The sequence below is a fragment of the Actinocrispum wychmicini genome (assembly GCF_004345645.1).
In the GTDB taxonomy this organism is placed as follows: Bacteria; Actinomycetota; Actinomycetes; order Mycobacteriales; family Pseudonocardiaceae; genus Kibdelosporangium; species Kibdelosporangium wychmicini.
Window position 1 is genome coordinate 57,672 of record NZ_SLWS01000007.1, and the last position, 115,343, is coordinate 173,014.

General features: G+C 65.8%; 87 protein-coding genes and 10 pseudogenes (2 of these 97 cut by a window edge). 52 read left to right on the forward strand and 45 right to left on the reverse strand.

Annotated elements, in window-relative coordinates; all coding sequences use genetic code 11:
- The 4 genes and pseudogenes from EV192_RS30610 to EV192_RS30620 all read left to right on the forward strand — a co-directional run.
- Positions 1–914, forward strand: partial view of an IS701 family transposase gene (locus EV192_RS30610; RefSeq protein ID WP_424923401.1) — the 3' portion only. It extends 460 nt beyond the left edge of the window; the window shows 914 of its 1,374 coding nt (coding positions 461–1,374); the start codon falls outside the window, past its left edge; it ends in the stop codon at positions 912–914.
- Positions 915–988: 74 nt separating this feature from the next.
- Positions 989–1,414 (forward strand): annotated as a pseudogene (locus tag EV192_RS30615) (helix-turn-helix transcriptional regulator); the annotation flags it as partial.
- A gap of 180 nt (positions 1,415–1,594) precedes the next feature.
- Positions 1,595–1,819: a hypothetical protein gene (locus EV192_RS56105; RefSeq protein WP_243727180.1), complete on the forward strand. Its 225-nt coding sequence runs from the start codon at positions 1,595–1,597 to the stop codon at positions 1,817–1,819.
- Positions 1,785–2,144, forward strand: coding sequence for a helix-turn-helix domain-containing protein (locus EV192_RS30620; protein ID WP_243727181.1), 360 nt, complete (start codon positions 1,785–1,787; stop codon positions 2,142–2,144). Before EV192_RS56105 ends, EV192_RS30620 begins: the two co-directional genes overlap by 35 nt.
- A gap of 186 nt (positions 2,145–2,330) precedes the next feature.
- Here EV192_RS30620 and EV192_RS54140 read toward each other — a convergent pair whose 3' ends face one another.
- The 6 genes from EV192_RS54140 to EV192_RS30655 form a co-directional block, all read right to left on the reverse strand.
- Entirely contained in the window at positions 2,331–2,615 is a 285-nt protein-coding gene (locus EV192_RS54140; protein WP_165960681.1) for a hypothetical protein, read from the reverse strand.
- Positions 2,616–3,172: 557 nt separating this feature from the next.
- Entirely contained in the window at positions 3,173–4,486 is a 1,314-nt protein-coding gene (locus EV192_RS56110; protein ID WP_243727182.1) for a winged helix-turn-helix transcriptional regulator, read from the reverse strand.
- Between the two features lie 352 nt (positions 4,487–4,838).
- A complete protein-coding gene (locus EV192_RS30635) occupies positions 4,839–5,075 on the reverse strand; it encodes a hypothetical protein (RefSeq protein ID WP_132121635.1) in 237 nt (78 codons plus the stop codon).
- A 230-nt stretch (positions 5,076–5,305) separates the two neighbouring features.
- On the reverse strand, positions 5,306–5,500 hold the full coding sequence (locus EV192_RS30640) for a hypothetical protein (RefSeq protein ID WP_132121637.1): 195 nt from the start codon (positions 5,498–5,500) through the stop codon (positions 5,306–5,308).
- Positions 5,497–5,826: a hypothetical protein gene (locus EV192_RS30645; protein WP_165960682.1), complete on the reverse strand. Its 330-nt coding sequence runs from the start codon at positions 5,824–5,826 to the stop codon at positions 5,497–5,499. The genes EV192_RS30640 and EV192_RS30645 overlap by 4 nt, the downstream gene beginning before the upstream one ends.
- Before the next feature lie 332 nt (positions 5,827–6,158).
- Positions 6,159–7,016 (reverse strand): hypothetical protein, encoded by an 858-nt coding sequence (locus tag EV192_RS30655; RefSeq protein WP_132121641.1) that lies wholly within the window; start codon positions 7,014–7,016, stop codon positions 6,159–6,161.
- Positions 7,017–7,624: 608 nt separating this feature from the next.
- Here EV192_RS30655 and EV192_RS30660 point away from each other — a divergent pair.
- From EV192_RS30660 to EV192_RS30675, 4 genes are read left to right on the forward strand one after another with little or no spacing between them, the layout of a single operon-like run.
- Complete coding sequence (locus tag EV192_RS30660; RefSeq protein ID WP_165960683.1) at positions 7,625–8,041, forward strand: Tn3 family transposase; 417 nt, start codon at positions 7,625–7,627, stop codon at positions 8,039–8,041.
- Positions 8,042–8,060: 19 nt separating this feature from the next.
- Positions 8,061–8,396, forward strand: a complete 336-nt coding sequence (locus EV192_RS30665) for an effector-associated constant component EACC1 (protein WP_132121645.1) — start codon at positions 8,061–8,063, stop codon at positions 8,394–8,396.
- A complete protein-coding gene (locus EV192_RS30670) occupies positions 8,393–9,874 on the forward strand; it encodes a caspase family protein (protein WP_132121647.1) in 1,482 nt (493 codons plus the stop codon). The genes EV192_RS30665 and EV192_RS30670 overlap by 4 nt, the downstream gene beginning before the upstream one ends.
- A gap of 58 nt (positions 9,875–9,932) precedes the next feature.
- Entirely contained in the window at positions 9,933–10,277 is a 345-nt protein-coding gene (locus tag EV192_RS30675; protein ID WP_132121649.1) for a hypothetical protein, read from the forward strand.
- A 662-nt stretch (positions 10,278–10,939) separates the two neighbouring features.
- On the opposite strand, the gene EV192_RS30685 is transcribed toward EV192_RS30675, so the two are convergent.
- Positions 10,940–11,287 (reverse strand): GntR family transcriptional regulator, encoded by a 348-nt coding sequence (locus tag EV192_RS30685; protein ID WP_165960684.1) that lies wholly within the window; start codon positions 11,285–11,287, stop codon positions 10,940–10,942.
- A 257-nt stretch (positions 11,288–11,544) separates the two neighbouring features.
- On the opposite strand from EV192_RS30685, the gene EV192_RS30690 reads away from it, so the two are divergent.
- From EV192_RS30690 to EV192_RS56910, 3 genes and pseudogenes are all read left to right on the forward strand, one after another.
- Positions 11,545–11,805 (forward strand): hypothetical protein, encoded by a 261-nt coding sequence (locus EV192_RS30690; RefSeq protein WP_132121653.1) that lies wholly within the window; start codon positions 11,545–11,547, stop codon positions 11,803–11,805.
- Positions 11,806–11,934: 129 nt separating this feature from the next.
- Positions 11,935–12,342: pseudogene (locus EV192_RS57465) on the forward strand (tyrosine-type recombinase/integrase); the annotation flags it as partial.
- Between the two features lie 58 nt (positions 12,343–12,400).
- Entirely contained in the window at positions 12,401–12,772 is a 372-nt protein-coding gene (locus EV192_RS56910) for a tyrosine-type recombinase/integrase (RefSeq protein WP_207926296.1), read from the forward strand.
- 4 nt (positions 12,773–12,776) lie between these two features.
- Here the strand turns inward: EV192_RS56910 and EV192_RS30700 are convergent, their stop codons facing one another.
- Positions 12,777–12,998, reverse strand: coding sequence for a hypothetical protein (locus EV192_RS30700; RefSeq protein WP_132121655.1), 222 nt, complete (start codon positions 12,996–12,998; stop codon positions 12,777–12,779).
- 276 nt (positions 12,999–13,274) lie between these two features.
- Here EV192_RS30700 and EV192_RS30705 point away from each other — a divergent pair, with 276 nt between their 5' ends.
- Positions 13,275–15,542 (forward strand): ATP-binding protein, encoded by a 2,268-nt coding sequence (locus tag EV192_RS30705; protein ID WP_132121657.1) that lies wholly within the window; start codon positions 13,275–13,277, stop codon positions 15,540–15,542.
- 265 nt (positions 15,543–15,807) lie between these two features.
- On the opposite strand, the gene EV192_RS30710 is transcribed toward EV192_RS30705, so the two are convergent.
- Entirely contained in the window at positions 15,808–16,329 is a 522-nt protein-coding gene (locus tag EV192_RS30710; protein WP_132121659.1) for a hypothetical protein, read from the reverse strand.
- 788 nt (positions 16,330–17,117) lie between these two features.
- On the opposite strand from EV192_RS30710, the gene EV192_RS56915 reads away from it, so the two are divergent.
- Positions 17,118–17,246, forward strand: coding sequence for a hypothetical protein (locus EV192_RS56915; RefSeq protein WP_279494517.1), 129 nt, complete (start codon positions 17,118–17,120; stop codon positions 17,244–17,246).
- 378 nt (positions 17,247–17,624) lie between these two features.
- On the opposite strand, the gene EV192_RS56120 is transcribed toward EV192_RS56915, so the two are convergent.
- Complete coding sequence (locus EV192_RS56120) at positions 17,625–20,315, reverse strand: tetratricopeptide repeat protein (protein ID WP_243727226.1); 2,691 nt, start codon at positions 20,313–20,315, stop codon at positions 17,625–17,627.
- Between the two features lie 315 nt (positions 20,316–20,630).
- Positions 20,631–21,542: pseudogene (locus EV192_RS30730) on the reverse strand (acetyl-CoA hydrolase/transferase C-terminal domain-containing protein); the annotation flags it as partial.
- Between the two features lie 147 nt (positions 21,543–21,689).
- Between EV192_RS30730 and EV192_RS30735 the strand changes: the two are divergent.
- Positions 21,690–23,162: a HEPN domain-containing protein gene (locus EV192_RS30735; protein WP_132121661.1), complete on the forward strand. Its 1,473-nt coding sequence runs from the start codon at positions 21,690–21,692 to the stop codon at positions 23,160–23,162.
- Positions 23,163–23,622: 460 nt separating this feature from the next.
- Here the strand turns inward: EV192_RS30735 and EV192_RS30740 are convergent, their stop codons facing one another.
- Together EV192_RS30740 and EV192_RS54935 are read right to left on the reverse strand one after the other, a co-directional pair.
- Positions 23,623–23,859, reverse strand: a complete 237-nt coding sequence (locus tag EV192_RS30740) for a hypothetical protein (RefSeq protein WP_132121663.1) — start codon at positions 23,857–23,859, stop codon at positions 23,623–23,625.
- Positions 23,860–23,995: 136 nt separating this feature from the next.
- On the reverse strand, positions 23,996–24,379 hold the full coding sequence (locus EV192_RS54935; RefSeq protein WP_207926297.1) for an integrase core domain-containing protein: 384 nt from the start codon (positions 24,377–24,379) through the stop codon (positions 23,996–23,998).
- Between the two features lie 662 nt (positions 24,380–25,041).
- Between EV192_RS54935 and EV192_RS30750 the strand changes: the two are divergent.
- A pseudogene (locus EV192_RS30750) lies at positions 25,042–25,671 on the forward strand (transposase); the annotation flags it as partial.
- 131 nt (positions 25,672–25,802) lie between these two features.
- Complete coding sequence (locus EV192_RS30755; protein WP_132121667.1) at positions 25,803–27,449, forward strand: ISAzo13 family transposase; 1,647 nt, start codon at positions 25,803–25,805, stop codon at positions 27,447–27,449.
- Between the two features lie 670 nt (positions 27,450–28,119).
- Here EV192_RS30755 and EV192_RS56920 read toward each other — a convergent pair.
- The 8 genes from EV192_RS56920 to EV192_RS30795 all read right to left on the reverse strand — a co-directional run bounded on the left by EV192_RS56920 (position 28,120) and on the right by EV192_RS30795 (position 38,191).
- Positions 28,120–28,251, reverse strand: coding sequence for a hypothetical protein (locus EV192_RS56920; protein ID WP_279494518.1), 132 nt, complete (start codon positions 28,249–28,251; stop codon positions 28,120–28,122).
- Positions 28,252–28,956: 705 nt separating this feature from the next.
- Positions 28,957–31,896: a M56 family metallopeptidase gene (locus tag EV192_RS30765; RefSeq protein ID WP_132121669.1), complete on the reverse strand. Its 2,940-nt coding sequence runs from the start codon at positions 31,894–31,896 to the stop codon at positions 28,957–28,959.
- A gap of 8 nt (positions 31,897–31,904) precedes the next feature.
- Entirely contained in the window at positions 31,905–32,453 is a 549-nt protein-coding gene (locus tag EV192_RS30770; protein ID WP_132121671.1) for a hypothetical protein, read from the reverse strand.
- Positions 32,454–33,089: 636 nt separating this feature from the next.
- Positions 33,090–33,401 carry a transposase gene (locus EV192_RS57470; protein WP_207926329.1) on the reverse strand — a complete coding sequence of 104 codons (312 nt, stop codon included), beginning with the start codon at positions 33,399–33,401 and terminating at the stop codon, positions 33,090–33,092.
- Complete coding sequence (locus EV192_RS30780; RefSeq protein ID WP_207926299.1) at positions 33,402–34,457, reverse strand: site-specific integrase; 1,056 nt, start codon at positions 34,455–34,457, stop codon at positions 33,402–33,404.
- Positions 34,458–34,676: 219 nt separating this feature from the next.
- Positions 34,677–35,960, reverse strand: a complete 1,284-nt coding sequence (locus tag EV192_RS30785) for an ATP-grasp domain-containing protein (protein ID WP_132121673.1) — start codon at positions 35,958–35,960, stop codon at positions 34,677–34,679.
- Between the two features lie 108 nt (positions 35,961–36,068).
- Positions 36,069–37,034 (reverse strand): D-alanine--D-alanine ligase family protein, encoded by a 966-nt coding sequence (locus tag EV192_RS30790; protein ID WP_132121675.1) that lies wholly within the window; start codon positions 37,032–37,034, stop codon positions 36,069–36,071.
- A 17-nt stretch (positions 37,035–37,051) separates the two neighbouring features.
- Complete coding sequence (locus EV192_RS30795) at positions 37,052–38,191, reverse strand: MDR family MFS transporter (RefSeq protein WP_279494627.1); 1,140 nt, start codon at positions 38,189–38,191, stop codon at positions 37,052–37,054.
- Between the two features lie 496 nt (positions 38,192–38,687).
- On the opposite strand from EV192_RS30795, the pseudogene EV192_RS56125 reads away from it, so the two are divergent.
- Positions 38,688–39,026: pseudogene (locus tag EV192_RS56125) on the forward strand (LuxR C-terminal-related transcriptional regulator); the annotation flags it as partial.
- A gap of 129 nt (positions 39,027–39,155) precedes the next feature.
- On the opposite strand, the gene EV192_RS54145 reads toward EV192_RS56125, so the two are convergent.
- The gene (locus tag EV192_RS54145) at positions 39,156–39,620 is read right to left on the reverse strand and encodes a DUF2690 domain-containing protein (RefSeq protein WP_165960687.1); all 465 of its coding nucleotides are present in this window, start codon (positions 39,618–39,620) and stop codon (positions 39,156–39,158) included.
- A 179-nt stretch (positions 39,621–39,799) separates the two neighbouring features.
- On the opposite strand from EV192_RS54145, the gene EV192_RS30810 reads away from it, so the two are divergent.
- The 3 genes from EV192_RS30810 (at position 39,800) to EV192_RS30820 (ending at position 43,611) form a co-directional block, all read left to right on the forward strand.
- Complete coding sequence (locus EV192_RS30810) at positions 39,800–42,643, forward strand: AfsR/SARP family transcriptional regulator (RefSeq protein ID WP_132121681.1); 2,844 nt, start codon at positions 39,800–39,802, stop codon at positions 42,641–42,643.
- Positions 42,644–42,812: 169 nt separating this feature from the next.
- On the forward strand, positions 42,813–43,307 hold the full coding sequence (locus EV192_RS56130; RefSeq protein WP_165960688.1) for a TRM11 family methyltransferase: 495 nt from the start codon (positions 42,813–42,815) through the stop codon (positions 43,305–43,307).
- Positions 43,258–43,611, forward strand: coding sequence for a transposase (locus EV192_RS30820; RefSeq protein ID WP_424923402.1), 354 nt, complete (start codon positions 43,258–43,260; stop codon positions 43,609–43,611). Before EV192_RS56130 ends, EV192_RS30820 begins: the two co-directional genes overlap by 50 nt.
- A gap of 30 nt (positions 43,612–43,641) precedes the next feature.
- On the opposite strand, the gene EV192_RS30825 is transcribed toward EV192_RS30820, so the two are convergent.
- Positions 43,642–44,543 (reverse strand): IS5 family transposase gene (locus EV192_RS30825; RefSeq protein ID WP_243727184.1). Its coding sequence is split into 2 segments (ribosomal slippage): positions 43,642–44,363 and positions 44,363–44,543, totalling 903 coding nucleotides; the frame shifts between segments, so codons are not numbered across the junction.
- A 213-nt stretch (positions 44,544–44,756) separates the two neighbouring features.
- Here EV192_RS30825 and EV192_RS30830 point away from each other — a divergent pair.
- The 3 genes from EV192_RS30830 (at position 44,757) to EV192_RS30840 (ending at position 49,712) form a co-directional block, all read left to right on the forward strand.
- Complete coding sequence (locus EV192_RS30830) at positions 44,757–45,410, forward strand: hypothetical protein (RefSeq protein ID WP_132121685.1); 654 nt, start codon at positions 44,757–44,759, stop codon at positions 45,408–45,410.
- 208 nt (positions 45,411–45,618) lie between these two features.
- Positions 45,619–46,422, forward strand: a complete 804-nt coding sequence (locus tag EV192_RS30835; protein WP_132121687.1) for a hypothetical protein — start codon at positions 45,619–45,621, stop codon at positions 46,420–46,422.
- Between the two features lie 656 nt (positions 46,423–47,078).
- Complete coding sequence (locus EV192_RS30840; protein WP_243727227.1) at positions 47,079–49,712, forward strand: ATP-binding protein; 2,634 nt, start codon at positions 47,079–47,081, stop codon at positions 49,710–49,712.
- 224 nt (positions 49,713–49,936) lie between these two features.
- Here EV192_RS30840 and EV192_RS57475 read toward each other — a convergent pair.
- Positions 49,937–50,187, reverse strand: a pseudogene (locus tag EV192_RS57475) (IS5/IS1182 family transposase); the annotation flags it as partial.
- Positions 50,157–51,137, reverse strand: coding sequence for a zinc-dependent alcohol dehydrogenase family protein (locus EV192_RS30850; RefSeq protein ID WP_132121692.1), 981 nt, complete (start codon positions 51,135–51,137; stop codon positions 50,157–50,159). The gene EV192_RS30850 and the pseudogene EV192_RS57475, both read right to left, overlap by 31 nt.
- A gap of 113 nt (positions 51,138–51,250) precedes the next feature.
- Here EV192_RS30850 and EV192_RS30855 point away from each other — a divergent pair, with 113 nt between their 5' ends.
- The 5 genes and pseudogenes from EV192_RS30855 to EV192_RS54155 all read left to right on the forward strand — a co-directional run bounded on the left by EV192_RS30855 (position 51,251) and on the right by EV192_RS54155 (position 54,109).
- Positions 51,251–51,616, forward strand: a complete 366-nt coding sequence (locus EV192_RS30855) for a winged helix-turn-helix transcriptional regulator (RefSeq protein ID WP_132121694.1) — start codon at positions 51,251–51,253, stop codon at positions 51,614–51,616.
- Positions 51,617–51,778: 162 nt separating this feature from the next.
- A pseudogene (locus EV192_RS30860) lies at positions 51,779–52,604 on the forward strand (HARBI1 family protein).
- An 89-nt stretch (positions 52,605–52,693) separates the two neighbouring features.
- On the forward strand, positions 52,694–52,951 hold the full coding sequence (locus EV192_RS54945; RefSeq protein ID WP_132121696.1) for a hypothetical protein: 258 nt from the start codon (positions 52,694–52,696) through the stop codon (positions 52,949–52,951).
- Entirely contained in the window at positions 52,948–53,130 is a 183-nt protein-coding gene (locus EV192_RS30870; protein WP_132121698.1) for a hypothetical protein, read from the forward strand. The genes EV192_RS54945 and EV192_RS30870 overlap by 4 nt, the downstream gene beginning before the upstream one ends.
- A gap of 121 nt (positions 53,131–53,251) precedes the next feature.
- Positions 53,252–54,109 carry a hypothetical protein gene (locus EV192_RS54155; protein ID WP_165960690.1) on the forward strand — a complete coding sequence of 286 codons (858 nt, stop codon included), beginning with the start codon at positions 53,252–53,254 and terminating at the stop codon, positions 54,107–54,109.
- A gap of 452 nt (positions 54,110–54,561) precedes the next feature.
- Here the strand turns inward: EV192_RS54155 and EV192_RS54160 are convergent, their stop codons facing one another.
- Genes EV192_RS54160 through EV192_RS30890 form a run of 4 tightly spaced genes read right to left on the reverse strand, consistent with a single transcriptional unit; the run spans position 54,562 to position 67,984 of the window.
- Complete coding sequence (locus EV192_RS54160; protein ID WP_165960691.1) at positions 54,562–54,735, reverse strand: hypothetical protein; 174 nt, start codon at positions 54,733–54,735, stop codon at positions 54,562–54,564.
- Positions 54,719–55,477, reverse strand: a complete 759-nt coding sequence (locus EV192_RS54165; RefSeq protein WP_165960692.1) for a hypothetical protein — start codon at positions 55,475–55,477, stop codon at positions 54,719–54,721. The genes EV192_RS54160 and EV192_RS54165 overlap by 17 nt, the downstream gene beginning before the upstream one ends.
- A 15-nt stretch (positions 55,478–55,492) precedes the next feature.
- A complete protein-coding gene (locus tag EV192_RS30885) occupies positions 55,493–61,270 on the reverse strand; it encodes an RHS repeat-associated core domain-containing protein (RefSeq protein WP_132121704.1) in 5,778 nt (1,925 codons plus the stop codon).
- A 33-nt stretch (positions 61,271–61,303) separates the two neighbouring features.
- Positions 61,304–67,984, reverse strand: coding sequence for a LamG-like jellyroll fold domain-containing protein (locus tag EV192_RS30890; protein WP_243727185.1), 6,681 nt, complete (start codon positions 67,982–67,984; stop codon positions 61,304–61,306).
- Between the two features lie 365 nt (positions 67,985–68,349).
- Between EV192_RS30890 and EV192_RS30895 the strand changes: the two genes are divergently transcribed.
- The 5 genes from EV192_RS30895 (at position 68,350) to EV192_RS30915 (ending at position 74,501) form a co-directional block, all read left to right on the forward strand.
- Complete coding sequence (locus EV192_RS30895) at positions 68,350–69,786, forward strand: class I SAM-dependent methyltransferase (protein ID WP_132121708.1); 1,437 nt, start codon at positions 68,350–68,352, stop codon at positions 69,784–69,786.
- Between the two features lie 282 nt (positions 69,787–70,068).
- Positions 70,069–73,302 (forward strand): family 78 glycoside hydrolase catalytic domain, encoded by a 3,234-nt coding sequence (locus EV192_RS30900; protein ID WP_243727186.1) that lies wholly within the window; start codon positions 70,069–70,071, stop codon positions 73,300–73,302.
- A gap of 255 nt (positions 73,303–73,557) precedes the next feature.
- A complete protein-coding gene (locus EV192_RS30905; protein ID WP_132121710.1) occupies positions 73,558–73,782 on the forward strand; it encodes a hypothetical protein in 225 nt (74 codons plus the stop codon).
- An 18-nt stretch (positions 73,783–73,800) separates the two neighbouring features.
- Complete coding sequence (locus EV192_RS30910; protein WP_132121712.1) at positions 73,801–73,977, forward strand: Imm1 family immunity protein; 177 nt, start codon at positions 73,801–73,803, stop codon at positions 73,975–73,977.
- 119 nt (positions 73,978–74,096) lie between these two features.
- Positions 74,097–74,501: a hypothetical protein gene (locus EV192_RS30915; RefSeq protein ID WP_132121714.1), complete on the forward strand. Its 405-nt coding sequence runs from the start codon at positions 74,097–74,099 to the stop codon at positions 74,499–74,501.
- 133 nt (positions 74,502–74,634) lie between these two features.
- On the opposite strand, the gene EV192_RS54170 is transcribed toward EV192_RS30915, so the two are convergent.
- Positions 74,635–74,772, reverse strand: coding sequence for a hypothetical protein (locus EV192_RS54170; protein ID WP_165960693.1), 138 nt, complete (start codon positions 74,770–74,772; stop codon positions 74,635–74,637).
- 699 nt (positions 74,773–75,471) lie between these two features.
- On the opposite strand from EV192_RS54170, the pseudogene EV192_RS30920 reads away from it, so the two are divergent.
- The 3 genes and pseudogenes from EV192_RS30920 to EV192_RS30925 all read left to right on the forward strand — a co-directional run.
- Positions 75,472–76,899: pseudogene (locus tag EV192_RS30920) on the forward strand (ISL3 family transposase); the annotation flags it as partial.
- A 173-nt stretch (positions 76,900–77,072) separates the two neighbouring features.
- A complete protein-coding gene (locus tag EV192_RS57695; RefSeq protein ID WP_481729880.1) occupies positions 77,073–77,720 on the forward strand; it encodes a WXG100-like domain-containing protein in 648 nt (215 codons plus the stop codon).
- A gap of 120 nt (positions 77,721–77,840) precedes the next feature.
- The gene (locus EV192_RS30925) at positions 77,841–78,068 is read left to right on the forward strand and encodes a hypothetical protein (RefSeq protein ID WP_132121718.1); all 228 of its coding nucleotides are present in this window, start codon (positions 77,841–77,843) and stop codon (positions 78,066–78,068) included.
- An 83-nt stretch (positions 78,069–78,151) separates the two neighbouring features.
- Here EV192_RS30925 and EV192_RS30930 read toward each other — a convergent pair whose 3' ends face one another.
- The gene (locus EV192_RS30930; protein ID WP_132121720.1) at positions 78,152–78,736 is read right to left on the reverse strand and encodes a hypothetical protein; all 585 of its coding nucleotides are present in this window, start codon (positions 78,734–78,736) and stop codon (positions 78,152–78,154) included.
- Between the two features lie 296 nt (positions 78,737–79,032).
- Between EV192_RS30930 and EV192_RS30935 the strand changes: the two genes are divergently transcribed.
- Positions 79,033–80,226, forward strand: coding sequence for a helix-turn-helix domain-containing protein (locus EV192_RS30935; RefSeq protein WP_165960694.1), 1,194 nt, complete (start codon positions 79,033–79,035; stop codon positions 80,224–80,226).
- Between the two features lie 560 nt (positions 80,227–80,786).
- On the opposite strand, the gene EV192_RS30940 is transcribed toward EV192_RS30935, so the two are convergent.
- The 3 genes from EV192_RS30940 to EV192_RS56135 all read right to left on the reverse strand — a co-directional run bounded on the left by EV192_RS30940 (position 80,787) and on the right by EV192_RS56135 (position 83,243).
- On the reverse strand, positions 80,787–81,710 hold the full coding sequence (locus tag EV192_RS30940; RefSeq protein ID WP_165960695.1) for a DUF2637 domain-containing protein: 924 nt from the start codon (positions 81,708–81,710) through the stop codon (positions 80,787–80,789).
- Between the two features lie 277 nt (positions 81,711–81,987).
- Complete coding sequence (locus EV192_RS30945) at positions 81,988–82,878, reverse strand: site-specific integrase (protein ID WP_243727187.1); 891 nt, start codon at positions 82,876–82,878, stop codon at positions 81,988–81,990.
- Positions 82,875–83,243: an N-terminal phage integrase SAM-like domain-containing protein gene (locus EV192_RS56135; RefSeq protein WP_243727188.1), complete on the reverse strand. Its 369-nt coding sequence runs from the start codon at positions 83,241–83,243 to the stop codon at positions 82,875–82,877. The genes EV192_RS30945 and EV192_RS56135 overlap by 4 nt, the downstream gene beginning before the upstream one ends.
- A gap of 1,345 nt (positions 83,244–84,588) precedes the next feature.
- Here EV192_RS56135 and EV192_RS57700 point away from each other — a divergent pair.
- A pseudogene (locus tag EV192_RS57700) lies at positions 84,589–85,951 on the forward strand (transposase).
- A 255-nt stretch (positions 85,952–86,206) separates the two neighbouring features.
- Here EV192_RS57700 and EV192_RS30960 read toward each other — a convergent pair.
- The 3 genes from EV192_RS30960 to EV192_RS30970 form a co-directional block, all read right to left on the reverse strand.
- A complete protein-coding gene (locus EV192_RS30960; RefSeq protein WP_132121730.1) occupies positions 86,207–86,983 on the reverse strand; it encodes a DUF8189 domain-containing protein in 777 nt (258 codons plus the stop codon).
- A gap of 126 nt (positions 86,984–87,109) precedes the next feature.
- Entirely contained in the window at positions 87,110–87,634 is a 525-nt protein-coding gene (locus tag EV192_RS30965) for a hypothetical protein (protein WP_132121732.1), read from the reverse strand.
- A complete protein-coding gene (locus EV192_RS30970) occupies positions 87,631–91,380 on the reverse strand; it encodes an SGNH/GDSL hydrolase family protein (RefSeq protein WP_165960697.1) in 3,750 nt (1,249 codons plus the stop codon). The genes EV192_RS30965 and EV192_RS30970 overlap by 4 nt, the downstream gene beginning before the upstream one ends.
- Positions 91,381–91,828: 448 nt before the next feature.
- Between EV192_RS30970 and EV192_RS30975 the strand changes: the two genes are divergently transcribed.
- Positions 91,829–92,836, forward strand: a complete 1,008-nt coding sequence (locus EV192_RS30975; RefSeq protein WP_132121736.1) for an ArsR/SmtB family transcription factor — start codon at positions 91,829–91,831, stop codon at positions 92,834–92,836.
- Between the two features lie 274 nt (positions 92,837–93,110).
- On the opposite strand, the gene EV192_RS30980 is transcribed toward EV192_RS30975, so the two are convergent.
- On the reverse strand, positions 93,111–93,554 hold the full coding sequence (locus EV192_RS30980) for a hypothetical protein (RefSeq protein WP_132121738.1): 444 nt from the start codon (positions 93,552–93,554) through the stop codon (positions 93,111–93,113).
- A gap of 70 nt (positions 93,555–93,624) precedes the next feature.
- Here EV192_RS30980 and EV192_RS30985 point away from each other — a divergent pair, with 70 nt between their 5' ends.
- Positions 93,625–94,149, forward strand: a complete 525-nt coding sequence (locus EV192_RS30985; protein WP_243727189.1) for a tyrosine-type recombinase/integrase — start codon at positions 93,625–93,627, stop codon at positions 94,147–94,149.
- A 35-nt stretch (positions 94,150–94,184) separates the two neighbouring features.
- Here the strand turns inward: EV192_RS30985 and EV192_RS30990 are convergent, their stop codons facing one another.
- Entirely contained in the window at positions 94,185–94,991 is an 807-nt protein-coding gene (locus EV192_RS30990) for an RNAseH domain-containing protein (protein ID WP_243727229.1), read from the reverse strand.
- Positions 94,885–95,562: a hypothetical protein gene (locus EV192_RS54175; protein ID WP_165960698.1), complete on the reverse strand. Its 678-nt coding sequence runs from the start codon at positions 95,560–95,562 to the stop codon at positions 94,885–94,887. Before EV192_RS54175 ends, EV192_RS30990 begins: the two co-directional genes overlap by 107 nt.
- Before the next feature lie 488 nt (positions 95,563–96,050).
- On the opposite strand from EV192_RS54175, the gene EV192_RS31000 reads away from it, so the two are divergent.
- The gene (locus EV192_RS31000; RefSeq protein WP_132121743.1) at positions 96,051–97,718 is read left to right on the forward strand and encodes an alkaline phosphatase PhoX; all 1,668 of its coding nucleotides are present in this window, start codon (positions 96,051–96,053) and stop codon (positions 97,716–97,718) included.
- 301 nt (positions 97,719–98,019) lie between these two features.
- Here the strand turns inward: EV192_RS31000 and EV192_RS31005 are convergent, their stop codons facing one another.
- Positions 98,020–98,685: a TetR/AcrR family transcriptional regulator gene (locus EV192_RS31005; RefSeq protein ID WP_132121745.1), complete on the reverse strand. Its 666-nt coding sequence runs from the start codon at positions 98,683–98,685 to the stop codon at positions 98,020–98,022.
- A gap of 71 nt (positions 98,686–98,756) precedes the next feature.
- Here EV192_RS31005 and EV192_RS57185 point away from each other — a divergent pair.
- Positions 98,757–99,809: pseudogene (locus EV192_RS57185) on the forward strand (FAD-dependent monooxygenase); the annotation flags it as partial.
- Positions 99,810–100,039: 230 nt separating this feature from the next.
- Positions 100,040–100,345 carry an aromatic-ring hydroxylase C-terminal domain-containing protein gene (locus EV192_RS57190; protein ID WP_341770929.1) on the forward strand — a complete coding sequence of 102 codons (306 nt, stop codon included), beginning with the start codon at positions 100,040–100,042 and terminating at the stop codon, positions 100,343–100,345.
- A 906-nt stretch (positions 100,346–101,251) separates the two neighbouring features.
- Here EV192_RS57190 and EV192_RS54950 read toward each other — a convergent pair.
- Together EV192_RS54950 and EV192_RS31020 are read right to left on the reverse strand one after the other, a co-directional pair.
- Positions 101,252–101,698, reverse strand: a complete 447-nt coding sequence (locus EV192_RS54950) for a hypothetical protein (RefSeq protein WP_207926300.1) — start codon at positions 101,696–101,698, stop codon at positions 101,252–101,254.
- Positions 101,699–101,848: 150 nt separating this feature from the next.
- On the reverse strand, positions 101,849–102,067 hold the full coding sequence (locus EV192_RS31020; RefSeq protein WP_132121749.1) for a hypothetical protein: 219 nt from the start codon (positions 102,065–102,067) through the stop codon (positions 101,849–101,851).
- 984 nt (positions 102,068–103,051) lie between these two features.
- Between EV192_RS31020 and EV192_RS31025 the strand changes: the two genes are divergently transcribed.
- Positions 103,052–104,758, forward strand: a complete 1,707-nt coding sequence (locus EV192_RS31025) for a S9 family peptidase (protein WP_243727191.1) — start codon at positions 103,052–103,054, stop codon at positions 104,756–104,758.
- Here the strand turns inward: EV192_RS31025 and EV192_RS31030 are convergent.
- Positions 104,755–105,729, reverse strand: coding sequence for a DUF5937 family protein (locus EV192_RS31030; RefSeq protein WP_243727192.1), 975 nt, complete (start codon positions 105,727–105,729; stop codon positions 104,755–104,757). The genes EV192_RS31025 and EV192_RS31030 overlap by 4 nt on opposite strands.
- Before the next feature lie 64 nt (positions 105,730–105,793).
- Here EV192_RS31030 and EV192_RS31035 point away from each other — a divergent pair, with 64 nt between their 5' ends.
- Entirely contained in the window at positions 105,794–107,035 is a 1,242-nt protein-coding gene (locus EV192_RS31035) for an MFS transporter (protein WP_132121751.1), read from the forward strand.
- On the opposite strand, the gene EV192_RS31040 is transcribed toward EV192_RS31035, so the two are convergent.
- Complete coding sequence (locus tag EV192_RS31040; RefSeq protein ID WP_165960699.1) at positions 106,977–107,903, reverse strand: GNAT family N-acetyltransferase; 927 nt, start codon at positions 107,901–107,903, stop codon at positions 106,977–106,979. The genes EV192_RS31035 and EV192_RS31040 overlap by 59 nt on opposite strands.
- A 392-nt stretch (positions 107,904–108,295) precedes the next feature.
- On the opposite strand from EV192_RS31040, the gene EV192_RS31045 reads away from it, so the two are divergent.
- From EV192_RS31045 to EV192_RS31075, 7 genes are all read left to right on the forward strand, one after another.
- Positions 108,296–109,567: an IS256 family transposase gene (locus tag EV192_RS31045; RefSeq protein WP_132121755.1), complete on the forward strand. Its 1,272-nt coding sequence runs from the start codon at positions 108,296–108,298 to the stop codon at positions 109,565–109,567.
- The gene (locus tag EV192_RS31050; RefSeq protein ID WP_132121757.1) at positions 109,564–110,094 is read left to right on the forward strand and encodes a GNAT family N-acetyltransferase; all 531 of its coding nucleotides are present in this window, start codon (positions 109,564–109,566) and stop codon (positions 110,092–110,094) included. The genes EV192_RS31045 and EV192_RS31050 overlap by 4 nt, the downstream gene beginning before the upstream one ends.
- 93 nt (positions 110,095–110,187) lie before the next feature.
- Positions 110,188–110,538 carry an ATP dependent DNA ligase gene (locus tag EV192_RS31055; protein ID WP_243727193.1) on the forward strand — a complete coding sequence of 117 codons (351 nt, stop codon included), beginning with the start codon at positions 110,188–110,190 and terminating at the stop codon, positions 110,536–110,538.
- Between the two features lie 164 nt (positions 110,539–110,702).
- Positions 110,703–110,948 (forward strand): hypothetical protein, encoded by a 246-nt coding sequence (locus EV192_RS31060; RefSeq protein ID WP_132121761.1) that lies wholly within the window; start codon positions 110,703–110,705, stop codon positions 110,946–110,948.
- Entirely contained in the window at positions 110,941–111,189 is a 249-nt protein-coding gene (locus tag EV192_RS31065; RefSeq protein ID WP_132121763.1) for a hypothetical protein, read from the forward strand. Before EV192_RS31060 ends, EV192_RS31065 begins: the two co-directional genes overlap by 8 nt.
- Before the next feature lie 222 nt (positions 111,190–111,411).
- Entirely contained in the window at positions 111,412–114,039 is a 2,628-nt protein-coding gene (locus tag EV192_RS54955) for a hypothetical protein (protein ID WP_207926301.1), read from the forward strand.
- Between the two features lie 1,041 nt (positions 114,040–115,080).
- Positions 115,081–115,343 carry the beginning of a group II intron reverse transcriptase/maturase gene (locus EV192_RS31075; RefSeq protein WP_207926302.1) on the forward strand. Its footprint extends 1,060 nt past the window's final position, so the window shows 263 of its 1,323 coding nt (coding positions 1–263); its start codon is at positions 115,081–115,083; its stop codon lies beyond the right edge, outside the window.

Consider the following 115,343-nt stretch of genomic DNA (forward strand, 5'->3'; position numbering starts at 1 on the left):
TGCACACTGAACCCTACACGCCGGCGTCGCATTTCCCCAAGGGCCGCAACGATTCCGACTTCCGTACCAAGTTGAGGATCGCGGCGGATCTGGTGGCCAAGGCGCAGGAGGCTGGGGTGGTGTGCCGGGCGGTGGTGGCCGACTGCTTCTACGGTGATCACGACGACCTGCGCGCCGAACTGCGACAGGGTGGCTGGGGCTTTGTCATGGCACTCAAGCCCTCGCGCGGCACCTGGCAGTACCAGGCCGAGGCGTACACGCCCAAGGACGCGGCAGCCGCGGTGGGCTGGAACGGGCTCGATGATCCTGGCGGCTGGAGCCAGGTGCAGCGGGTGTTCCGGGATGGGCACACCGAAACCTGGTGGGCCGCCGATGCCTCACTGGGCTGGTGGGGACCTGACGGGCACACTCGCCTCGTTATCGCCACCACCGACCCGGAAACGTTGCCGGACAAGGCCACCTGGTACCTGGCCACCAACCTGCCGCGGCCCGGTGGTCCACACGATGCGCCCGGCAACCCACATGAGGCCGCCGATCTGGCTGAAGTGGTGCGACTGTACGGCATCCGGCACTGGATCGAACAAAGTTACAAGCAGGTCAAGGACGAGTTGGGGTGGGCTGACTTTCAGGTTCGTTCCGCCACAGCGATCCACCGCCATCAAACGTTGGTCAACTGCGCGTTCTCGTTCTGCTGGAACACATGGTTCGATCAACCGTCTACAGGCGACAGTTTGAATGCGCCGTCTCCGGGGCCGTCTGCCGACGACCCCGGAGAGAGGGGGCACCCAACCTCACCAGCCGACACAACTTTCCTGTTGGCCCAAGGCCCTACGCGCCGTCCGGTCCTGGCTGACCCCATGGCTACAGCTGCAGCGCTGGTGGAGAGCATGGTCCGACAGGCCCCCGCCCGATGACCTGCAACAACTACTCGACACCCTCGCACAAGGGCAAGGCATCAACCTCTATCTACCACCATGAAGTTAACAAACTACCGGTAGTGCTCGTGTTGGCGTTGCGGGCATGGTGTGCCAGACCGGGGGCGGCGCTCCCCGCCTGGCACCGGGCGCTGACCGATCCCGCCATCGGCGACGCGCTGCGCCTGCTGCACGAGGATCCCGCCCACCGGTGGACGGTCGCCGCGCTGGCCACCAAGGTCGGCATGTCCCGCGCCGCTTTCGCCGCACGCTTCACCAGCCTAGTCGGCCAGCCCCCGCTCACCTACCTCACCGGCTGGCGGATGACCCTGGGGGCGGACCTGCTCCGGGACACCGAGGCCACCGTCGCCACCGTGGCCCGCACGGTCGGATACGAGGACGCCTTCGCCTTCAGCGTCGCGTTCAAACGCGCCCGCGGCGTCAGCCCCTCGGTCTGGCGCCGCCAGTGCGCTGACCCCGGCGCTATGACTGGCGGATGATAGGGCGAAATCGCGTCCGAGCTCGGCCACCCTCTCAGCTCAGGGCAACGCCGCGCCGTTATCGACGAAACCTGGCTCCGCGCGCAGTACCTAGTGGCTCATCATGCAACGTCGACCGCGTAATTGATCTTCGTGGGTGGCTGGTCCATGGTGGTCTCACTCGTGGAGTGGGAGGTGGGCATGGCTCGTCGTCCGGATGTGTTCGTCCGGTCGTTATCGATGGACGAGGGCCGCAAGCTGCAGCGGATCACCCGCACGGCGAAAGACCCGGTCAAGCCGCGCCGGGCGATCATGGTGCTGATGTCCGGCCAGGCCCAGACCGTGCGGGACACCACAGGTTTGTCGCAGGTCAGCCCGGACTATGTGCGGGATGCGATCCACGCGTTCAACGAGCGGGGGGTTTGATGCGCTGGACCCAAAATGGAGCGGGGGACGGCCACGGAAGATCGGTGAGTATCTGCGTGAGCAGATCTGCCTGATCGCCCGCACGTCCCCCGCCGATTGGGGTATCACCGCGTTCAGCACCTGGTCGCTGGCCAAGCTGCGCGATCACCTGGTCAACCAGTTGTCGGTGATGTCGATCTCGATCGAGACCGTCCAGCGGATCCTGCGCGAAGGCGGGATTTCGTGGCAGACCACCACGACCTGGAAGACGTCTACCGATCCGGACTTCATCGTCGCCCTGGTGGATTACCTGAACGCCGACCGCCCTGCCTGGTGGAATACATGAGCGCGATCAAGATCAAATGATGGTTTTCGTGAACGCCGACACCCTCGGCCGCATCGCCGACATCCTCAGCGAGGTCCTCGATCTACCCCAACGACCAGACCATCCGGGACTACCTCGGCGAGCACACCGAGGAGATGACCACGTTGCAGCGGTGGGCCCGCATCGACGAGTTCGACCGCACCGCCCTCAACCACACACTGGCCGCGCCAGTCGAGACAGGAGGAACGCGTTCATGAAGGTCACCGTGCAGGTCGTGATCGGCCCCGAAGACGGCACCACCCCGACCACGCCGAGGTCAGCGTCATCGAGCGCGACCAGCTCACCTCGGCGACCGCGGGCCTGCACCTGGCGGAGGCCCACCGGATCCTGGCCACGCTCCAGCAGCACCTGCTCACCGCCCAGGCCGGCGCGGCGATCACGGCCGCCGCCGACTGTCCGCGCTGCGGGCGAGCACGAGCCCGCAAGGACCACCGCACGATCGTGCTGCGCACCCTGTTCGGCACCTTGCGGCTGCCCAGCCCGCGCTACAAGACCTGTCCGGCGGCCCGCAGGCGACGGTCAGCCCGCTGGCCCTGCTGCTGCCCGAGCGCACCGCTCCGGAACTGCTGTTCTGGGAGGGCAAATACGCCGCGCTCACCTCCTACGACGCCGCGGCCACGCTGCTGTCGGAGACGTTCCCGCTCGGCCGGGCGCTGGTCACCACCGCGATCCGCCGACACACCCAGCGGCTTGCCCAACGCCTGGAAGACGAACTCGACGAAGAGCGTTCCAGCTTCATCGACACCTGCCCACGCGACTGGGAAGACCGTAACTGGACCACCCGCTTCACCTATGGGCGGGTCACCCGGCTTGGGATCTACCGCTTGACCGGAACCGTGCGCAGGGCGACAGCGCATGCCAGTCGGTGAACGATGTCGGAAAGCCGTGTGCGGGAGAACTGCATGCACGGTTTGAGGCGGCGGGGACTGGAAACGGAGCGTTACGCAACCGCGCGAGTCCCGACCCTACTGACCAGCTCGCCACGGAAATCAGCGGTTTCCGTGCGGCTTCGGCATCCGGTACCCAAAGACTCGATCGCGAGGACATTCGTCCTCAGTGGACCGATCCTGGCTGGCAGCCCGAACGACTTGGATCAGCTCTGGCCGGCCGAGCTTCGTACGGAGGGTTGCGATATGGATGTCGAGTGAACGACTTTCCCACCCGCCGCAGCGCCCCCAAATCTCGGTCAGCAGGTTCTCCCGTGAACACACCGCACCTCCGCTGCTGGCAAGCATTGTGAGTAGCCGGAACTCCTTACGGGACAACGGGACTTGCCGCCCAGCGACCCGTACCTCGTGCTGTGTCAGGTCCACAACGATCTCCCCGAGCCGCACCACGCGGTCTTGTGCGTTGAGGATCTCCAGTACCCGTGCGCTATGTCCGTAGGTGGCTCGCCCCTGCTGTGTGCGTACACGTTCTCGGTGCGGATGCGGGGGCTGATACAGGTATCCGACACCGCGAGCCGAGACGAGCGAGTCGCTCCCCAAGTCGGTCATGTCCAGCTTGCGTCGAAGCTTCGAAACAGCGAACTTCACCCGGTCCGGATCTGCGCCCAATGGTTCGCCCCAGACTCGTGCGAGCAGCTTTTCCACCGACTGGACCGCGCCTGCCTGGTGGGCAAGCACCTCAAGCAAACGAAATTCTGTCGCGGTCAGGATCAGTTCGACGCCAGCGACGTGTGCCTTCCGCCGGAAGGAATCCAAGCGCAGTACGCCGTCGTCGTAGACGTGGTCGACCTTCAACCCGGCGGTGTAGCGGCGGACGACTCTCTTCATTCGGGCGAGGAGTTCCGCAACGTCATACGGCTTCACCAGGTAGTCGTCGGCTCCGTCGGTCAGCGCTAGGACGCGATCGTCGACCTCTCCACGGGCCGAAACGACGATCACCGGAACGTCGCTCACCGCGCGCAACTGGCGCAGCACATGGATCCCGTCGATGTCAGGGAGACCAAGGTCGAGAAGGACTACGTCCAGCTCATTGACGTACGCAGCTTCTAGTCCCTGCCTGCCGTTCGCCACACTTAGCACGCGACAGCCACGGCGGTTCAGCACCGGGACCAACGCGTGTCGGACCCGGTCATCGTCCTCGATAAACAACACGCGCAGTTCGGACCCCGAGTCAGGCTCGTGGTCAACCGAGAATGGGCCAGTGACACCCGAGGAACCGGGCCCGGCCGCGGCGACCGCGTAGACCTCGACGGCCGACGCGACGACGCCGCGTTCAATCAGGTACTGCAGCGTCAGGTCGTAGCACCGGGCACAAATGCGGGTGTCCTGCCCATGAACGACCAGTCGGTACTCCACCTCCCGGCCGCATGCCTGCCCCGCGAGATCGGTCGAGCATCGACGCTGCACTGCCGCCGCGGTCTGCTTCTGCTCCCGCCCACGTTGTCGCCGCGCGGCCGACCGGCACGTAGCCGAGCAATACCGGCGCGGACGCCCAGTCTGTAACGCGGGAGCAAGGGGCGCCGAGCACACCGTGCACCGAGTGCTCGACTTCCGCATAACCGTTCCTTCCCGCAAGAGAGCATACGGCACGAAACCAGTTTCGTGCTGCCGGCAGAGGCACGACTCTTGAACACCTCTTGGTGTTCAGCCGTGTCCGATGTTTTATTGGTGAGGGAACCCGGCTGCCCGAAGGCAGCCGGGCCGGGTGTCATGATCGCTTGTGCTCGCCAGCGTTGACGATCACGTCACCCACCGCGATGAGGGCCCTCGCCACCACGGCGACGGCCCCGTCGTGTTTCAGGGCGGCGACCGTGCCCAGAGCACCGAGCACGACGCGGAGACCCCGCCACCACGGGTACCCCTCTTGCGGGCACCACCTCGCGTCCACCCGGATCTTGTCCTCCTGGACATGCCCTGGCGACACGTTCGGCACAGAGTTCTGCACAGCAGCGACCTCCTCTCGACAGCGACCGCGACCATCGCGAGCTGTCGCGACACGCGCGCGGTGGTCTGCGCAATCGAGGTGAGCATTCGCTGCCTTCCTGAGCCCGAATGAGGCGATAGCGCCACATTGCCCAGTAACTGCTCCTTCGGCAATGGACGGCAACCAAGGTAGCCGTCTAGACCCTGTAGAAGATCAGCTCGCCAGGGACAGAGCCGAAACTGGTCCGTGCGTCACACGACCACATCGACCCGGACGCCCCGAACGCGGACACGGTCACGATGCTTGTGCCCCGTCCGGTTCGGGTTCGTGCAGTTCTGACGCCGCTGCGCGAGCACGTTCACCGTGCCCGCGTCCGCCGCGCTGGTGTTGTGCACCGCGTGCGGCGAACGCTGTCCCGGGCCCGGCGTGTGACCGGACTTCCTCATCGGGCGAAGACGTTGGCGAAATCGCCGGTGTTGATCGCGATCGCGAGGTCGAGGACCGCGTCGATCCCGGACTCGTCGCAGCGGGCGACGACGTCCACGACTGGGGAGCTGGGCTGGTCGATGACCAGTGCCCAGCCGCGGTCGATGTCGATGGTGATCGCCAGTCGGCGCGGTTCGAACGCGCCCCAGGCCGGGGTGGTGGCGGTGCGGGGCAGCGGCACGTACAGCACGTCCCGACGCGTGGTGGTGCCGCGTTCGGCGAGCCGTGCGACCACGGTGTCCAGCAGCGTGTTCACCAGCGCCAGGCCGCTGGTGGTGGACGTCAAGCCGCGGCACCGTGCGGACAAGCCGGAGAACGCGTTCACCTTCGCCTGGACCCGGTCAGCCAGCTGTGACTCACCTTCTCCAGAACAGCAAGCGCGACGCTGTTATGCAGCGGGCTCTCTCGCCGACCATGGCACGAATCTCGCTGCCTGGCTACCAGGGCGAGCGCCGGAAGTTTGCCGCTCCCTTGGTTGAAGCAGATATTCGAACCTCGCGAGCGCCATCAGCATGTCTCGCTTCGTCGACAATGCCGCAAAACAGCGGAACCGTATCGATGGGCGCACATGGGTGGACGTCGCCGTTCGACGGCCTCACCTGGATGCAGATGCCCTGATCACTGTTGCTGTGGTGGAGGTGGTGCGGTCAGGCCGCTGAACCGGACGATGTCGCGCATGTTTTGCTTGCAGGCGTCGTCCGGGCAGTGGCGGACGACGATGTCCGTCGCGCCGTTGCCCAACGTGATCGGCACGCTGATCGTCTGGTCGATCTCGCCTGAGTTGTCCGACGGGAGATTGACGCGCAGCAGTTCCTTGTCTCCGCCGTTGATCGCGAGGACCTGGAGGTCGAGCTGGTTGATGTTCGGGGGGAGGGTGGTTTTGACGTGGAGCTTGAGGACGGGTCTCGCCTCGTTGCCCAGTTCGGCGCTCACTGAGGCGCCGTTGTCGACGATGCGGGACACGACCGCCACCTTCACGGCGCCGTACACGCCCAGCCCGATCACAGCCACTGCGACGATCACCAATGCGGCAGACCACGGGAGGTGTCTCGACCTGAACTTGACGGACACCGCCACGAGCACGGCAAAGACCACGATGACGGCCACATTGACCCAGAGCTTCTCCGTTTGGTCTGCCACGTTGGGCAGAATGGGCATGGCCAAGCCCCCGATGACGATGATCCCGCCGATCACGACGGGTACCTGAATCGGTTTCTTCTCCACCGCGACCGACAACAGACCGCACAGCGTGCCCAGTCCAACGAGGATGAACACGAAGATCGCAGGTACCGGATCGGCGGTGACCAGGCGCATGAGTGCACCACCCTCGAACCCGAGAACGGTCAGCACTCCGGTCAGCAGTGTGAAGCCACCAGCTGCCCATTTCGCCATCGACGCCAGCCCCTCGTCGGTGAAGAGGGCCATGTCGTCCTGCTGTTGCTGTTGCCGTTGCTGTTGCTTGGTCAGTGGGGCCATGGCAGCCTCCTGGCGGCGCCGGGGGTCGATCCGAGTGCAAGTGTCATCGGCCCCACAGCCAATCGGGTTACTACGTTCACCCGAATGGCGGTACGCCGCGAGCGGTGACGACGAGCCTGACCCCTGACCTGCGGTAGTGATGTGGTCGCGATACGACCTCGCCGTACCTTGCGGGACGTCGAGGAGGTCGACTGATGTCGAGGACGTAGTCCGGGTCAGTGTTCAAGACCCGTCCCCACCCTGACATGCGTGCTTGGTCCTGCTCAGGCGGGTGTGAAGCTCAGGGGCAGGCCCCAGGGCTCCCGTTCCGTCCGGGGGCCACAGGCGAGGGGAAGAGCTGGCCGGGTGAAACACCACACCGGCTCGGCCGTACGGCACTCGACCGTTGCACACGGCCGACCAACCGTTGTTCAGCCCTCTGGGCAAGGCGTGAATAGCAGCGCCGCAGGATCCCTTCGCTAACCCTCTCCGCTGGTCACGGTGAAGATCACGGGACCGTAGCCGTCGTACCGGCTGGGCGAGGTGCCCCAACAACGTTGAGTCACCCTGGCGCAGTCGAGCGTGGATCTTCCGCTTGAATGCCGCTGTGCCGGAGTTTTCGCCCGACGATGAAGCCGCCGCCTTCGGGCACTACTGGGGCGATCCGTCGCAGACCGAACTGGAGCGGGGCCTTTTTCCTCGACGACGAGGACCGCAAACTGGTCAAGCAGCATCGTGGCCAGCACAACCAGCTCGGCTTCAGCCGACAACTGGCGACTGCCCGTGACGTCGGGACGTTAGGCATGGAGGACCACCTTGGCGCCCTGGTCCTGGCCCTCAACGCCGTCGTCGCCTGCAACACGACATACCGGAACGCCGCCGTCGGGCAGCTGCGCGCCCAGAGCTACCCGGTCGCCGAAGAGGACGCCGCCTGGCTGTCTGCGTTGATCGACACCCACCTCAACGTGCACGGCCCCTACGTGTTCCAACAGCCGCATCTGATTGGCCCGCGACCACTCCACGACCCCGCACGTCCCCCTGGATGACGAACAGAGAGCACCCTTGATGAGCACCGAGATGAGGATCTACCTCGCCGACACCAACGACATCGACTCGTTGCGCAGGTGGCTGGACGACGTCCCGGACATCAGCAGTGAACCGGTGCCCAGCCCGTCGCGCCCTGGCGAGCAGGGCGACGCGTGGGACTTCCTGAGCGTGCTGTGCGGCACCGGCGGCGCCATGACCATCGGCCTGAACGCGCTGACAACCTGGATCGAGTCAAAGCTCACCCACGCGCGCATCGTGGTCGGCGAGACTGAGGTCGTGTTGCGCGGCCCGGACCCTCAGGCGCTGGAGCGGCTGGTGGAAGCGGCCAGGAAAGCGGCAGAGGGCGACAAATGAGCACGATCGACTTCACCCGTTCCCGGGCGATCCTGGTCGGCACCGGCCACTACACCCATGGCCTGCCCGGAATGCCGGCCGCGCTCAACAGCCTCGCCGCGATGCGCGCCCTGCTGACCGGGCCCCACTGTGGCTGGCCCAAATCCCGCATCGCGGTGTTCCCGGACAAGACCACAGGCGCCAGACTCGACCAGCGGATCGCCGCCCTCATCCACGACACCACCGACGTGCTGCTGTTCTACTACGTCGGCCACGGGCAACTCCTGGACGGCGAACACCTGGGCATGGCTCTGGTCGACACCCACTCCGCCCCCACCATGCGGTATGCCACATCCCTGAGGTTGAACGACCTGCGCGAGGAGCTCACGCGCCGCTGCAGCGCACGGGTCAAAGTGGTCATCCTGGACTGCTGCTTCTCCGGTCTGGCGACCAGGAACACCCAAGGGATCGGCCTGGCCGACCAAGTCCGACTCGTCACGAAAGTCGAAGGCGCCTACACGCTCACCGCCTCCCGCGCATCACAGAAGGCGATCTACGAGGACGGCCCCGCCGGGCTGACCTACTTCACCAAGATCTTCACCGACGTCGTGCACGACGGAATCCCCGGCACAGGCGCACAGTTGACCCTGAAGAACATCCACCAGGAAGTCGCCACCCGCCTTCTGCACTTGAACCTGCCCGACGGTCACCTCCGGCCCGAGCCGAGCACGCTGGTCATGGACACCGCCGAACAACTCGCCTTCGCCCGCAACGTCGCACACTCGGCAGGCACACCCGGGAATCCACCCCAGGCTGGAACCGTCGCGTCCAGCCCCAGCACAGGCGACACGGAATTGCTGACGGCCGACATCGGTGTCCGCGATCCGGTGGCACGAGGCGGCGACCATCGCGCGCTGACCGCGCCACCCGTCACCGCGCCGATGCAAGCGGAGGTCGCCAAGACACCGGCTGGCGATGCTGCATGGATGCACGCCGGATTCTGGAAGGCCGTGGCGCCATCATTGGTGCTCGGCGCGCTGATGACGACGTCGCTGTTCATCTCAGGGGTCGTGGACGACAAGGCGACGCTCGTCACGATCGGTTACCCATCACCAGCAGGCTCTGACGGAATCTTCCGCTCTCCGTATCCCCTCCACATGAGCACCCTCCAGTTCCTCACCGCGGACAGCTCCTTTCCCTCCCTGCTCGCCGGCCTGGGCCTGGTCGCGGCATTGCTCCTCCTTGCCAGGCTGCCCTACGGTCTGGCGCCCGCCTGGCGGCTGGTGGGCTATGTGGGCAACCTCGCAGCCGCCATCACGGCTGTGTGCTACTTCGTGTTGGCGCACCAGGCAAACGACCCTACAAGACCTGGCCACCGGTTCGAGGAACCGCGTCCCCAGAGCGGCATGTGGCTACTGATCTCCGCGGCGATCCTGCTCCTCGCCTTCTACACCTGGCAGGAGATCAAGACCCGAGGGCGGATCGCCCCTGCCCGGTGACAATTGATCTTCCTCGATACACCTGGCCTGACCAGGGCTCAGGAAAGTTGGATCGCACGTGCCGGCGCTACGCAACATCGGCCTGTACATCACCTACCCCGACCAGGTACCCGACTACCCGAAGCTGCGCACCACGCTGGAGCAGTTGGCTTCCCTGATCTGCCCCGGGTCGGTGACGTTCGACGAGGACGCGACCGCATCCACGTTAGACGAAGTGACCACGGCGCTCGACGTCGACATTGACGTTCCTCTTTGGTGTACAACGGAAATCCTGATGGGAGACCGGCCACGCCTGGCGCTGGAGATCGGACCGGCTGACCCGGATGGGTCACAACTGCGCACCTGCACGCTGTGGCTCAAGTGCCTGTTTTCGACGTGGTCGAATCCTGTCCTCAGTGGATGATCGATCGGTGCTGCGTGTCGTGAAACGTGGCTATCATCGGAAGTGGTAGGCACGGACGACAACACGGACCTGTCCTGGATCTGTCCTGCCGCGGTCACTGGCTATTGGCCATCACCCGGTGACTCCGAGACGTGACCCAGGGGTCGGCCCGGTGTGAGTTGGTCAGTGGCGTGGCGTTGCTGCACGAGGAAGACGCGGTCGTGGAAGCAATGCTGTTCCTCGTCAAGTCAGCGTGTTGATGTTCGTCAGGCGAATTGGCTTGCGTTTGGTGTGTGGGGTTACGGCCTGTCGTAGATGGTGACGGGGATGTCGTGGCTGGTGAGTTCGGTGGTGATGAGTGGTTCGATGCGGTCCCAGCGGCCTCCGGCCAGGCCGGTGCCGATCCGGGGTATTAGGTGGACGCTGGCGTTGAGGCGGGCAGCGCGGCGACCAACTCCGAGCGGGAGCGCACGGCATCACCGGTGGGCAACGGGTTGTGGTCGGTCATCATTCACCATCCCCTAGGCAGTCATTGAAGGGTTTCGCTGCGGGCCAATGGTTTGCGCACGCTCGGCGGCGGCAGGGGGCAACATTGGGAACGTCGTCCAGTGTGTCGATTCGGAAGTCACTGCGCTGATGTCCGAAGTCTCGTGCATGGCGATACACATGGGGATGTCGGCGGGTTATTGCCGCTCGATCTCGCCCTTGAGTGCTTCAAGGTCCCGCAGGGCGCCTCGCAGTGCTTCCTCAATACGCGCCAGCCTTGTCAGCGCGGCGGTAGGGGGGGCCATCTGCTGACTTGCGCGTGGGGGCACCTTGGCTACCACCCAGCGCCGTTGGGGTCGCTGCTGGACGCGTATCCACCCCTCCTCGATTAGCGGCTGATAAGCGTCGCGGACCGTTTGAACGCCCGACACGCCGAAGCGCTGGCAGATGTTCGCGATGGTCGGCAGTAGATCGCCCTCGCTTTTGTCAGGCAGGAGGTCGCGGAGCCATGCCTCGATCTGTCGGTACGCCGGCTCGGTGCCCACCTGCACTCCCTCATCGGCCGAACTAGTGTAGCTGTACACTACACACTAGTTCAGACGATAGCCAATCTGGGTATCAGTCGCGGGCGACTCACGGTTGCGGGATAACCTGTGTTATCAGGCAACATGGCCTAGAATCGGACCACGCGAGCTGGGCGGACGCCTCCGGCTGTCACATCTTCGTTTCCCGGTTATCTGGCAACTTAGGGAACTGGTCGGGCAGCGCCGGTTCGTCCGGAACGATCGAGAGGTGAACAAGGGTGGCTGGTTCATACGAGCACGTCGTCGCCGATGACGGACAGTTGCTTGTCAACAAAGACTTCGTAGAGATGGTCGAGCACCTGGGCGGCGCATACGAAACCGTCGAGCACATGTACGGAATGGTCTGGTGGCACGCGAATCGCCTGGCAGCCGAACACAAGACTGACCCGGCGTCGCTCATCAAGGCCGCTGCCGCCAACTACAAAGTGGGACTAGAGGTAAGCCCAGGTACGGCCGGCACCCTTCCCGAGGAACAGTGACAACAGCACGCGCCGCAGATGAGACGGACGCGGTGATCGCCGCCGCCATCGGACGTGACCACCCGCTGGCGCGGCACATCAGCGACTTCCTCACCGACCTGAGCAACGTTGGGCAGATCTGGGCACACCGTGCGCGCCTACCGCGGCGACCTTGTCGGCTTCGCCGCTCACCATGACGATGAGATCAGTGAGTTGATCGCCGCCCCAATCCGCGCGTGCCTGTCCGAGATCGCCGCGCTGGCGCCATCAAGCCGCAAGCGCAAGCGGGCCGCCGTCGCGTCGTTCTGCCGGTGGGCCGTGCGGCACGAACTGCTGGACACGAACCCGATGGACCGCATCGACACCATCACCGTTCCCAAGACCCTGCCTCGGCCGGCCGACCCCGACGAGGTGAAGAAGGTCTTCGGCGTCATCTGCGCCCGCCGGCCCCGCGAAGACACCCCGCTCGACCGGTTGCGCGACCGGGTGCTGTTCGAGACCGCCTACATCTGCGGCACCCGCGCCTCCGAAGCCTGCGGCATCGACGTCGAAGACCTCGACCTGCGCCTGGACGACGAACACATCCGCGTCCACGGCAAGGGCGGCACGGTCCACCGTGCTGCTCGACGACCGCGGCTACGTCGCCCTGCTCAAGCTCTACCTCGCCCGCACCGACTACACGTCCGGCGCGCTGTTTCGGCCCAGCATCAACGGCGGCACCACCGGCGGCGGGCACCTGTCCTACGACGCCGCCCACCACCGCTGGACCGGCTACTGCCAGCAAGCCGTCGTCGACATCGACATCCACCAGCTCCGTCACGCCCACGCCACCGAACTCATCAACGCCGGCGTCTCGATCGAGGCCGTCCGCCGACGACTCGGCCACGCCTCCACCGAGACCACTCAGATCTACACCCTGCTTGCGGACAAGGTCGCCGACGACGAGATCCGCGCCGCACGCCGCCGCCGCGACCGCACCGGGCGCTGACCGGTCACTCGGGCAGCCGCCCGGTCGGTGGGCTCATGTCGACGATCTGCCGCAGGTGTACGAAAACCACGACACCGGCGGCACGGGATCGGGTCCTGGAATCGTCCGCGCCGAACTGGACGAGCAAGCCCATGTAGAGCGACTGCCAGCGCGGCCCTTGCTGGGTGCCTTGACCGGCTGCACCGTGCCGATGGGCCGCCAGCGACCGCGAGGCCGGAGCTGACACATCACCTCATACGCACCGGTTCGCGCGTGGTTGTCCGCACGCCGCAACCGATGGCGGACGTGTCGGGTGTCCTCCAACGTGATCGCGGCCTCGGGCATGTGTTCACGGTGCGGCGATGCCGCGTGCCTCGCCAGTGTGGTCAGCCATCCGGGTGGCCGACCACCAATCCCAGCGCGCCACTCTCACGACCGTCCTCCGGGCGCGATCACCGGGCACGGCCGCGGGCAGCATGACGACCCCCGTCGACCTGATGGACCGCTGCTGTGCTCCAGGCGGGTGGTCCTGCGCCGGATCGTGGCCTGGTCTCGGCTCAACGGCGGCATGCTGGCCTGCGTGGACAATGCGGGGATCCACAACGAGATCGCGGCTGCGGACCTACGGGGCGCGGTGGTGCAGGCCGGGACCATCCAGCACGTCACCCTGACCGGCCACGGCCCACGACCAGCTGGCCTGGCCGCGGTGGTGCCCCGGCAACTGCCGGGCACGGTACGGGACTTCACCGGCCGGGCCGACCACGTGGCCACGCTCGACACCGTGCTCCCCACCGACACCACACCCGAGGCCGCCGACGCACCCGGGGCGGTGGTGATCACCGCGATCGACGGTACCGGCGGGATCGGCAAGACCACCCTGGCCGTGTGGTGGGCGCACCGCGTGCAGCACCAGTTCCCCGACGGCACCCTGCACGTCAACCTGCGCGGCTATGGCCCCGGCGACCCCGCCACCCCGGACGACGCTCTGGACGGGTTCCTGCGCGCCCTGGGCGTGTCCGCAGAGGCGATCCCGGTCAGTGTGGACACCAAGGCGGCGATGTTTCGGTCACTGCTGGCCGGCCGGCGGGTGCTGCTCGTGCTGGACAACGCCAACCACCCCGAACAGATCCGGCCCCTGCTGCCCGGGTCACCGGGATGCGTGGTGGTGGTGACCAGCCGCGACAGCCTCACCGGCCTGGTCATCACCGACGGCGCCCAGCGGATCACCCTGGACCTGCTCAGCGAGACCGAAGCGCACGACCTGGTTACCGGCATCCTCGGGCCCGCGCGTGCCGGCGCGGAGCCGGCGGCGGTCGCCGAGCTGGTGCGGTTGTGCGCGCGGCTGCCGCTGGCGTTGCGGATCGCGGCGACCAGGATCGCCGCCTCGCCACAGGTCACGGTGGCCGAGGTCGTGACCGACCTGGCCGATGACCGCGCCCGGCTGGACGCCCTGAGTCGAGGTGTCGACGAGCGAACGGCCGTGCGGGCGGTGTTCGACTACTCCTACCAGCGCCTCACCGCGGACCAGGCCCGGCTGTTTCGCCGGCTCGGGCTGCACCCCGGCCCGGAGATCAGCGTCCACGCCGCCGGCGCGGTCGCCGACCTCGACCCGCACCAGGCCCGCCAGGGACTGCTCGAACTGGCCGACGCGCACATGATCACGGCTGTCGGTCGGCGGCGGTTCCGGTTCCACGACCTGCTGCGCGCCTACGCCGCCGAGCGCGCCCACCAGCACCACGACGCCGCTGAGCGCGATGGGGCGCTGGACGGCCTGCTGTGCTGGTATGCCCACACCGCCGCCACCTGCGACACCCTGCTGTTTCCGGCAAATCACCGTTTCTCGTACCAACTCAGGCCGCCGGCGCATCCGCTGCCGATGACCGACGACGCATCCGCGTCCACGTGGTTGGAGACTGAGCGGGACAACCTGCTTGCCGCCCTGCGTCACGCCGCCAGCCACGACCGGTTTCACCACACCTTCGTTCTCGCCGAGGCCACTCGATTCCTCAGTGCATGGGGCGGACGGCAGGAAGAACGGCTTGAGGTCTGCAGCGTGGCGGTGGACGCGGCAACCCGCAGCGGAGATCGCCATGCCCAGGCTCGGTTCCACGACTTGCGTGGTTCGGCGTTGTACTTCCTTCATCGATGGGACGAGGCCGTTTCCGAGACCCAACTGGCGTTCGCGCTGGCCCAAGAACTCGGCGACCGATTCCGATACGCGTCTTCCCTGAACAATCTCGCCCGCATACACCTGGCGCAGGACGATGCCACGACAGCGATACCGCTGTTCGAGCAGGCACTGCCGGTGGCCAAGGGCGCGGACAGCGGACACATCGAGGCAGCGGTGGCGCACAACCTGTGCATCGCGCACACGCGTCTGGGCGACTACCAGCGAGCCCTCGAGTACGGCGAACACAGCCTGGCGCTACGTCGCCAGTGCGGCAATCGGCCCGGCGAGGCGGAAGTTCTGCACCAGTTGGCGCGCGCGGTGCGTGAACTGGGCGAGTACCCACGTGCGATCGACCTGTGCCAGAACGCGGTCACCGTCGGCCGGAGCACGCCGGCTTGGCCGATCGACACGGTTGCCGAACCGCTGGAGACTCTCGCCCAGTGCCTCCACCACACCGGGCGCACCACCGACGCCATCGCGCACTGGCAGGAGGCCGCCGCCGTCTTCGACCACTACGGCGAACCGCAGCGCGCCGAGCAGATCCGCGACCATCTGCGCACGCTGTCCGAAGCCCCGAGGAGAACCGGGCCGGCTGGCCCCGCGACGTCCCACTCCCCATAGAAGCTGAACCCCGCACAGCCCAGAACTGTGAACGTTGCCAAAAGGGCCATCCCGCCAGTACCCCCAGATCCCTTGGGCAGGAGCCTACTCAGCCGCCCGATCTTCGGCGCGGTTACGACAAACACTTCTACGGCAGCCGCGGCGGTGTGGAGGACCGGGCGTACTCCCCCGAGTCGGATCGGGCCGAGCGGTAGCGCACCGGCGACGCTGCCCCCGGTCACCGTCTGACCAGTGACGGGGACAGAACAGCGGTGGTGGGGAGAGGTCAGTCGTCCTGCGGCTCGCGCTCCCGCGCGGCGATCATCGCCACGAGGTCGACCTCGCGGCCCGGTCCGAGCCGCTCGGCTTGCTCGGCCGACATCGGCGTCGCGCCGTGCCGCAGCCGCGGGCACTGCGGACACGCGCCTTGCAGCCCGGCCTGCCACGGTCGTCCACACGAGTCGCACAGCCCGAGCCCGAGAAGGGTCGCCTGGGTCTCCGGGATGAGGGTGGGGATGCCGTGCCGCCAGCGGATCCGCGCGGCCTCGATGGCGTACCGCAGCCCTGCCATCCGCGCTGCCTGCTTCCACGTCGGATCGTCGGTGTGCCTGGCCAACTCGTCGTGCAACCGACTCGCCAGCGCGTACGCCTCGGCCCGGCGGTACGGATCAGGTGAGCGGAAGTCCTTCTCCGCCTCGTCCAGGTAGCGCTCCAGGTCCTCCCGCGACATGCCCAGCCGGACCCCATCGCCGGACCCGCCGTTGTCCCGGCCGTCCTCACGCCACGGGCTCGTGCGCTGGCTGAGCATGGGTGTACGAGTCGCCGCTACGCCGGGCTGTCTCGCGGGTTCGGCGTTTGCTGCGCGCGTTCTCGGTCATGATCGCCTCTCCACGGCCGGAGCCCACACCATCCGACCGGCACGATCGACCGCGGCCCGATGGTTGTCACTCTGCACGTGAGTCCCCAGCACCACCTCGCGGTGGCCATCGACCCTTGTCCTCGTCGACATCCCCGCCCTGCGTGGGAGGTGTGAGACGTCTCGGAAGCCGGCAGCGACGTACGGCAGCCGCGACGACCGTACCGCACCGCGACCACACCCGGGCGCCGCACCGCAGAACATCACCCGGATACCCGAACGCTGAGACGCGGACCAGGCCGACGCCCGCAGACACGCCAACCCGCTGCGGCGCTACCTCCGCCCACCTGCCCATACTTCGTACCGGCCCGCCGACTGAGGCCATGTGCCTGAACTTCCTGCAGACTTCCTCTCGGTGTCACCGCTGGGTGCCGTTGGCCGGTTGCGGACCGACGCCGTCGCCGGCGTGGTTGCACCCCGCCGGCTCACGCTGCCCTCGCCTCGAACCGGGCAGGCCGCCGCGCTTTCTGACGCCTGCCGGATCAAGTTGAGACCGTGTCTCACGTGGCCAAGTGTGGGGGTCGGTGCCATGATCTTGGGTCGTGGTTGATCGTTTGTCGTTGCGGTTGGTGCCGGTCCTGGGAGAGGTGTGATGAGCGGAGTGTCCGGTGATGCCACCTCATTGGCCCAACGGTTCGTTGGCGGGTAACGGTTCGTTGATCCGAGTCGACGCTCGCGCTATGAGACGACTACTGACGCTCGTGGCAACTGTGGCTGCCGGACTGGGTTTCGTCGTGACAGGCACGGCGGACGCCACACCGGCGTCCTACAAGTGCGCGTACGTGAGTCCGACGTTTCCCCCGCCGTAGTTCGTCGCGATCGGGCAATACTCTGTCGGCCCGGAGGGCAGCTTCCGCTTCACCACCTTCGAGAGCGCGCCCCCGGGCGCGGCCTCTTTCTGTACGTCGTCCTATACCGTTCGCACCCAGCAGGGCAGGATGGACGTGGTCGGTCATGACTGTGTCTAGTGGCCTGTCCACTCCGGACGTTTCTTGGCGGTGAACGCGGCCACGGCGGGGCCACGGCGGTGTGGAAGTCCGTTAAGCCGTAGACGCGCGAGATGTCGGTGTCGTCGACTCTGCCCGCGTGTGCCTGAGGCCGCACAGTGTCTCCTTGGTTGCCCACATGCTCAGCGGGGCGTGGCCAGGGAGGACAGCAGCAAAGGCGCGGTGCCGCGGCGGTCCGGGTCACCGTTGCTGTGCTTTCCGCAGAAATTCCTGGACAATGGCCTCGCCTCCGGAGTCTCCGGCTCTGCGGAAGAGTTCCACTGCCTTCTGGTTGACGACGATGGCTTCGTCGAGTCGACTCGTGTCGACGAGCGCGCCGCCGAGACAGAGCAGCGCTTGGCGCTCACCTTTGTGGTCGCCGATCTCCTGGCAGATTGCGAGAGTCTGCCGGATGACGGGCAGAGACTCCGCCGGCCGGTTCAGGCTCAACAGGATCTGGACGACGTTGAACCGGGCCCGGACCTCGTAGTCACGCTCCCCGATCGCGCCGAAGATCTCGGCTGCCCGCGCGCTCGGTGCCAGCGCCTCCTCGTGGCGTTGCATCCGCATCAGCGCAAGACCAACGTTGGCCAGCGCCGCGGCTTCGTTTCCGGCATCACCGAGTTCCTGGTAGGCGGAGGCTGCCAGGTGATAGGCGTCGATGGCCTCCTCGTGCCGTCCCGAGGCCGCCCAGGCTGCGGCCAGGCGGCCCAGGGCGTCGGCGTAGGTGTTCGTTGCTTGATCCTCCGCTGCGCGCAGCGTCCGATCATCGCTGCGCGGTCCGTACAGCCTGCGGATCATCATCACCGCCTGCCGGCTGACGGTGCTCGCCTCCTCGAACTGTCCGGTCGCGCAGAGGGCGGGACCGAGGTTGAGCAGCGCTGCGGCCTCGGTGGCTCGGTGACCGGTGTCCCGGGCCAGGGTGACCGCGCGCCGGCTGACTTCGATGGCCGCCGCGTACTGCTGCATCTTCAACTGGTGGGAACCCAGGCTGGCCAATGCCCGGCCCTCGGCCAGGTGGTCCTCGATCTCGCGGAAGATCGTGGCGGCCTGTCCGGCGGCGTCGGCGGCTTCCGGGATACGGTCGAGTTGTTCGAGCATGTCACCGAGTTCGTGCAATGCGGCCGCGACGCGGCGGGGATCACCAGCCTGGCTGGCCGCCGCGGCGGTCTGTCGCGCCACGACTACGCCCTCGTCGAGACGGCCCAACCCGACCAGCGCCGCGCGGACCCGCCTCAGCGCGAAGCCTTCGTGGCCGTGTTCGCCGACCTCTCGGAAGAGGTCGGCCGACCGCCGCCCGACCGTGATGGCCTCCTCAAATCGGGCCAACTCGACGAACACGGCAGCCGTACCAGCGAGCGCGTTGGCCTCGCCCGCGCGATCCCCGACGGCGCGGCCGGTCTCCGCGCACCGTTGAAAAGGCTCGATGGCGTCGGTGAACCGGCGTAGACCGAGTAGCGCGGTCCCGAGCCAATACAACGTCTGGTGTTCGTGTGCGATGTCGTTAGTCGCGCGCCATTTCGCCACGGCCTGCCGGTACGGATCGATGGCTTCGTCGATCCGGTTGACCTGGGTCAGCGCCCGGCCGAAGTTGGCCAGTGCCATCGCCTCGCCGTGCGTCTCGTTCGGATCGGCCAGTTCCGCGAAGATCGACGCGGCGTGGCCTGACCGCTCTACGCTGTCGTCGAAGTCGCCCAACGCCAGCAAAGCCACGCCCAGATGCGTGAGCGCCCAGGCTTCGTCCGGACGAGCACTCGCGCTGTGGCAGGCGGCCAGTACTCGCCTGCCGACCTCCAGAACATCCGTGTACCAACCCAACCGGCACAGGACATGGCATAGTGCCAACAGCGCCTTCCGGCACTGTTTCAGGTCACCGGCCGCCTCGAACAGCTCCGCCGCCTGTTGACAGGCGTCAGCGGCGTCGGTCGGCTGGCCCACCTCGAGGTAGGCCCTACCCAACTTGAGGTAGGTGTCGGCCTCAAACCAGGGTCTGCCGCTGCCCTCGTACTCGCCTTTGTTGATCCGCTGATAAATGGCGGCCGCCTGTTCGAGGACGGTGATGGCCTCGGCGACCCGACCGGTCCCGAGCAGGGCCGAGCCAAGATTGAACAAGGGTTGTGCCCTCGGGGATTCCCCGTCGAGTTCCCGTTGGATCGCGATGGCGCGTTCGCTGGCGGTGACGACTTCGTCGTATCGCCGCGCGGGAAGCAGGACAGCACCGAGATTGGCGAGAGCTGCGGCTTCTTCTGTCCGGTTGCCGTTCTGGTGGAAGATTTCCGCCGCGCGGGCACAGGCCGCGATGGCTTCGTCCTGGCGGCCGGCTTCGGCCAGCTGGACGCCGAGATTGACCACCGCCGCGGCCTCGCTGGTGTGATCGTTCAGTTCCCGGTACAGGGTGACGGCGCGTCGGCCGGCCTCAACGACGTCGGGGTGTCCCCGCCATGAGTATGCGGCGGCGCAGAAGTTCAGCAGCGTGTCCGCTTCGTTCTCCCGGTCACCGGCCTGGCGGTACAGAGCCGCGAGTCGACGGGTGAGGCGTGCTTGCTCGGGTTCGGCAGAGCGGATGACGCGATTGGCTTTCATGTGTGTGTCGGCGGCTTCGCTGTACGCCGCCAACGCCTCGTCGGCACGTCCCAGCCCGGACACGATGTCGCCCAGCGCTTCCAGCGATCCCGCAAGCTGGCGTTGATCGGGCACAGAGCCGCCATCGGCCAGTTGACGAGCGAGCATGACGGCTTCCTCGACCCGGACGACCGCCTCATCCGCGCGGTCCACTGTGGAGAGTACCCGGCCCAGGTTTGTCAGCCGCAGCACCAGACTCAGTGTGTGCGCTCGCGGGTTGGCCGCGGCCAGGCGCCGATACACCTCGACGGCCTCGACCTGCGTCGACACCGCACGCTCCCGGAGCCCTGGCTGAGCAACGCTTGGGCGAGGTTGTTCAAGGACGATCCCAGCAGGTCGAGATACTCGCCGGGACTGGCGGTGGCCAGCCGTCGACCCCACTTGACGGCCTCCTGTGCGACGGCCACGGCGGCGGGCCGCGACAGCGAGAACTGCTCCCCGGACGAGGTAAGCAGTCCAGGTCCTCCGACGCCATGCACGCATTGGTCCCACCTTCCCGTGACCGTTCCTCATCAGTCGCCCCCGCGTAGCTCCCGCGATCTCCCCGACTGGATAGAGGCTCAGGTCGGCCGCGGCGGCGTGGAGCTCGGGCCGGGCGTCCGGGTGGGCGACGTTGTCGATGATCTGGGTGGCCTGGTCGGCGGCGTCGCGGCCCCAGATCGTCGCGGTGCCTTGTTCGCTGACGATGAAGCTGTTGGAACGAGTGACCGGGCCGGCGAGGCTGGGGACCACTGTGGACACATTGGCCTTCGGATGCCATTACGGCAGGGCGATGATCGCCCGACCACCTGGAGAATGCAGGGCACCGACGACGAAGTCCGTCTGGCCGCCGAACCCGGAGTAGATCACGCCGTGCACCCGGCTGGCGTTGGCCTGGGCGAACAAGTCCACCTGCAGCGCGCCGTTCACCGACACCAGGGACCGCTGGCGGGCGATCAGCCCGGGATCGTTGGTCTTCTCGGTCCCGAACGAGGCCGTCACAGGCACCGCCGGATCCAGCGCGCCAGCCTTTTCCAGCGACAATACACCGTCGCTGAACATCTCCGACCACACCGACAGCCCACGCCGCGTGGTCGCCTCCGCCAACACCGCGTCCGGCACCGCGCCGATCCCCAACTGGAGCGTCGCGCCGTCGTCGATGAGGTCGGCCACCCGGGCACCGATCGCGCGGGACACGTCTCCGATCGCCTGCGGTGCCGGTGCGGCAAGGGGTTCGGCGACCTCGACGGCATAGTCGATCTCGTCCACGGCCAGCACCGCATCGCCGTAGGTGTACGGCACGTGCGGATTGATCTGGGCGATGACCAGGCCACCGCGGGCGCGGGTAGCTTCGATCGCGGCGGGCAGGATGTTGACCTCAGTGCCCAGGGACACCGTGCCGTCCACCGGTGTCGATGTGTGGATCAGCACGATGTCCGGCGGCAACGTGTGTTTGAGCAGTTCGGGGACCAGCGACAGGCGCGACGGGAAGTAGCGCAGCCCCGTGCGGCCACGCATGCCCGCCCCGACGAACGGGGTCTCCAACAGCACCCCGTCGCGGTCGGGAATACCCAACTGGGCGTTCAGCGCGAACAACGGATACTCCGGCACAACACCGTCCACAAGCGCCAACGCCCGACGTGGGGTGGTGGGACAATTGCGTGTGTGAGCGATCAAACCGATCTCCGCAGCGCCTGCCAGGCGTTTGTCGCATCAGCGTTCGCCGCGCTCGCCGAAGAGCACGTGTTGCCCGCCCCGCGCTACCACGCGCATATGGCAGTTGGTCGCGACTACTTCGGCGACACCATCATGCCCCTCGCCGAGTTCACCGCGCTGGAGGCGTTGCTGGATCAGCGTTACGCCAAGCGGTTCGCCGAACCGCACAAGCGCAGGCACCCTGAGTTCGCCAAGACCTACATCTTCAGCTTGCTGGAAGCGTGCATCGCCCGGTGCGCACACGCCGGAGACTTCACTCCCAGCGGGCCGACGGTCGAGGGGGCAATCGATGAACTGCTCGCGGTCTTGGGAACCCGCACCTACGACCTGGTCTGCGCCCGGCATGTCTCCCATCTGACCACTGCGAGCGGTACCGAGATCCAGATCGGTGACGTCACGATCATGCCCGAGCCCTACGGACCCCACGCCGCCATCACAGACCGGATTCGACGAGAGATCCCTGGCGCGCCTCGTGCCTGGAACCGCGACCTCCTACGCCCGTACGACCCTCCGCACGCCCTGCTGATCGTCCGCGAAACCACCGACGCCGCCGACCCATACGCTGTCCAAAGTCGACTGTCGTCCAGGCTGGAGCGGTTTCTGCTGATTGCGCGCCTGTTGACCGCCGGCACAGTCCAGTCGGTCTACGAGGCAAGCGGGGTAGCGACGCTCATCTCCTGCATGGATCCGCAGATTCACAAGGCCCACAAGGGCATGCTCGACACCCTGGTCCGCCGCACGGTCCGGCTGACCGGCGACGAGGCGCCTGTCTTCACCGCGGTCAGCGACATGATCCACGCCGCTGACGTCAAGCGGGACGGTATTGTGGCGACCTCCTTCGACGTAGCTCTCAGCAAGTACAACCACTCCCATACGACCGACAGCCCCTACGAGCATCTGGTCGATCTGGCCACAGCATTGGAAGGCGTTCTCATCGGTGCCGAGAACGAGGGCGAAGGGTTGACGCTGCGCTTGTGCACACGAGCCGCCGCGCTACTGACCAGCGACGATGATCCGGCGATCGCGGTGTTCAGCGATGTCAAGGAGCTATACGGCCTACGGTCAAAGCTCGTCCACGGAGGTCAGATCACCGAAAGGGACCTGCGGAGGGTCTTCACACGGGTCTCGACCGTACCCGCGGACGACGCCGAACACCGATTCGGCATGGCCCTCGCTCACGCTGTTGACCGGATGCGCGACCTGGTCCGTCGCGCCATCCTCGCCCGCCTTTGCCTTGCCGAACAGCCTAACCCTGTCTGGCCGTTCTCCGGGCGCACTCCGGTCGATGCCATCCTCGCTGACGACCGCCAACGAGATACGTGGCGACGACGCTGGCACGCCCGCCTCGCCTCCGTTGGAGCCGACTACGCCGGTGGCAAACCCCGCGCCGCCGTCGACATCATCTCGCAAGAAGACTGGTAGCCACGGCGGGGCTGTCAAACGGGACAGAGCCTCTCGTTTGACAGCCTGCCCGGCTGGGCACTCATGTGAGGAGGTGAGCAAAGCGATCCGTTTGCCTGTGACGAACGTCATGGCGGCATTACTGCCGTCGGAACGGAGGCTCTGTTCGCAGTGATACCAAATCGGATGCCAGCGGTCTATCGGGTTGAGGATTCTGCTGTGGGCGATCGGGCCCGATGGTGGATCGCCACTCTGGTGGCGCTCGTTGGGGTCGTGATCGCTGTGCTGGCGTGGCGTAACCCGCGTAGTCCGGACGTCGGCAACGCGCCGCACGGCTGTGCATCGAGCAGCGGTCTGGTGCCCACCGCGGGGCCTGGCGGCGATGTTCCCGTTGATCTCGTTGGAGTATGGGACGGCTTCCTTGATAACACCAGGATGCCTGTGCTGGTCGAAAGTCGGTTGTCGGTTCTAGCCTGGGTTTTCAGGCGGCGGGTCGGTACTCGTTGAGCAGTCCGCCCAGACGCTGTCGGCGTCGGATCGTGTCGATTCGGGCAGGGATCGGGGTCATGTTCGGTTTGTCGTCGGGAGCACGTAGAAGCATCCCGTCGCCTTGGTGGCTGCGCCCGGCGTTGTGATGGGCGACGTAGACGTCGAGCACGTGGCGTAGGTGGCGTTCTCGGGTGATGAGGATCCGGTCGGTGCACTTGTACCGTGCCAAAGTCCACGCGTGGGCATTGGCCAGGTGTTTCGTCGGTCAGGTCAGGCAGCTCGCCGGTACTCGTTGATCACCCCGCCGAGGACTTTCCGGTGTGTGATCGGGGCGTCCAGTGGGATGACGCTTGCCGGGTCATGGTTCAGTGGCCGCTGATCAGGCCCTGATGTGGCCGGTGGTCATTGAAATGCCGGACGTACTCTCCCAGAACAGCGGCTGCGTGCCGCTCGTTGTAGATCAGCATCCGGTCGGTGCACTCTGCCCGGACACTGCGTACGAACCTCTCGGCATAGCAGTTCGCTCGAGGTGTCCGTGGCGGGGTCTTCACGATCTCGATCCCTTCGTCGATGAACACGGTGTCGAACCCGACGGTGAACTTCGTGTCTCTGTCTCGGATGAGGAACCGGAACGAGCGAATCCGTTCCGCGAGGCCCATTGCCAGGTTGCGTGCCTGCTGGATGACCCACGATGCGGTCGGGTGCGCGGTGGCACCCAGGAGGTGCACCCTGCGCGTGCGGACTTCCATCACGAACAACACATAGAGCCGACACAGGCGGATGGTGTCGAGGTGGAAGAAAGTCGATCGCGAGCAGGCCTTGTGCTTGGTTGCGCAAGAACGTCCGCCACGTCGTGTCCGCGCCTCGCGGAGCCGGCCCCAGACCGCTCCTGGCCAGGATCCGGCGGATCGTGCCTTCGCCCACACGGTGTCCTAACCGGGCGAACTCACCCTGGACACGACGATGTCCCCATCGAGGATTCTGCTGTGCTACACGCACAACCAGAGAACGGATCTCCTCATCGATCCGCGGACGCCCAGGCCGATGTGGATACGTCCACTTCTTCCGGACCAGACGCCGATGCCAGGCCAGCAGCGTGGCCGGGGTGACAATCCGGTACGCCCGGAGTTGGTGCGGCAGCAGCCTGACGAGAGCGGACAGGACCGCCCGGTCGGGCCACGTGAGACACGGTCTGTTGCTCTGGCGACGCAGTACGGCCACCTCGTGCCGCAGCACCATTACCTCGGCGATCAGCATGGTCCTGCTGCCAGCGAGCAACGTCAGCCCGCCGAGCATCCGAACTGTGATCAGGTACAAGAAACGGAACGCCACAGGCGATGATCATGCCGAGGCACCGGAGCTGACGAAACACCTGGTCACAGCCTCAGCGACTAGTTCTGGCACGGTACAGGATCGGGTGTTGCTGGTGGCCGTCTACTACCGCACGAACCTGACCTTCCGGCAGGTCGCCTTGTTCTTCGGGATCTCGAAGTCGGCCGCGAACCGCGTGGAGGATAAACTGGCGCCACTGCTGGCCCTGTCGCCGGTGACCCGCAGGCACAGCCCGGACACCGTGCTGATCGTGGACGGCACCCTGGTGCCCACCCACGACCGCAGCAGGTCCGCCTCCAGCAAGAACTACCGGTACTCGGTGAACATGCAGGTCGTCATCGACGCCAACACCCGACTGGTCATCGCCATCGGGACGCCCACACCGGGCAACCGCAACGACTGCCGCGCCTACACCGACTCCGGAGTCGACGCGCAGTGCCGGGGCGCGAAGGTCATCGCCGACGGCGGCTACCAGGGCAACCCGGAGGTGATCATGCCGTACCGCAAACCTCGCAAGGGCCAACCGCCGTTGCCGCAATGGAAACAGGACCTCAACACCGTCCACAAGAGCGTCCGCGCCCGAGTCGAGCACACCCTGGCACACCTGAAATCCTGGAACATCCTGCGCAACTGCCGCCGCAAACGCGACGGCGTCTGGCACGCCACCCGAGGCATCGCCCACATGCGCAACCTGGCCATGACAACCTGACCAGCCATCCCCGCACCACCCACCACGGTCGCCACCTATACCCACCAACACACTCGATCATTACGGGACAACCTTTAGGAGGTGCCGGAGAATAACTTGTACATCTGGTAGATGACTGGTCATGATGTGATATGACGATCGCGGTAGACATCGTGGAGTTGCTGGCGGCGAAGTACACGGTGCTGTTGCCGCATCTGGATGAGCGTCAACAGCGGCTGTATCTGGGGTCGGAAGCGCGATCGTTGGGCCATGGGGGCATTGCGGCGGTGGCCCGCGCGGCGGGAGTCAGCCGGCAGACCGTGGCTGGTGGAGTGGCGGAGCTGGAGTCTGGCGAGGTCCCGTTGGGGCGGGCCCGACGGGCTGGTGGTGGCCGCAAACGGTTAGCCGACGTGGATGCGGGACTGCGACCCGCGTTGCTGGCATTAGTCGAGCCGGACACGCGCGGGGATCCGATGTCCCCGCTGCGGTGGACGACGAAATCCACACGGAAGCTGGCCGCCGAGCTCACCCGCCAAGGACACCGAGTCTCGGCGGACACGGTCGCGGACCTGCTGCGTGAGGAGGGGTTCAGCCTCCAGGCCAACGCCAAAACCCTGGAGGGCAGCCAGCATCCGGACCGAGATGCCCAGTTCCGCTACCTCAACGAGCAGGTCAAGGATCACCAGGCCACCGGGAATCCAGTGATCAGTGTGGACACCAAGAAGAAGGAGTTGGTCGGCGAGTTCAAAAATGGAGGCCGAGAGTGGCAGCCCGCGGGTAAGCCGGTGCGGGTGGGTGTCTATGACTTCGTCGATCCCTTGCTAGGCAAGGCGATACCGTACGGGATCTATGACGTCGCGGCGAATGCCGGTTGGGTCAACGTCGGGTGCGACCATGACACCGCCGCGTTCGCCGTTGAGTCGATCCGCCGCTGGTGGACCGGTCAGGGCAAACATGCCTATCCCCAGGCGACACGGTTGCTGATCACTGCGGATTCCGGCGGTTCCAACGGGTACCGCACCCGAGCGTGGAAGATCGAACTGGCGGCGTTGGCCGCCCAGACCGGGTTGACGATCACCGTGTGCCACCTGCCGCCCGGCACGAGTAAATGGAACGCGATCGAACACCGGTTGTTCTCCCACATCACTATGAACTCGCGAGGCCGCCCACTGACCAGCCACGAGGTCATCGTGCAAACCATCACCGCAACCACCAGCCGCAGCGGGCTGCGCGTCCACGCCGAGTTAGATACCGGCACCTACCCGACCGGTGTCCATATCGGTGACGCGGACATGGCCGCCCTGCCCCTCACCCAGCACGCCTTCCATGGCGACTGGAACTACGTCCTGCACCCCACCTTGGACGGCACCTGCCCCGCCGACGATAAGAACCAGAAGGCCGCATCACTCGGGGAATGGAGCCACGACAGGCTGTTCGATCCCGCCCTGACCGGAATGTCCCGGCACCAACTACATACCCTGACCACCACCCTGGCCGCACTGCACGACGAACAACCCGGGACGGGGCGTGGCCGGCCACCGAAACTCCCCTTCCCTGAACAGGTTCTGGCCACCTTGCTCCACCTCCGACTCGGCCTGCCCGCGGAGCCTCTCGCCGTGCTGTTGGGCAGCAGCAGGGCCGCAGTGCACCGCACCTTCCACAAGATCAAGCACCTACTCGACCAGCACGGAACAGCCATCCCACCCGCAACCTCCCCACCCGCCGCACTCACCGCGCTCCAGGCTCGCGTCCTCGAACACGACAACCGCCCCACACGCAAGATCAAATCAGCATGTTGATTCTCTGCAAGCCCTTAGCCAGCCCGCCCTGTGCACCTCCAGCCTCGGGAGGCAGGAACCCATCGTCATCGAGCGAGAACGGCGGGTCGCCTGCCTCACCGCCCCACCGCGGACGAAGCCACCGCCCTACTCGAACACTGAACTCCAACTGCCCAGCCATACCCTACTTATCGCATCTGTCGGCGGTGAGCCACATCCGGACACGCCGAGCGGAACCTATTCGAGACCGAACATCGATGGCGCCACGCCAAAGATCTTGACGAACTATGGCCGACGATATGTTAGCGACTTTCAAGCCCTACGAAAGAGGGTTAACCACGGACACTGACCACCTCAGATCCCGAATACTTTCAAGACTGCAGATCCAAACGGGTTCGAATGCAACAGAACCAATCTAACACAGTCAGAACAACCGGACGAAACCACAACTTATTACGGTCCCGACCGGTGCTTAACGTCGTAGCAGACGCCGCACGACGTAACGGGCGTCTCGGCCGACGCCGCGTAGTGTGGCGGACGAGAAGCTGCGTTGCCATTCGAGTCCCACGTAATCCGAGTCTGGGGTGCGTTGTGGACAGTCCGCGTAGTTGGCGCGGGGTGCCGTCTGCGACGATCGCGTTGAGGTTGTTGAGGTAGGACAGGTCGGGGCGGTAGCCGGTGGCCAGGATGATCATGTCGACGTGTCGCGGGTACCGTCGGCCCAGGTGAGGTGGGTGCCGTCGATGGTGGTGAACAACCTTCGTTGGTCTGGGTGGCCGGCGGTAATGGCGCGGCGGTAACGGCCGTCGTCGTTGACCGGCATGGGTGGCGGGTATGCAACAGTGGCCCGATCGGCGCGGCGTCGAAGCCGGTGATGACCGACCAGAAATGCACCTACCCGGCGACATAGCCGCAGCCCGGAAGTACGGAGTCGACTTGACCTCAGCGTCTGAGCGGACCGAGTTCTATCTAGGCTCTTAGCGACCCTGCAGCGGGCTGTAACGGCCCGGCGTTGCGGATAAGGTCGGGAGGCGTGCTGATCCGATCAGTCTTGCGCCAACTGGGTGCTGATGGTTCTGACCGATGCGCCGGCTGTGTACCGCTCCTCGCCCAGCACGTCGTACATCAACGCGACGAGCTGCCTTCACCGCCGCCCGCGAAGATCGCCGATCTCGACGGGGATGTGTGGATGCGCCAGATACTCGGAAACGGGCGCTGCCGCATGAGCGCGAAGGACCGCCACAGGAACGCGGACAGCATCCACGACTACGAAGGCGTCCAGGTGTGGCCCTTCCTGCTGACCGGGCGCGCACCGACGACCTGCTCGCGGCAGCCCAAGCCCGGCTCGGCCGATGACGAGACGCGGCCCTCCTGGAAACCTGCCCGGCCGCCACCGACCCCAACGCCCGCCTGCGCGACCACCTGGCCACCGACCTGGACACCGAACGCCCTGCTCGCGGTGGACGCATGGGCCAACGACGCCCTGGCAGGCCGCGGCAACGACCCAGACGTCCCAGTCGGCGTCGACCTAAGGTTTCAGGCCGCCCGCCCGCATCAGCGCGTCAATTTGGTTGTCAACGGAGTTGCTGACGTCTTGTGCCGCGGCAAGTCCGTGCATCGACGCGTTGAAGCGGTCGACGTCCTGTTGATCGAGACCTTTTTCGCAGTCCTGGCTGTGTTGCCAGGCCTGCGTGACGAACGTCGTCCATGTTTGCTGAACCCGCTGGTCAGGGACCCGGAAGTAGTGCACTGTCGCCTGCGCGAGATCGGCGATGTCCACGCACAGCGGACGTACTTCGCGCAGATCAGCGACGTTCTTCCCTGCGTCGACCAACTCTTTGACGGCCACGAAAAGCCGGCGCCGGTCGTCGTAGAAGCGATCCATCAGCTTCCCGCCGCCAAAGTCCCGCCAGGCTTGGACCATGAGCGCCTTGGATTGGGCTGACGGTGGTGGATCCGCAACCGCCGGCACGTATTGTTGCATTTGTCTCTGTACATCGACAGGCGTTGGCAGCCGAGAGCTCTGTGGCGATAGTTCAACAACGGTAATTATGGCGGTCCCTACGGTCACCGTGCACAAAATTCCCACGCCGACGCGTCGCGCGAACACTCCGCTCGTGCGATTCTCTTGCGATGTAACGGAACCTGTGGACGCTCGGATTCTGCTCAGCATCGCCACGATAGCCGCCGCGGCGATTCCGAGTAGCAGTGCGATCGACAGTGCGGGGCCCAGGAAGAAATTGTAGAGACCTTTGATCGTACCGGGGCGCCACATACAGGACTGTTCATACACAGTCAGCGACTGGAGGCATCCGTCGAAGGACCAAAGTCCGAAAACCCCGACAAACCCCACAAGTGTTGCGGTCTCGGCCGCGATTAGTGCGGCGAGCAGCCGATAGCGGCTCACCAGTGCACTGGCGACAACCGCGGCCACCGCAGCGGCGATTACCAGCACCGCGAGAATCCACGCCAGGAAAATCATCGCGAAGTCGACAGGAGAGATCGTCGAGCGTAAAAGGGCGTGCATGTGTGCCTGCACACCGACCTGGGCGGCCCAGCACAACACTCCGCCCAGTAGCCCCGGCACCAGCACGCGACGTAACGGTGGCAACGCCGTTGCCCGCAGCATCGCATCGGCGCCGACGTATGGTATGGCCGCTCGTGCCCATCGATGTGGACCTGAGAAGTCACCGACGATCACCGGATGGTTTCCGTTCGGTGCGCGTATCGCCCAGGCCAGCAGCGGCACAATCCAGAGTCCGGCGATCGCCACCGGGCCGAGGGGCGCGACGAACATTTGCCTCAGCACCACAAGGACGACTGCGTACACCGCGTCAATCACCGGCAGGGATCCCGAATGGCCCAGGTCGCGGCCATAGAAACTCGACGCCATGAGGTCACGTGCTCTGTTGATGTCGGACGTCGACAACCCGATGTGCGCCCACCCGGCTGCCAGCGCCACACCTTGCGTCTGCCACCAAAAGAACCACCACGACAGCGCCAGGCACGCAATACCAAGGCACAGCAGCATCACCGGGCGAATCTTCCGCCCTTTCCAGACCCCGCCCCACAATAAGGCGCACTGTGCGATCCACCAGGTGAACGCCGTGGCCGTAAGCACGACGAGCACGAAAACCTCGGGCTCGGCGGGCAACCATTGATTGGACGTGCCTTGGCCCGTGACCACGCCACCTGCCACCATCCCGGCGCCCAGCCACAGCCCTGCCCGCACACCGGAAGGGACGCGACGCGAGGTGAGTACGGCGTAGACGACCGCACGCCACAAGGCGATGCCTATCACGCCCGCGACCAGGCTCGCGGTGGCGATCGCGGCTGCTTGCTCCATCCACCCGGAGAGCAATACGTACTGTGCGAGCAAGTACCACACGTTGGTGTTGATCACCGCGGCGGTGGCTCCGGTGAGGAACATCGGCAAAGCTCGCACACCGAACAGAACGGCGGGATCGGTGAGGGTCTCGCAGCGGAGATCCCACCGAGGATGAATGCTCCACAGTTCGGCGAACGAGCCGAGTACTCGCCGCACGGTTCCGCTGCTGGTGTCCGGCTTAGTAACAGCCGAACCGAGCGGGGCTGCACCCCAGCGGGACGCGGCGAGGTCGGCGTAGATCTCCCTGCTGCGCAACACATCCGACCGCGCGAGATAGACCAGCAGGACCATGACGACGGTGAGCAGCAGACCGCGTGTCAGGATCGGTACCTCGCTGACCCACACCGTGGACTGCGACTCGGTGACGAACCTGGTGACGGACCATCCCACAAAAGGCAGGAGCGACACGGCCAGAAACACTCGCCAAAGGGCAATGGTCAGGTAGGTGATGGTGACGTCGCGGTTGCGGATATGGGCGAACTCGTGCAGGAGAACTGTCCGGAAATGGTCAGGTGCGGTGCGCCTGACCGCGACCAGACCACCGGGTAGACGCACTGTCGGCCGACGATTGCGGCCGAACACCACCGCTCCGGTCGAGGACGATGACGGATCAACGACTACCCGGGGAAGACGAGTCAAGCCCGCAGTGGCGGCAAGGTCCGTCAACAGCCGGCGAAGCCGGCCGTCGTCGTCGATATCTTCCAATGGGACGACACGGCCGCGTCTGGACTTCCAAACAGGCAACATCCAGAACAGGCCACTGGTTATTGCGCACAAAAGAATCAGCCACACGGTGAGCACCCACCAAGACGGTGGCGACGCGTAGTACCGCGTGCAAGCGTCGTACGCCTCCCATTGGAGTCCGCGCTTGTTGATAACGTTAGCGGCGGAGTCCGGCGGGTCGATATTAATCCCGGCGGCGAGTGAGCACCCAAAATCGTCGTAGCTGGAGAAATACAGCAGGATGTACAACGCCATCAGGGTGCTGGTCGCGAAGATCAGTACGGACAGCAACGCGAAACGCACCGTTGTGCCGGCGCCAAGTACTCGCTCGTCGATCTGCGGCCGGGGATGCGACATGCGTTCTCCTAGGTCGGCGTGCCGGATCCGTCCGATCCGTCTGATAAACCGCGCTTGTCGCCTCCTTGCCGGGGCAATGACAGCCTGGCCACTACCACGTCGGCGATTGTCGTCGCTTGCTCCTCGTCCAGGCCCCGCTGGACGGCCGCCGCGAACATCAGTTGCCACAGCTCGGCAAGCTGCTCAGATGTCATCGACGGGAGAAGTACCGGCGCGGACCGCCTGCGGAACACCTTCCGCAGTCCGGCTTTCCCACCCTTGACCGCGCCATCCACGGCCGAGCCCGCGGCCTTCTTGGCCGCTTGGTCAAGCACCAGCCACACCACCGCCGTCACGAAAGTCACCAGATCGGCGGGGCCGAAACCCAACGGTTCTCGCCGCCGGCTCCGCCGCCCCAATCGCCGCACGACTACGCGATCGTCGAATCGGGCCAGGCCATCTACCACGGGCAGTTCTTCGGAGGCGACTTCCGCCACCACATCGCGGACGAGATCACGTACCTTGACCTCGTCCGCAACGTCAGTATCTTTACCGAGAGAATTCGCGTCTGCGCTCACCACGCCCCCCGTGAATCGGCGTTTCGTTTATGGCAAGCCAGTGTGCAGCCTCACACGATAAGCCGGGGGAAGCTCGGCGAGAATTCACTCTAACGGCCCTCAGGACGGGTGGGGACCTGGGCCGGGGCCGCCGGGACGGCGGCGGAGGTAGTGCTCGAACTCGACGGCGATGGCGTCGCCGCTGGTTTTCGTTGAGCGACATGTCGGCGTCGCTGCGTTCCTCGGACGCTCGGCTACTTGCCCCCTGGCCGTAGTTCGGGAGTCTTGGGCCATGTGCTGAAGCTCCGTGTCTGATTGAGGTACACACCGTGGGGCGCCGGCTGCCAACGAGTAGATCAATCCACTCACGATCAGGTGTTCCGTTAGGCGATCGTTCAAGGGAACACCGACGCGGATGTGAAGGTCCGAAGTCGCGTGCACTGCCAGACCATCACGCGCTCCGCAGCCGACGCAGGCGACCATGACCGGGCAGCGGCTCGTGTTGAGCAACGCATCGTCCGGGTACGCATCGGCGACGAGATCAGCCTCGGGTGCAACCGGTCCCACGCCCTCGCGGTCGCGGTGCCGTACAGACGCGTGTCGGTGCTGGTTGCCACATCCGGCTTGCTCCAGGTGTGGGGTCACCGACGGCGAATTCTATGCTGTGCTTGGGCGGACGGCCGCCGATCGGGTTGCGGACCCTGGGCGGTGTCGCGCGGCGTAGCACCGGTCCGAGCGCATCCGCCCGACGATCTGCACCGGCAGGTCGCCCAGCAGCCACGCGATGCAGGGAGCGTCGTAGTCGGCATCCAGCACCACCAGGATCTCTGGATCGCCTTGGCGCCAGTGGCCAGCGTCGATCTGGCGCAGCACGACGTCGCGGATCTGGTCGGTGGTGATCGCGGCGACGTCCGCGCCGGGCGCCAGCCGGATCGCGTCCAGGGGGTCGAGACTGGTGAGATCGCCTATTCAACTGTCGCCAGTACTCGGGGTCTGTAGCCGTGAGTGATCACCTGGGGCGTAGCGGCTCCAGGTCGCATCGGCTTGGGTGGCGATCCGGGTCGCGGTGTTCTGGTGGTAGCCGAGGGCGTCGGCGACGACAGGTGCTGGCATGTCGAGGACGTGCTGGCGGATGGCCGAGGTTCGGCCGGTCGTGGTGGGGATGCCGAGCTCGTTGACGAGGGCGGCGAGCCACTCGGAGTGCATCGGCTGGCCAGCGCGGCCGCCGGGGAACAGCCTGCGCGAGTTCGGGTTGGTGGCGGTGTTCATGTTGTCCCGCTTGCTGATCCACTCGATCAGAAGTTCCGCGACGGGCGCGGGGACTGGTGACGGCGGCTCGCCGAGACGCAGCAGCACCTGATCACCGTCTCGGATGACATCGTCGACGGTGAGCCGCACGATCCTGCTGACCCGCTGTGCGTAGAGCAGGACGATCACTCCGGCGACCCGAGACCGCAGCGGGAGATCCCGGTCGGTGAGCAGCTGCCCCAGCAGGGCCATCCGCTCGTGCTGCGGCAGCGGGGCGTTCCGCTTGACCGACGGGCCGGGCAACCGCAGTGACCGGGTGAGCTTGCTGGTCATGGCCCAGAGCAGGAGGCTACGGACCCGGTTGCGTTCATGCTCGCCGTGTTCGGCGTGCCAGGTGTCGATGTCGGCCTGACGGCAGGATTCGAGGGTGCGCTGCTGCTGGGTGAGCCAGGTGAGGAACTGCGTGGCCAGTTTGATCTGCTCGCCGGCGAAACGTCGGTTGGCCGAGGTGAGCGACTTGTTCTCGGCGCGGGTCCGCAGGCGTGGCAGGACCTCCCAGCTGGCGAACCGGTGGAGGAGCTGGGTGTGGGCCGGGTCGGTCACTGTGTCGAGATGGCCGATCAGCCAGCGCTCCAGCGAGCAGATCTGCTTGTCCAGCCGGGGCAAGGCGCCGCAGGCCATGAGGAGCTCGCGCAGGTGGGCGGCTGCCCGCCAAGGGTGGAGGGTGTGGAACGCCTCGTGGGTCAGCGCGATCTCGTCGTGGCCGAGCCGCCGCAACAGCGATTCGGGCTGGCCCTTGCATTTGTAGAGCCAGTTCAGGATCGACGACGGGCGCGGCGCGCGCCCGGTTGTGGCAGACGTGGCCGTCCGGCCAGCTCGGCTTTGTGTCGACGGCGCCCGCAGCGGCAGCAGTTGGTGATGAACCAGCGTTCGTACTGCTCGTCGGTGACCTGTATAGATTCCTAATAGGTTTGCCCCGCGTTGACGGGGCGGCGCTCAGCACGGGATCTCGACAAAGTTGAATGAGCCCTCGAGACGATGGAAAGTTCTTAGCAACGTTTCGTGGTCTGACGCAGCAGCGAAGACTCGTGCCAGGGTGCCAGCGACAGTTCCGTCCTCCCATCGCGGACAGTCACCCGCTGAATATTTAATGTAAGCACTTTTAGCTCCTGGGAAGGACAGGACCTCGTCGGGTGTCGGTGCGTGCACCACCTCAAGCGGTTCGGAAGCGATCTGCGGCAGCAGGATGGCTGCATAACGTTCAGGATCCTTCATGCGAGCAGGCTGCCGGCCTACCGAGATGTCCGCCAAGGCGTCGACTACGTCGTAGTCGGCCGCGTAGAAGAGCTGCTCACTCACGCCGCCGCCGATGCGGCAGTTCACTTCAATGATCCGTGGCCCGTCCGCTGTGAACTTGAACTCTATGTGAGTGGCGCAGTTCTTCAAACCGAGGGCTTGGATTGCATCAGCGGCGGCTGCATGCAGTGTCTCAATATCCGCCTCAGGCAATACGGAAGGGAGAATTCCGCCATTCTCTCGAAACGTTGGAGTGAGCGGCAACTTGTCTGTCACGGCCAGATGCTCGGTCCGTCCATCGAATGTGATCGATTCTACGCTCGCGTAGTCTCCGTATCGGTCATCTGAGTGCTTGTTGACACCTATCAGCCGGTCTTCCAGAATAAACGTGGATGTTTTACCTCCACGACTGTCGCGGTCGTGGGCCGCGCGCGCCAATTCCCATACGGCCGGTAAGTCGGTGCTGTCGTCGATAAGATATGTCGCGAGGCTACCAGCGCCAGTGACGGGTTTGAGAATCGCCGGTAACCCGACTCGACGGCACGCTTCTTTCAGCTCGGTGCCGGTTCGCACTCGGGCATACCGAGGAACCGGTACGCCAGCGGCTGCCAGTAGCTTGCGCTGTTCGTACTTGTCCCGCATGGCATTTATCGCCTGCACTGGGTTGGCGGGTAGGCCTAATTCTAACGCGGCAGTGTACGCTTCAATTACGCGTAGCTCACTGAAGCAGAGAATGCCATCGGATTGTTCGGAGTGCGCATATTTTTTGATCAGTTCAGTCAGATCATCGCCTGTATTGAACGTGAACTGACGGCACTTCCACCGAGCAAACAGATCACGTTTATGGTCGTCTATCAGTGGATCACCCGCAGGCGCCCACAGAATTGTGAGATCGTGCCCATCGCAGAGTCGAGGGACGAACCATTCAGGTGTTGGACCGCCAGGTCCATCGACGCAGATAAGCGTACGGCTGGTAGCTGTCACGTTGTCCTCTTCGGTGCAGAAAAGTGTGTCGCAAACACGCAAGAAGCCCCTTCCTTACCAACCACCTGGTGGCGTTCTTGGTCCGATCTTACTTGATTGCAGGATTGCCTATGGAAGATACTTAGGTTTGGTAAAAGCAGTAGCTAGCACGTATTCTACCAGTTGCGGATAGTCAATTCTGGCAGCACGCGCCATGGTCGCCAAATTTCCCTGGAGGGACAGTCCTGGAACGGTGTTGATTTCAAGTATTGCAATTTGCCCGTTGGGGCCGATGAGAAAGTCCACCCGTGACACGCCATGTGCACCTATCATTCGATGCGCTCTCACCGCATACTTTTGAAGTCTAAACGCCATGCCGGGCGGGAGGTCTGCAGGGCACTGCTCCCTGCGTTGTTGGATGTCGTGTTTGGCCGTGTAGTCGTAGAACTCACGATCCGTATCGACAGTGAGGACTGGCAACGGCTGGAGGACACCACCTACTTCCAACAGTCCCACAGTGCACGGAGTTCCTGCGATATATTCTTCGACTATGTACTGGTTGTAGTCATTTTCGCTGCAAGACTCAAGGGCGTACTGGAGGGCGAATTCGTTCTGAACGATCGAGGCATCTAGGCTGCCACCTCCCGAAGTGGGCTTTACGAAGGCGGGCCAGCCTAGACTGAGGCCGGCGGAGGCTGCGGTAACGATTGTGGAGATGCTGCGGTCGACTTCCATCCAGCGGGGCGTGTCGAGCGAGTTCATCGTAGCCAATTTCTTGAACGTTGGCTTGTGCATTCCTACGGCTGACGCCATGACACCCGAACCGCTATACGGTATGCCGAGCGTTTCTAGGGCTCCTTGTATCTTGCCATCTTCGCCTCCCGGCCCGTGGAGCGCCAGGAATGCCACGTCAATGTCTGCCTTGAGGTGGGTTATATCTATGTCAGCGAGGTCGAGCAGGGTAACGTTCCATCCGTTACTTGACAGTGCTTTGCTTGCCGATTCCCCGGAGGCCAGTGACCCAGCGCGCTCAGGTGAGGTTCCTCCGTATATTACGCCGACACGTACATCTTTGGGTTGTATATTCGACATCATTTCCCTTCCCTCGTTGGTCAGTTGAGGGCAGCCGCGCGACTTCTGATTGCTGGGGCGAGAACCCTTTGACCAGCTGCGGCTCCCAGGCAGAGCAAGAGACAGGCGACCCAGAGATAATTGGGCCCGATGCTCAAAAGGCGCGATCCGAGCAATGGCGCGAGCGCGAAAGTTCCGGACCAGACTACTCCGTACAGCCCGAAGTAAGTTCCGTCTATACCGCGGGGAGACAGACTGGCGATTATAGACTGGTTCACCGAGGTGACAGCGATTTCACCGAGGGTCCATATTACGACGGAGCCTGTATACGAAACGAGAGATGTGGCGAAAACGTTGGAGCCAAACCCAATACCCAGGACAACCATGCCGAGAATCAGAATCCGACTGTGGTCATATCGGGCAAATATTGGACCAAGAAGCGGTTGCACTGCGATAATCACCAGCGCGTTTGCAGTGATTACGATACCGTAGGAATTTACTGCCAGGCCCGACCGTTCCATTGCCATCGGCAAAGTGGTGGTAGCCTGCCCGAAGACGATCCCGAAGGGGAGCCAGGACAGTATGTAATGCAGCGCCAAGCGATCCTTCAAAGCGGTACGTAGGTTCGGACTCTTCACGCGTCTTGGCTGATGCGCATTGAATCGTCGAGACATTACCCATACGAGAACTCCGCAAAGGATACTCGCGACCGAGTTGATGAGAAAAAGTAGATGGTATCCGAGATTTGCTAGAACCCCGCCGGCTGACATCGATACGGCATACCCGAGGTTCACTGCCCAATAAAGGAGTCCGTAAGCCCGAGGTCGGTCGCTTGGCGATGCAGTTTCTTTGACAAAGACCGCAGAGGCCGGCTTGTATATCTGTGAAGCTGCCCCCGTCAGGAAGGAGAACACAACTACTGCGGTCAAATTTCTGCTGGAACCAAGGAGGAACAGGGTCAACCCATTGGTGATCATGCCGCCAAAAAAAGTTGCCCGGGGCCCAAGATGATCGGTGAGAAAACCTCCAATAAGGTGGGAAACGATGCCGCCTGATCCCTGAATTGTTAAGATCAGTCCAGCCATGCCTATCGCCATCCCGCGATCGTTTACCAAATAATAGGTTAGGAACGGAGCTACCATTGCCCCTGATTGGGCTACCAGTGTTCCTACCCATAACATCCAGAACGAGCGCGGGAGGCCTCCTATGAATTGCTGCTTCCGCAATTGGACATCATCGGCGCCAATGACATCTTCCGCACATGCGGCACGTTTACTAAACACAGCGCTCCCAGGCGAGAATTAGAATGGGCATCCCCGTTTCCGGTCGGCTCGACTTTGAACTCTTCGGGCATGCTAGCCGGGTGTTTCGCACATTAAGATGGTTGGGTCGGAATGGGAGTTCGCCTTGATCATCTTATCGTGGCGGGATGCACACGGCCTCTGACGGCGGCCAGGGGCGATCGCCGAGCCAACCTCAGCGGAGTCGAATTTCGGTAGCCCTCTAGCAGGAGGTCACCGACGCCATGCAGAGACGACGATCCGTCCCTGCATGGCGGGTTTCGGCTCGCGAGGCACGATCTGCATTCGTGGACGGCGCAATGATTTTGCACGGTCGTGGGCTCGACAACGATCGCGCGCACGAGCCCGGTATTACCACGTCGTGCGAGACGGGTAGCGGGTCGGCCGGGTCGAGGAGTTTCTGGGCGCGTTGTACCGCGTCGCCGGTGGTGGCATCGCCATCGATCCCGAGGTCGTCGGGCAGTTGCTGGTCGGGACCCGGCCGGATCCGCGGCTGGAACGGCTGACCGCCCGCGAACGCGACGTGCTGGCGTTGATGGCGGACGGTCTGGGCAACGCCGCTATCGCCGAACGGCTCGTCGTCATCGAAAGCGCCGTGCACAAGCATGTCCGGCATGTCTTCGCCAAACTGTAGCTGGCCCCGACCGACCGTTCGGACCGGCGCGTCACGGCCGTACTGCGCTACCTCAGGGACATCGAGCGCCGCGACTCCTGAACGATTGTCCCGTGCCGCCGAGCTGTCCGCGTGCGTGACTACCCCAATCCCGGTACGGCAGGCGCTACCGGGATTGGGGTGCGCGGCGATGGCCGGACTTCAACGCCCGGTGGTACCGGCGGCGGTTACTCAGTCAACGCAATTGCCGTCCAGGAAACAGCCGGCGACGTCACGGGAGCCGTCGACCATTCCGGTCCATTTGGTCGAGCCGCTGCCGTAGGACCGCGCCGACCAGTACAGCCGGTTGTTCCAGCCGTCCCGCGCGTAGTAGTCCCATCCCTTGGGCAGGCTCTCCACGCGGACCCATTTCGCGCCGCAGTGCCGGCTGTACCGGACCTCCATTTGGACGCCGTCCACGATGCCCCCGACGGTGGTAATCGCGTCCTTGCCGCAGGAACCGAAGGTGTTGGGGTCCTTGCCCCAGCAGCTGCCATTGCAGGGGCCCGTCCAACTGGGCTGCACCGGCGACTGGGTCGCCGCCTCCGCCGGACTCGCCGCCAGGAACCCGGAAAGCGCGAGCGCCGCGGCCGCGCCGGCCAACGCGAACCTTTGCCCGCCCCTGGTGATTCTTTGGGTGAAAACCCTTTCGGTCACGATGATTCCCCTCGGTGTCGGTGGACCTTGCGCACATCGGCAATGGGCCCGTCGAAGCGGGGCCGGTCGCCCCCTGCGAACCACTGTGCTGGACCCGCCGGGGACAACGGTGGAGGATTTCTGTAATCGGCCGGTCAGCACTGCTATATCTGGTGGCGACACGGACCTGAGGGGGGCCGGTGAACATCGAGCTACAGGTGTTGGGCGGGGTCGAGGTCCTTGTGGACGGCCAACCGGTGGATGTCGGTCATGCCAGGCAGCGATGCGTGCTCGCGGTGCTCGCGGTGGCGGCCAACCGCACCGTGTCCCTGGATCAACTGGTGGAGCGGGTATGGGCGGAGCGAGCGCCCGCACGGGCCCGCGACACGGCGCACAACTATCTGTCCCGGCTTCGTCGGGCCCTCGCCGGCGCCGAGGGCGTGGCGATCGTGCGCCGCACCGGCGGTTACCGGTTGACACTGGACGAGCGGTCCGTGGACCTGCATCTGTTCCGTCACCTGGTCGCCACGGCCCGCGAGACCTCGGACGACAGTCTGGCGCTGGACCTGTACGAACGGGCGTTGGGCCTGTGGCGGGGCGAGCCCTTCACCGGCCTGGACACCCCTTGGCTGGCCGGCGTCCGCCTCCAGCTCGCCGCCGAACGCACCACGGTGCGGTCCGAGCACATCGACCGGGCGTTACGCGCCGGCCGGCACGCATCGGTGCTGGCCACGCTGCGCAGCTGGGTCACGCACAACCCGTTGGACGAAAACCTCACCGGCCAGTTGATGCTCGCGCTGTACCGGTCCGGCAGGCAGGCCGAAGCGCTCAAGGCGTTCCGGGACCTGCGCGCCGCGTTGGCCGCCGAACTCGGCGTCGATCCCGCACATCCGCTGGAGCGGCTGCACCAGCGAATGCTGACCGGTGACCCGGTACTGACCGCGCCACCGGCGCCCGATCTGGGCGGCGGGTCCGTGCCCCGGCGCGGCCCATCGCCCACGGTTCCGGGTGCGCGGGGCCCGGCCGCGCTGCCCACGCCGGCGGAACTGCCCGCGGACACCCGGCATCTCGTCGGCCGCTCGGTGGCCCTGGCGGAACTGGACGGATCCCTTCTCGACACGCGGGGCAGACCGTCCGTCCTGCACGTTCGCGGCATGGCGGGGGTGGGAAAAACCGCGCTGGTCGTGCACTGGTCGCATCGGATCGCCGGTCGGTTCCCGGACGGTCAGCTGTTCGTCGATCTCTGCGGGCACGCTCTCGTGCCACCCCGCGAATCGGGTGACGTCCTGACGCATTTCCTGGTCGCGCTTGGGGTTCCGCTCAACCAGATCCCCTTCCAGGCCGTGGACCGGGCCGGGCTGTACCGGTCGACCCTGGCGGGCAAGCGGGTCCTGATCGTGCTGGACAACGCGGTGTCCGCCGAACAGGTTCGACCGCTCCTGCCGGGCAGCGCCAGTTGCGCGGTGGTCATCACCAGCAGGAACGAACTCGACGGGCTGATCGTCAGCCATGACGCGCATCCCGTCACCCTGGACGTCCTCTCCGACGCCGACGCGCGGCACCTGCTCACCGTCGCCCTCGGGCACCATCACCTGACCGCCGAGCCGGCTGCGATGGCCATCCTGGCGCGGCTCTGCGGCAACCTGCCGTTGGCGTTGCGCATCGTCGCGGCCCACCTGACCGGCCGCGACAACCGGGTGCGACCCCTGATCGACCGGCTGAGCCGCGACGGGCGGCTCGACGTCCTCCAGATCGCCAACGATCCGCACCTCGCGGTCCGCACCGCGCTCGACCTGTCCTACCAGACCCTCGACCCACCCGCGCGGCAACTGTTCCGGCGTTGCGGCCTCGCACCGGGCGATCTCGACGAGCACGTCGCGGCCGCGCTGCTCGATGTCCCGCCGGCCGAGGCGGCGCTGGTACTGGACCGGCTCGCCCAGGCCCACCTGATACAACGGGACAACGCCGGCCGGTACCGGGTGCATGACCTGGTCCGCGAGCACGCCGCGGAACTCTGCGACACCGAGGAAACCGACGACGAACGGCTGGCCGCGCTCGGCCGCGTGCTCGCCTGGTACCTGCGCACCGCGGACCAGGCCGATCGGACCCTCGCGCCCTACCGGCCGCGCCTCGACCTGCCGCCCGACACGCCGACATCGCCGCCGCCGCTGGAGTTCGCCGGCCATGACGGGGCGTTGGCCTGGTGCGTCGCCGAACAGGGCACGCTCGCCACCGCGACCCGCCTGGCGGCGCGACACGGCCTCCATCACCTTGCCTGGCGGATTCCCGCCGCCCTGCACCAGTTCAGCCTGCTCTGCCAGGGTCGCCCCGAGGTGAGCGCGTGCTTCCGGATGGGCCTGGACTCGGCCCGACAGGCCGGTGACCACCCCGGCATCGCGGCCATGCTCTACGGACTGGGCCTGGCGCTGGAGCAGACGACGCGGTTGACCGACGCCGCCGCGCACTACCAGCAAGCCCTGGAGCACTTCCGCGCGGGGACGATCCGGTGGGGCGAGGCGGTCGTGCTCAACAGCCTCGGCACGGTATCCCGCAAGCTCGGGCGCCTCGACGCCGCCGTGGACTGCTTCCGCCGATCCTCGGCCGTCTTCACCGAACTCGACATTCGCTGGGGCGTCGGGCTCAACCTCTACAGCCAGGCCGAAGCCCACCGCCAGGACGGGAAGATCGACGAAGCCCTTCGATGCTACCGGGAATCGGTGGTGATCAGCCGCGAATCGGGCTCCGCCTGGGGAGAGGCGGTGGGACTGGTGCGGATCGCGGACACGTACCACCAGGACGGCCGGGTGGCCGATGCCCTGACCCACTACGAACGCGCCCTCACCGTCGGCGGTGATACCGGCGACCAGGCCGGCAAGGCCGTCGTCCTGACCCAGTGCGGCCGCATGGCCAAGGAACTGGGCCGCGACCGCGACAGCGCCGACTACTGGACCAGGGCGGTCGCGATCTTCGATGAACTCGGCGACGAACGCGCCGCGGAAATCCGTACCCTGCTCGGGTCGTCGGACGCCGCGCCGGACACCTGAGGAGGGTCCCGTCGACGCGGGTGCGGGGCCGATCGGTGCGATCGGCCCCGCACGGTTTCCGCGTCGCCGCAGCGCACCGGGGGTCAGCCCACGGTGTACCGGGTAGGGCAGCCCGACCAGTTCGTTCGCCGAGGGCTCGGTGGCTCCCGAGTGGTTGAAGTCAAAATCGGTGATCTGTGCAATCGTCACCTACACCCGTCCCGGCGACCTCGTCCTGGACCCGGACTGCGGCGCCGGCACCGTCCTGGTTGAGGCGCTGCGCGCCGGCCGACACGCGCTCGGACTGACCGCCCGCACCCGGTCGTGGACCCTCGCCCGCGCCAACATCACCGCCGCCAAAGCCGCGGGTGCGTGGCGCGACGGCTCGGTCCTCGACGCCCGTCCGAAGGTTCTCGCGACAGTCCGGGCCGCTGGCCTGATCGGGCGAGTCGGACTGGTCCTGACCGCCCTGCGCACCGCACCCGACGGACCGACGCACCGCGCGCCGGGTCCGGATTGCGATCCCGACATCGCCGTCGATCCGGCCATCGCCGACCTCGCCGCCACCCTGCTCTACTGCGAGCTGGACGCCAGCCCGCAGCACGCGTTCGAGCATCCGCCAGGTCAGCACGGGTTTGGTCGCGAACTCGACCTCAGCATCGATTCCGGGTGGGCGGCCTCGTAGTCGTCCCGATCGTGTCCTGGCGGACAAGGCGTACACCTCGAAGGCCAACCGCGATCATCTGCGCCGCCGCGGGAGCCGGGCGACGATCCCGAGCAAGGTCGATCAGGATGCCAACCGGCGCAAGAAGGGATCGAGGGGCGGCCGGCCGCCGGCCTTCGATCCCGAGATCTACAAACAGCGCCACGCCGTGGAGTGCGGCATCAACCGGCTCAAACGCCACCGAGCCGTGGCCACCCGCTACGACAAACTGGCCGTGCGCTACGAAGCCACCGTCCACATCGCCGCGATCAACGAATGGCTCTGACCGACTTCGATACAGGCTCTAGGCCGTGTTTCAAAGGCGTAGCCACTCGTTGATCACCGCAACATGCACGGTTGCTTCATAACGGACCGCGAGCTTGTCGTATCGGGTGGCCACGGCACGGTTGCGCTTGAGCCGATTGATCCCGCACTCCACCGCGTGGCGCTGCTTGTAGATGTCCGGGTCGAAGGCCGGTGGCCTGCCACCGGCCTGTCCCCGGTTCTTGCGATGGCGTACCTGATCACTCTTCTGCGGGATCGTGCACCGAATACCCCGACCACGCAGATAGGCACGGTTCGCGCGAGACCCATACGCCTTGTCGGCCAGCACCCGATCCGGCCTCGTGCGAGGCCGACCACAGCCCACCCGCACCACCCGAATCCGCCCCAACACCACCCGAAACTGGGGCGAGTCACCCCGCTGCCCCGCAGTCACCACCACCGCCAACGGCTTCTGCCCCTGTTCCACCGCCAGATGCACCTTGGTGGTCCACCCACCCCGCGACCGCCCCAACCCGTGATCAGCCGGTTCGGGCTCGCCGACCCCACCAGGCGGCTGCTTCTGGTCCCCACCATCGGTCCGCGCACCCGCGGCATGCTGATGCGCCCGATTGATCGTGGAATCCACACTCACATCCCAGATGATCAGCCCAGCCGAATCGGCCTGCGCCTGCAACCCGGCGATGATCAGCACCCACACCCCGGTTCGCTGCCAACGCCGAAACAGCCCATACACGGTTTGCCAGCAGCCGTATCCGGTGGGACGTCTCTCCAGGGCGATCCGACCCGTATCCGCCACCGGATCCCGTCGATCAACTGTCGTTTGGTCCACTTCGGTGGGCGGCCAGGCTTCTTCCCGACAGGCAGCAGCGGTTCGAGCACCGCCCACTGCGCGTCGGTCAGGTCGGCTCGGCCCGTCGCCGCTACGCTGGCCACGAGGTCTCCGGTATGCGTGATCGTCTTGGTCGATGATCGATCTACCGGAGACCTCGTCTATTTGATCAACGACACGCCGATCCGAACAGCCTCACACGTGTCTTCCCTGGTCAGGTCAATGAAACACGGCCTAGTGATGAGACGACATCGACACATGGCGTTTGTATCGGCCACTCCAGGTACTTTCGGGTCGCGCACCGGTGGGCGGCGCCGATGAGCACCGAATTTCGGGACGGTCCGCTGGCATGGTGGTCCGACTGGATCCCGTGGCATCGCCGGTGGCGGTTCGCCCCGGCCGTCCGGGTGTGCATGGCCGTGGACATCGAGCAGTTCAGTCGGTTCACCCACCGGGAGGCCGTACGAGCACAGAAACGCCTGCTCTGGATGGCGCATCGGGCACGACAACACGCGGGGATCCAGGAAGGACACGTGGTCCTGCAGCGGGCCGGTGACGGCCAGTTGGCGATCCTGCCGCCCGCACTGGACGGGGCAGCGGTGATCCCCCAACTGCAGGAAGGCATCCAGGCCGCGCTGCGCGATACCAACAGCGAACTGTCCGATCATGCCCGGATCAGGCTCCGGGTCGCGCTCTACCAGGGCCATGTCAGCCCCGGCGACAACGGCTGGGTCGGACACGCCACCACCGCGGTCCACCGACTGCTGGACTCCACCCCAGCCCGACAGGCGTTACGGGACCACCCACCGGCTGACTTCGTGCTGATCGTCGGCGCCGACATCTACCGCGACTACATCCGAACCCACCCGAACCACATCGGTCAAAATGCCTTCCACCAGGTCAACGTCGACACACCCGCCAAGAACTTCACCGAACCAGCCTGGATCTACCTGCCGACCAGCCGACAATAGGACATCACTCCGGATGGGCCCACGACGTTTCCTGGGCGCGGGGCCTACGCCGGTGGGCCGTGAGCGGAGGCTCCAGGCGGGACAGCCACGCGCCCCAAAACCGGCTACCAGAACAAACAGCCCTTGCCTCATCTCAATCCCTTGCGCACCAAGGAAAGGGCTTCGGAAACGGCCGTGAGGCGCATGGTGGCCCCGTACCATGTTGACTATGGGTGATGCTTCGTTACTGCAAGATCAGGGACCACTTGAGTACCGGCAGGCAAGGGCGGAGTTGAACGCGTTGATCGCGGAATCTCTCCGCCGACCGGATGAACGCCCGGGGGTGTCCAGTGCTGCCCAACTTGAAAGGGCCATCGAGGCAGTGCGCGATCTTACCCCCAACGAACCGACCCTCTGGTGGCCAGGGGGATGGCTGGGCCGACCGATCGATGGCTACCTTCTCCAGCGGATGGTGATGGACCGCCCGGTGCGCTGTACGGAGCTGGAAGCCATCGAAGACCGTCCCATAGGCTTGGCGCCGGAAGAGTGGGCCACCGAGTGGATACCGACCCTGCCCGCGAACTTGCATCGCCCCGATGAGTTCCGCGTCTGGGATGATCTCTTGGACGCACAGTCTTGGCGGGACATGATGGAAGGCGGCCGCGTCAGGACGATTCCAGGCACGAGGCCCACTGAGATCGCAGGCCATGTCATGTGGGTCCTCACAGCCGCCGCGTCAGGCATGATTGGGAACGCGGCATACGACGCCGCCAAGAACGCGGTCACCAAGTTCAGACAACGGCAATCACGGCATGAACGTGACACCACGCAGAGCGCCAAGGCCTCCTCTGCCCACGACAGTGCGGACGGCGACTCGGCCAGTACCGGCCGCCGGCCTGTTCGAGCCCTTCACCCGCTCGACATCGACATCCCAGAAGGGATTCCCCCCGTCCTTGGGCTGGACACCAGTGAAACGCCGAACACAGCCGTTCGGCGAAATACACTAGCTGGAACCGATAGCAGCGAATCCTAACTCCCTCAATCAGAACCACGTCGCGGCCATCGACGATCGGCTATGAGCCGTCCACTCTGGACAACTCAGGGGATTCCAAACAGTCATTTACCTCGGCAACGTTGCCGAGGGCTTGCTTGGTATTGTTCGCCCCGTCCATGGGCAACACTTGGCGGGACGGTTGCAGCGGCAACATCCGCACATGCCGATGACAGAATGTTTGTCAGGTGACGAAATGTGCGCTTCGTCAACTTTTCCGGACACCAGAGGGAGCCTGACCGAAGTTCGCCGGGTGCCCGGATTCCTGCGCACCGCTGCGCGGCGAGCACGACAATGGGAGGGCCACAGGAGGGGAGCCGGTTATGCAGCCGCCGCGTCCTGCCATACATCGCACGATCATGGTCGTCGACGTTGAGCGGTTCGGGGACCGGCGCCGCACCAATCCTCATCAGGTCATCGTCCGCGATGCCCTGTACGAGGTGGTGCGGCGGGCGTTGGCCGAGGCCGGCATCTCCTGGGCGGCGTGTTGGCATGAGGATCGTGGGGATGGGGTGCTCATGCTGGTACCGGCTGAGATCCCCAAGGCACTGTTCGTTGACATAGTTCCTGCTGTCCTGGCCGCAGCCTTGCGCCACCACAACCAGTGCCATCGGGTCGAGGAGCAGATTCGGTTGCGGATGGCCCTGCATGCCGGGGAAGTCCAGTTTGACCGGCATGGCGTCACCAGTGCCGCGGTCAATCACACATTTCGGCTGTTGGATGCCCGGCCGGTGAAGACCGCGCTCGCCGACTCCTCGGGTGCGCTGGCCTTGGTCACCTCCGGCTGGTTTTTCGAGGATGTGGTGCGGCACAGCGTGACCGTGGACCCTGCGTCCTTCCGGCCGGTGTGGGTGTCGGAGAAGGAAACCTCGACCGTTGCCTGGATCGCGCTGCCCGACCACCCGTACCCGCCGGACCCGGCCGCGCTCACCGTCCCAGCGCCAGAACCTACGGCGCGGTCGGTGCCGGCGGCGATGTTCAGTATGCGCGGTGACATCCCTGACTTTGTTGGCCGCCACGACGAACTGCGCACCCTGCTCGACACCGTTGTCACCGCCGCCAGCCAGCCGGTGCGGGGGATCGCAGTGCACGCGGTCGATGGCATGCCCGGGGTCGGCAAAACGGCGTTCAGCATCCATGCCGCCCACCATCTGGCCGACCGGTTCCCCGATGGGCAGATCTTCCTGGAACTGTACGGTCACTCACCCACGCAAACCCCTCGCGACCCGGCCGACGCCCTGGCCTCGCTGCTGGTCGCCACCGGCATGGAGCAGTCAGCTCTGCCCCACGAGCTGGACGATCGGGCGCGGTTGTGGCGCGATCGGATCGCCGGCAAGAAGGTGCTACTGGTGCTGGACGACGCGGCCAGCCACGACCAACTGCGCCCCCTGCTGCCGGGCACCCCCGACTGTTTCGTACTGATCACCAGCCGGCACCGATTGCCTGCCCTGGATGGTGTCCACGCCCTGCTCCTTGACGTGATGCCATCCGACCAGGCCGCCTGCTTGCTGCTGACGCTGGCCGCCCACGCCCCCAGCTCCACCGATGCTGACTCCGGCGCCGCAACCCCGACGACGGTCGAGGCCGAGGTCGAGGCGGTGGCGCGGGTGGTGCAATTGTGTGGGTTCCTGCCATTGGCGATCGCGCTGGCCGCCGGACGGCTGCGCAGCCACCCCACCTGGAGTATCGCCTATTTGGCCGACTTGCTGGACCAAGCCCCTGACCGGCTGGCGCATCTGGCCGGCGGTGACCGTTCGATCCGGGCCGCGTTCACCGTGTCCTACCAACACCTCACCGCCCAGCGGCGGTGGATCTTTACCCTGCTCGGGGTTCATCCCGGCCCCAGCATCGACGTCTACGCCCTGGCCGCCCTGGCCGACTGCTCCCTCACCCAGGCCCATGACCACCTGGAGGCGCTACACGCTGATTGCCTCATCCAGGAGACCGCGCCGGGCCGTTTTCAGTTGCATGATCTGTTGCGGGTGTATGCCGGTTCCCTGGCTGCCACCGCCGACCAGGCCGACACCGAGCGGGCGATGCGCCAGGTCCTGGACTACTACCTGCACACCGCCGCCACCGCCGATGGCCACATGACCGTCTGGACCACCCCCACCGTCACAATCACCCTCCACACGCCCGCCCACCACCCGGATGTGGACACGCGGCAGCGGGCACGGGCCTGGCTGGACACCGAACTAGCCACTCTGACCACGTGTCTGGATCACGCCACTGGCCATCCCGATCTGGTCATCGCGCTCTCCACCACCCTGCACAACTATCTGCGGGTCAGCTGCGAGTACGAGCAGGCCCTGCGCATCCACCACACCGCGCTGGCCGCCGCCGAACGCACCCAAGACCGGCTCGGACAGGCCACCACCCTCACCTACCTCGGGCGCGTGTATTACCTGCGGGGAGACTGGACGCGCGCGCAGCAGCGGCACGCGCACGCCCTGCAACTGTTCACCGATCTCGGCGACCAGCGCGGGCAGGCCAACACCCTCAGCGACCTCGGCGCCGTGTACTACCTGCCAGGGGAGTATGAGCGGGCGCAGGAGGTGCTCGCCCACGCCCTCCAACTGTTCACCGACCTCGGCGACCAGCGCGGGCAAGCCAACACCCTCGCCAGCCTCGGCCGCGTGTATTACCTGCGGGGGGAGTATGAGCGGGCGCAGGAGGTGCTCGCCCACGCCCTCCAGTTGCTCACCGACCTCGGCGACCAGCGCGGGCAAGCCAATGCTCTCCACTTTCTCGGCCACCTGTACTACCTGCGGGGGGACTGGGACCGCGCGCAGCACGTCCTTGACCAGGGCCACAACCTATGGGTCGACCTCGGCAGCCGGCGCGGGCAAGCCCAGACCATGCTCGGCCTCGGCCGCGTGCGCCATCAGCAAGGCGACTACGACCAGGCTCTGGACCTCCTCACCCAGGCACATGCCCTGTACGCCGCCACCGGTGAGCGTGACGGGCAAGCCGACACGCTCAACAGCCTCGGCGATCTCGCCCTCGACCACCCCCCGGCCGGCGACCCCCATGCCCTGTTCACCCAAGCCCACACCCTCGCCCGCACCATCGGCACCGCCCTGCACGAGGCACACGCCCTGGCGGGCCTAGGACGCTGCGCCCACCGCGCCCACGATCTCCCCACCGCCACCACTGCCTTCACCCAAGCGCTGACCATCTATCAACGGCTCGGCAGCCCCGCAACAGCCACCATCACCCGCTACCTCGCCGACCTCCACCACAACACCAATCAACACCCCGAAACGCCGTAGCCACGCTCATTCCGCGCCTATCTTTGAACAGTCGCAGCCGCAGATTCGCCATCTTGCGAACATCCGCTCATAGCCGCGAGGTGGGCGTTGGGCTTGGCCAACGGACGCCTGACGACATGGTCGACTGGGCACGTTCACCTGTAAATGACTAGGTGCATTCACACGTACGCCGATACGAGTCAGTCAGTGAGCCTTTCCGCGTAACGGTTTGTTGCGTTGGGTGATCATGTGGTGCGGTCGTGGTCGATGTGCGGAGCACGAGAGCGGCCGCGAGGATCTTCCCGATCGCCCAGGGACATAGGCTGACGTTGCGCAGGGCCTTGAATGTGGTCTTGAGCAGGGAGTTTCCGCGTTCACCGACGGCACGTTGAGCGTTGTGGGCTGTCTGGTCCTCGGTGAGTGACTGCGCGGCCGTTCGGGTGGTCTTGATCGCTTGGCCGGACGTCACACGGTGACCACGACCTTGCCGAACTGGCTGCTCGCCTCAAGGTAGCGGTGTGCCTCGGCGATGTCGGTGAGGTCGAACGTGCGGTCCACACGCGACCGAAACGTGCCCGCGCGCACGCCCGCGAGGATGAAGTGCTCGGCGCGGCGCAGGCGGTCCGGGTCCAGCGTCAGGTCGAAGGCGTTGAACAGCCGCATGGTCGGCACGAACCACAGCGGAAACGGCGTTTCCTTTGTGTCGAGTGCGCCGTAGACGACCAGGGTGCCGCCTTTCGCCGTGGCCGCCGCCAGGTCCCGGACGCCTTCGCCCGCCACGGCGTCGAAGACGAACTCCGCGCCCTTGCCACCGGTGATCTGCAGTGTCCGCGCGGTGATGTCCTCGTCTTCGGTGACGATCACGTGTGCCGCCCCCGCCTCCACCAGCCGGTCTCGCTTGGCCGCGGTGCGCGTCGCCGCGATCGGCACGGCGCCGATGTGGTTGGCGACGTCGATCGTCGCGAGCCCGACGCTGCTGGACGCGGCGGTGATCAGCACGGTGTCACCCGGGCGTACGTGGCCTTCGTCGACGACCGCGCCGTACGCGGTGATGAACGGGCCCCACAGCGCGACGGTGTCGGCCGCGCTGAGCCCTTCCGGGCGCCTGAGCACCGCGGACGCGGGCACGATCGCCTGCTCGCCGTACACGCCGTAGTCCCGCATCGAAAACCCGGCGATGGTGCTGACCAGCTCGTCGGGCGTGAACTCGGTGACGCCTAGGCCGACCTGGTCGATCACGCCGGACGCCGAGTAGCCGAGCGTCGCCGGGAACTCGGCGGGGCGTTCGAAGTAGGTCCCGGCGCGGAACATCGCCTCGGCGCGGTTGAGGCCGATCGCCTCGACGTCGATGCGGACCTCACCCGGTCCCGGCTCGCCGATCTCGACGTCCACCAGTTCGAGCACCTCGGGCCCGCCCTCGGCGCCGAACCGTACCGTCTTCGTCATTTCTTCCCTTTCTCGTGGCTGCTGGAATCGATCGTGGCGCGGTGACGTTTCCGCCGGAAGACGGCACTTTCCTGTGACGACGGCACAAGCCTGTTACGAACGAGGTCACGACGATGGACGACGGCGAAATTCCCCCGGCCGAGATGTGCTCGCTGCGCGAGGTCCTGGACCTGGTCGGCGACAAGTGGGCGATCCGCGTGCTCGTCCACCTCGGCGACGAGCCGCGGCGATTCAGCGAGCTGGAGCGGGCACTGGAAGGGGTGTCACGGCGGATGCTGTCGCTGACGCTGCGGGGTCTGGAGCGCAACGGCCTAGTGACGCGGACGGTGTACCCGGAGGTGCCGCCACGGGTGGAGTACACGATGACGCCGCACGCGGGCGAGCTGGACGCGCCGCTGCACGCGCTGTCGGCGTGGGCGGCGAAGCACCGGACGCAGGTGGCGGCAGCGCGGGAGGCATACGACCTGGCCAACGCGTGAGCTGAAAGGACGCCTTCAGTAGGCCTTCCGTGTCACCAGAGGTGACGTTGGGTAGCGGCAGTTGGTGACGCGCCGAAGATGTTGCGGTGCGGCACAAAGACGCGGAACCCCGGTATGAAGATGGTCCTTCCGAGATCAACTTCATCGAGGTCCCGCGTCCTGATGAGTGTCACATACACCGCAGCGCTGCCCGTACGCGACCAGACGGTGCTGTTCCTGTCCAGCCTGCTGCACGACGAACGACGGCGCCGCGGCACCCGGACCGGCAGCCGGGCGCTGAGCCCGTTCACCCAAGCGGTCCTGATCCTGCGCTGGTTCCTCGACAACACCCGCGTGGCACAGTTGGCCTGCGACAACACGATCAGCAAGTCCACCGCCTACGACTACCTCCACGAGGGAATCACCCTCCTGGCCGCCCGTGCGCCGAAGCTGGAATCAGCCCTGCTCGCCGCCAAGATCGCCGGCCATGACCACATCAGCATCGACGGCACACTGATCGAAACCGACCGGTGCCGCACCCCAGGGCCCACCCTCGGCGTGGACCTCTGGTGGTCAGGCAAGCACGCCAGCCACGGCGGCAACATCCAGGTCATCACCGCACCGGACGGCTGGCCACTGTGGACCTCCGACGTCAGGCCCGGCCGCGAACACGACACCACCGCACTGCGGACCCATACCGAGATCCTTCCCGTACTGGCCGCATGGACAGGTGATGACCTGCCGGTCCTGGGCGACCTGGGCTACGAGGGGGAAGCCGGCACCATCACCGTGGCGTTCAAGAAACCCCAGGGAGGTGAACTCACCGAGGACCAGAAAGCCCACAACAAGGCCCACAACGCCAAACGCGCCGTCGGTGAACGCGGAAACTCCCTGCTCAAGACCACATTCAAGGCCCTGCGCAACGTCAGCCTATGTCCCTGGGCGATCGGGGAAGATCCTCGCGGCCGCTCTCGTGCTCCTGCACATCGACCACGACCGCACCACATGATCACCCAACGCAACAAACCGCTACGCGGAAAGGCTCAGTGTCTTCGAAGCCTCACCGCTGGCCGGCAGCGCCGACCGCTGCCCAGTGCCATGGCGCAGTCCAGGCTCGGCGCGCTCGACGGCAGCGACTTTCCCGGCGGCCGTCTGCAGACCACACTGATGAGCAGCCGGGACCCGGTGACGATGACGACCGCGATGCACGCCCGGGTCGCCGACACACGGTTCGTGCTCGATCGACTGACATGGCTGAACGTCGGCGTGAACCCAGACGCCGAGCTCCGCCCGCTGCCGGACGGTCTACGCGGAGCGCTGGATCTCTGCTGGGTCGGGATGTTCGGCCACTCGTGACGGACGCCGGCTCGCTCGCCTACGGCACCCGGGACCTGGTCGAGGCGTTGGCAACCACGCGGGCGCCGAAGGCACCGAAGGTCCGGCTGCTGCCGGCCACCCTGTCCGCGGGAGCTGCCCGACCCCACCGGGCTGCGCATCCCGATCGGTCTGGAGGCAACCGGCTCGAACCGCTCTAGCTGGACTTCGACACCTCCCCGCACCCTGCTTGTCCACGGCGACACCGAGAGCGGCAAAACCAACCTGCTACGGCTGATCGCGCGGTCGGTCACTCGCGGCAAAGGCCCCGACGAGGTGCGGGTGCTGTTCGCCGACTCACGCCGTGAACTGCACGCCGCGGTCCCGACCGAACTCCAGGTCGGCTACACCGTCAGCGGACACGCGCTCGGCGAGGCCGCCGCACGGGCCGACGCCTCGGTGCGTCACCGCCTGCCCTACGCCGACGTAGATGCCGACCGGCTCAAGCGCCGCGACTGGTGGACCGGCCCACCGCTGTTCATGATCGTCGACGACTACGAGCTGCTGACCTCCGGCCTGTCCAGCGCCCTGGAACCCCCACTCGATCTACTCCCCCTCGGCGCGGAGATCGGTTCCCAAGACGCACGAGTGGCAGACGCCGCGGACGCGGTCGCCGCCAGACCGCATCGCCGACACCTGCACCTGGCATTATTCCGCGCCGAGCAGGACGCGCTGATGGTGCGCCTGGCCGCAGACGCCGCCCTGGTGAGAGGCGAACTCGTCGCGTTGCACACCCACGATGCGCACGATCGAAACCTCACCGTGGCGCGCTCGTCCCACGACGGGGTCATCCGGCTACTGACCCACCACCGACACGCCACCTTGGCGTTAGCCGTCTACACGGCACAGTGCTGGGCGGCGCACGTGGACCGCTGGCGTGACGTCCCGGGACACGGGCCCTGGTTTGTTCACTACCGGACCAGACCGCGCGACACCGTTAACACCCAGCGGACTCGGGCAACGGTTCGCCAAACTCGCGCGACGAGTACAGCTGCCCGACGCGACCCTGCACCGCCTCCGCCACACGGTAGGGACATACCTGGTAGCCGACGGCAAGATCGTGCAAGCATCCAAACGGCTCAGATACCGCGACGTCAGCGCCACCTACCAGGCATACCAGCACACGGTACCGATCGATGACCGCGGAGCGGCGGATCATCTCGCCCGACTCTACGGATTCGACAACGGGTAAGCCGGAAACCGGGCTCCCTGCGAGGCTGGCCACCAGCCGGTTCGATCCCATCGACCTCGCCGCCGTGCCCCGGTCGACTGCGACACGCGTCACGATCGAGTCGGCTCGCTCGGCTCAGCAATCGCCGTTGCCGCAACAGAAGGACGTTCGCGACACCCTTTGTGGTCAACGCCAATGAGACCATTATGGACATCTGAAGGACGTGTTGGCGGGTGATGTCGACAACTCCGTTCGCGGCCGTGCGCGCGGCCCGTGGTCGTCAACGGCGTGGAACACATCGGCCGGGTCACGCAGGCGTACTTGATCCGCATCGTCGGCGGCGAGTGTTACCCCGTCGACGGGCGACTGCGATCACGATTTGGGCCAGGAGTGTCGTCAACAGGGGCTCAGACAAACGGTCCTACTGTGCGTAAATCAGTCCACAGAACCCCACGCGATCGCGCTGGGCGAGGAACGCCTGGTCGACACCGACCAGGCCGTCCGCTTCGGGTCGGTGCGCTATTCCACCCCCGACGGACACCAGGGCAGCAAGGTCTGGTGCCGCCTCGTCGGCGAGCTTACCCAGGAAGATCATCGACCACCTTGCTTCGAGGCGGGTGATGACCACCCGAATCGGCGCGGCGTGCGGTCAGTCGCTTCCGCCACCACTCCGTCCAGGCGCCGCCAAAGATTTCCGCCTCGCATGTCCTGAGCATCGCCTCCAATATGTTCCAGTCGCCGTCGTCAATGTACATGGCCACATAGCGCTGCGGCCAACCGACGGACGCGGACACTGCCAAAGTCGAACGAGCCTGTCCTTGCTCGAACAACTCCAGCACGTACTCCCGATCAGTCATCGCCTGCCATTGCGCGATCAAACCGCCGGTGGTCAGCAATCCCTCGATAGCCGCACCAAACCGGTCAATGCCCTCCTCGACCGGGAACGCCCACGTCGATGATGTCGATGACCTCATGCGCGCGGCGATTTCATCAGAGATATGCATCCCTTGGCTGATCGCTTCGATGTCGACAGTTGGAGCGATTTCTATGGGGACACGTACCCGGTTGCTGATGATTCCCCACGTTGTGGACGGCTGAGACGGCCGTCCCTGCCCGCGGTTCTGAAAGTCACACTCGGCGGCCGGAATCACCGACCACTCGAAAAAGAAGGCCACCTCGTTCGGGAGCTGGTGCCTTCGGAACTGGACAAGCACCAAGTTGCCCGGCGCCTGCCCAAGCAGGAATCGCCGATGTGACCGCCGGAACCCCGACCTCGTGAGCACCGGCGTCACATACTTGCCCAAGAGGTCATCCAGTAGTTTGGTCGTCACCAGCATGACAGCGACCCTACCTTAGATCGGGACCGGCAGAGGAAAGATCGGGATCGGGGGCGCGATCGGGACACCCGGGCCCGGCACACCGGGAGGTTTGGGCTGTGTCTGAGGCGGCGGCGCGGGCAGTCGCTGGGTCAGCTGCATCTCACGCTCGGATTGCTCATGCCAAAACTCGGACTGCTTCCTCCAGGGCTCCTTTGCTACGTCGAATTCCTGGAGAGTCCCAGTGTCCTTGCCGATCTGCATACGATTTTTGGAATCATCATCATCTTCATCGCCATAGAGAACAACACCATTTTGGCCACCCCAATAATGCGTCTTAGGATATTCCGGGTTGATCATCTTGTACGGGCCGCCAATGTCCCAGCCAGGTGCGGCGTGCACCGCATTCTTCCCGTTTCTCGCCTCACTGTTAAGATTTTGCGCATACCAGAAAGATTCTGTGTACGCCCGGCCGTTTGTATCCTGCCCCTCCGCCTTCACCTCCCACACGTACTGCTGCGCGTAACAGCTATCTATCTCTAGACAGACGTCGACAGTCAAGACAATATCTGCCTCACCGTCCTTTAGGCAGCCATCGATACGACTCCCGTTCACCCTCATGCAATCTTTACCCCCGAACGGCACCTTATATTTCTCCTCTACCTGCGGGTTCAACATTCCGAGCGCATACGCTTGCAGCAGTATCCGGTTAGCAGCTTCCTTTTGCACAGCATTATGCTTTGACGTGAAGTCTTTTTCATGTTTTTGGCCCGGTGCCGATGGCGGTGCTCCGCCACCGGGCGCTTCGGGAGTTGGGTGCCACCAGTTGTTGGGCGTGCACTGGGTGGTTTCCGGGTCGATGGTGCACAAGCCGGACGGGTCGCTCGATGTGATGGGGCTGTTGCCGCTGTAGGTGTAGCCGTTCCACGTTTGCGGGTCGGCGGTGTTCATGAGGGGGTCGACGGAGATGAAGCGGCCGGTGGTGGGGTCGTATTGGCGGGCGCCGAGGGTGGTCAGGCCGGTGGAGGGGTCGAGGGTGCCGCCGACGAAGCCCTTCTCACCGGGGAAGGCGACGTTGGGGCCGCGGGGGGCGCCGAAGGGGGTTTGGCGGCGTTGGGTGACGGCGAGGGTGGTGGTGTCGACGGAGATTTGGGGTGTGCCTTGGTGGTCGCCGGCGAGCCAGGTGAGGCCGCTGGGAGTGCGCATGGCGACGGCACCGTTGCCGAAGGGGTAGTAGCGGGTGGGTGTCACGCTGCCGCTGGCGGTGTCCAGTCGGATTTCCTGGTTGCCGAGATAAAGGGTGGTTCCGGTGGGGTCTTTACGCAGCAGCCGGGAGCCGGAGGCGTCATAGATATAGGAGGTGGATTTCCCGGCCTCGGTGACAGTGCTGAGCCGGCCTTCGATGTCCCAGTCGAGGGTTTGGGTGCCGGAGGCGAGTTCGCGCCGGGTGGTGTTGCCGGCCAGGTCATAGCCGAAGTTGTCGGTCTTGGACCCGCCTGGGCTTTGGGTGGTGACGGTTTGGAGGGCGTGTCCGGTGGGTGGGTAGTTGTAGGTCCGGGTGGTGTTGTTGGTCGAGGAGTGTTGGGTTTCGGTGCGTCGGTTGCCGACGGTGTCGTAGGTGAAGGATTGCCAGTACGGTGCCGGGCCGGCCAGACCGCCGGTTGTGGGCGCCGTTGCGCAGTCGCTGGTGGGTGTCCAGGCTTCGGTGAGTCGGTGGAGGTAGTCGTAGGTGAAGCATTGGCGTTCTTCGGCGCCTGGGCGTTTGTCTTCGATGGAGAGGATGTTGCCGGCGGGGTCGCGGGTGTAGTTGACGTCGGATTGTTTGGGTGCGGGGACTTCGGCGTCCACGATGGTCTGGTTGAGGCGGCGGGTGTGGGTGTCGTAGTAGGAGGACAGCCAGAGTCGTTTGCCGGTGTCGCCGAGTTGTAGTCGTTGTGGTTCGCCGTAGCGGGTGTAGGAGGTGTCGGTGACCAGGTTGACGGTCTTGGTGTAGGCGGACCAGGACTTGATTGGCCGGTCGTAGTCGTCGTACTTGACGGACAGTCCTTCCTGGATCATCGACCCGGCTTTGGGATAGGTGATGCTGCTCAGGCTGCCGGTCCATGTGTAGCCGAAGTACGTGGTGTACGTCCCGCGCAAGACGCCTTCGGATGGCGGGATCACCACTGAGGACTCGGTGGGCTGCCCCAAGGTTCCGTAGGAGTACACCTGCTGGGTGTAGGCGTTTCCGTCGACATACCGGGTCGAGGACGCCGGTTTTCCCTTGCCGTACAACGATGTGTCGTACTTGTACTCCAGCCGGAGCGGGCCTGTCGTGTTGCCTTCGCGGACCGTTTTGCTCCGGCCGAGCCGGTCGTAGTCGTAGACCAGGGTCTTGCTGCGCGCGTCGGTGACGGTCAGGAGTTGGTCGGCGTCGTCGTAGGTGCTGGTGGAGGCACCTTTGTCGACGTCGTTCGCGGTGATCTGGCGGCCGCGCAGGTCGTAGGTCCATCGCCAGGTGTTGCCGGCGGGGTCGGTCGCGGTGTCCATCCGCCCGGCGGGGGTGTAGGTGTATCGGGTGGTGTCGTGGTCGCCTTGCGGCGTCGCGCCTTTGTATTGCCACAGTTCGGTGGTTTGGCCACGGGCGTCGGTGATCGTGGTGGTGGGTGTGCCGCCGGCGGGCGGGGTGACGTTGACCCGGTCGCCGCCGTAGAAGGTGGTGGTGCGCCACGCTTCTTGGGTGCCGGTCTGATAGATCGAGGCAGTTGGGCGGCCGGCGCCGTCGAACTGGGTGCGGGTGAGGCCGGGTACCTCGGTGTCGGAGGCGACCCAGAGTTTGGTGTCCACGGCCGCGTCGTTGACATAGGCCTGGGTGGACTTGTACACCCGGCCTTGCGTGTCGTAGCGGGTGTCGGTCAACAGCCGGCCGCCCTCGGTGGGGGCCTGGACTTGCCGTACCCGGTATTGAGGGTCGTAGAGGGTGTTGGTGCTGACGTAGTTGCCGTTCGGGCCGATCGCCGTCTTGGTGAGCACCGTCGGTCCGTCGTTGCGGACCTGATAGGCGAACTGGACGTTGCCGCGGTTGCTGTTGACATCGCGCCGCCGGTTGGGCAGCCAGGTCTCCACCACCCGGCCGAGCGGGTCGTAGGCGTTCTCGGTGATGCCGCCGTTGGTGTTGGTGGACTTCAGCGGGCCGCCCCACGCTGGGTCGACGGTGGTGGTGACGGTGTGGCCGAGCTCGTTGGTGAGTGTGCTGCTGGTCTCCGGGCCGCCGGTGGCCGGTTCGTAGGTGACCTTGGTGGCGCGGTCCAACGCGTCGGCTGTGGTCAACGGACGGCCGTAGATGTCGTAGGTGGCGGTGCCGGTCTTCACGTACACGGGGTCGGCCCCGGCCGGGTGGTCTTTCATGATCTCTTGCCGGGTGACGTCCCCGGTGGTGGGTGCGACTCCGGGGTCTTGTCCGTCGTAGGAGACCTTGACATCCGAGAGCGCGTTCTGTGGGAACACCGGTGTGGTTCCACAGGCCACGGAGACGGTTTCGACCCGGGTTGGGGAGGACATCAGCCATTTGGTGGGGTTGCGGACGTAGGTGGTGGTGGCGCACCGGTCGTCGTTCGGCGTGGCCAGGTCGCCGAGGTCGTTGACCTGGGTGGTCTGCCCGTACTCGTCGTAGGTGCTGTCGGATTGGGTGGTCCGCCAGCCACCGGCGGCCAGGGCGGTGTAGTTCTTCGTGGTCCCGATGGCGACGAAGAAGGCTTGGTAGGGGCCACGGGTCGCGGTCGGTCCCCGCCACACGGGTGTGGTGATGGTCTTGGTGACGATGGTGTTGTTGTCGGTGTTGTACCGCTGGGATTCCAGCGTGACGCCTTCCAGCCAGTTGGCGTCTGCCCGGCTGCCGCCTTCGGAGTCGGTGACGGTGGCCGGCCGGGTACCGTTGGGGAGGTGGTCGCCGTCCATGCCGCGGTAGAACCGTTGCTCGGTCATGGTGATCGGACCGCTGGGGTCGTTGGGTTTCCCGGCGTGCACCCGGACTCGGCCGTAGCCGCGGAACTCGTCCCAGGTCTTCTTCTCGTCCTTGACGAACTCGGACTGGCTGTAATGCCAGGCGGCGCCGTCCAGGTACTCGTAGCGCACGAGTTGTTCCGGGTTGGCCAGCGGCTGGGCCGGGTCGGCCGGGTTCTGGGTCAACCGGTCGGAGGACACGACCGTGTCCACCACATATTTGTGGAAGTAGTCGGTGCGCTCGGTGGTGGCGTATTTGGGTAGCCACCGCGCGGGGTAGCAGCGTTTGGTGTTGTTCTCCGGCGCGGCCGGTACTGAGCCGGGTGCGCAGTCAGGGGGCGCGTAGTTCACGCTGGTCGCGCCGCCGGCTTCCGAGACCACTCCGGTGACGCGGTAGCGGTTGATGGGGCCGAGCCCGTCACCGGTGGTCACCCGGTTGGCCATCGGGGTGCCCTCGAACACCACCGGCGGCAACACTATCGGCGGCGTCGTGGCCGAGGTACCGAGCAGCCCGGTGTGTTTGATACTGCGCAGCCACAGGGCGGCTTTCTCGCCGTCGCCGGGGTCGGGGTACTGGTGTTCCAGGGTCCAGGAGTCGACGTCCATATAGGACGAGTTGCGCCAGACCTGGGTGGTGATGTGGTCCAGCCGTTTGGTGGACCAGAACGTCGGATAGTGCCGATCTTTACAGGTCGAGGTGTCGCATTTGTCGTCCCAGGGGACGTCCGGCCAGTTGTCCTTCTTGTCCGGGGTACAGGCACTGCCCGGTACGCACCGGTCGGCCGGAGTGAACCAGACCAGGCCGGTCGCGCGGTCGGTGCTGCCCTCCCGCAGGCCGTACTCGATCCGGGCCAGGGTGCCGCCGCGGATGTAGGCGACCGCGTCGTCCTTGCGGTTGAGGCCGTAGGAGTTGGTTTCGGTGTCGTAGTAGTACAGGACGGCGTTGCCGTGCCGGTCGACGACCTTGTCCAGGTTCCACCGCCACGTCTGGGTACACCACGAGGTGTCGAACGTCGCGCCGTGACAGGGTTCGTTGGCGTCGTCGCCGAACACCGGGACGGTCCAGGCAGACTTGGCGTCCGGGCGGGAGCCGAAGAAGTACTGGGTGCCGTCAACTGTGGTGATCTTCCAGTACTCGCCGTCATCATGCCCATGCCCGGCGCCCGGGAAGTACTCCACCTGCGACCCGTCGTCTTGTTTGGGCCGCCAAGTATGGGTGGTGTCGTCCTTGATCAACGGGCCACCGCCGGCGCCGAACGACGCCATGGCGTTGTCACTGCGCCAGCACAGGTCGCCGGAGTCGGTCGGCGGTGTCGTGCCGCCTTCGGTGTCTTCCGAGCAGCCGCCGTAGGTGCGTTCGATGAACCCCGCAGACAGGCTCCACCCGTCGCCCACCCAGGACGGCTGGTTGTTGGTCGCGCTGGTGTGCCCGTCCACCACCGAAGAGGAGTAGCTCAACGCCAAGTTGGGGTTCAACCCACCCGGGGATGGCGGCACCCGCAGCGGATACGACCAGGAGAAATCCCCGGTCCGCTGCGCGACGTCCCAGGTCGCGGACGGCCCGAGCGAGGTGGCCTTCGACGTGCCTTCCCCATCCGGCGTACCCGCCCCCGCAGTCTGGTCGCCGTGTAGTGCCTTGCGGGTGGCCAGGTCCTGGGGCCGGTTGTTCATCGACTGTTCGGTGACCGGCACCGACGGGATCGTCGGCAAGTTCGTCGACGGGCCGGCGGCCGCCGCGGTCGCGGGGGTGACCACCGCGGTGACCCCGGACAGGAAGACCGTGATCACCAGCGTCAGCAGGGTCCGGCGGCGTGGGCGTCCAGGTGACCGCATGATTCCTCCGAAAGAGAAGAAAAGGGGGTGTGGTCAGGAGCGGCCGGCCGCCGCGGGCAGCCCGGTCAGGATGAACCCGAGCTGTCGGTCCAGGGTGTAGCCCTCACAGTTCGCCGATGTGCTGGCGAAGTACTCGTTGTTGACGACGCACCGATACAACGGTGTGCTGGCGGTGTCCGCCGGCGCCGCAGTCCAGATCTGACCGAGGCTCCCCAGCACGGTCTTGCCCTCGCACGCCGGATCGGTCGACAGGAACGTGTCCACCCCGTTGACACAGCTGGTCAACGGTTGCGTGCCGGGTTGCGGGATCATCGCCACCAGGCCGGCGACACCGCCGTTCTCATACCCGACCGGTCCACCATGGACAGTGTCGAAATGGTCGTAGTCGAAGGCACTGTAGTAGCGGGTCAACGGCGCGTACGCGAGGGTGTAGCCGAGCAGGCCATCTTTCGTGGCTCCCTCACAATCCGAGCGTGTCGAGTCGAAATGGTCACTCGCCGTGCGGCACCGGTAGATCGCCAGCGAAGGCAGGTTCGTCGGTGCCGCGGTGTACACCCGGCCGATCTCACCCACCACGGTTTTGCCTTCACACGCCGGGTCGGCCGAGGTGAACGCGTCACTGCCGAACTTGCACGAGTACAACACGCGGGTGTTCGGTTGACCGTCCGCGGCGAGCATGCCCAACGAGGTGTCGAAGTGATAGCCGTCCGGCATCGCCTCGCTGGTGGTGGTGCTCGACCGGTCACCAGCGGCATTAACGGTACGGCCGAGCTGCCCGTCCGGCGGCTCGGGATACCGTGCCAGGGTCTGGATCTGAGTGTCGGTGGCTATCCCGAGGAACGCGTGCACCTCGTCCGCCGCGCCGGTGAGGAATTCGGCCGGGCTGCCGTTGATCTTCCCGCGGCCGATCGCGAACCCACCACTGGCCTGCCACAACGCCACCTCGGAGCGGGCACCGGCCAGTTGACCGTCCACATACAGCCGCAGCTGGCGTTTGCCGTAGTCGTACACCCCGACCAGGTGGGTCCAGCGGTTGGCCACCGCGGGCGCCGTCGACTGCGCGTACAGCAGTCCGGCGGAGTCGGTGTCGTTGGGCGGTGCGCCGAACACCCACCGGCCGATCTCCGGCCGGTACTGCAGCACGAACCCGCTCATTCGTCCGCCGTCCTGACTCAGCACGGTGGCCGCCCGGTCGGTGCGGGTCAGGCGGGCCCACGCGGAGACGGTGAAACTCTCGTTGAACGGGGTGACGCTGCGGGTCGTGGTGGCCTGCCCGTTGATGCCGTCGAGCTGGATTGCCTTGCGGATCATCCCGGGTCCGTAGGACACACCTCCGGACGCGGTGGCGTCGTCGTGTCGCCAGGAGTAGTCCTTGCCGGTGGCTTCGTCGAACCGCCACCCGCCATAGTCCATCGTGGGCACGTCGTCGTGCACCGCGGTGACCTCGCTGTCACCCAGGGGCTTGCCGAACGCGCGCACGTCGTCGATACCGCTCCAGAAGAACTCAGCGTTCGCACCGGCCCGTTTCGCGCGGCCCATCGACAACGGCCCGGCCGCGTTCCCGATCGTGACCCCGACCTGGGCGGCAGACAACACCCCGTTGACATACAACCGCAGCTGATGCAGGCCCGCGTTGTAGACCACCGCGAGATGCGTCCACTCATGCGCCACCGCGCTTTGCGGGGAGGTCAGCAGCACGGCAGGCGAACTACCGGCCGCAGGTACCGCGATCGCCCACTTGCCGGTGGAGGCGTTGTACTGCAGGCGGAACGCGCTTTCCTGGCTGCCGTCCTGGCCGAGCACGGTCCGGTCGGCGGTCGTGTCGGCCAGATAGGCCCACGCGGTCATCGAGAAGTCCCGGGTGGCGTCCAGCACCGGCCCGGTGGTCTCGGCATAGCCAGGGACAGCGTCGAACCAGGCGGCACGGCCCTTGCGGCCGTTGAAACGCTCCCCACCGCCCTTGATCGTCGCGGTCAGGCCCCGCCCACTGGAATCCGCGGCCGTGTTACCGCTGGCCTCGTCGAACGTCCAATACCCGGCGTCCGCGGTCGGCATCCCTGTTCCGCCGCCGTTCTCCGCTGGATAGGAGCCGTATAGCTCGTCGATCCGGTCGCCGGTCAACGGCCCGGTGTACAACCGCACATCATCCACGGTGCCCGGCCAGAACTGCGCGGCGGCGCCGTTCACCTTCCCCCGGCCGATCGCCACCCCACCTGAGGCCTGCCACGGCGTGTTCACTGTTCCGTCGCCGCGCCGGGTGCCATCCACATACAGGCGGATCGTCTTGGCCTGCTTGTCATACACGCCGACCAGGTGGACCCAGGCGTTCACGTCGGCCGGCGCCACGTCCACCGCCGCTTGCGTGATGGGTGCGTTGTCGGTGTCGGACTCGGGCATCTCGAAGGTCCAGTACCCGCGGAGATGGTCCTGGTCTACCACGTGCCCGAGCCGGAACTTACTCGTCCGCGTGCCGTCGACACTCAGCACTGTCCGTCGGCACTCCGACGCGGTGGCCAGGTCGCATTGCTGGTCCGGGAGATACGCCCAGGCGGCTACCGTGAAGCTGTCGTCCGTGCGCAGGTCCACACCAGTACTGGTGACCGTTCCGGTCGTGCCGTCGAACTTGACCGCGTTACCCACCCGGCCTGGAGCGAACGTGGCCCCCGGGTTCAAGGTCGCCGGCCGGGTACCGACCGCGTCCCCCAAGGTGGTGCCGCTGGACTCGTCCAGCCGCCAGTCGTGCACCAACGTCAGATCCCGGCCCGCCATCGCCCGAACCTCATCAGCGAACAACGACCGACCATAGACCTGCACGTCGTCCACCGCGGCCGGCAGGAAGTTGCCCCACGCCGTCGCCCACCGCGCCCGACCCACATCAAAACTGGATGTCGCGTTCCACGGCGTGGTCGAACTACCGGTCGCCGACAACACACCGTTGACATACAACAACATGTCCCCGGTGCTGGCTTGATACACCACTGCCAGGTGCGTCCACACCCCTACTTGCGGGGTCTCGGCCGACCGGACCCGCACCGCCGTCGGGCTGTCGACATCCGAGCCGTGCATGGCGAATGCCCAATGGTCATCGGCTTTCCCGGTGTACCCCAGCCAGAACATCGACGAGTGCGCGCCGTTCTGGCTGGCCACCGCCGCCCACCCGTCCGGCTTGCTGGTCAGCTTCACCCACGCCGCCACCGAGAAACTTCCCTGAGTGTCCACCGCCTTCGTGGAGGTGACGAAGTCATCGGCCCCGTCCAAGTTCACCGCGAGGTCATCGGGGTCCGGATTGGCGTTCTGGCCACCAGTCCACGCCGCACCACCCATGACCGTGCCACTATGCGGATCCTCGCGGCCGGAGCTGTCCTTGGCGTCCCCGTCCAACTTCCACGACAACGCCTTCACATTCTCGCCACTCACGATCCCCTGGATCTCCTCGATCGAGATCGCCCGACTGAACGCACGCAGCTCATCCACCCCACCCGGCCAGAAGTTCCCGGGCAGCCCGTTCCGCTTGCCCCGCCCGATGACAAACTTGCCGGTCGCCTTCACCACACTCGACGCGGTCGCCGGCCCGGCCAGCCGCCCACCGACATACAGTCGCAACTGTTTGCTCGGCGCGTCATACACCGCCGTCAGATGCGTCCAATCCTTGGTCCCGACCACAGCCAGTTCGGTCGAGCGAACCATCACACCACCCGGCTGATCACCATCAACCGCAGGCATCGAGAACTCCCACCGGCCGCCGTCCACCTCCCGATACCCCAGCGAGAACCCACTGACCTTGTCACCGTCCTGCGACAACACGGTGACCGTGGCGCCCGGGTCCAGGTGCCGGTCCACCTTCACCCACGCCGCGACCGAAAAACTCTGATCCGTACGCAGCACCGGCCCGCCCGCCGAAACCTGATCGTCCACACCGTCCAACTGCACCGCGTTGTTCGACGCGCCGTGCTCGGCGAAGGTGGCGCCGTTCTCCAGCACCAGCATGTCCCCGCCCGGGATAGCGTTCGTGGCCGTCGTACCATCTGGCTCGTCGAACTTCCAGTGTCCGATCTGGACGTTGTCGCGGGACACCGCGGCACGCACCTCAGCGTCCGTCAGCACCCGGTCATACGCGTGGACCTCGTCGATCGACCCCGGCCAGTACTTCCCGTACCCGGTGCCCTGCTTCTCCTGGCCGATCCGCAGCAAACCCTCCGCATTCCACGGAGTGGTTTGCCGGCCGGCCGAACCGGCCAACACACCGTTGACATACAGCCTCATCTGCTGACTGGCCCCGTCGTACGTGCCTGTCAGATGGGTCCACTCCCCCGCCACCGCCAGCGTGGAGGACCGTGCGACAAAGACGTTGCTATACGACCCGTCGAAGGCCGTCATCACGAACACCCACCGCTTGTTCGTCCCCTCGTACTCCACACTCGCACCGGCGACGCTGGTCCCGTCCTGGCTGACCACCGCGTACGACCCGTCGTCGACCCGGTCCAGCTTCACCCACGCCGACATCGAGAAACTCGCATCCGTACGCACCGTGTTCGGCGCCGTCACACACGCGCCGGTCCCATCCAGACGCACCGCCGAGCCCACCGCGCCCGGCCCGTAGATCACGTTCCCGTTCGGTGTGCCGTCCCGGAACCCCAGGTTCGCGTCGTCCTTCGTGTTCCCCTCGAACGACCACTGCGCCAACGGCCCATTCCCCGGACGCACATAAAAGTGATATACCTTCGTATCGCTGCGATGCCCGGCCCGATCGACACTCTGCACATACAGATCCCGCGGACCGTCCCCCGGCGGGGTCAACGTCACAGTCGCCGGACCGCCCAACCGATCCGCATCCACCCGGTTCAACGGCCCATCCGACGGCGGATCGTTCCAGCCATACAGATAGTGGTCGATGTCCGGCACCGTGACGTTGGGCGTGTCGCTGGTGTCGAAGGTGAACTTCCCCGCGACACCCACCCCACCGTGCCACCGGTTGTCGTTCTGGTACAGCAGGCCCTTCACCGACGGCTTGACCCCGGGACCCACCCGGTCCACCACGAACGGCCCCGGACCCCGCCGCCACTCGTTGGTCTGCGCCAACGACCCGTCGCTCCACACATCCCAGCCACGGACATACCAGTCCGCCTCCTGGCCATCCATGCCCCGCAGATCGACGTCCGTGGTGTGCGCGGCGCCCGGCATCTGCAGCGAACCCCACCTGTCTTCCAGGACCCCGTTACGCCAGATGTTCCACTGCGGCTTGACCGAATCACCGTCCGCATCGGACAGACGAGTCTGCAACCGGATGAAGTCGTCAGCGACATACGACTTGCCGTCACACCACCGGCACGGCGCCTTCATCGGCGGATCCGTCGACAACTGATACGCCGGATCCGGCGGCGTGTTATAGGTAACCGTCAACTTCGTCGCCGCCGAGTAATACCGCCGCCACGCCAACTGATCATTCTCGTCGTACGCCTGCAGATAGAACGCGCTGAACCCACCCCGGGTCACCGCCTTCACATCGAACCCGATCCGCACCGCACCGTTCTCGTTCACACACCCATGCACCGGCGGCGCGTCCACCGAGGCAAGCGAGTCAGGGCCCGGTTGGTTGTTCCAGGTCAGACCGTCAGTCAACTGACCGTGCACCCAATGCAGGTCCTGCCGCCGCGCCGAACAGTTCGGACTGTTGGCCACCTGCACCAGAACCGCCGCATCGAACAACGTCTGGGCACCGGTCAAACCAGTCGTGTCGAACTGCATATAATACCGGGCCACCCCGATGTCCTTGCACTCCCCGCTAGGGATGTAACACTTCCCCACCTGCCCGAAATCCGGCCCGGCACCACTGGTCCGCGGAAACGAACTGCCACTCACCTTCGACCCGGACAACACCGTGGCCCAGTTGTTCCACCCCGGCGTATGCAACCGCGGATCAATCACCACCGGGAACACCGTCGCCGCATCCGCCAGGAACGCCAGATCCGGCCGCAGCGTCAGCACACCATCCGACAACCCCACACCGACCGCGGCCGACCGAGCCGTCGCGGCATTCTCACCGCTGGCATCCCACATCACCGACGCCGGCGCCGAAAACCGCTCCTTACCCGCCTTGTCCACCGCCCGGATCACACCCGCCTCATCCACCGTCACCGTCAAGTCGCCCGCATCCACCCGCAACCCGAGCGCCGCCAACGCCGGATTGCTCGCCGCCTGCGCGCTGTGCACCACAAACCGCACCGCGACACCATCCCGCTCCGCCACCATCACCAAATCCACACCCGCCAACACATCCCGATACGTCGCGGTATCGCCCACCAACACCGGCTCAGGCAACCGACCCGGCCACGACAACGCCACCTTCTGCCCGTCCTGCCGCACCGTCACCACCGGACCCGCACCACCCGAGGACAACTCCACATCCCCCAACGCCGCCGTCGGCCGCACCACCCCATCCGACTCACGCGCCAACGTCGTATCGACCGGCACCCACCCACCAGCCCGCTTGACCCGCACCGGCACCGCACTGAACTCCGCCGTCATCCGGCCATCCGGCTCAGCGAACACCTGCCGCGACTCGGACGTGAGCTTCGCCACCGCCACCCGGGAGTGCTGCACCTGCGCCGCCGTGACCGCGGACGCCTCATCCGGCGCCTCGGCCACAAAATCGCGCTTTCCTAACGGTCCGCCCGCCGGAACCACCAGCAGGCCCGCCAGAACAGCAAGCAGCACAAACACACCAACTGCGCGCACCAGGATTCCCCCTCGGCTCACGCGAGCCCAGCCCCGCGCGTTTTGATGAGTCTTTACCCAGACTTGCCGATCAACGCTGACCTGCAAAGACTCCATTGGAACCAATTGTCAGTAACACCCTGACCACCAACCCTCGCCCACCAACCGGTGGGAGCACTGCCCACACGGACACGGCACCTCGGACCGACCGTTCAGCATGGACAGTTGAACACCACACCACGACCCAGCCGACAGTTGATCACCACAACGCCAGGCGCATCCCTGTCCTGAAAGTCCGTAACGAAACATGTGCCCGGAACGACGAGTCGTCCACCAGAGGGGCCGCCCGAGAGACGGATGGGGACGTGACGTCAGAGTTATCAATGGGACTGCTCGATTTGCTGCGCTGCCCGCAATGCACGACCGAGTTCACCTTCGAACACTCACCCATCCAGCCGTTGGCCAGTGGTGCGTTCGGGGTACTACGGTGCGGGACACACGAATATCCAGTGATCGACGGCATCCCCGTGATCCGCAATGGACACGTCAGTGTCCACGATCACACCACCCTGTGGACCGAGGTTCCCGGTCCCACCGTGGACAAGCTGGTCGACCTGGTCCGCAGTCCGGACCCACTGGCGGCCCTGGTGGAACTACTGGCCTTCCCACCCGCACTGCCGTGGGGACTGGAACACACACCGATCGTCCGCCTGCCGCTGACCCGTGGACCGGGACAACGGATGCTCATCGCCGCCCGCCGACGCGAGATTCGACGACTACTCAACCAACCTGTGAGCCAGCACACCGCACAGGACTGGATGCGACTCTGCTACCTGCGATCCCGCGGCACGAATCCCGAGCTGTACCCGTACTTCCTACTGCGCTTCGGACAGCCCCGCATGCTGGCCGCACTAGCCCTCTACAGCGTGCTCGACAGCGGCCCGAAACCCATCCTAGACCTGGCATGCGGCTTCGGACACATCATGTACCTGCTCGCCGCCCGCCCGGCTCCACTGTGGTCGATCGGAGTGGACCGTAACTTCTTCCAACTCTGGGTGGCCCGCCGCTGGATCGCCACCGACTGCGACTTCGTGTGCGCCGACGCCGCGCTGCGGCTACCGTTCGCCGACAACAGCTTCGCCGCCTCAGTGTGCAGCGACGCCTTCCACTGCCTACCCGACCAGCAACTCGCATACGACGAACTACGTCGCTGCGCGGACAACAACACCGTCCTCCTCGACCGCGTCGGCAACGCGGACATCGACCCTCGCGACAGCCCACACGAACGCACCCTCGACGGCTACCTCACCCTCACCGGCACCACCTCCACCCGCATCCTCGGCGAGCAAGAACTCCTCACCAGCTACCTCACCGGCCAAGGCCCCGCACTGGCCACCCAACGCCCCCTGCCCGAACTGCGACAAGAGAAATGGCTGACACTGGTATCCAGCGACGACCCCAAACTATTCCGCGACCACGACAAACCCACCTACCTACCACACGCCCAAGGACAACTCGCGATCAACCCGATCTACCGGCCCCGGCCACACGGCGACCACATCCAACTACGGTTCATGTTTCCATCGGACTGGTACGCCTTCGAGAACGCCACCATGCGCGACTATCACCCCACTCAAATCACCCTCACCCACAACGAATACCAGGACCTCCTAGCCGGCCGGCACACTGACCACACCGACGAACTGACCGCGAGATTCGTCCTGACCGGCATGCCACCCCGCTACGCCCACCCACCAGCCCCACATCGGAACAGCACCAGCCGAACACCTATAGCTGACTGATCCCATCCGCAGAACAGATCCCACGAACCCGCGACGCTCAACAGGCGCACGCACCCAACCGCCCTCTGATGTCGCCGACGGCACGGAAGACACAGCCGGGGCTGTTGCCTGCATGTAGAGGTGCACGAGCCAGGGCGACAGGGTTGTCCCCGCGGACGCAGGACCGTTCAACTCCTTGTCGATCGACCGCTCCGCCGGTTTCACCGACCAGGAGGTCCCCGACCGTCTACTCCTGCTGGTCCATCAATGAAGTGGAGTCACATGTTCGGCCATCGTCGCCCGGTGCGTGTCGCGATCCTTCTGCTGCTTTCGCTCGTGGTGTCCACGGTCATGAGCGTGCCGGCGAGCGCGGCCACCGGTCTCACCGTTGGCGATCTTCAGGTCGACTACCGGACGAACCCGCTGGGGATCGACGACCCGCACCCCTCGTTGAGTTGGCGGTTGCGGTCCGATGTGCGGGGTGACAGCCAGACCGCGTACCAGGCTCTCGTGGCCAGCCGCCCGGATCTGCTGGACCACCCGGACATCTGGGACAGCGGCAAGGTCGCGGACCGGACCTCGGTCGCAGTCCCTTACGGCGGCCCGAATCTGCGGTCCGGGACTCGGTACTACTGGACCGTTCGGGCCTGGGACGCGAGCGGGCGACCGTCCACATTGGCCGCCCCAGCGTGGTGGGAGACCGGCCTGCTCGGTGCTGCGGACTGGGCGGGCGCGCAGTGGATCACCCCCGACATGGGCACCAAGTACACCTGGCAGGACTCCACGCTGGACGTCGACTTCACCATCAAGGCGGCGGCCGCGAGTGTCCTGTTCCGGGCGTTGGACTCGCAGAACTTCTACATGTGGCAGATCAACACGGTGACCACCCCGGGCAAGGTGGTGCTGCGCCCGCACAGCCGGGTGCGCGGAACCTTCGAGCCGCTCGACGAGGTCGACCTGAGCCCGGTGCTGACTCCGGCGAACGCGACCGCCCCGCATCATCTCCGGATCGAGGCCTGGGGCGACAGGTTCACGACCTGGATCGACGGAACGCAGGTCGACGTCCGCACCGACGATGCCTTGACCACGGGCACGGTCGGATTCCGGTCGTCAGTCTCCGAAGGCGTCCCCGAGGACGCGCGCTACGACAACCTCACGGTCCGCGATCTCGCCGGGCAGACGTTGTTCTCCGACGACTTCTCGCACTCGCCGGACCCCCGGTTCCCCGGCGTCCCGATCACCGACGGCCAGTTGGCGCCGGACGGCGACCCGACACTGCTCGACCAGGGCACACCCCCATCGCCGTTGCTGCGCCACGAGTTCGTCCTGGACAAGCCGGTGGCCAAAGCCCGCGCGTACGCGTACGGCCTCGGGTTCTACGACCTGCACCTCAACGGCGGCAAAGTGGGCGACCACGTCCTCGCGCCGGCCGCGACATCGTTCGACCAGCGGAACCTCTACGACACGTACGACGTCACCGAGCAACTCCACCAAGGCCCGAACGCCGTGGGGATCTGGCTGGGCACCGGCTACGGCCCGCGGTTCAGCCAGTACGGCTTCCGGTGGCCCGGCCCCGACCAGGCGATCCTGCTGCTCACCGTGACGTTCACTGACGGGACACAAAGGACGGTCAGCACTGACGACTCGTGGCGCTGGTCCGCCGGCCCCATCACGGCCGACGACATCTACGACGGCGAGACGTACGACGCCCGGCTGCAGCAGGACAGTTGGGACAAGCCAGGTTTCAACGAGTCGGCGTGGCACCCGGTGCGGACCACGGCGGCGCCGAGCCCGGTGCTGGCGTCCAGCGACCTGCCGCCGATCCGCGTCGCGCAGACCCTGCGCGCCACGAAGCTCACCCAGCCGCAGCCCGGGATGTACGTCTACGACTTCGGCCAGAACATCGCCGGCTGGGAACGGCTGAGCGTCGCCGGACCGGCGGGTGCCACTGTGCGGATGCGGACGGCGGAGGAACTTCGCGCCGACGGGACGCTGGACACGACCACCAACCGCAACGCCGCGTCCAACGACACCTACATCCTGTCGGCCGCCACCGGCCCGCAGACGTACGAGCCCCGCTTCACCTATCACGGTTTCCGCTATCTCGAAGTCACCGGCTACCCCGGAACACCGACCCTGGACAGTGTCGTCGGCGTGGTCGCGCACGCGGACGTCACCTCGACCGGAACCATCGAGACGTCCGACCCGCTGCTGAACCGGATCTGGCAGAACAACCGGTGGGCGGTGCTGAACAACTCCATGAGCCTGCCGACCGACACCCCTGTCCGGGACGAGCGGACCCCGCCAGGGATGGACGTGCAGGCATACCACGACGCCGCCGTGCTGGAGTTCGGGATGGACAGGTTCTACGGCAAGTACCTGCTCGACATGCCACCGCCGACCGCGCCACCGAACGACCCGGACAACGCCCCGCAGCCCGACATGGACGGCGGTGCCGTCACCCTGGTGTGGTCGCTGTACGAGCAGTACGGCGACCTGCCGACGTTGGCCAGGACGTACCCGGGGATGAAGGACTACGTGGACTCCAATGCCGCCGCCCATCCCAGCCTGATCTGGCCGGACGACCGCGGATTCGGCGACTGGTGCCCACCGGACCACAGCCCGAATGCCAACGGCGGTCAGGGAAACCCGGACGCGGGGTCGTGCTTCAGCGAACGGTCACTGGTCAACACCGCCTTGTTCTACCTGCAGGCCACGGACACCGCCAAAGCAGCCACGGCACTCAACCACCCGGACGAGGCCATGCACTTCACCCAACTCGCCGCCAAGGTCGCCCATGCCTTCAACGCTCATTTCCTTGACGCGACCGGAACAACATACGGCAGCGGGCGACAGGTGACGAGCGTGCTCCCGCTCGCCTTCGGCATGGTCCCCGCCGACAAGATGCCGGGTGTGGGTGCCCATCTCGTCGACACGATCCTGACCAGGGACAACGGGCATCTGGACACAGGCATCTTCGGCACCCGCTACCTGGTGGACGCGCTCGCCCGGATCGGCCGAATGGACGTGGCGAAGAAGATTCTCGGCCAGACCTCGTACCCGGGATTCGGGTACGAGGTCCAGCGCGGCGCCACGACCCCGTGGGAGCAGTGGACGTATGAGTCCACTATGGAGACTCATGACCACGCGATGTTCGCGGGCATCAACACGTCCCTATACACACAGCTGGCCGGCATCACGCCGGCATCGCCTGGCTACGCGGCGATCTCGGTCGCTCCCCAAGTCCCGCGCTGGATGGAGCGCGTGTCGGCGTCGATCGACACGGTCCGTGGCACGGTGACGTCGTCCTGGACCCTCCAGCCCTGCACGTTCGACCTGTCGGTGACGGTCCCGGTCAACGCCGTGGCGACCGTCTCGGTTCCCGTGGCGCGCCTGGACTCGAAGGTCGACGTCACACCCGGCACGGTGCTGCTGTCCGGGGACGCGACGACCCGGCGATACTCCGTCGGCTCCGGGAGTTGGCAGTTCACCTCCCAACTCTGCGGCTGGGTTCACCTACCGCGACACACCAATTAGCGTCGGTGACCACGGGACAGACGGGCTGCATGACGCTGGCCCGCTCGGCGCCGGGGCATACCTCCGAGGACCCATGCTCCAACTTCCTCACCTAGGCTGCGGCCCGCAGGAGAACTCACCGGTTCGAGGGAGCCCACAGCGGCGCCAACGCAGACTGGTCAGGCATTTGCTCCCAAGATCTCAACACGCTGACTTACCAGGGAACGGTACTACTCAGGACGGCAGGCCATTCGCGCACACCTACAAGGGGCAAGCATGACCACAACCGAGAACGACACGCTCGCCCACCAGGTCGAGCTCGTCATCGGTGCGATCGGTGACGCTGACGCCCTCGTTCGCATGCTGACCGCGGCGAACGACCAGCGACCGCAGACCGACCCCGACTCGCCCGGCCGCGTCTGGTTCTTCTACGCCTCACCCGCCCACGACGCCCCGTGCCTGGTGGTCGGTGTGCGCGGCACGGTAGGCGCCCTGGAGTAGATCGCCGACCAGCGGTTCGTGCCCGCGGACGGGATCAACCACCGGACGATGCCCTACTCCACAGTTGATCTCGACGCGAACCCCATGCCAGCACATGCCGAACTGCCCTTGCCCACCGTGCTGACCGCCGTCAGGGAATACGCCCACACCGGTCAGCAACCCACCTGCGTCCCCTGGCAGCCCGAAGCCGCGTAGCCACGGTCAGTCGTCGCCGGTCGAGGCCATGCGCGCTTCCAGCGACGCGACCGTCCGCCTCGGCATGCCCGACGTCCGCCGCGCTGCGGGACGGTCAAACGACGTGGCATCCTGACCGGATGCTTCTGCCCGTCACAGCCTCGCAGGTCCAGCGCGTCGACTGCATTCGGATCAAGGCCGACGTGGAATGGCACCTGGTGACCAGCGTTCCAGGTGAGACGATCGGCTCCTGGCAGGACGCGGACGCCGCGGCGATCATCGACCTTGTCGCCAACCTGCCGGACGGCGAGGTGATGCGCTGTTTCTTCCCCGGCTACGGGATCCGGGCCCATGGAGCCGATGGGATTCTCTTCGAGATTGCCTTCTGCTTCCGCTGCCACAATGTGCTCACCTTGTCGCCGGGCCCGCAGGAGCGGAGAGGCTTGGGCGGATTCGACCCTGATTCCCAACCCGCTCAGGAGTTGCTCGCCAAGTTTCGGGCGTGCGACCAGCCAGAAACTGCGCTCAGCGGCGACCAAGCCTGACAGACGACACACCGGGTGGGTGGAGGCGCGGTTGACCGGGGCTGACGGCACCGTCGTCGTGCTGACGGACAAGATCCCTGTCTTTGGCCTGGATGGCTTGACTGCGGACACTCCGCTTCCCGTTCCGGTCGAGTTAGCATGCGAGGTCCTTCGGCGTGAACGTGATCGGCATGATCGAGAACTCGCAGTTGTCATTCTCAGCCGCGGGGCCACGGATCAGGAGGGCCGGAACGAGTTCCGGGTTCTCGCTGACCAGGTTGTGTGATTGCATGCCGACCCGCGCTATCACGCGGGCTGCCGCGTTGCTCAGGGTTGTAAGCTCGATCTGCCCACTGCAGGGCGGATGTCGGGCATTCCAAGGTGGACGGTCGCGCTGCGGGCCGCGTGCATGGCTTCGAGTTTCTGGGCTGCGGCGGCCATGGGGCCTCGATCGCCGCGACCTCGCCGAGTCAGGCAGCACGGTCGACAAACTGACCGACTTCCGAGCACAAGCCCTGGCCCAACTCGCCGCGCAACACGACGGGATCGCACGCCTCCGTCGACGCGGCGAAACATCGAGCAACGTTCGCAAACTGCAGGCTCGCACAGCAAGCAGGGGCCATGCAGTTGACTGCTGCGGGTCACCGCCGTGGCTGGCGGAACACTGTCGCCAGGGCCAGACGGGGCAATGGGGTGGAAGATGTTCGTTCGGCTGGTGTTCGTTGCGCTGATCGTCCTCACGGCATGTGGCAGAGCTGTGCCGTCTGGTGCACCGCGTCCCGATCCAGCGCCGGTTATGGCCGACGGTTTGCGTAAGGTGCTGTGGGCGATCACGTAATTCGGCTCTGGCACTGGAAGCGTGAGGCCCGTGGCGGTGGGTGATCTTTGGAGATGATGATGCTCTGCTGTGCATGAGGCGAAGCTGATCGAGACCGTGTTTCCACATCTGGCCGGGCTCTGCGTTGAGCGGATCCATGCGGAGGACGGCGTGGTGCGGATCTCCGCCCGGTCCCGCCGTGAGGCAGGGGTGTGCCCGGATTGCTCGGCCAGCTCGACGGCGGTGCACAGCAGCTACCAACGGCGCCCAGCTGACCTGCCGGTAGGAGGCCAGCCAGTATCGATTGTCCTTGCTGTGCGCAGGTTCTTCTGCCCCAACGCCGGTTGCGCACGCCGGACCTTTGCCGAGCAGTTCGAGGGCCTGGTCGGACGCCGACGGCAGCGAACGATCAGCCTGCTCGGGATGCTGGAAGTGATCGCGTTGGCGGTGGCCGGCCGCTCTGGAGCTCGGATGGCTGACAGGATGGCGATCACCGTGTCTCGCATGACGTTGCTGCGACTGGTGCGGGCGCTACCTGAACAGCCGGTCGCGACCCCTCGGGTACTGGGCGTCGATGATTTCGCGCTGCTGCGCGGATCGGTGTACGCAAGCGTGTTGCTGGACATGGATACCCACCGGCCGATCGAGGTGTTACCGGACAGGACGGCGGAGACGTTTGCCGCGTGGCTGCGCGCGCATCCAGGTGTGGAGGTGATCTGTCGGGACCGAGCCGGAGCCTATGCCGAAGGTGCCCGAACGGGCGCGCCGACCGCGATCCAGGTCGCGGATCGCTTCCGCTTGTGGAAGAACCTCGGCGAAGCCGTGGAGTCCACTGTCGTCACGCATCGCGCGTGCCTGCGTGAACCTGAACCCGAGGCCCCTAATGGGAAAGTCCCGGCAACCAACACGTCGGACGATACACCGCCGCTGGTCCCGGACGGTGTGCTCGATGTCTGTGGGCGCGAACGCCGTCTGGTGACACGCACCCGTGAGCGCTTCACCGCTGTGCAGGAATTGCGCGCCCAGGGGCTGTCGTTGGGCGCGATCAGCCGTCAACTGGGTTTGGACCATTCCACAGTCCGGCGCTACGCCAACGTGGGCAGTGCGGACGAGTTGCTGGTCAAGGCGGTCAACCGCACCAGCAGGCTGGACAGATTCAAGCCGTATATCAACCAACGCTGGAACGACGGCTGCACCGAGGCCGTCACCCTGCACGACGAGCTGAAAGCATTGGGGTGGAAGGGCAGTGTGCAGACCGTCCGCCGCTATGTGCATGCCTTCCGTGCCACGTCCACTACACCACCGGCCACGGCGCCCACCGTACCGGCGCCGCCGAAGCCACGCCGTGTGGTCCGCTGGATCATGACCAACCCGGACAATCTCAGCGCCGGGGACACGGTGCGGCTCAAGGAGGTCTTCGCCCGTTGTCCTGAGCTGACTGCCGCTGCTGGGCACGTGCGTGACTTCGCCATGATGATGCGTGAACTGCGCGGTGACCAGCTTGACGAGTGGATGCGCCGCGTCCAGGCAGACGACCTGCCCGGGCTGCATTCATTCGTCACCGGCATCAAGCGCGACCGGGACGCCGTCGTCAACGGGCTGACCGATGGGACAACGGTTCCAGGGCCGCTATCGCCCGGCAGACCAGCAACTTCGGCGCGACGCCGTCAGTTCGGTGGCGGAGACGACGCGATTGGCCGACGCGGGCCGGCAGGGTATCGCCATCTACACGGACGCCGACGAGCGTGCGGGTGCCGAGTTGGGCCGGGTGCCCGATGGTTCATGAACCCACGATTCCTCTGTGGTCGGCGATCACACGGGTGCATAGCGCGTGGCCACCGGACAACGAGGACGCCGCCGGCCAACTCGCCGAGGACGTGCGTCGGTTCGCCTCCGCCGCAGCAAACGGGCAGGCGGAATTGGGCCAGGCCGAACGGGTGGTCCGCGCCGCGTGGCCAGACCCCGCGGGCCTTGCCCTGTCCGACCGGTTGGCAGCAAACGGCGCGCACTGGGCGGCCCTCGCCCAGGCCGCCGAACGACAGGCGACGCTGGCGCAGGACTATGCGCGGGCGCTGACCGCCGTGAAGACACGATCACCGGTGCCGTCGCCGCGCCAGCGGCTGGTCACGCCTCGCCAAGGCCTTCCAGCGGCTGGTGGAATCCTGCGGCACGCAGGCGGCCGAGCCGAGCAACCATCTCGGACTAACCGAGGGCGTTTGCGCGGGCATATCGGTGGCCACCGCGTGTCTCGTCTACGCTCCCGACGGAGGCATCGGCGTCACCACGACTCGCGCGGGAGGCATCGCCAACAGCTACAGCCTGCTGCCCAGCGCGACCGCCGGGATAGGCGGCATTGTGAGCACCGGGCGGGAGCTCAGGGATCAGGCAGGCCCGTTCAACCACGTCGAGATAGCCGGAGGTGACGAGGTCGGTGTCAGCGTCGATGGCGACTGGGGCCCGGCAGCCATGCCAGCCGGTGTTCACCGCAACAGCGTTGATCGGTTTGGCCGCGGGTGGATCAGTGCGGGGCGGGCCGCCCAGCGGTGGCCATCTCGACCACGTTGACCCAATCGGGTGGCCCGTTTCCGCATCAGCGTCTGCAACTGCTGTTCAACCCCGATACTGGGTTGTCGCTGGGCATCGAACTGGTGGCCCTGACGGCGGACACCCATGCCTTGGGCGTCCCAGTGGGCACTCCGGCGACCATCGGCTACACGCTGTGGGAAGACGTCGCGTTTGTCCCGGACACCACGACCCGACCGCGACCATGAGGCCGGCCCGTTCCCGTGGTTGACACCAAGTACGGACCGACCTCGCGGTTCAAAGGGGGGAAGTCAGCGATCACCGGCAGGCGTCATGCGTGTATCTGGAAGTGGTCGACATTGTCATTGAACCGTTCGAGCCAGAGGCCACGTTCGCCCCAATTAATAGTGAAGTCGTCTGCATCGTTCTGGGCTCGGTTAACGACGTGTGCAATGAGGCAATGATTGTTGCCGATGACGGACGAAACATTCCGGGCCCACCAAAAGTCCGTGTCAACCCGGTAGCCTGCCGCGTCGCACGGACCGTCACCACCTTCGATGATGGCAAATCCGGCATTGATACGGCCCTGGTCGTTGTAGTTGATGTGTTCGTACCAGTACATGATGGGAATCCCGGCGGTCGCCACCTTGCCCTGGTCGCCCATCCGCATGCGGTATTGGGTGTTCATCGTGGCCTGGGCCGCCTTGATGGACACATCCGAACACGCTTTGGCCAGCACGGGCGACGTCTGACCGGCCGGCGCCTTGCCGATCCGGATCGCACAGTACTTCCCGTCGCGAGCACGGGTGTCTGCCGCCGCTACGGCATGTGTGAGTACGAATGCCGTCGACACTCCGACGACAATGGACAAGATACGTCTGAACATCAACCAGAGGAACGACACCTTGTCGCTCATCACCGTCTCCCTATGCTCGAGGCTGTAACAAAGCTCGGCATACTGCTATGCGACTTACCATGCAATCCCTCGATCTCGTAAGGTCCGCTCAACCTCGTTGTTGAGATGAGAGCCCAACATGGTCGGTTCCTGTCGCGGACGACAGTCACTTCTTCCCTGCAGCCATTAGTGAACCGCCACCTGCTGTGGTTGTCGTTGGTACACCCGCCACGCGCGCGTGCTGTGCGAGTTGCGCGAATGGGCTTGCCCCCGACAGCGGTTGCGCGGTAAAAGCACCATCTGGTGTGCTGTCTCGTGTGTCCATCCCGCCGGTCGGCAAAGCACTGCGCGACGCCCGAATACGCTGCGGCCTGACCCAAGCTCAAGCCGGAGCGCAGACCGGGTACTCCGCCTCGGCGATCTCCCGGATCGAACTGGGCGCCCGGATCGAAATCACTACCCTGCTGCGCTTGGCCAACTGCTACGACATCACCTTGAACGAGCTCGGGCTCGGCAGTGTCGGCGACGTCCCGAGTAAAGATATGCCAAGTCAGGACGTGCTACGGAGCCAATTCCTGATCCTGGCCGGGCTAACGGTGCCGCAGTGGGCGTTGGCCGCGCTCGACGACGCGCTGATCGTGCTGCCTCCGACCAACGGGCCCGTGTCTGGCGGTGATGTCACCCGCCGGCTCGCCGCAGGCCGCGCCCTGTTCGACAACGACCGCCACGGCCAGCTCGTGACCGCCCTGCCCGATCTGCTGGCCGCTGCGCATCTGCACGCCGAAGGCACCGACCTTCCGTCCGCGTGGGCGATCTGCTCGTCCTGCTATGAACTGGCAACCCACACCCTGGCGAAGCTCGGCCGCCCGTCGTGCCTGATGGCCGCTGACCGCGCGACGGCCAGCGCGCGCCGCACCGAATCACCCGTCGTGCTCGCGCTGTCCGCGCATGTGCTGAGTATCGTGCTGCGCCAGAACAACCGCGCCGCCCTTGCCCAGCGAGTCATCCTCGACGCGATCAACGCGATCCAGAAGACCGGCCTCGCCAACCCTGACGAACGAATTCTGTTCGTCCAGATGCTGTGCTCCGCCGCCTACGCCGCCGCGCAAGCCGGCGAACGCGACCGAGCGCTGGAACTGACCGCCGAAGCCGACCGAGCGATGCGGCTGCTGCCCGCGCGCCCCGATCGACCAGCCACACCCGTCAACGCCACCGTCCTCACTCCGGCACAGGTGCAGCTTTACAAAGTCAGCATGCAGTGCGAGCTCGGTAACTCTGCCGCGGCATTGAACGCCGCTCAAGGGGTTGACCGCCTCCCGGTTCCCGACCATCGAACGCCGCGGCCGGATGTTCACCGATATCGCTCGTGCCTGGTGGCTGCACGGGCGCCCCGACAAGGCAGCCCAGGCACTCATCGCGGCCTATCAGCAAGCACCTGGCGAAGTGGTCGACCGGCCCTCCATCCGCGCACTCGCGGCCGACCTGATCAGCCAGCGAGAGCAAGCGGTTGACGTGCAGCGACTCCGCGCACTACTCATGCCACCACGCTGGACAACGTGATGCCTCACCGCACAGGGGCGCCGATGGTCGCGCCCTGCCCAACGCCGATGCCGTCGACGTGCTCCCTGATCGACAGGATGCCACCAGGCCGGCCAGATACCCTTGCACGATCTCGTCCGTCAGGCGCTGCGCCGTCGGCGTTCTCTCCGCAAACGCCCTCACCGCCAAATACCAACCTGGACCGCACCCGGGTACTGTAAACGTTCGCCTCTGCCCGTGATTGCGTGACCAACTTTTTCGGGGTGCCTGCTGGTGCACGTGGTCTCTTTGTGATCATGGTCGGAGTGCGATCGTGATGAGGCGGGCGGCCTGCTGCCGCACTTGGCCGTAGTGCCGCCTTGCTACGCACGACGATGAAACTACAACGTGCGGCTCGCTGCGCCTCTCCGGCAATACACTCGGGCGTGTTGCAAAGGATGGTTCCCATCAGGCTCAACAAGAGTCGCGCCTGTACGGTCGACCGTCTACATCGCATCCAAACCTTCCGGAAGCCACTACCTGTTGGAGCGGTTCAGCCGTGGCTGACTGCGGCCCTGTCCATGGATCGAACAGCTGATGCCAGTTCACGGGCTCGGGATGAACTGACGTGAAGTTGCTTGCGGAGCGTCTCCGCTGAGACTGGACGGTTTCGCTGCGTCCAGTGGCGTTCGTTGATCCGCACAGCCGCATCCAAGTGGTCACCCATCACGACTGACGATGAGCCCGAAAGCACGGACGTAGTTGTACCGTCTTGTGCCGCGTGCGCAGGCTCGGCCTTGTCGTTGCCACTGATGATGGCGTGAACCCGGGAGTGCGCCTCCTCGGCCAACGGAGCGATGCCGAGCATCCACAGTAGATCTGCGGGCGCCTTGCGCTTCCACTGGCGACCGAAGTGGACACGGAGCAGAGTACGAGTGCGCCGAAGCTGAGCTTCCTTGTCCAACGCAGCGCGGTAGCTAGTGATCTGCCACAGCACCATTCGCCGCCACAGCAGGAACGTTGACCATGGCGACAGTATCCATCGTCCCAACGGGATCCGGTCACGAACACAGCCCGCAGCGCCACCAGCACACCTCAGCAGGACCGTGCGGCCTGCCTCGACCATCACCAGCAACATCAGCGGCGCAACTGCATGCAGACCGATGGCAACGGGATCTGGCCAGCCCGCAGACACGTTCGCCGCGACTGTGCCGACCGCGAGCAAACGGGCCAACTGTCGAAGCCAACCGATCGGATGCGCCGTCCATGCAAGGACGAGATCCAGCACCACGACTCCGACGAGTCCGCCATCGATCCCGATTGGCACCAACTGGGGAAGGGGAACGTCTACCTCGACAGCCTTGCGAGAGATCGTCTCATAAGAGCCCGCGATGCCATAGGCCGCCAGCATGGTAGCAAGCCCAATCGCACCAGCGAGACCGACCCGCTGACCAACGTTGAATCCGGGAAGTTCCATTTTGTACATGATTGTGCCTTCTACCAAGGGGAATCGATGAAGATCACTTGTAGGTCTGCTGTAGACGGCAAGGAGGAGCAACTCGCTCGAACTCGTTTCTATCAGCGGTAACTGAGAGTTCATGCATACGAAAGCATTGGTATCAAGGCGAAGGGCCTTCTCTGTCCAACCTTGACACGGTAGAGGTCACTGGTTCAATCCCAGTATCGCCCACCAGTGTACAACCGCTGGTCAGAAGCCCTGTTCCGCCTCGCGCGGGATGGGGCTTCGCTGTGTTTCAGTGATCAAATGGGGACGAAATGGGGATCAACTCTTCCTTACCGTCCCGGTATTCGATCATCAGCTTGGTGATCACCGGTCCCAGGTGCGGGAACCAGTCGGTCAAACGTGCACGCTCCGTAGCCGTCAACGCCAGCAGACCGGCCGTCCACCGCGCCTCCAGCGCATCGTTGACCTGGTGCCGCATGGCGTCGGTGACGTGGTCGTAGACCCGGGCGATGCCCTTCATCTTCTGCCCCAACCGAGCGCGGCGGGCCACCTCGGGCACACCGTCCTCGGTCAGCCAGGTGGCGTGCGTGTGCCGTCCCTCGTGGAAGGTGAACCACGGCAACACCGCCGGCAGATGATCAGTCGCGTTCGGACTGTCCGCGCTGACCCCGTCCCACGCCGGCCGCCAGTAGCGGTTGCGGAAGTTCGACCGCCGCCAGGGATGGCCTTCCGGCGTGGTGAACACGAACGGATGATTGTGGCTGTCCATCAGCTGTTCGTAGAACACCGCGATACTCGGCGGCAACTGCACCCACCGGGTCCCCGCCGGGGTTTTCGTGCGCCCCTTGCGCGCAGCGGCGCCCTGCTGCCGCTGTCGCGGCGGTGGCGCGATCGCCGCCACCTCGGTGACCGGGCGCCCGTACTTGGTGAGTACACCACCGACCTCCTTCAGCGGCGCGCGGATGCCGATCGCTCGGTGCAGTTGGTCGTATTCGTGCTTCTGTTGCCCGGCCAACTCACTCCACCGACCGCCGGTGTAGAGGTCAAGCAGACACAACGTGAACCCACCCAGTCCAAGACCGGACTCGTACAGCCGCATCGCAGCCCGCAGACCCTGGACCGGTGAGGCCACCAGCCGCTCCGGCGCGTACTCCCCGACGTGACCCGGATCCCGCTTCACGGACTGGCCGGGATGATCCGCGCCCGCACCGCCGCGTTCAGCATCGTGGAGAACGTGGCGAACACTGATGCCACAGTGGACTCGGCGTAGTCCTCGTGCAGCTCGGACACCCACTTCTCGATCTCCACATAGCTGTTGAAGATGCCGATCAGTGGCCACGCCGACCACTGCGGCAGCACCTGGTTGTCCAGATGCGACCGATACTTCACCGCCGTGCCCTCGGTGATCCGGGGCTTGATCGCGGCGAGGTACTCCTCGGCGAACTCACCGAACGGTGTCTCGGCGTCCCGCGGGTCGATCCACAGATTGCGTCGGATCAGCGCCTCCTGCTCCTCCCCCCAGTTCGCGAAGTACTCGTTGACCAACCGGGCCGCGAAGTACCACCGGGCGCAGATCCGGGAGGCACTGGGATTCCGTCCGGCTACCGAGGCCGACGAGCTGCGCTGGACGGAGTGGCTGGCGGGTGAGCAGTGTCCGGTGGAGCAGGATCGGGACCGGTTGGAGGCCGCGGTGCGGCAGCGGTGCCGCAGTGAGGGCATCGAGCCGCCGACCGAGGGCCAGATCGAGCGGGTGATCGCCTCGGCGTTGCGGCAGCACGAGACAGCGTTCGCCGCCGAGATCGCCGCCGCGCTGGGGCCAGCCGGGTGTGCCCGGCTACAGATGCTGCTGACCTCGGAGGGTCTGCTCGCGGAGGTGAAGGCCGATCCGGGCCGGTTGGGGTTGGACACGCTGCTCGGGGAGATTGGCAAGCTGGAGGCGGTGCGGGCGCTGGCGTTGCCACGGAACCTGTTCGCCGACACGTCGGACCGGCTGGTCGCGGCGTGGCGGTCGCGGGCGGCGAGGATGTTTCCCTCGGATCTGCTGGACTGCCCGGAGCCGGTGCGGCACACGCTGCTGGCCGCCTTGTGCTGGGTGCGCCAGGCGGAGATCACTGACGCTCTGATCGGGCTGCTGGTCGATCTGGTGCAGAAGATCAACGCTCGTGCGGAGCGGCGGGTGGAGAAAGAGCTGATGGGTGAACTGCCCGCGGTGCCGGGCAAGAGGGGCATCTTCATCAAGATGGTCAATGCCGTGCTCAAGCACCCCGATGAGCAGGTGCGCAGCGCGGTGTGGTCTGTGGTGCCCGGCGGGGAGAAGACCCTGCGCCGGCTGCTCAAGGAGCTGATGGCCACCAACCGGGTGGTCCGCGAACGGGTCCGCTACCAGCTGCGTGGCTCCTACTCCCACGACTACCGGCGCATGCTCGGCCCGGTGCTGGCGGCGTTGTCGTTCCGGTGCAACAACACCACCTACCGGCCGGTGATGGACGCGATCGACCTGCTGGCCCGCTACGCTGCCCGCGACGCTCAGGCCGAGCGGGCCGCGCCGGGCAAGGCACGGGCCGCCGCGCACGACGCGTCGGACTCGGTGCCGGTCGAGGGCATGGTGCCCAAGGAGTGGCATGAGGCGATCACCGACGACAAGGGCCGGATCGAGCGCATCTCCTACGAGTTGTGTGTGCTGATCGCGCTGCGGGAGGCGTTGCGGCGTCGGGAAATCTGGGTGCAGGGCGCCGGGTTGTGGCGCAATCCCGAGGAGGACATGCCCGAGAACTTCGAGGACAACCGCGATGTGCATTACGCGGCGTTGAACAAGCCGCTCGCGGCCGCGGAGTTCGTCGACGACCTCAAGCGCCGCCACCGCGCGGCGCTGGACCAGCTCAACTCCGCGATGGCTGAGAACACCGCCGGCGGGGTGCGGATCAAGACGCGCAAGGGCCAGGCGTGGATCAGCGTGCCCAAGCTGGAGAAGCTGCCCGAACCGAAGAACCTGGCGGCGATCAAGGCCGAGGTTGCCCGCCGCTGGGGCACCATCGATCTGCTGGACATCCTCAAGGAGGCCGACTTCCTGGCCGAGTTCAGCGAGGAGTTCGTGTCGGTGGCCACCCGGGAGAAGTTGCCGAAGCCGACGCTGCGCCGGCGTCTGTTGTTGTGCCTGTTCGAGCTGGGCACCAACATGGGTATCCGGCAGTTGGTGGCCACCGCCGAGCAGGGTGAAGACGGCGAGGCCGCGTTGCGCCGGGTCCGTGCGTCCCACATCACCCGCGATAACCTGCGGGCAGCGATCGTGAAGGTGATCAATCAGACCCTCGCGGCGCGGGACCCGAAATGGTGGGGCCGAGCGACCACCACCGCCAGCGACTCCAAGCGCTTCAACGCACTGGAATCCAACTCCCTGACCCGCTTTCACGCCCGATACGGCTCGAACGGGATCATGATCTACTGGCACGTCGAAAAAGGACGCGTGTGCATCTACTCCCAGATCAAGAGCTGCTCGTCCTCCGAAGTCGCGTCCATGATCCAAGGGTTATTGCGGCACTGCACCGACGCGCAGATCGAGGCCAACTACACCGATACACGGCGCCTCGCTGGTCGGGTTCGCGTTCACCGAACTGCTGGGCTTCCGACTGCTGCCTCGGTTGAAGAACATTGGCGCGATCCGCCTCTACAGCCCCGACGACGCCCCCAACACGTGGAACAAGCTTCAGGACGTCATCGTCAACCGGCCGATCGACTGGGACAAGATCACCCAGCAGTACGACGCCATGGTCAAGTACGCCACCGCCCTGCGGTTGGGCACCACCGAGGCTGAGCAGATGCTGCGCCGGTTCACCAAGGGAGGCCCGAACAACCCCGTCTACCTGGCGATGGAAGAACTCGGGCGGGTCGTGCGCACGACCTTCGCCTGCGACTTCCTGGCCGAGGAGGAGTTGCGGCGCGAGATCCACTCCGGCTTGCAGGTGGTGGAGAACTGGAACTCAGCCAACGACGTGGTCTTCTACGGCAAGGACGGCAAGCTCACCGGCCCGGACCGGGAAAACGTCGAAGTCTCGATGCTCGCCCTGCACCTGCTTCAGTCCTGCCTGGTCCTGGTGAACACCCTGCTGCTGCAACGGGTATTGGCCGACCCGAAGTGGGAGAAACGGCTGACCGCCGAGGACCGGCGGGGCCTCAACGCACTGTTCTGGTCAAACGTCAACCCCTACGGGCGATTCCAACTCGACATGAGCAAACGCCTCGACCTCGCCGCGTAGACCGTTCTAGAGACAGCTGTGGAGAGAAGATCACCTGGTCCGGTAACTCTGCCCACGGCACCGGGCACAGCCGATGACGGAGCAGGAATATCTGCCAGCAAGATCCCGTCTTGTCTGAAACGCCCGGATATACACCCGCGATCGACTCGTGCGACACCATTGTCTGGTCGTAGCGCGGGATTTACGCCTTGTCGTTTGGCGTCCTGCCACATGTCGTCGACGTAGTCGAACGGCGCGCGTCGAGCTGGTCGTCGGTCAGCCCGGTGTGCTGAGGACAGCCCACGGTGACCAGGTGGATCCAGTCCAATGCCGTTCGTAGCGTGTCACTTGATCACTACCGTATACGACAATCTGCGGGCGCCAAGTGTTGTCACCATTCACCGTCACACTACTCGTCGCGTATCCACCCATCGGGCGCCAGCCGGTCCACGGACCTCCTGGCACGAACTGCTCGGTGTAGTAAACTCCATGGTCGGACCCTACGCAGAACAGAGATTTCCGGCCATCAAGCCAATGCAGTGTAGCGCAGCCGTAAGCGCAGATGATCAGGATTTCATTACCATTTGGGTCTCGGTAGACGCACGTCGTATCATGCTCGCCCGAACGTTGAGCCTGACTCGAAAGTTCAGTGGTCCCTTCGTAGATCTTGTAGTCGCTGCCGGCCAGCACCTGGATGGTTGCGTTCTGCTCGTCGACATGGGAACTGTATTGGCCGCATCTCTGTAATCCCCCGTACGAACCCTTGTTGATAGGTGAATTGTACGCCGGGCCGTTACATGATGGCGGCACGTTACGAGTCCCGGTGGCCTGTGCTGCACTGACACTGGTAACGAACCCGGATGTCACCATGATGATCATTACCAAGGTCTGTCGCGCGCGACGCATCGACTTTATCCATGCCATGCAATCGTCCCCTTCAAACAGAGTCTGTTCCCGCCGCACCATCCTGACCGCAGTCAGGATGGTGCGGCGGCATGGCTCAGGTTCGACGGCGAGGGTGGCAGCATGGAACGCGACGGCATCGGCCGTCACATCGCGGCCCCTCGTCTTATCCGCTGAGCTTCGACTCCTGTTTCGGCTACCTTGAAACCATGTTATTCACCGACGATCTGCCAGCCGCAGCAGAGATCAATCGACGCTGGCGGCTGGACATTTCCGTTACGCGCAAGTGCCCCCGTGGTCGACACGCCATCCGGTGAAGATGCCGGAGTCACCGTGGTTGCAGTAGTACTGGCCGTCGGTTCCATATACCCGGAGGTATCCCGTGGTGGGGTATGGGTGGCCGTAGCCGAATCCGGTCGCGTAGAAGAAGATTCCGCCGCCGTGCGAGTTGGCTTTGCCGCCCAGGGACTCCCACGGGTCGCAGTGTTCCTGGAAGCAGTCGGCCGCGTAGAGCTCCCAGTCGCTGCCGACCACGATCCGCTGGTTCAGCGTGCCGCTCTGGTTCCCCCACACCAGGTAGTTGTTTTGGTAGTACTCGCCGGAGCTCTCCTGGGCGATCCAGTGCTGGCCGTTCATCCGGCAGCCGGCGTAGCTGTTGCCACCCGGGACGGCCGGGCCGATCAGGATCGTCGTCGAGCCGGCCGGGCAGCCCTGGATCGCGGTCGCCGCGGGTGCGGTGACCACTCCCAGCAGGGCGGCCAGGGCCACCAGCATGGTCAGAATCCGGTGTCTTGTTTTCACGGCAGTCCTTTCTTCAGTGCGTCTGTCAGCAGCCCGGCGTAAGTTGCCGCGCCTTCGACCATGGGATGGAACGACTGCTGGCTGAGTGGGAACGGCGGGATTTCCGCATGGGTACGGTCGAGAGTCAGGCCGTTGATCTGCGGTGCGGGCCCGCACGCCGCTTTGCCCTGGAACGCGGCGAGGCTGCTCAGGTAGGTCACCGGTTGTCCCTGCTGGCGGAGTGACGCGACCATGGCCTCGTAGTCGCGGTCGATCTCGTGCGCCATGTCCGCGAACCACGCGATGGCCTTGGCGCCGTAGATCGAGGTGCAGGTCTCGTGGGGGGCCTCGCCGGACACCATCAACACCGGATAGCCCATCAGCACGATCTTCGCGTTGGGCGCCCGGTTGTGGATCTCGGTGAGCACACTGGACACCTGCTGGACCACGTAGCCGCGGATGAGTTGGGGCTCGTAGTGGGCGAGGTCCTGGGGATCGGAACCCATGACCGCGTCCGGGCAGGAGTTCTTGGCGCAGAACTCGATCAGCTCGGAGAAACGCGCGTCGTTCCCGCCGATGGTCAACGTGACCAGGGTCGTGTTCGCGTCGAGGTACCCCTGGTCGAACTGGGCGCCCTCGTTGTTCTCGCCTGTGCCTGTGGTGTCGCCCACGCCGACGGTGGTCGAGTGGCTGCACGCCGTTATGTGGTAGTCGAGCGAGGGATCAAGCGCGTCCGCACGCGCCCCGATGGTCGAACCACTGTCCGGAAGGGACGCTTGCCGGGACCACGCGTGCGACGAACGGTGGCATGCGTCGAACACGCCGCCGTCGCTGGCGATGTGGTTGGACGCGCGGTCGTAGTCGCCCGCGCCCTCGCCGCCGGTGTACGAGTCGCCGAGGACCACGATCTGGTTCGCCGGCTTGCCGGGCAACGGCTGGAACGCCACGGCGTCCCAGGCGATGTCCATCGCGCCGGGCTCGATGCCGGTCGACTTCGGGATGATGTTCGACAGGGTGACGCTCGGGGTTCCGGTGAAGTGGAAGGCGCCCAGCGAATGCCACGACCCGGGCTGGGGTTTGCGCTGGGCGTCGAGGTAATTGCCCTCGACCACCGTCCGCATGGGTGGCGTGTTGCTGTCCGTGCCCCCGACGGTGTACGCGGCCTGCGGGGTCTCGGCGCCGTGGTCGGGGACGTAGACCAGGACCCGGGCCCAGCTGTTGAGTTGCTGGTTGAGTGTCCACGTGCCGGTCACCCGGTGGGTCACCTCCCCTGCAGGCCAGACGTGCGAGAACCAGAAGTGCCCGCCGAACCCGGTGTCCAACTGGTGGAAGTCGATCTTGGCGGGGTAGTGGTTGGTGCTGTCCGCCGGGAAGGTGAACGTGAGACTTCCCCTGTTGGTCCATGACTTGGCGCACCCGTTCTGGGTCCTCACGTCCGCTGGGACGTCGTCGACGATCAGCGCGTTCGACGGCAGTGGCGCCGTCGCGCACACGGGGTTGTAGAAATGGGTCGCTGCTGGTTCGGGCGCGCCGGGCAGGTAGCGAAGCACCTGTGTGCCCAGTGTGGCCGGGTTTGGCTGCCAGGTCGCCGAGGTGTGCCAGTAGCAGGCGAGGTCGTCGCGCTGGCAGTGGCTGCCGTGGTCGCTGGGGAAGTTGCCCGGTTTGTGGATTTTGGTCATGTCGCACTGGTTGGCGGCCGGCTGGCAGAACGTGCCCACCGGTGGGAGTTGCGGCGCCTGTGACCAGGTGGCGGTGGTGAACGAGTCGTGGTAGTTGCCGTTGACGTAGTCGTAGCGGACGAGCGAGTGGCGCGCGAACCCGATGATCCGCTCGGGGTAGCTCCAGTCCGCGGGGTGTTTGGCGTCGTTGCACCGGCCGTTCGGGTCCTGGTATTTGGGGAGGCACGTGGTGGTGCCATCCAGGAACCCGCCGCGGTCCGGGGCGAGGTCCTCGTTGGCGACGTTGTTGCTCCAGCCCAGCCCGTAAGCGTCCGATTTGCTGAACGGGTCGGTCCGGTCATTCAACTTGTGGTACCCGGAGTTGTACGCCCACAACGCGTACCACCAGTTCTCCAGGTACTGCGGATCGCCGTTGTTCACGACGATGCCCAGTTGCTTGAGCTGGTTCCACTTGTCCTGCAAGACCTGCAGACCGGCCGCGACGTTCGCGGCGTAGTCGACGGTGAGCGCGATCTGCTGGGTCTGCGTATAGACAGTCTCGCCCTTGCGCATGCCGGTGGTGACCTGGGCCGCCCCGTAACCGCAGTCCACGTTGTCGAAGACCACGCCGCCACTGCCGTAGAACCCGCCCTGCTCGAAGTTCCCGCTCTCCCCGTCTGTCACGTGTGGACTGGCCTGCCACATGTTCGACTCCTGCGCCAGCACGCCCAGCATGATTTGGGCCGGCACCTGGCCGCCGCCGACCAGCGGGTGCGACGGGAACAGCCCCTGCGGGGTGTACGCGGGCAGGTTGCTGCCGTTCCAGCCAGCGGGGCGGGACTCGGTCAGCGCGCCCTGCACAGCGAGGTCCGCCGCCCACTCGGCCATCTGCGTAGTGGGTTGCAGCGACTGGATCTTCGGGTCGTTACGCGGGATCGCGCAGACCCGGTCAGGGTCGGTCGTGTCGTTGCCCGGAGGAACCGCCGCAGGCGTGGCAGCGCCAGGTTGGACCGTGAACGCGTAGCGCTTACCGGAGTCCAAGACAGTCAGGCCGACCCCGATCGGCTGTGCGTCCAGGGAAGCGCCGGTCATGTGCACGTCGCCGGCTTCCTCAGTGCCACTCGTCGCGCTGGTCACGACCGCGAGCCCGTCGGTGGACGGTTCGGCGTCTACCGCGGCCGCGACCGTACGCCACGTCGATGGCACCTTGACTTGTGTCGCTTGTGGACCGGTCAGGTACGTCGTCCCAGCCACGGTGTGCAGTCGCACCGACCTGGCGGGGGCCGAGCCGACGACATGGTCCACGGTACCGGCGAACCGGTGCAGCCCAACGGTATCGCCCGTCTGTACCTCGTAATTGATCGCGCCGTCCCGGTCGATACCCAGCCGGAACGGGACGGCGTCCTGGTCGGCGAGCACGACGGGCCTGCCCGATCCGCCGATCGCCACCAGGCTGTCACCCTGGGCCGCGACGACTCCACTGGCAGTCGGGATGGCGGACGTGATCTGCCCGGCCACGTCCACCCGCGCGGTCACTGTGGCCGTGGTCGCGTCGACAGTGATCAGCCTTGACACGTAAAGGTTTCCCCTCATCAGGTTCTGGGTCAGCACGGCCTGCTCGCCGACACCGCACCCAGGGTTGTAGTACGCCAGGGACACCCCGTCCGCCAGCGTCGTGACCGCCCCGGTGTCCAGGTCGATGATCGCGGCGACACCACCGGAATGGAATCCGTCCTCGGAGTTGGCTGCCTGTCTTGGCGCGTACACGACCACGGCTCGTCGTCCCGACGTGGTCACACAGGAGTTCCCGATCCACTGGTCCACATCGGACCCAGGGACGCCCAGGCTCGCGACCGTACGCCAGGTGTAGCCAGTGCGCCGGTCAGCGGCCAGGACGTGCAGGCCGGTCGCGTCGCCGTCCGTGGTCACCACGCGGTCGGTGGATGTCCGCCAGCCGGCCGCGAGTTCGGTGCCTGGTACCGACGTCACGGTCGCCGGTGGTGGTGCAGGTGCTGCGGCGGCGGTCACCGGCAGGCCGGCAGCCAAGGCGAAGACACAGCCCAGAACCCAGAGTCGACGTGCCATCGCACTGACCGGCGTCGTGGGCATGGCGCCGACGGCAATCAGGGCCGCGGCTGCACTTCTCATACGCCATGAAGCCCTTCGAGAAGTCAAAGTGGGCATACTTTCCGTCCATGTGTTCTGCGGTAGCGAACCGGCACCCTGACCTGCCTCTCCGGCCAAGCTCTCGGCTACCAGGTCCGCGACGACTTGGGCCGCTGGTGCCGATCTCTTCCCTTTCTATGCGGCGAAGACGTCACGCTGTACGGCGCTGTAACCGTTTCGGCTGTGCTCGAAGTCCAGTTGGTAAGTGCATCCGCCCACACACCCCCTTCTGTCCCGACTCCCCACACCCCAGCGTGACGGCCTCGATGTAAATGGCCAGGTCACGAGAATTGCCAGAGCCGAGATAGAAATCCACCCTTTTGTGTCCTGGCACAACAGGCTTGACACGGGCACACTGGAAGGCATAACCACGCTCGGGGGAGCGGCGAGGTTGCTGATCCATTTCACCCGGGAGGATCTGGCACGCACCCGAATATCGGGCAGCCCGGACTCTCTCTGGGAACTTGTGCTGAGCCTGCACCGACTCCAACGACCACGCCCCACGGCCAGCCCCGGCCCGCTCGCCCCGGCCGACGTCCTGCGGTGGCGGGCCAACACCCTGACCGGCCTGTCCGGTCATGCCCTCGGCCGCCGGGTGCGCGACCACCTGCTGCCGTTGACGCCGATCTCCTCCTACTTCCCCGATTTCCTCACCCCGCACACCGGCCTGCAGGGTCTGGAGCCCGGCCTGGACACCCTGCTGGCCACCCCACGATCGCGGATCGGACGGGAACTGGACGAACTGACCACCCGCAGCGGAGCCCCCAGTTGGGGCAGCGACCTCGCCACCGGTGACGCCCAGGCCCTGCACCTGCTCGGCAACACGATCCGCGACTACTTCACCACCACGCTCGCCCCCACCTGGCCCACCATCCAAGCCCAGGCCACCACCGAACACACCCGCCTCACCGGCATCCTCGCCACCCACGGCATCGACGCCATGCTGGCCAACCTGCTCCCCACCACCACCTGGCACCCCAGCGACCAGGTCCTGGAATTCCCCTATCCCATGACCCACACCGTTCACCTGCACGGCCGGGGACTGACCCTGATCCCGTCCTGGTTCTGCTCTCCCATGCCCGTCGTGCTGGTCGACCTCGCGCTACCGCCGGTCCTGGTCTACCCCCTCACCCACACCCCACCACCAGCCACCGACCCGCACGCCCTGGCCAAACTCATCGGCCCCACCCGCGCCAAAATCCTGCTCGCCATCACCACCGCCACCCCCACCCGCGCCATCCAACACCGCACCGGGATCTCAGCCTCACAACTGTCTCGCCACGCCGCCGTCCTGCGTGACAACAACCTCATCACCGAAGCCCGCCACGCCGGCCACACCTTCTACACCCGCACCCCACTCGGCCACACCCTCACCAACGGCCAGCAGACAACGGCGTAGACGGGTCGGGCCCGTCCCTTCTCGGCGCTCCACACGCGCCCGTAGATACGCGACCAAGCTCCGGCCTTGCGGGACGTTGACCTCAAACTCGACGCAGGAGGGTTACCGGATAAGGGACCATTATCCGGTAACCTGATCCACATCGAGGAACGGCGACCAGCCGGAACTGTGACCTTCAGAGCTTATGGCGCTGAATCTTCGGCGGCTTGTGGCGGACGTCCGAGGACGTTGCGGCGGATCGTTCCACGACTTACTCCGACGAGAGCGTTGTAGCTTAGCGTGGCGTTCTGTTCACGCGCAGGACACGCCCTCGGCTGGCCCATGGCAGGCCGAGGCGTTGTCCCGTTCGCTGCATCGTGGTCTGCACCATCGCGCTGGCCATGATAAGCATCCACGCGCCGGGCTGTATTTCGTCGCGGGAATACAACCCGGGACCTTCCGGAAACTTGACGAAACTAAGTATTTCTGCAACAACCAGGATGAACGCAAAGAAGACTACCCAAGTCAGGCACACCTTGTACACTGTCTCGCCCATGGCTTTGAGGTCCGGGTCCGTTGACCGGAGCAATACGGGGAAGAGAAGCAGGAGGGCGAGCATCACGGCGGTGCCGAGGCCGAGCAACGGCGCAAGCCACTGGGTCACCTCCACCTTCACGCCGTCCACCCCGGTGGCGACCGCCCTCGCCAACGGGTGGAACAGGTTGAAGGTGAGCGTCACCTGCGCCGTCTGAACGCCGGAGGACCTGTCGGTCCAATACCCCGACCCAATCGGCAGGAAGTTCGCCGCGATGAAAGACCCCGCTGCGACGACGACCCCCGACCATGTCGAAGGCCACCACGGGGCCCGGCGCGCGTGGTGGCTTCGTCGGGGGATGGTGCACGGGATGATCGGGTACACGGCTGCTGGGCGTCCGGTCATCGGTGGAGTCGAGAAACGGCGGACGGAGTTGCAATCGGGTGCGGGCCAGCGTCCGCACCGTCGCGCGACCACCGACCCCAAGGACATCTGCCCGGACACCCAACGGGCCCGCCTCGGCTACGACCGCGCCCGCATCCTGCTCGCCCACTACGGCGACGGGCTACGGCTGCACCAACTGCGCCACTCCTCAGCCACCCACCTCGGCAACGCCAACGTCTCCGCCAACGTCATCATGACCAATACCGGACACAAGTCCCTGCGATCAGTGCAGCGCTACGTCAAACCCGGCCTCGCAGCCGTCCACGAAGCCACCGAACTGCTGTCCAGCCCCCGTCGACGCGGCCAAACGCCAGGTCAGCAGCCCGTCGAGCGGCTACTTTGCACCTGGCCGTAGCTATAGGAGTCCAAGGCCGGATCGGTGCACTCCTGTCATTCGCCAGTGTCGTTGCTGTCGGCAAGGGTGTCGTCCTCGGCTTCGATTTCTTCCAATAGTTCCAATGGCATGACGTACTGGGCGAGCTGCTTGGCCGCCATCAGCGGCCACGGGTAGGACACCGAGTAGTCGTAGTGAGGTGTTGCCCAGCGCAAATCGTGCGTCACGGCTGCCCAGTCGTCGGCTACGTCGCCGGCCTGTTTGGCCGCGACGGTGTATTCGAGAGCACGAGCATTCCAAACCATTGCCTTGGTTCGGGCGTTGATCAGGTCATCCTTCTTCCAGCGGGGAACGACCTTCGAAGCGGCCTTGACCGCCCTGCTCGCGCTGACCGGCTTCTCGCCAGTACTGAAAAAGATCCGGTCGTTGGCGATCCAGTACCCAGCGGCGTGTCCCTCGTCCTTGCCGTTGACCGCATAGGAATCCGATACCTCGCCACGGTCGGTGGTGCGCACCCGGACGTGGCGCAGGCCGGGGTAACGCGTGATGTCCTGGGGTTGCTGCCCGAACTTGATGGTGTCCATCCCCATGTCGGGGTTGTTGAGGTGCGGCCATCCCCACCGCAGATTCTGGGCACAGGGCAACAGCAGCAGCGACGGGTACTGTCCAGCGACGCTACGCAGGACTCGTTCGAAGAAACGGGTGATCTCCTCGGGAGTCCGTTTCTGATCAGTCAGCATGTGGTGCCGGCTGATTTCATGCTGGGCGCGGTGCAGGGGCATCCAGGCGACTTTGGGCGCGCAGGCGTGGATCGTGCGTCCGGTGGGGTCGACCAGAACGGCAACCGGAACCTGTCGCGTGATGCCTTCCCAGCCGCGCTTGTTCTGGCGGATGAGCCAGAACGCCAGGTATGCCGGAGCGTCGGTGATGCTGGGTTCCTCCCAGTTGGATGGGGAGATTGCTGGCGCGGACACCGAGTTGCCGCAGCAGGTCGTACCAGCTGTTGACCATCTTCTCCAGACTGGCGTCGGAACTGGATGCGTCCTGGCCATCCTCGGCCTGCTCTGGTTGCGGCGCCTCGGTCACGCACTGAGCCAGCCGCCCAGTACGCGACAATCCGACCTTGATCGCGAACTTGGGGTCAGCAGCGCGCTGCTTGCCCGTATAGGACTTCTTACCCTTGATCTCGACCAGCGAGATGGTCGGGACATCGGCGTCCCGGAGGGCCTCGCTGATGCTGTTCATCCGGCTGTTTACCGCGGCCTGCAGGCGATCGGAGTTGCTGGTGATGCTTTCATCGCCCGCGAGCGCGCCGCCCCAGGCACCGACCGGGCGCACTGTGGCAAGGATGGTGAGTTCGTCGGTGATGATGGTGTTGGGCTTGCCCGTGATGTAGTCCGTGTCTTCAGGCACCTCGATTCCCAGCAGCGTCAACAGGGTTGCTCGGGCGTAGTTCTTGGTGTGCTGGGGTGTCGTAGAAGATATCGATGCCGATGGTTGTGCCCACCGTATCCGCGATCGCGCCGCGGAGTTGGGCGGGATCGGAGGTCGCGCTGTACTTGCCAGCCTTGAGTGCTTTGACATCCAAGATCACGGTGTTGCCCTTGGGCAGCGGCGCGACTGGGAGAAGGTGGTCAGACAGAGTCGTCGCCGCCAGTTGACCAAGGGAACCTTGTCGGCCAGTGACGTGCCGGGTGCGACGGGATGGTCGAAGGAGTACATCCCGTTGCGGAAGACCAGGCCCGCCGCATAGACGTCCGCAGCCCGTTGTCCGACCACGTGCCCTGAACCGGTACTTTCTCACCGTGTGGTAACGCGTCGTTTGTCTGGCGTATCGGAAAACGTCATCTTGTGGGGCAGTGGGCGCGATGTGCGAGGTCTTGACTGGGAGGTCGTTCCCGATCCCGCCACGAAGGATCACTATGAGACCCAGAAGACACGTGGTCACCACCACAATCGCCGGTGTCGCCAGCTTACTTGTCGTTGCCGCCGCGATCTCGGCCAGTGCCAGTACCGACGATGCCGGCCTTGATGGCGGTCGGCACGGCGGCGGACTGCGGTTGACGCCGGTCGGCGCGAACGCCAAGACGACCGGTGTGACCGTGCCGAACTCGCTGTCGCCCGAGTTGACGGAGCAGCAGGTCGCCGAGGGGGCGCGGCGGCTGGAGAATCCGACCACCGACATCTCGTTCTACGGCTACCGAGGCGACGGCCCGCTGCTGCCCGCGCCCGGCGACCTGCCGGCTGCGGGACATCTGGTGGAGGCGTCGAAGACCGAGCCGGACAAGAACACGTACCTGATCCTGCGCGGCCAGCACGGCGCTGACCCGACCTACGACTACGGCACCCATTTCCTGTTCCAGGGCCACGAAGCCGGCGCGACCGGCTACCTCACCCGGATCAACCTGGACGCCGACCCGGCGCACCGGGTGACCCTGCTGGCCACCAAGACCACCAGCGGCGCCGCGCTGCCGAACTTCGATGGCTCGACCTGGGACCCATGGGCCCGCAAGCTGCTGTTCACCGCGGAACTGGGCAACCAGGGCGGTGTCTGGCAGGCCGCACCGGACCTGGGTGGCCCGGTCCAGGACATCTCCTTCGCCCTGGGCCGTGGCGGCTACGAGGGCATCCAGAACGACTCCGCCGGAAACCTGCTGATCGTCGAGGACGTCGGCGGCGCCACCGTACCCGGCGACAAGGCCAAGCTGCCCAACAGCTTCGTGTACCGGTACGTCCCACACGACCGCGATGATCTCACCTACGGCAAACTGCAAGCCCTGCAGGTGATTTCCCGGCGCAGCGGGCAGCCCATCGCGTTCCAGCCAATCGACGCCGGCCATCCGACAGGCAACGCCTTCTCCGACGACGTCAAGGACCTACACACCTACGGTGGTTCGTTCGCCACCCACTGGGTCACCATCCACGACACCGCGACAGATTCGTCCGGGCAGGCGTTCGACGCCAACGCGCTCGCCAAGGCGGCCAAAGCCACGCCGTTCAAGCGCCCGGAGAACGGCCAGTTCCGGCCGGGGACCGGTTTCCGCGAGTTCTACTTCGACGAGACCGGCGACACCAACGCTGACAGTACCGCCAACAACGGTTTCGGCGGCTGGGGCTCGGTCCTCAAACTCACCCAGGACGACCCCCGAGCCGACAACGGACGGCTTTCGCTGGTGTACAACGGCGACAAGGAACACACCGGACTGGACAACGTGACCTTTGTGGACGCCAACCACGTAGCGTTCGTCGAGGACGCCGGCGACGGCCTGCACACCCAGCGCGGTCTGCTCGACTCCGCCTACCTGTTCGACATCAACGCCGACTACGCCCACGGCGCGCAGCCACTGCGATTCCTTGGCGAAGGCCGCGACCCGTCCGCGACCATCGATTCCGCGCTGTCGGGCAAGACCGGCTTCCAGAACGACGGCGACAACGAGATCACCGGTATCCACATGTCCAACGGTGATCCGTCCCCGCGCGGCATCCTCGGCGAGCAGCGCCCAACTCCGTTCGACAACGGCTGGCGACTGTTCTGGACCCAGCAGCACGGCGACAACATCACCTGGGAGATCGTGTCCACTCGGCGCTGAGCCTTGCCCTGGAACGGATGCCGTCGGCCGTCTCGCCGACGGCATCCGCCTCCGAGGAAAATTGACTTCGGACTGTCACCGCTACCCGGTCATGCGGATGCAGTCGGTGCCGATCCGGACGGTGTTGGTGCGCCATCCCGGATTGTCCAGGACCGGACTCAACGCCGACACCCCCACTTCGGGACGGGTTCGGGGACGGCCCGTCCTGGGGTTTCCCAGCCGGCGGTCGGTCGTCCCGGATTCGACCGTTATCGGGACGACCGGATCTGGGTGTGGCGGTCGCGGCACAGCGTTGCGCTGCTCACGCCGAAGGCCGCCGCGGCGTGGCCAACACCGCCAGTCCGGCGATCAACACGTCCAACCCGCGCATGAAGTCGCTCTCCGCGCCCCCGGCTGCCAGCGCGGGCAGTAGGCGGCTGGAGTGCGGCAGCTTGTCGGGGTCAAGGCGGTGGAGATAGGGGTCGACGTGTTCTGGTGTGATGGCCTGGTCGGCGTCTCGGGCGAACCCGGCGGTCGTCAGCCAGAGCGATCCAAAGACCAGGCTGTACACGGCGAGGATCGCCTGGCGGACGCCATCGTCGTCCAGGCCAGCCTCGTAGAACGCCCCGGTGAGGTCGTCGAGCGGTTGCAGCGCCCGCAGCGTGGTCAGGTTGGCCTGACTGGTGGCTATCGCCATCGGCACGACCGGGTGGCGGCGCAGTGCCCGGTACATGCCGACCGCGATGGCGCGGGCCCGTTGGTCCCAGCGGAGTCCGGGATCGGCGCGGTCGATCTCGGAGAACACCCGGTCCGCGATGCCGTTGAGGATGTCGGTCTTGTTGGCCACGTGGTTGTACAGCGCCATCGCCTCCACGCCGAGGGTCTTGGCCAGCTTGCGCATGGACAGCCCGGCCAACCCGTCCGTGCCGGCCAGGGCCAGGGCGGCGTCCAGGACGCGGTCCCGGGTCAGAGGCTGCCTCGGTGCCATCAAGTCGTCCTTCCCATTGCGTCCGGGGTTGACAGATTTACACTGTACATGATCAGCAATTTACGGCGTACATGTACAGTGTAAATAGGAGTGTTGTGGTGACTACCGTGACTGATGTCCTCATCGTCGGTGGCGGGCCGGTCGGCCTGCTGCTGGCCGGCGAACTGCGCCTGGCCGGCCTGGACCCGCTGGTTCTCGAAGCCACCGACGGTGCCCAACGCCGCCCCCGCAGCCTGAGCCTGCGCGGCGTGTTCGGCCGCAGCACCCAAAGTCTGCGGCTGCGCGGACTGATCGAACCACTGGCCAAGGCACAGCAAGAGATGTTCGACCTGCTGGACGCCGAACACGGCCACGACGACACCGGGGCCGACCTTGCCTCCCGCGTGATCCGCGAGATCCGCGACGGCCGGGCCCGAAGCCACTTCAGCGGCCTGCTGCTACAGGAGGACATCGGCGAGGACACCTCGCAGCTGCGTTGGTACACCCTCAAACAGCACTTGTTCGAACAGCTCCTGCTTGACTGGGCCAGCGAGCTGGGCGTGCGGGTCTGGCACGGCAGCGAGGTGGTCGACGTCGTCGACGAGGGCGGGGCCGTGCGCGCGGTCCTGGCCGATGGCCGCACCGTCCGCGCCCCTTACCTGGTCGGCTGCGACGGCGGCCGCAGCACCGTGCGCAAGCACGCCGGAATCGGGTTCCCCGGCACGGAGGCGACCATGACCGGCCGTGCCGCCATCGCCACACTGGCCGACCCCGACACCGTCACCTCTCACCCGCGCGGCCCCGGCGCCCTGGGCGGCGTGTCGGTGATGCTCGGCGAGATCCACACCGTGGAGTTCGACGGCGGGCCCGGCGACCGCGCCGCGCCGGTCACCCTGGAGGAGATGCAGGCCAGCATCCGCCGCGTCAGCGGCGTTGACGCCACCATCACCAGCCTGACCATGGCCCACCGGTACGGCGACGCCACCCGACAGGCGGCCACCTACCGACAGGGCCGGATACTGTTGGCCGGCGACGCCGCGCACGTGCAGTCCCCGATTGGTGGCCAGGGGCTCAACCTCGGCCTGCAGGACGCGATGAACCTGGGTTGGAAACTCGGCCTGGTCGCCCGGGGCCTGGCACCGGAGACCCTGCTGGACACCTACACCGCCGAACGACACCCGATCGGCGAGTGGGTGCTGCGCAACACCCGCGCCCAGGTGGCATTGATGCGGCCCGGCCCCGAGGTCGAGGCGCTGCGGGACGTACTCGCCGAGGTGCTCGCGATCCGGCCGCCAACAGCCACTTCGCGGCAATGGCCAACTGCACCGATACCGACTACGCCCCCAACTCGACACACCCACTGGTCGGCCGGTTCATGCCCGACCTGGATCCAGACACCTGGGACCTCGTCGCCGTGCCACTGCGTCAGGGCCGCGCGGTCCTGCTGGACCTGGCCGACTCGGCGGAAATCCGCTCAGCGGCGGCCAGGCGCCGCGACCGCGTGCAAGTCATCACCGCCCACGACACGTCCTGCCCAGACCTGGCCGGCCTGCTCATCCGCCCGGACGGCTACGTCGCCTGGGCCGGCGCGACAACCGACACCGACGGCCTACCGCAAGCCCTCACCTCCTGGTTCGGCGCGCCCGCCGAGGCAGCGGCAACCACCGCCGCACACCACTGACCCGAAATTATCGACAGCCGAGGGCGTGACCGAGACTCGGCGAGGTGACCGCCGGCCTCCGGCCGGCGGTCACGTGAGGTCAACTGTGGTTCAATTTCTTTTCCGACAGCAGGTGCGCCCGAGGGTCGCCCCACTTGTAGGAGCCGACCGCATAGATCTCCCAGCGTCTATACAACGTGGTTCTCGGACAGGAAATCGGCCAAAACCCTGTCTCAAAACCCATTCGAATCGATCGAGCAGTGGTGACCAGCGCGGACATCGAGGACGGTCCGGTGGATCTCTCGCACCTGCATCGCGGCGCAGCGGATTGCGCGGCTGCCGGATGAGGAGCGGTTGCGGTACGTGGGGGAAGCGCTATCAGCTGGTCACGCGAGCGCCCGACGAGGACCAACGACACGCTCGGTGACACCAGATCTGGATCCAGCCAGCCGCGCCGGTCGCGGACGAACAGGCGTGGATCGGAGGCATCGACCATGCGATGCACATGGCGGGAAAGGCTTTGTCGTCAAGACTCAAAAACATCCCGGGAGCGCATCGTCCGCACCCGGGCAGGGCTACGAGGTGCGAGTGATGGGCGACCAGTCAACGGTGGACGACATGTAGTGCGCGCCTTGTCGTCGGTCTCCCCTCGGGGGATCGTCGTCCGCATGGTGAGCCACGATCGTGAGGGCGCCCGCGATGGGTCACCGTCCGTTGAGAAGTGAGTCTCGCTCAGCTCGGCCTGCATAGCGCGGTACCAGGAGTCCACTAGCACGCGACCCGGTGGTGGAGCGTCGGAACATGCGAGTGCGCATCGGTGGTGATGGTTGTTGTTCACTACGGTCGGCTCGACCTCCGCGTGCCTGTCCCGGTCGGGGCGAACGCAACATCCAGGGCCCGGTTGGCTTTCCTGCGGCTGGCGGGCCGTTAGTGCTGAGGCGCAGGTGGCTCTAGGCCACGGGCCTTGTCGGCACGGCCAACCTCCAGATAGCCGGCTCGTGCGCCGTCGGCGTGGTGTGCCACCTCGGCCGGCATCCCCATACGTGTAGGCGGCGGCGAGCTGTCGATGTGTCTGGGCCTGGTGCAGCGGGTGGGGATGGCGGCTGAATAGGTCGAGCGCCCCGGTGTCGCATGGCGTTGGCGGAGCAGATCACGATGCCAGCGCAGAATCGTGTCTGGGCGCACCCGCAGACGGAGCCTACGCAACGTCCGACGCGGTAGTCGGTACAGAAGCGCGGCGAGCAACACCCTGTCAACCTGACCGAACCGCACCCTCGTGTCGCCGAGTTGCCGTTGCAGCACCCCGATCTGGTAGCGCAACACCAGGATCTCGATGTCCTTGCCCCGGCCGGTCGTCGGGAGCAGGCGAAGCATGGCGAAGGTGTTGGTCAGGCCGAGTAAAGCCAGTCACAGCAGCACGGCCGATCATCCTGCCGCAGGGCCCCGAACGGAACGAGCGAACGGTGCTGATCCACCGTAGACAGCATCTAACCAGCACGGATGAGGTTTTCGGCAAGTGCAACGTCAGTACGGTTCGCAGAGCTGCCGCACGTCGGCCACCATGTCATCGAACTCCGGTCCCTTGGCCGTCAACTTGACCTGGACGTACTGGAGGCTCCGCTGCATCGCCTCCGCAAGTGGCTTGTACCGTGGATCTTTGTCGCCAGCGGTTATCATCAGCGTCGTCGCCGCGGTCCATCGGGTGTACTGCTCGATGTCATACGGCGAGTCCTCGGCGGCCATCGAACCGGTCCGGGGACACGAACGCACACCAACGTGAGTCGGCGGTCCTTGCCGGAGGGGTCCCTTGGACGCCAACCCGCCTTCGCCGTCCGCGCCACCGCCACACCTGCACCGCGTTGTGCGCCACCCGCAGCCCTCTGGCGATCTCCGGCACCGACACGTCCTGGGCGAACAACTCCGCCGCCGGCAACCGAACCGCCTCATGCCGAGCCCGGACCTCAGCCGACAGCCCGCCTCCATCCTGGTAGCAGCAGCAGGCTCCTTCCGCTGAGGGCGGGCTCAGCGAAGGCACGTAGTGCCTCCAACGCGGCCCAACCGCGACAGGCGATACTCAACGCCTCACGGCGAATGGAGCAGATGTAGGCGCGATCATCGATCTACCGATGGAGGCCGGTGGCTGGACCCACTGGAGATGCGAGGCGAGTCGTTCCACCTCGGTGTGGCGGACTGGAACGCATACAAGCTCGACGAAGGACCTGCACCCGCGGAGGGCCCGTACGCCCGCAAGGACCGCGATGTCGACTTCTCCGGCGCCTTCCACCTACCCGTTGACGAGCTGAAGCACATTCTCACCGTGTTCGACGTGGTGATATCCCCACTGCAGACAATCCGATCAGCTGACGGAAACTGTGTGCCGGTCTACGATGCCGAGGTGCCGACGATGACCCTTCCTGGCCAACTGGTGCACACAGGTCGGTTCTCCCGGGGTGCCCCTGACCAGTTCACCGTCAGTTCGGACGGATCCACTGTGCTGTTTCTGCGCAGTCGGGCGGGCACTGATCCCGTGAATTGCCTGTGGGCGCTGGATCTGGCTTCCGGGGCAGAGCGCGTACTGGCCGATCCTGGTGCCCTGTTGGGTGATGCCTCTACCGGGATTGCCCGCTACGGCACCGATGCGGCCGTGCGGTCGGTGGCTTTCACGCTGGCTGACGGGTTGTGGTCGGTGAATGTCGCCGATGGGAAGGCCCGGCGGCTGCCTGCACAATGCCCACCGGACGATCCGCGACCCGACCCGTGCGGGTGCGGATCGCGTACGTCAGTGAGGGCGCGCTGCGGGTGGTCGAGAGAGACGGGACCGGGGATCGTGCGGTCGCGTCGTCCGACCTACCGAACGTCACGTTCGGCACCGGGGTGCACACCGACACGACCTCGTCGAGCGGCTCGCGCGGGTACTGGTGGGCGCCGGACGGCGAGCGCCTGCTGGTGGCAGGGGTCGACTTCATCAATGTTCCGCTTTGGCATATCGCCAATCCTGCGACACCGTCCGCGCCACCCCGTGCCGTGCGATATCCGGCGGTTGGCCAAGCCAATCCCGACGTCACGTTGTGGCTCCTGGAATTGGACGGCGCACGCACGGAGGTCCGCTGGGATCGCTGCGCCTTCGAATACGTCGTGGGCGCGGGTTGGGACGCACACGGTCCGTACGCCGTCGTGCAGTCACGCGACCAGCACAGGGTCCGGTTCCTGAGCATCGATCCGACCGACGGGGTGACAGCCGTTGTAGACGAACAGTGGGACGACTGTTGGGTGCAGTTGGTTCCCGGTCTTCCGGTGCGCCTGGACTCCGGCGCGTTCGTCACGCATGCCGACCGGCGGGGTACCCGGCATCTGGCCGTGGACGGGGCTGTTGTGACGCTACCTGGCCTCCAGCTTCGTGCGGTACTCGGCGTGGACGGCGAGGAGGTGCTGTTCACGGCGTCGGAGGAGCCGACGGAGACCCACCTGTGGTGCTATCGGCCCGGTGACGGCGTGCAGCGACTCAGCCGTGAGGCGGGCGTGCACTCCGGTGTGCGCCGCTGTGGCACGCTGGTGCGAGTTGCTCGGGGCGCCGACCACCCGGGTGGGCAGGTTACGGTCCTGCGCACGAGACGGCCGCCGGTGGATGTTCGGTCCTTGGTGGACCGACCGGTGTTGGACGTGCATGCTCGTCGGCTGGTTCTCGGTCTACGCGGACTGCGTGCCGCGCTGTACGTGCCGTCCTGGCACCGGCCGGGTGACGGGCGCCTGCCGATTCTGCTCGACCCGTACGGCGGGGCGGCCCGGCAGCGAGTCACCGCCGAACTCGACTGGCGGTGCCTGGTGTCGCAGTGGTTCGCAGAACAGGGTTTCGCCGTTCTGGTCGCCGACGGTGCCGGCACCCCGGGCCGAGGGCCGGACTGGGAACGCGAGGTCCACGGCAAGCTGTTCGGACCAGTGCTGGACGACCAGGTGGCCGCAGTGCGAGAGGCGGCACGTCAGCACCCGGAACTCGACCTGGGGCGGGTCGGCATCCGCGGCTGGTCCTTTGGCGGATCAGTGGCCGCACTGGCAGTCCTGCGCCGACCGGACGTTTTCCACGCTGCGGTCGCTGGCGCCGGCGTCACCGATCAACTGCTCTATGACGCGCATTGGCGCGAACGGTTCCTTGGCCACCCGAAGGACTTCCCCGACCGGTACGATGCCTGTTCGCTGGTGCGGTCGGCGCCGACGCTGACCCGGCCGTTGCTGCTGATCCACGGCCTCGCCGACGACAACGTCCATCCGGCGAACACCCTGCGAATGTCCGAAGCGCTGCTGGCGGCCGGGCGGCAGCACGAAGTGCTGCTCCTGCCGGGCGTCGGCCACGACCCGATGGACGCATCGATCGCCGAGAACCTGCTAAGCCACCAGGTGACGTTCTTCCAACGCCATCTGGGCCACCCGGTGTCCTAGAGGAGCCTTACACCAAGTTCGGTGGTCATATACAGGACATGACGCCCGGATCGTTCACGGACGACAAGTCCGCTGTCGCGCAGGATCCGGAGATGCTGGGATATCGCGCTGGGTGTCACGTTCAGCCCACGGGCAAGATCTGTGGTCGTGGAAGGCGAACGCAACGCCTGGAGGATCTCGGCGCGCACTCGGCCCAGCAGCCGGACCGTGCTGCCGGCTGGACGCCGGGCGTCCGCTGTCCACAAGGTGCCGCTGCCGCGTGCCGGGTAGCGCACGGTCGTCTGTGTGGACGTGCGTTTCTTGATCAACACGTGGGGTGAACCGAGCACCACCGGCATGAGCACGAGCCCGCCCGGTCCCCGGCTCACCACGCGATCTGTCTGCCAATGTTCACCGGTGAGCGTTAGCCGCCCTTCTTGCCAGCGCAGGTCCTGGTGCAGGTCGGCAAACAGCGTTCGGGCTCCACCGAGCGCCAGTTGCCGCCCGCGATACATGACGTCGGCATCCAGGACGGAACGGATTCTCGGCCAATGCGGCGCCACGAGACGGTCGTACGCCGTACGCAACTCCGACGCGATCGCACGCAGGCCCGCCGCTGGCCGGTCGGCCAGCACGGTCGCGGCTGGCGGAAGGTCTGTACCGAAAACTCGGGCCAAACTGGACCGGACCTGACCCGCCGTCGTCTTGCGCAGCGCATCCAGGTCCTCCGTGATGGACGCGCCGGCACCTCGCGGAGCGGGGACCAGGAATTCGGGCCAGTTGGGCCGGGTCGCGATCAGCGGCCACGTATGCGACAGGTCCAACGATTCGATCGCGAGCGCATCCTGCGCCCACCGCAACCATCGCAGGTTCGTTGGATTGCGGTCGCGCCCACTCAACTGTTGAAGACAGGCCACAGTTTCCGACATGGGCGAAATCGCAAACCGGGTCGCGGCAAGCTCTGCCACACCGACCTCGACTGTCAGCGCCATTGCCTGATGTTAGCGCCCAGCTACATGATGTTCGGATTGCGACAGCGGTCGGACGATGTGGACCATGCCTTTACGTACACGCGAGTCGCGTCTGTCCGGCGCCTACTGGCGACTCTGGCTGGCCACCGGGATCGACAACATCGGCAACGGGGCCTACGTGGCGGCCGTGCCATTGCTGGCCGTCAGCCTCACCCAGGATCCGCGGCTGGTCACCCTCGTCGCCACCGCGACGTACCTGCCATGGTTGCTGGTGTCACTGCAGGCCGGGGCGTTGGTGGACCGTGTCGACCGGGTGACCCTGATGCGACGGTGCCAATTGGTCGCAGCGACAGTCGTGTCTTGCACAGCAGTGCTTATCGCATTGGACGAGATCACCATCGCCGGTCTGGCGGTCCTGGCGTTCGTGTTGGGCACGTGCGATGTCGCGTTCGCCAACGCGGCACAGGCCGTCCTCCCGGATGTCGTTCCGAAACACGTCCTGCACCGGGCCAACGGCAACCAGCAGGCCATGATCACTGTCGGCCAGCAGTTCATCGGCCCGCCGGTGGGCAGCTCGCTGTTCGTGGTGTCTGCCGCGCTGCCGTTCGGCGTCGACGCGTGTTCCTTCGTCCTGTCGGCTTCCATCCTGTCGAAGATGCCGAGGCGCTCACCACCACCTGCGCGTGAGTCGATCCGCGCCGCGATCGCGAGTGGCTTGCGTTGGCTGATGCGGCATCGTCTGATGCGGACTCTTGCCATCCTTGTCGCGGTCAACCTGTTCTGCTGGCAGATGGCCAACGCCACCCTCGTCCTGCTCGCAACCCAGACACTCCACCTCGATGCCCGCGCCTACGGCGTGTTGCTCGCCTCAGCAGCTGTCGGGGGCATCCTGGGCGCGCTGGTCAACGCCCGCGTCGTCCAGCGCATCGGCCCTCTACCGGCCATTCTCAGTGCGCTCGCAACCAACGTCATGGCGTTCATCGGCTCGGGGCTCAGCCCGAACACGGTCACCTTGGGTGTCTTTTTGGCTATCAGCGCCTTCGCCACGACGCTGTGGAACATCGTCACTACCACCCTGCGGCAGCAAGTCGTCCCATCGGACATGCTCGGGCGCGTCAACAGCGTGTACAAGATGCTCGGCTGGAGCCTGATCCCCCTCGGCACTCTGACTGGCGGTCTTGTCGCACACGAACTTGGGTTGCGTGCCCCGCAACTGGTCGCCGGCACTGTGCGGGCGATCGCGCTCCTCGTCGTGCTCCCTGTCCTACTCACCGCCATGCGGGGCGCGACCCGTCATGGCGAGAGATCTCCGCGAGAAAATCAGTGAGGTTGACGTGTCGAACGCCGACCACTCCGGGCGAGTTCGACTTGTACTCGGTGCGCGCGACACGATGTTCGTCGTGGAAGTACACGGCTTCCATTGTTCCGTCGTCGGTGACTGCGAGAAACGGGTTGGCCACCAAGAAGTCCCGCACCTGCGGGGTGTCGCGGCGCACCTGCAGCCACAGTCGCTTGTCGCCAAAGTGGTTTGGTGGCAGCGTGACCCGTGTTCCGAACAGACGTTTGAACTGGTACGTGCCCTTGCTGAGAAACGCCTCGGTGCCCTGGAAGTCGAGCTGCCGGACCCCGTTTCGGCCGGCCCATTCGATCAGCAGGATGTGCATGACCTTCAGCGCTCCGGCGGCATAGTACTCGTCCGCCCCGTCGAGCACGCCGAGCAGGCGCGAGGTCAGGACCCCAGTCGTGCGGTCCCAGTGGCAGAGATGCCCGCCGGCCCGCCGACCGTCCATACGGAGCACAAACAGGATGCCGTTGCGGAACAGACATTCGTAGGCGGACTCCCTGCTCTCGGTCCGCTCGCGCTCGCGGTGCCGTTGGAACATGGTGGCCCGGTAGATCCGGTCGTAGAAGTGGTCAAACCAGCCTGGGTCGCGCTCGATGTCGAGATCCCATTTGTGTTGCCGGCACTTCTGCCGGAAGTTCCGGCGCTCTCCCCTGGCGATTCTCTCGATGACGGACTCGGTGTCCGCGTTGAAGTCGACTACGAAGTGGACCCTCATCGGCAGAACGAACGAGAAGTCCCGGGGCAGCCGGCTCGCGTTCGGAGCGGTAGTGCCCACAATGGTGATGTCGCCGGTCGGGAACCCGTTGACGCGCAGGAGATCACGTCCCGAGACCGTCCGCGAGTCACGCACGGGATCTTCGCCGTTGGCTGTCTCACGGCGCTGTTCAGTAAACTCCAGGGTGTAGGCCACTCCTTCGGAGGGTCCGGCATAGGTGATCGACATATCGCCGAGTTCCGACCGGATCGCCGGTAGCGTGACCGATCTACGCCCGTCCCAGCGCAGCCGGAACTGCCGGATGGCGAGGTTGCCGCTGTTGCGCCACGCATATCCCGCTCGCAGGCGCAGCCTGTCGCGGAGGGAAATTCGTGCCGGGAGGCGAGGCTTGGACAGCGCCTGTGAGGGTTGGGCGGGGAGCAATGCTTGAGACCTGTGGATCGGCCGGTGAAGGCCGTACCTTCCCGGTGATCGAGTAGAGGTCTCAAGCAGGCCGACGTTGGCGCGTCGGTTGGGAAGGCACGCCCATGCTCACCGTAGTCCCCGGCCCTGCATCCAACGACGGCCACCCGAGCACGGGCGAGGCGTCGTTGATCGACCAGATCGGCCGCGACGGCGCCCGCAGGATGCTGGCCGAAGCCCTACGAGCCGAGGTCGACGCCTACATCGCCGCGTTCGCCGACGAGCGTGACGAGCACAGCCACCGACTCGTCGTGCGCAACGGCTACCACCAACCACGTGAGGTACTCACCTCGGCTGGGGCCGTGGAGGTGACCGCGCCGCGGGGCAACGACAAGCGGGTCGACCCGGACACCGGCGAACGGAAGCGGTTCGCCTCGGCGATCCTGCCGGCATGGGCACGCAAGACTCCGAAGATCACCGAGGTGCTGCCGCTGCTGTACCTGCACGGTCTGTCATCCGGGGACTTCGTGCCCGCGCTAGGGCAATTCCTCGGTTCGGCGAAGGGCTTGTCCGCCGCGGTGATCACCAAGCTGACCGAGCAGTGGAAGGCCGAGCAGCGTGCTTTCGCCGAGCGGGACTTGTCCGATGTGGACTACGTGTACCTGTGGGCGGACGGCATCCACGTCAACATCCGCCTGGAGGAACACAAACTCTGCCTGCTGGTGACAATCGGTGTGCGCGCCGATGGCCGCAAGGAGCTGGTCGCGTTGGCCGATGGGTATCGGGAGTCGACCGAGTCATGGGCCGATCTGCTACGCGACTGCGCCCGGCGGGGCATGGTCGCGCCGGTGCTGGCGGTTGGCGACGGAGCGTCGGGGTTCTGGGGCGCGTTACGCGAGGTCTTCCCTGATACCCGTGAGCAGCGGTGTTGGTTCCACAAGATCGCCAACGTGTTGTCGGCCATGCCGAAGTCGGCGCATCCCGGGGCGAAGAAGGCTCTCGCGGAGATCTGGAACGCCGAGGACCGCCGACATGCCCTGGACGCGGCGACAGCGTTCGAGGCCGCCTACGGTGCGAAGTTCGGCAAGGCGGTCGCGAAGATCACCGACGATGTCGAGGTGTTACTGGCGTTCTACGACTACCCCGCCGAACACTGGATCCACCTACGCACGACCAACCCGAACGAATCGACCTTCGCCACGGTGCGCCATCGCACGAAGGTCACCAAGGGACCGGGCTCACGGGCGGCCGGGCTGGCGATGGCGTTCAAGCTCATCGAGTCAGCACAAGCTCGCTGGCGCGCGGTCAACGCACCCCACCTGGTCGCGCTGGTCCGTGCCGGCGCCACCGTCGTCAACGGCATCCTTGTTGAACGACCCGACGAGGACGCCGCATGACGCTCCCGGTCAGCGTTGTGGACGCCTTCGGAGCCGCCCGGCAGGCCGACGCCATCTCGTTGGTCTTCGAGTACATGGCCGCCACCCAAGCCGACACCGGCCAGCCTCGCCCCACCGACATCCACCAACTTCCCGAGGTGCTCCGCCGCGAGTGCCAGAACCTCGACCGCGTCTACCACCCACCGGGAACCCTGTTGCTGGCCTACCTCGGCCACCACGCCATCGGCTGCGTGGGGCTCACGCCCCGCCCGCCCGCCGGCACGGCGGAGATCAAACGGCTCTACGTACGTCCAGCGCACCGCGGCGGGATCGGACGCATCCTCATGGAACACGCTCACCAGCACGCCGCACGACACCATTTCACTCGCTTGGTCCTGGACGTCCTGCCCACCCGCACCACCGTCATCGGCTTCTACCACCACCTCGGCTACACCGACATCGAGCCCTACGACACCGACTCACCGATCCCCATGATCTACATGGAACGACCCATCACCCCCGACATAGACCCCATCCACAGGTCTTGACAATTTCTCTCGTTGACGACGATTGGACAAACGCTAGGTGTCGTTCAAGAGGCAGACTCAGGGGCGACGGGAACGGTCAACCCTGTCCATAACGTGGCAAAGCGCACCTCCTCGCTGTACCAGCCGGGCGCTCGGTCCCGGGACTGGATCAAGACTACGTTCCGGTCGACCACGGAAGTTGTGGTCGGAGGCTGGACATTTGGCTCGGGCACCCGCGCCGGCCGCATCGGTGCACTCCTCGTCAGGGCCCACGACGACGCCGGTCAGCTCGTCTACCTCGGCAAGGTCGGCACCGGTTTCAATGCGGCGACCCTGCACCAGCTCCGCGAGCAGCTCGCCGACCTCGAACAGCCAACCAGCCCGTTCAACTCGCCGGTGCCGCGCGACGACGCACGCGGGGCGCACTGGGCCACGCCGATCCTGGTCGGCGACGTCTTCTTTTGACGGTTTGAGACTGTCTCACGATCACTCTATTGTGGAGGTGAGTCGAGTGGCTCAGGCGCTCTGCCCGCGATATCTCTGTTCTCCGTCGCTGTCTCACAGGAGGACGAGTGCTCCTTTCCTTTGTCAGCCCATAATTGGTTCACCAGCACCTACGCGGCCAGGCCGTGACTCCGGTAGAGGTGGACCAACTGTTGGCCTATCGGGCAATTCCAGCCGGCACGCCAGTATTCCTCGACGAGGAGTCGATGCGGCCAGTGGAGCCACTGTGTTCGTGGTTTCGGCACCCGGTCGACGACAACAAGGACGCCAAGACGCTGCGGGAGTACGCCTACATCGTGCGCCGGTTCGTGCACTTCCTCCAGGCTCGCGGCCGAGACCACCATGAACCGAGCGCAGCGGGTCATGACTGAGTGGGACGCCAGCGTCGCCGCCTGCGGCGGGCTCACCGCAGACGAGGCCCGCAAGAACGACGGACTGACCCAACTTCAGAAAAAAGTCGCGGCCCGAACCCAGGAATGCACCCGCCTCAACCACCAACTCGACGCCGCGGCCACCGCCATCGCCGCCCTGCATCACGACAACACCCTGCTGCGACAGGAACTGGAGCAGACCGGCGTGGTGGTGTCGCTGGATCACCACAGGACCAGGTGATTCGCTGCCTGGCTGCGCGGGAACGACCTACCCCACTCTCACTGCGACCCGGCCCGTCCATGGAGCCCGTGGCCACAACCGAACAGAAGACCACGTGCAGCCCCTACGCCATTCCAGCGGAATCATCTACATCCGGTACTTCTACGTCTACGCGGGCACCGATTCCTGGGAGGCTTTCTGTGTCTTCGTCGAGTGGTGAGAACGTCATGTGGGGTGGGTGACGTGGATAGCGCGGACGTGGCGAGGCATCACACGATCGTGGTGCTGGATGTGGAGGGCTTCGGGGATCGGCGGCGGACGAATCCGCATCAGCGCGGTGTCCGTGATGGGCTCTACCACATCGTGCGAACGGCGTTCGACACGGTAGGTGTGCCATGGGCCGACTGCTATCACGAGGACCGCGGTGACGCAGTGTTCGTCCTCGCTCCCGCGTCAACGTCCAAGGCACTATTCGTCGAAACACTGCCTCCGACCCTGATCACAGCGCTGCGCGTGCACAACGACACGCACGCCGACGCACAGCGGATCCGGTTGAGGATGGCGGTGCACGCCGGGGAAGTCCACTACGACGACCACGGCGTCACCTCCTCCTCGCTGACACTGGCGTTCCGGCTCATCGACGCACAACCGCTCAAAGCCGCACTCCGCGCGTCACCGGGCGTGCTCGCGGTGATCACCTCCGACTGGTTCTTCGACGACGTGGTCCGACACACCCCTGGCGCCGCACCCGCCACTTACCGCCCGGTCCCAGTGAGTGCAAAGGAAACCAACACGGTCGGCTGGATCACCCTGCCCGATCACCCGTACCCGCCCGACGTTGCACCGCCCCCAGACGTCCCGGCCGTGGTTTCTGCCAACTCACGGCCGCAGCTGTCGCCGCCGGTAGACGAGCGATTGCGCCTGTTGGCCAGGGCATCGTGGAATCAGTGGACGGTCGCGGCCAACGACCGGCGGTTGCTGCATCCTGCCCCGTTGCCGATCCGGTGGTGTCGCTCGATGGCGCCGGTGGCTGGCCCGGTATCGGCCACCGAGTATGCCCGGTTTGATCCGCTTGCCGGACTGACCGCCGTCAGCGGCAGCGACCTGTGTGAGGGCGGCAGGCGCGCTTTGCACCAGGTCTATGGGGGATTGCCGTCGGGGCGGGTACTGCTGGTCGGACCACCGGGGTCGGGCAAAAGCGCCGCCGCGATTCTTTTGCTGCTGGACGCACTGCGCTATCGGGAGCAGGCCACGCCGGAAGATCAGGCGCGGATTCCGGTGCCGGTGCTGTTCACCCTGCACGGCTGGGACCCCGATCACGGCGAATCCGTCACTGACTGGATGGCCGGCAAACTCGCCGAGACCTATCCACTCTTCCGCAGCCGCGCAGGTCGCCACGCGGCAATAGACTTGCTGACCGCTGGTCACGTTGCGGGGTTTCTCGACGGCCTGGACGAAATCCCCGAGTCCGTCCGGCCGGGCGTGCTCGCGGCCTTGGCCGACGCCCCGTTTCGACTGGTCCTGCTGACCCGCACCGCGGAAGCGGTCGTCGCGTCCCACCACGGTCCCCTGCCCGGCGCCGTCGCGCTGGAACTGCAACCGGTGACACCCACCGACGCCGCCAACTATCTCCTCCAACCGTTGGTCGACCCACCACCAACCCCTTGGCAGACGATCCGTGATCACCTCGCCGGGGCAACGGACCACACGCGGCCTCGGCGGATCAGCCCCCTATCCGAAGCCCTGACCACCCCACTGGCCCTGAGCCTGCTCCGCGACGTCTACAGCCCAACGGACCCGGTCGACGAACTCCTGGACAGTTCACGGTTTCGTACCGCTGACGACATCGAGAACCACCTCCTCGACCACGCCATCACCGCCGCATACACGCCCCGCCCTGGACACCCCACCCCGCGCTACACCATGGCGACCGCCCACCGCACCCTGCGCTACCTCGCCACCCGACTCACCGAACACCACACTGCGGACCTCGCCTGGTGGCACATCCCCACCTGGACACCACGCCGCTCCCGAACGATCGCGGGCATCGTCGCGACCGTGCTCTGGAACGAGCTTATCTGGGCGCCCGGGCTGGGGCTCTCGTACGGACTCGGGGTGGGACTCTTGGCCGGGCTGACGTTCGGTCTCTTAACCATCTTCGCTGTCTCGACCAAGCATTTTCGAGGGGTACCGGTCATGCCACGACGGATCACCCGCCTTACCTACCGGAACGCGTCGCACAGTCTCGTCTTCGGACTCGTGGCCGCACTCATGGGCGGTCTCCTGTCCGGCTTCTCAGCCGGACTGGTGTCCGGGCTGTCAGTTGGGCTGGTGTCCGGTCTCGCGGTCGGGCTTTCCTCCGGACTTGCGGGTGTCGCCCTATTCGGGCTCGCCGGGCCTATGGAGGTTGATGACAGCTCGCTCGGGCCTGCGGATGTCTGGCGCCACGACAGAAACGCCGGGCTCGTGTTCCTAACCATGTCGGGGCTCGTGATCGGTTTCCAGGCCGCGCTCGCGATCAGGCTCGTGCCTGGGCTCGCATCGGCGCTCACCTCCAGACTCTCGGTTGTGCTTCCGGTCACGCTGCTGGTCGGGCTCGTGTTGGGGTTCGGGGCCACAGTGATCGCCAAACGGGTGGGCACCCCCGCGAACGCACCTGGTGCCGCCACCCTCGACACCGCAGCCGCCCTGGTGCAGCTAGCGGTCCGGCACAAGATCCCGCTGCGGCTGATCCCGTTCCTGGAAGATGCACGGAGCAGACACCTTCTGCGCACGGTGGGACCTGTCTACCAATTCCGGCACGCCACACTTCAACACCGGCTGGCACAGCGCACCCCCGAAAGATCGTCCGGCGTGGTGGCGGCTCGGTAGCAATGCACCGGAGAACACCACCAAGGCGTCCAGTGTGCCGAACACCTCCGCCCACGACGCGGGACGCGCCGATCCGGCCGTAGCCTGGCAACGAGGCCAGTCCATCTGCGCAGTACTGACGATCAACCGACCGGGCGAACTTGCGCGCGCAATGACACCGCTCCAGCATGTCTCACCCCACGCTGCAATGCTGGTTGACCTACTCGGCCTGTTGCCGATGCCTGATCCTGGTCAATGCCCGCACGGCCGTGTCTCATGAGACATGCGAATTCTGGAGAAGACGTCGAATACCGCGAATTGATCCCTGACCAGCGCCTGCGGCAGGCATCGTGGCGTGGCCAACGCCTCGACTACGAACCCAGCCAGGTGACAGTTCCCGTGCGGTGATCGCACCGCGGCCCGCGAGCTGATGGCGCTCTCCGAATAGGGTCCTGTCGCTGATTGCGTCTGCGCCGTGAGGCGCTGTGGATTCGAGTGGAGGTGGGAGACCTTCACCGCTTGCCCTGTCGCAGCAGGGCGGTGGAGCTGAGGGCAGCCTGACCCGGATGGTGCCGGGGAGGGTGGGAGCGGCCCTGACAAAGCCGGGACGTGTCAGTACTGCCAGATGGTGCGGGTCCGGCGAGCGGGATGGAAAGGAGTAAGCGAGGAACCGGCGTTGTTACGTCCCTCAAAGTGACACCGGCTCGAACCTGGCGGATCTGGGCCGGACGCGGTGCGCACCCACCCTGTTGTGTGGGGTGGGGAACTCTTTGGGTGGTATACGAAAGCTGCCCGGGAGGCCACGAGGAAGGTCTGCGGCGTACTCGTGGCGATACCGCAGGGACACAGTCGGGCTCCTCCTCCATCGAGCGAATCGCAGTGAACACGGGAACCGTCCCAGGTCTTGCCCGCCACCATGCGTCCAGTGTGGACTGGCGGGCTGGGTGCACCGACCATCGATCGGTCTGGGACGGGGCGGAGCCGCCGTAGTAGTCCGAGGCCGGGAAAGCCGGTCACATGGCCAAGGGCGGCAGCGGATACCGAGAAGATGAGGAGGCTGCAATGCCGAAAGACGCGCCGCCGAACGGCGGCGCCGCGCTGGAGGAGGTTCCTATGGGGCCTCGCCAGCGGGTATCGGAGATGCAGGCCAAGCTTCATCGTTGGGCGGCGGCCGACCCTGGCCGCAGGTTCGACGACCTGGTCAACTTCGTGTACGACCCGGCGACGCTGATCGTGGCGTTCGACCGGGTCGCGAGCAACACCGGAGCGCGCACTGCCGGAGTCGACGGCCTCACGGTCGCCGACGTCGAGCAGCGCATCGGCGT

Excerpts from the sequence above, each read along its gene's own strand:
- EV192_RS31065 (WP_132121763.1), top strand. The coding sequence starts at position 110,941 with ATGACTGAGTGGGACGCCAGCGTCGCCGCCTGCGGCGGGCTCACCGCA.
- EV192_RS54165 (WP_165960692.1), bottom strand. The coding sequence starts at position 55,477 with ATGCTGGTGACGACCAAACTACTGGATGACCTCTTGGGCAAGTATGTG.
- EV192_RS30830 (WP_132121685.1), top strand. The coding sequence starts at position 44,757 with ATGAGCACCGAATTTCGGGACGGTCCGCTGGCATGGTGGTCCGACTGG.
- EV192_RS30660 (WP_165960683.1), top strand. The coding sequence starts at position 7,625 with ATGAAGCCGCCGCCTTCGGGCACTACTGGGGCGATCCGTCGCAGACCG.
- EV192_RS30795 (WP_279494627.1), bottom strand. The coding sequence starts at position 38,191 with ATGTTATGGGTAGGAACACTGGTAGCCCAATCAGGGGCAATGGTAGCT.
- EV192_RS31020 (WP_132121749.1), bottom strand. The coding sequence starts at position 102,067 with ATGGCCGCCGAGGACTCGCCGTATGACATCGAGCAGTACACCCGATGG.
- EV192_RS30985 (WP_243727189.1), top strand. The coding sequence starts at position 93,625 with ATGAAAGACCCCGCTGCGACGACGACCCCCGACCATGTCGAAGGCCAC.
- EV192_RS54160 (WP_165960691.1), bottom strand. The coding sequence starts at position 54,735 with ATGATCTTCCTGGGTAAGCTCGCCGACGAGGCGGCACCAGACCTTGCT.
- EV192_RS30885 (WP_132121704.1), bottom strand. The coding sequence starts at position 61,270 with ATGCGGTCACCTGGACGCCCACGCCGCCGGACCCTGCTGACGCTGGTG.
- EV192_RS30670 (WP_132121647.1), top strand. The coding sequence starts at position 8,393 with ATGAGCACGATCGACTTCACCCGTTCCCGGGCGATCCTGGTCGGCACC.
- EV192_RS31005 (WP_132121745.1), bottom strand. The coding sequence starts at position 98,685 with ATGGCACCGAGGCAGCCTCTGACCCGGGACCGCGTCCTGGACGCCGCC.
- EV192_RS30940 (WP_165960695.1), bottom strand. The coding sequence starts at position 81,710 with ATGGAACTTCCCGGATTCAACGTTGGTCAGCGGGTCGGTCTCGCTGGT.
- EV192_RS30790 (WP_132121675.1), bottom strand. The coding sequence starts at position 37,034 with ATGATGTCGAATATACAACCCAAAGATGTACGTGTCGGCGTAATATAC.
- EV192_RS30840 (WP_243727227.1), top strand. The coding sequence starts at position 47,079 with ATGGCCCTGCATGCCGGGGAAGTCCAGTTTGACCGGCATGGCGTCACC.
- EV192_RS31030 (WP_243727192.1), bottom strand. The coding sequence starts at position 105,729 with ATGGCGCTGACAGTCGAGGTCGGTGTGGCAGAGCTTGCCGCGACCCGG.
- EV192_RS30620 (WP_243727181.1), top strand. The coding sequence starts at position 1,785 with ATGCGATCCACGCGTTCAACGAGCGGGGGGTTTGATGCGCTGGACCCA.
- EV192_RS54945 (WP_132121696.1), top strand. The coding sequence starts at position 52,694 with ATGGCGCAGTCCAGGCTCGGCGCGCTCGACGGCAGCGACTTTCCCGGC.
- EV192_RS30640 (WP_132121637.1), bottom strand. The coding sequence starts at position 5,500 with ATGAGGAAGTCCGGTCACACGCCGGGCCCGGGACAGCGTTCGCCGCAC.
- EV192_RS31000 (WP_132121743.1), top strand. The coding sequence starts at position 96,051 with ATGAGACCCAGAAGACACGTGGTCACCACCACAATCGCCGGTGTCGCC.
- EV192_RS30930 (WP_132121720.1), bottom strand. The coding sequence starts at position 78,736 with ATGAGCGACAAGGTGTCGTTCCTCTGGTTGATGTTCAGACGTATCTTG.
- EV192_RS54170 (WP_165960693.1), bottom strand. The coding sequence starts at position 74,772 with ATGCAATCACACAACCTGGTCAGCGAGAACCCGGAACTCGTTCCGGCC.
- EV192_RS30915 (WP_132121714.1), top strand. The coding sequence starts at position 74,097 with ATGCTTCTGCCCGTCACAGCCTCGCAGGTCCAGCGCGTCGACTGCATT.
- EV192_RS30850 (WP_132121692.1), bottom strand. The coding sequence starts at position 51,137 with ATGACGAAGACGGTACGGTTCGGCGCCGAGGGCGGGCCCGAGGTGCTC.
- EV192_RS54935 (WP_207926297.1), bottom strand. The coding sequence starts at position 24,379 with ATGGAAGTCCGCACGCGCAGGGTGCACCTCCTGGGTGCCACCGCGCAC.
- EV192_RS30765 (WP_132121669.1), bottom strand. The coding sequence starts at position 31,896 with ATGTCGCATCCCCGGCCGCAGATCGACGAGCGAGTACTTGGCGCCGGC.
- EV192_RS57695 (WP_481729880.1), top strand. The coding sequence starts at position 77,073 with ATGGTTCATGAACCCACGATTCCTCTGTGGTCGGCGATCACACGGGTG.
- EV192_RS54950 (WP_207926300.1), bottom strand. The coding sequence starts at position 101,698 with ATGCTTCGCCTGCTCCCGACGACCGGCCGGGGCAAGGACATCGAGATC.
- EV192_RS56920 (WP_279494518.1), bottom strand. The coding sequence starts at position 28,251 with ATGCCGGTCAACGACGACGGCCGTTACCGCCGCGCCATTACCGCCGGC.
- EV192_RS56105 (WP_243727180.1), top strand. The coding sequence starts at position 1,595 with ATGGCTCGTCGTCCGGATGTGTTCGTCCGGTCGTTATCGATGGACGAG.
- EV192_RS31025 (WP_243727191.1), top strand. The coding sequence starts at position 103,052 with ATGCCCACCGGACGATCCGCGACCCGACCCGTGCGGGTGCGGATCGCG.
- EV192_RS30970 (WP_165960697.1), bottom strand. The coding sequence starts at position 91,380 with ATGCCCACGACGCCGGTCAGTGCGATGGCACGTCGACTCTGGGTTCTG.
- EV192_RS30710 (WP_132121659.1), bottom strand. The coding sequence starts at position 16,329 with ATGCTCAGCCAGCGCACGAGCCCGTGGCGTGAGGACGGCCGGGACAAC.
- EV192_RS30665 (WP_132121645.1), top strand. The coding sequence starts at position 8,061 with ATGAGCACCGAGATGAGGATCTACCTCGCCGACACCAACGACATCGAC.
- EV192_RS56915 (WP_279494517.1), top strand. The coding sequence starts at position 17,118 with ATGAGACGACTACTGACGCTCGTGGCAACTGTGGCTGCCGGACTGGGT.
- EV192_RS30855 (WP_132121694.1), top strand. The coding sequence starts at position 51,251 with ATGGACGACGGCGAAATTCCCCCGGCCGAGATGTGCTCGCTGCGCGAG.
- EV192_RS31035 (WP_132121751.1), top strand. The coding sequence starts at position 105,794 with ATGCCTTTACGTACACGCGAGTCGCGTCTGTCCGGCGCCTACTGGCGA.
- EV192_RS30655 (WP_132121641.1), bottom strand. The coding sequence starts at position 7,016 with ATGGCCCCACTGACCAAGCAACAGCAACGGCAACAGCAACAGCAGGAC.
- EV192_RS57190 (WP_341770929.1), top strand. The coding sequence starts at position 100,040 with ATGCCCGACCTGGATCCAGACACCTGGGACCTCGTCGCCGTGCCACTG.
- EV192_RS30755 (WP_132121667.1), top strand. The coding sequence starts at position 25,803 with ATGACGATCGCGGTAGACATCGTGGAGTTGCTGGCGGCGAAGTACACG.
- EV192_RS30835 (WP_132121687.1), top strand. The coding sequence starts at position 45,619 with ATGGGTGATGCTTCGTTACTGCAAGATCAGGGACCACTTGAGTACCGG.
- EV192_RS31045 (WP_132121755.1), top strand. The coding sequence starts at position 108,296 with ATGCTCACCGTAGTCCCCGGCCCTGCATCCAACGACGGCCACCCGAGC.
- EV192_RS30905 (WP_132121710.1), top strand. The coding sequence starts at position 73,558 with ATGACCACAACCGAGAACGACACGCTCGCCCACCAGGTCGAGCTCGTC.
- EV192_RS31050 (WP_132121757.1), top strand. The coding sequence starts at position 109,564 with ATGACGCTCCCGGTCAGCGTTGTGGACGCCTTCGGAGCCGCCCGGCAG.